At 66.2% G+C, this 114,542-nt stretch carries 104 protein-coding genes and 1 pseudogene (2 of these 105 cut by a window edge); 47 read left to right on the plus strand and 58 right to left on the minus strand.

Annotated elements, in window-relative coordinates; all coding sequences use genetic code 11:
- A protein-coding gene (locus ACZYW1_RS22505; protein WP_463788844.1) for a low temperature requirement protein A crosses the window boundary here: on the minus strand, positions 1–1,173 show its 5' portion. It extends 63 nt beyond the left edge of the window; 1,173 of the gene's 1,236 nt are visible here — the first part of the coding sequence; it begins with the start codon at positions 1,171–1,173; its stop codon lies off the left edge, out of view.
- A gap of 142 nt (positions 1,174–1,315) precedes the next feature.
- Between ACZYW1_RS22505 and ACZYW1_RS22510 the strand changes: the two genes are divergently transcribed.
- A complete protein-coding gene (locus tag ACZYW1_RS22510; protein ID WP_463788661.1) occupies positions 1,316–2,950 on the plus strand; it encodes a serine/threonine-protein kinase in 1,635 nt (544 codons plus the stop codon).
- Positions 2,951–2,955: 5 nt separating this feature from the next.
- Here ACZYW1_RS22510 and ACZYW1_RS22515 read toward each other — a convergent pair whose 3' ends face one another.
- Together ACZYW1_RS22515 and ACZYW1_RS22520 are read right to left on the minus strand one after the other, a co-directional pair.
- Entirely contained in the window at positions 2,956–4,317 is a 1,362-nt protein-coding gene (locus ACZYW1_RS22515; protein WP_463788662.1) for an FAD-binding oxidoreductase, read from the minus strand.
- The gene (locus ACZYW1_RS22520) at positions 4,314–5,384 is read right to left on the minus strand and encodes an alkene reductase (protein WP_463788845.1); all 1,071 of its coding nucleotides are present in this window, start codon (positions 5,382–5,384) and stop codon (positions 4,314–4,316) included. Before ACZYW1_RS22520 ends, ACZYW1_RS22515 begins: the two co-directional genes overlap by 4 nt.
- A 154-nt stretch (positions 5,385–5,538) precedes the next feature.
- Between ACZYW1_RS22520 and ACZYW1_RS22525 the strand changes: the two genes are divergently transcribed.
- Entirely contained in the window at positions 5,539–6,138 is a 600-nt protein-coding gene (locus tag ACZYW1_RS22525; protein ID WP_463788663.1) for a TetR/AcrR family transcriptional regulator, read from the plus strand.
- A 22-nt stretch (positions 6,139–6,160) separates the two neighbouring features.
- On the opposite strand, the gene ACZYW1_RS22530 is transcribed toward ACZYW1_RS22525, so the two are convergent.
- Entirely contained in the window at positions 6,161–7,486 is a 1,326-nt protein-coding gene (locus ACZYW1_RS22530) for a lipocalin-like domain-containing protein (RefSeq protein WP_463788664.1), read from the minus strand.
- Positions 7,487–7,623: 137 nt separating this feature from the next.
- On the opposite strand from ACZYW1_RS22530, the gene ACZYW1_RS22535 reads away from it, so the two are divergent.
- The gene (locus ACZYW1_RS22535) at positions 7,624–9,093 is read left to right on the plus strand and encodes an aldehyde dehydrogenase (RefSeq protein ID WP_463788665.1); all 1,470 of its coding nucleotides are present in this window, start codon (positions 7,624–7,626) and stop codon (positions 9,091–9,093) included.
- A 104-nt stretch (positions 9,094–9,197) separates the two neighbouring features.
- Here ACZYW1_RS22535 and ACZYW1_RS22540 read toward each other — a convergent pair whose 3' ends face one another.
- Genes ACZYW1_RS22540 through ACZYW1_RS22560 form a run of 5 tightly spaced genes read right to left on the minus strand, consistent with a single transcriptional unit; the run spans position 9,198 to position 13,210 of the window.
- On the minus strand, positions 9,198–9,605 hold the full coding sequence (locus tag ACZYW1_RS22540) for a MaoC/PaaZ C-terminal domain-containing protein (RefSeq protein WP_463788666.1): 408 nt from the start codon (positions 9,603–9,605) through the stop codon (positions 9,198–9,200).
- On the minus strand, positions 9,602–10,072 hold the full coding sequence (locus ACZYW1_RS22545; RefSeq protein ID WP_463788846.1) for an FAS1-like dehydratase domain-containing protein: 471 nt from the start codon (positions 10,070–10,072) through the stop codon (positions 9,602–9,604). The genes ACZYW1_RS22540 and ACZYW1_RS22545 overlap by 4 nt, the downstream gene beginning before the upstream one ends.
- A gap of 56 nt (positions 10,073–10,128) precedes the next feature.
- Positions 10,129–10,530 (minus strand): nuclear transport factor 2 family protein, encoded by a 402-nt coding sequence (locus tag ACZYW1_RS22550; RefSeq protein ID WP_463788667.1) that lies wholly within the window; start codon positions 10,528–10,530, stop codon positions 10,129–10,131.
- Between the two features lie 17 nt (positions 10,531–10,547).
- The gene (locus ACZYW1_RS22555; protein WP_463788668.1) at positions 10,548–12,095 is read right to left on the minus strand and encodes an AMP-binding protein; all 1,548 of its coding nucleotides are present in this window, start codon (positions 12,093–12,095) and stop codon (positions 10,548–10,550) included.
- A complete protein-coding gene (locus ACZYW1_RS22560) occupies positions 12,095–13,210 on the minus strand; it encodes an aromatic ring-hydroxylating oxygenase subunit alpha (RefSeq protein ID WP_463788669.1) in 1,116 nt (371 codons plus the stop codon). The genes ACZYW1_RS22555 and ACZYW1_RS22560 overlap by 1 nt, the downstream gene beginning before the upstream one ends.
- Positions 13,211–13,391: 181 nt before the next feature.
- Between ACZYW1_RS22560 and ACZYW1_RS22565 the strand changes: the two genes are divergently transcribed.
- Entirely contained in the window at positions 13,392–14,618 is a 1,227-nt protein-coding gene (locus ACZYW1_RS22565; protein ID WP_463788670.1) for a cytochrome P450, read from the plus strand.
- 4 nt (positions 14,619–14,622) lie between these two features.
- On the opposite strand, the gene ACZYW1_RS22570 is transcribed toward ACZYW1_RS22565, so the two are convergent.
- Both ACZYW1_RS22570 and ACZYW1_RS22575 read right to left on the minus strand, forming a co-directional pair.
- A complete protein-coding gene (locus ACZYW1_RS22570; protein ID WP_463788671.1) occupies positions 14,623–14,814 on the minus strand; it encodes a ferredoxin in 192 nt (63 codons plus the stop codon).
- Between the two features lie 22 nt (positions 14,815–14,836).
- Entirely contained in the window at positions 14,837–17,218 is a 2,382-nt protein-coding gene (locus ACZYW1_RS22575; RefSeq protein WP_463788672.1) for a CaiB/BaiF CoA-transferase family protein, read from the minus strand.
- Between the two features lie 190 nt (positions 17,219–17,408).
- Here ACZYW1_RS22575 and ACZYW1_RS22580 point away from each other — a divergent pair, with 190 nt between their 5' ends.
- Positions 17,409–18,230 carry a FadR/GntR family transcriptional regulator gene (locus ACZYW1_RS22580; RefSeq protein ID WP_463788673.1) on the plus strand — a complete coding sequence of 274 codons (822 nt, stop codon included), beginning with the start codon at positions 17,409–17,411 and terminating at the stop codon, positions 18,228–18,230.
- Between the two features lie 3 nt (positions 18,231–18,233).
- Positions 18,234–18,959, plus strand: coding sequence for an SDR family oxidoreductase (locus ACZYW1_RS22585; protein WP_463788674.1), 726 nt, complete (start codon positions 18,234–18,236; stop codon positions 18,957–18,959).
- Between the two features lie 7 nt (positions 18,960–18,966).
- Here the strand turns inward: ACZYW1_RS22585 and ACZYW1_RS22590 are convergent, their stop codons facing one another.
- Complete coding sequence (locus ACZYW1_RS22590) at positions 18,967–19,818, minus strand: LLM class flavin-dependent oxidoreductase (protein WP_463788675.1); 852 nt, start codon at positions 19,816–19,818, stop codon at positions 18,967–18,969.
- 92 nt (positions 19,819–19,910) lie between these two features.
- On the opposite strand from ACZYW1_RS22590, the gene ACZYW1_RS22595 reads away from it, so the two are divergent.
- Genes ACZYW1_RS22595 through ACZYW1_RS22615 form a run of 5 tightly spaced genes read left to right on the plus strand, consistent with a single transcriptional unit; the run spans position 19,911 to position 25,755 of the window.
- Positions 19,911–20,999 (plus strand): acyl-CoA dehydrogenase family protein, encoded by a 1,089-nt coding sequence (locus ACZYW1_RS22595; RefSeq protein WP_463788676.1) that lies wholly within the window; start codon positions 19,911–19,913, stop codon positions 20,997–20,999.
- Positions 21,000–21,045: 46 nt separating this feature from the next.
- A complete protein-coding gene (locus ACZYW1_RS22600; protein WP_463788677.1) occupies positions 21,046–22,173 on the plus strand; it encodes an acyl-CoA dehydrogenase family protein in 1,128 nt (375 codons plus the stop codon).
- 2 nt (positions 22,174–22,175) lie between these two features.
- The gene (locus ACZYW1_RS22605) at positions 22,176–23,321 is read left to right on the plus strand and encodes an acyl-CoA dehydrogenase family protein (RefSeq protein WP_463788678.1); all 1,146 of its coding nucleotides are present in this window, start codon (positions 22,176–22,178) and stop codon (positions 23,319–23,321) included.
- Positions 23,321–24,256 (plus strand): acyl-CoA dehydrogenase family protein, encoded by a 936-nt coding sequence (locus ACZYW1_RS22610; protein ID WP_463788679.1) that lies wholly within the window; start codon positions 23,321–23,323, stop codon positions 24,254–24,256. The genes ACZYW1_RS22605 and ACZYW1_RS22610 overlap by 1 nt, the downstream gene beginning before the upstream one ends.
- Positions 24,253–25,755, plus strand: a complete 1,503-nt coding sequence (locus ACZYW1_RS22615; protein WP_463788680.1) for a class I adenylate-forming enzyme family protein — start codon at positions 24,253–24,255, stop codon at positions 25,753–25,755. The genes ACZYW1_RS22610 and ACZYW1_RS22615 overlap by 4 nt, the downstream gene beginning before the upstream one ends.
- 24 nt (positions 25,756–25,779) lie before the next feature.
- Here ACZYW1_RS22615 and pstS read toward each other — a convergent pair whose 3' ends face one another.
- Positions 25,780–26,871 carry a phosphate ABC transporter substrate-binding protein PstS gene (pstS, locus tag ACZYW1_RS22620; protein ID WP_463788681.1) on the minus strand — a complete coding sequence of 364 codons (1,092 nt, stop codon included), beginning with the start codon at positions 26,869–26,871 and terminating at the stop codon, positions 25,780–25,782.
- Between the two features lie 229 nt (positions 26,872–27,100).
- Between pstS and ACZYW1_RS22625 the strand changes: the two genes are divergently transcribed.
- From ACZYW1_RS22625 to ACZYW1_RS22645, 5 genes are all read left to right on the plus strand, one after another.
- Positions 27,101–28,591 (plus strand): MFS transporter, encoded by a 1,491-nt coding sequence (locus ACZYW1_RS22625; protein WP_463788682.1) that lies wholly within the window; start codon positions 27,101–27,103, stop codon positions 28,589–28,591.
- Between the two features lie 49 nt (positions 28,592–28,640).
- Positions 28,641–29,108 (plus strand): RICIN domain-containing protein, encoded by a 468-nt coding sequence (locus tag ACZYW1_RS22630; protein ID WP_463788683.1) that lies wholly within the window; start codon positions 28,641–28,643, stop codon positions 29,106–29,108.
- A 60-nt stretch (positions 29,109–29,168) separates the two neighbouring features.
- Positions 29,169–30,215 (plus strand): hotdog fold thioesterase, encoded by a 1,047-nt coding sequence (locus tag ACZYW1_RS22635; protein WP_463788684.1) that lies wholly within the window; start codon positions 29,169–29,171, stop codon positions 30,213–30,215.
- Positions 30,216–30,315: 100 nt separating this feature from the next.
- Positions 30,316–31,509, plus strand: coding sequence for an amidohydrolase family protein (locus ACZYW1_RS22640; RefSeq protein ID WP_463788685.1), 1,194 nt, complete (start codon positions 30,316–30,318; stop codon positions 31,507–31,509).
- Between the two features lie 44 nt (positions 31,510–31,553).
- Positions 31,554–32,402, plus strand: coding sequence for an enoyl-CoA hydratase-related protein (locus ACZYW1_RS22645; protein WP_463788686.1), 849 nt, complete (start codon positions 31,554–31,556; stop codon positions 32,400–32,402).
- On the opposite strand, the gene ACZYW1_RS22650 is transcribed toward ACZYW1_RS22645, so the two are convergent.
- The 9 genes from ACZYW1_RS22650 to ACZYW1_RS22690 are packed head-to-tail and all read right to left on the minus strand — an operon-like array spanning position 32,399 to position 41,412.
- Positions 32,399–34,096 carry an FAD-binding protein gene (locus ACZYW1_RS22650; protein WP_463788687.1) on the minus strand — a complete coding sequence of 566 codons (1,698 nt, stop codon included), beginning with the start codon at positions 34,094–34,096 and terminating at the stop codon, positions 32,399–32,401. The genes ACZYW1_RS22645 and ACZYW1_RS22650 overlap by 4 nt on opposite strands.
- Positions 34,093–35,475: an aromatic ring-hydroxylating oxygenase subunit alpha gene (locus ACZYW1_RS22655; protein WP_463788688.1), complete on the minus strand. Its 1,383-nt coding sequence runs from the start codon at positions 35,473–35,475 to the stop codon at positions 34,093–34,095. Before ACZYW1_RS22655 ends, ACZYW1_RS22650 begins: the two co-directional genes overlap by 4 nt.
- 19 nt (positions 35,476–35,494) lie before the next feature.
- Positions 35,495–37,027 carry an acyl-CoA synthetase gene (locus ACZYW1_RS22660; RefSeq protein WP_463788689.1) on the minus strand — a complete coding sequence of 511 codons (1,533 nt, stop codon included), beginning with the start codon at positions 37,025–37,027 and terminating at the stop codon, positions 35,495–35,497.
- An 8-nt stretch (positions 37,028–37,035) separates the two neighbouring features.
- Positions 37,036–37,908, minus strand: coding sequence for an enoyl-CoA hydratase-related protein (locus ACZYW1_RS22665; RefSeq protein ID WP_463788690.1), 873 nt, complete (start codon positions 37,906–37,908; stop codon positions 37,036–37,038).
- A 52-nt stretch (positions 37,909–37,960) separates the two neighbouring features.
- Complete coding sequence (locus tag ACZYW1_RS22670; protein ID WP_463788691.1) at positions 37,961–38,197, minus strand: lipoyl domain-containing protein; 237 nt, start codon at positions 38,195–38,197, stop codon at positions 37,961–37,963.
- On the minus strand, positions 38,190–39,188 hold the full coding sequence (locus ACZYW1_RS22675) for an alpha-ketoacid dehydrogenase subunit beta (RefSeq protein ID WP_463788692.1): 999 nt from the start codon (positions 39,186–39,188) through the stop codon (positions 38,190–38,192). Before ACZYW1_RS22675 ends, ACZYW1_RS22670 begins: the two co-directional genes overlap by 8 nt.
- A gap of 4 nt (positions 39,189–39,192) precedes the next feature.
- The gene (locus ACZYW1_RS22680) at positions 39,193–40,131 is read right to left on the minus strand and encodes a thiamine pyrophosphate-dependent dehydrogenase E1 component subunit alpha (RefSeq protein WP_463788847.1); all 939 of its coding nucleotides are present in this window, start codon (positions 40,129–40,131) and stop codon (positions 39,193–39,195) included.
- Between the two features lie 50 nt (positions 40,132–40,181).
- Complete coding sequence (locus ACZYW1_RS22685; protein WP_463788693.1) at positions 40,182–40,502, minus strand: hypothetical protein; 321 nt, start codon at positions 40,500–40,502, stop codon at positions 40,182–40,184.
- A gap of 46 nt (positions 40,503–40,548) precedes the next feature.
- Positions 40,549–41,412 (minus strand): mycofactocin-coupled SDR family oxidoreductase, encoded by an 864-nt coding sequence (locus tag ACZYW1_RS22690; RefSeq protein WP_463788694.1) that lies wholly within the window; start codon positions 41,410–41,412, stop codon positions 40,549–40,551.
- Between the two features lie 310 nt (positions 41,413–41,722).
- Between ACZYW1_RS22690 and htpG the strand changes: the two genes are divergently transcribed.
- Positions 41,723–43,648, plus strand: coding sequence for a molecular chaperone HtpG (gene htpG, locus ACZYW1_RS22695; protein ID WP_463788695.1), 1,926 nt, complete (start codon positions 41,723–41,725; stop codon positions 43,646–43,648).
- On the opposite strand, the gene ACZYW1_RS22700 is transcribed toward htpG, so the two are convergent.
- Together ACZYW1_RS22700 and ACZYW1_RS22705 are read right to left on the minus strand one after the other, a co-directional pair.
- The gene (locus tag ACZYW1_RS22700) at positions 43,645–44,820 is read right to left on the minus strand and encodes an acyl-CoA dehydrogenase family protein (RefSeq protein ID WP_463788848.1); all 1,176 of its coding nucleotides are present in this window, start codon (positions 44,818–44,820) and stop codon (positions 43,645–43,647) included. The genes htpG and ACZYW1_RS22700 overlap by 4 nt on opposite strands.
- Before the next feature lie 89 nt (positions 44,821–44,909).
- Positions 44,910–46,052: an acyl-CoA dehydrogenase family protein gene (locus ACZYW1_RS22705; RefSeq protein ID WP_463788696.1), complete on the minus strand. Its 1,143-nt coding sequence runs from the start codon at positions 46,050–46,052 to the stop codon at positions 44,910–44,912.
- Positions 46,053–46,181: 129 nt separating this feature from the next.
- Here ACZYW1_RS22705 and ACZYW1_RS22710 point away from each other — a divergent pair, with 129 nt between their 5' ends.
- A complete protein-coding gene (locus ACZYW1_RS22710; protein ID WP_463788697.1) occupies positions 46,182–47,060 on the plus strand; it encodes a hypothetical protein in 879 nt (292 codons plus the stop codon).
- Positions 47,057–47,665 carry a hypothetical protein gene (locus ACZYW1_RS22715; RefSeq protein ID WP_463788698.1) on the plus strand — a complete coding sequence of 203 codons (609 nt, stop codon included), beginning with the start codon at positions 47,057–47,059 and terminating at the stop codon, positions 47,663–47,665. Before ACZYW1_RS22710 ends, ACZYW1_RS22715 begins: the two co-directional genes overlap by 4 nt.
- Here ACZYW1_RS22715 and ACZYW1_RS22720 read toward each other — a convergent pair whose 3' ends face one another.
- The 4 genes from ACZYW1_RS22720 to ACZYW1_RS22735 all read right to left on the minus strand — a co-directional run bounded on the left by ACZYW1_RS22720 (position 47,666) and on the right by ACZYW1_RS22735 (position 51,282).
- On the minus strand, positions 47,666–48,637 hold the full coding sequence (locus ACZYW1_RS22720) for an alpha/beta hydrolase (protein WP_463788699.1): 972 nt from the start codon (positions 48,635–48,637) through the stop codon (positions 47,666–47,668).
- A gap of 70 nt (positions 48,638–48,707) precedes the next feature.
- Complete coding sequence (locus ACZYW1_RS22725) at positions 48,708–49,877, minus strand: amidohydrolase family protein (protein WP_463788700.1); 1,170 nt, start codon at positions 49,875–49,877, stop codon at positions 48,708–48,710.
- Positions 49,874–50,926 carry an amidohydrolase family protein gene (locus ACZYW1_RS22730; protein WP_463788701.1) on the minus strand — a complete coding sequence of 351 codons (1,053 nt, stop codon included), beginning with the start codon at positions 50,924–50,926 and terminating at the stop codon, positions 49,874–49,876. The genes ACZYW1_RS22725 and ACZYW1_RS22730 overlap by 4 nt, the downstream gene beginning before the upstream one ends.
- Positions 50,923–51,282: a Rieske (2Fe-2S) protein gene (locus ACZYW1_RS22735; RefSeq protein WP_293001820.1), complete on the minus strand. Its 360-nt coding sequence runs from the start codon at positions 51,280–51,282 to the stop codon at positions 50,923–50,925. Before ACZYW1_RS22735 ends, ACZYW1_RS22730 begins: the two co-directional genes overlap by 4 nt.
- Before the next feature lie 98 nt (positions 51,283–51,380).
- On the opposite strand from ACZYW1_RS22735, the gene ACZYW1_RS22740 reads away from it, so the two are divergent.
- The 4 genes and pseudogenes from ACZYW1_RS22740 to ACZYW1_RS22755 all read left to right on the plus strand — a co-directional run bounded on the left by ACZYW1_RS22740 (position 51,381) and on the right by ACZYW1_RS22755 (position 55,934).
- The gene (locus ACZYW1_RS22740) at positions 51,381–52,604 is read left to right on the plus strand and encodes a cytochrome P450 (protein WP_463788703.1); all 1,224 of its coding nucleotides are present in this window, start codon (positions 51,381–51,383) and stop codon (positions 52,602–52,604) included.
- Complete coding sequence (locus ACZYW1_RS22745) at positions 52,601–53,758, plus strand: Zn-dependent alcohol dehydrogenase (RefSeq protein WP_463788704.1); 1,158 nt, start codon at positions 52,601–52,603, stop codon at positions 53,756–53,758. The genes ACZYW1_RS22740 and ACZYW1_RS22745 overlap by 4 nt, the downstream gene beginning before the upstream one ends.
- Positions 53,759–53,780: 22 nt before the next feature.
- A complete protein-coding gene (locus ACZYW1_RS22750) occupies positions 53,781–54,500 on the plus strand; it encodes an alpha/beta fold hydrolase (RefSeq protein ID WP_463788705.1) in 720 nt (239 codons plus the stop codon).
- A gap of 76 nt (positions 54,501–54,576) precedes the next feature.
- Positions 54,577–55,934: pseudogene (locus ACZYW1_RS22755) on the plus strand (HNH endonuclease signature motif containing protein).
- Here the strand turns inward: ACZYW1_RS22755 and ACZYW1_RS22760 are convergent.
- From ACZYW1_RS22760 to ACZYW1_RS22770, 3 genes are all read right to left on the minus strand, one after another.
- Positions 55,935–57,170 carry a cytochrome P450 gene (locus tag ACZYW1_RS22760; protein ID WP_463788706.1) on the minus strand — a complete coding sequence of 412 codons (1,236 nt, stop codon included), beginning with the start codon at positions 57,168–57,170 and terminating at the stop codon, positions 55,935–55,937.
- Between the two features lie 10 nt (positions 57,171–57,180).
- The gene (locus ACZYW1_RS22765) at positions 57,181–58,218 is read right to left on the minus strand and encodes an LLM class F420-dependent oxidoreductase (protein WP_463788707.1); all 1,038 of its coding nucleotides are present in this window, start codon (positions 58,216–58,218) and stop codon (positions 57,181–57,183) included.
- Between the two features lie 84 nt (positions 58,219–58,302).
- Complete coding sequence (locus ACZYW1_RS22770; RefSeq protein WP_463788708.1) at positions 58,303–58,761, minus strand: pyridoxamine 5'-phosphate oxidase family protein; 459 nt, start codon at positions 58,759–58,761, stop codon at positions 58,303–58,305.
- Positions 58,762–58,843: 82 nt separating this feature from the next.
- Between ACZYW1_RS22770 and ACZYW1_RS22775 the strand changes: the two genes are divergently transcribed.
- Positions 58,844–60,340, plus strand: coding sequence for an acyl-CoA carboxylase subunit beta (locus tag ACZYW1_RS22775; RefSeq protein ID WP_463788709.1), 1,497 nt, complete (start codon positions 58,844–58,846; stop codon positions 60,338–60,340).
- Between the two features lie 22 nt (positions 60,341–60,362).
- Here the strand turns inward: ACZYW1_RS22775 and ACZYW1_RS22780 are convergent, their stop codons facing one another.
- Genes ACZYW1_RS22780 through ACZYW1_RS22795 form a run of 4 tightly spaced genes read right to left on the minus strand, consistent with a single transcriptional unit; the run spans position 60,363 to position 65,014 of the window.
- On the minus strand, positions 60,363–61,199 hold the full coding sequence (locus ACZYW1_RS22780; RefSeq protein ID WP_463788710.1) for an SDR family oxidoreductase: 837 nt from the start codon (positions 61,197–61,199) through the stop codon (positions 60,363–60,365).
- A 9-nt stretch (positions 61,200–61,208) separates the two neighbouring features.
- Complete coding sequence (locus ACZYW1_RS22785; RefSeq protein WP_463788711.1) at positions 61,209–62,252, minus strand: TIGR03857 family LLM class F420-dependent oxidoreductase; 1,044 nt, start codon at positions 62,250–62,252, stop codon at positions 61,209–61,211.
- Positions 62,249–63,373, minus strand: a complete 1,125-nt coding sequence (locus ACZYW1_RS22790; RefSeq protein ID WP_463788712.1) for a PHB depolymerase family esterase — start codon at positions 63,371–63,373, stop codon at positions 62,249–62,251. Before ACZYW1_RS22790 ends, ACZYW1_RS22785 begins: the two co-directional genes overlap by 4 nt.
- A gap of 9 nt (positions 63,374–63,382) precedes the next feature.
- Positions 63,383–65,014 carry a flavin-containing monooxygenase gene (locus tag ACZYW1_RS22795; protein ID WP_463788713.1) on the minus strand — a complete coding sequence of 544 codons (1,632 nt, stop codon included), beginning with the start codon at positions 65,012–65,014 and terminating at the stop codon, positions 63,383–63,385.
- 78 nt (positions 65,015–65,092) lie between these two features.
- On the opposite strand from ACZYW1_RS22795, the gene ACZYW1_RS22800 reads away from it, so the two are divergent.
- The 4 genes from ACZYW1_RS22800 to ACZYW1_RS22815 are packed head-to-tail and all read left to right on the plus strand — an operon-like array spanning position 65,093 to position 68,986.
- Positions 65,093–66,085, plus strand: coding sequence for a Rieske 2Fe-2S domain-containing protein (locus tag ACZYW1_RS22800; protein ID WP_463788714.1), 993 nt, complete (start codon positions 65,093–65,095; stop codon positions 66,083–66,085).
- Positions 66,082–66,720, plus strand: coding sequence for a cysteine hydrolase family protein (locus ACZYW1_RS22805; RefSeq protein WP_463788715.1), 639 nt, complete (start codon positions 66,082–66,084; stop codon positions 66,718–66,720). Before ACZYW1_RS22800 ends, ACZYW1_RS22805 begins: the two co-directional genes overlap by 4 nt.
- Positions 66,717–67,325, plus strand: coding sequence for a PaaI family thioesterase (locus tag ACZYW1_RS22810; protein ID WP_463788716.1), 609 nt, complete (start codon positions 66,717–66,719; stop codon positions 67,323–67,325). Before ACZYW1_RS22805 ends, ACZYW1_RS22810 begins: the two co-directional genes overlap by 4 nt.
- 8 nt (positions 67,326–67,333) lie before the next feature.
- A complete protein-coding gene (locus tag ACZYW1_RS22815; RefSeq protein ID WP_463788717.1) occupies positions 67,334–68,986 on the plus strand; it encodes an acyl-CoA synthetase in 1,653 nt (550 codons plus the stop codon).
- On the opposite strand, the gene ACZYW1_RS22820 is transcribed toward ACZYW1_RS22815, so the two are convergent.
- Entirely contained in the window at positions 68,983–70,275 is a 1,293-nt protein-coding gene (locus ACZYW1_RS22820; RefSeq protein ID WP_463788718.1) for a cytochrome P450, read from the minus strand. The two genes, ACZYW1_RS22815 and ACZYW1_RS22820, sit on opposite strands and share 4 nt — an antisense overlap.
- An 87-nt stretch (positions 70,276–70,362) precedes the next feature.
- Between ACZYW1_RS22820 and ACZYW1_RS22825 the strand changes: the two genes are divergently transcribed.
- The 5 genes from ACZYW1_RS22825 to ACZYW1_RS22845 all read left to right on the plus strand — a co-directional run bounded on the left by ACZYW1_RS22825 (position 70,363) and on the right by ACZYW1_RS22845 (position 75,933).
- On the plus strand, positions 70,363–71,424 hold the full coding sequence (locus tag ACZYW1_RS22825; protein WP_463788719.1) for an AraC family transcriptional regulator: 1,062 nt from the start codon (positions 70,363–70,365) through the stop codon (positions 71,422–71,424).
- 87 nt (positions 71,425–71,511) lie between these two features.
- Positions 71,512–73,005 carry a flavin-containing monooxygenase gene (locus ACZYW1_RS22830; protein ID WP_463788720.1) on the plus strand — a complete coding sequence of 498 codons (1,494 nt, stop codon included), beginning with the start codon at positions 71,512–71,514 and terminating at the stop codon, positions 73,003–73,005.
- Complete coding sequence (locus tag ACZYW1_RS22835) at positions 73,002–74,690, plus strand: GMC oxidoreductase (RefSeq protein ID WP_463788721.1); 1,689 nt, start codon at positions 73,002–73,004, stop codon at positions 74,688–74,690. The genes ACZYW1_RS22830 and ACZYW1_RS22835 overlap by 4 nt, the downstream gene beginning before the upstream one ends.
- Positions 74,691–74,736: 46 nt before the next feature.
- Positions 74,737–75,273: a hypothetical protein gene (locus tag ACZYW1_RS22840; RefSeq protein ID WP_463788722.1), complete on the plus strand. Its 537-nt coding sequence runs from the start codon at positions 74,737–74,739 to the stop codon at positions 75,271–75,273.
- Between the two features lie 186 nt (positions 75,274–75,459).
- The gene (locus ACZYW1_RS22845) at positions 75,460–75,933 is read left to right on the plus strand and encodes a diguanylate cyclase (RefSeq protein ID WP_463788723.1); all 474 of its coding nucleotides are present in this window, start codon (positions 75,460–75,462) and stop codon (positions 75,931–75,933) included.
- Positions 75,934–75,958: 25 nt separating this feature from the next.
- On the opposite strand, the gene ACZYW1_RS22850 is transcribed toward ACZYW1_RS22845, so the two are convergent.
- Positions 75,959–77,143 carry a thiolase family protein gene (locus ACZYW1_RS22850; RefSeq protein WP_463788724.1) on the minus strand — a complete coding sequence of 395 codons (1,185 nt, stop codon included), beginning with the start codon at positions 77,141–77,143 and terminating at the stop codon, positions 75,959–75,961.
- A 92-nt stretch (positions 77,144–77,235) separates the two neighbouring features.
- On the opposite strand from ACZYW1_RS22850, the gene ACZYW1_RS22855 reads away from it, so the two are divergent.
- The 3 genes from ACZYW1_RS22855 (at position 77,236) to ACZYW1_RS22865 (ending at position 80,229) form a co-directional block, all read left to right on the plus strand.
- Entirely contained in the window at positions 77,236–77,724 is a 489-nt protein-coding gene (locus tag ACZYW1_RS22855; RefSeq protein WP_463788725.1) for a winged helix-turn-helix transcriptional regulator, read from the plus strand.
- A 115-nt stretch (positions 77,725–77,839) separates the two neighbouring features.
- Positions 77,840–79,051: a cytochrome P450 gene (locus ACZYW1_RS22860; protein ID WP_463788726.1), complete on the plus strand. Its 1,212-nt coding sequence runs from the start codon at positions 77,840–77,842 to the stop codon at positions 79,049–79,051.
- A 20-nt stretch (positions 79,052–79,071) separates the two neighbouring features.
- On the plus strand, positions 79,072–80,229 hold the full coding sequence (locus ACZYW1_RS22865; protein WP_463788727.1) for a thiolase family protein: 1,158 nt from the start codon (positions 79,072–79,074) through the stop codon (positions 80,227–80,229).
- A 7-nt stretch (positions 80,230–80,236) separates the two neighbouring features.
- On the opposite strand, the gene ACZYW1_RS22870 is transcribed toward ACZYW1_RS22865, so the two are convergent.
- From ACZYW1_RS22870 to ACZYW1_RS22895, 6 genes are read right to left on the minus strand one after another with little or no spacing between them, the layout of a single operon-like run.
- Positions 80,237–81,427, minus strand: coding sequence for an acyl-CoA dehydrogenase family protein (locus ACZYW1_RS22870; protein WP_463788728.1), 1,191 nt, complete (start codon positions 81,425–81,427; stop codon positions 80,237–80,239).
- Between the two features lie 15 nt (positions 81,428–81,442).
- On the minus strand, positions 81,443–82,480 hold the full coding sequence (locus ACZYW1_RS22875; protein WP_463788729.1) for an acyl-CoA dehydrogenase family protein: 1,038 nt from the start codon (positions 82,478–82,480) through the stop codon (positions 81,443–81,445).
- A gap of 2 nt (positions 82,481–82,482) precedes the next feature.
- The gene (locus tag ACZYW1_RS22880) at positions 82,483–83,319 is read right to left on the minus strand and encodes an amidohydrolase family protein (protein ID WP_463788730.1); all 837 of its coding nucleotides are present in this window, start codon (positions 83,317–83,319) and stop codon (positions 82,483–82,485) included.
- Positions 83,316–84,941, minus strand: coding sequence for an acyl-CoA synthetase (locus ACZYW1_RS22885; RefSeq protein WP_463788731.1), 1,626 nt, complete (start codon positions 84,939–84,941; stop codon positions 83,316–83,318). The genes ACZYW1_RS22880 and ACZYW1_RS22885 overlap by 4 nt, the downstream gene beginning before the upstream one ends.
- A gap of 16 nt (positions 84,942–84,957) precedes the next feature.
- On the minus strand, positions 84,958–86,160 hold the full coding sequence (locus ACZYW1_RS22890) for an amidohydrolase family protein (RefSeq protein WP_463788732.1): 1,203 nt from the start codon (positions 86,158–86,160) through the stop codon (positions 84,958–84,960).
- The gene (locus tag ACZYW1_RS22895) at positions 86,141–87,031 is read right to left on the minus strand and encodes an enoyl-CoA hydratase (protein ID WP_463788733.1); all 891 of its coding nucleotides are present in this window, start codon (positions 87,029–87,031) and stop codon (positions 86,141–86,143) included. Before ACZYW1_RS22895 ends, ACZYW1_RS22890 begins: the two co-directional genes overlap by 20 nt.
- 310 nt (positions 87,032–87,341) lie before the next feature.
- Here ACZYW1_RS22895 and ACZYW1_RS22900 point away from each other — a divergent pair, with 310 nt between their 5' ends.
- Complete coding sequence (locus ACZYW1_RS22900) at positions 87,342–88,121, plus strand: TetR/AcrR family transcriptional regulator (RefSeq protein ID WP_463788734.1); 780 nt, start codon at positions 87,342–87,344, stop codon at positions 88,119–88,121.
- A 15-nt stretch (positions 88,122–88,136) separates the two neighbouring features.
- Here the strand turns inward: ACZYW1_RS22900 and ACZYW1_RS22905 are convergent, their stop codons facing one another.
- Genes ACZYW1_RS22905 through ACZYW1_RS22915 form a run of 3 tightly spaced genes read right to left on the minus strand, consistent with a single transcriptional unit; the run spans position 88,137 to position 90,511 of the window.
- Complete coding sequence (locus ACZYW1_RS22905) at positions 88,137–89,045, minus strand: enoyl-CoA hydratase/isomerase family protein (RefSeq protein WP_463788735.1); 909 nt, start codon at positions 89,043–89,045, stop codon at positions 88,137–88,139.
- Positions 89,042–89,842, minus strand: a complete 801-nt coding sequence (locus ACZYW1_RS22910) for a FadR/GntR family transcriptional regulator (RefSeq protein WP_463788736.1) — start codon at positions 89,840–89,842, stop codon at positions 89,042–89,044. Before ACZYW1_RS22910 ends, ACZYW1_RS22905 begins: the two co-directional genes overlap by 4 nt.
- Positions 89,843–90,511 carry a hotdog family protein gene (locus tag ACZYW1_RS22915; protein WP_463788737.1) on the minus strand — a complete coding sequence of 223 codons (669 nt, stop codon included), beginning with the start codon at positions 90,509–90,511 and terminating at the stop codon, positions 89,843–89,845.
- Positions 90,512–90,631: 120 nt separating this feature from the next.
- Between ACZYW1_RS22915 and ACZYW1_RS22920 the strand changes: the two genes are divergently transcribed.
- The 6 genes from ACZYW1_RS22920 to ACZYW1_RS22945 are packed head-to-tail and all read left to right on the plus strand — an operon-like array spanning position 90,632 to position 97,697.
- A complete protein-coding gene (locus ACZYW1_RS22920) occupies positions 90,632–91,450 on the plus strand; it encodes an enoyl-CoA hydratase/isomerase family protein (RefSeq protein ID WP_463788738.1) in 819 nt (272 codons plus the stop codon).
- Between the two features lie 28 nt (positions 91,451–91,478).
- Positions 91,479–92,291 carry an enoyl-CoA hydratase/isomerase family protein gene (locus tag ACZYW1_RS22925; RefSeq protein WP_463788739.1) on the plus strand — a complete coding sequence of 271 codons (813 nt, stop codon included), beginning with the start codon at positions 91,479–91,481 and terminating at the stop codon, positions 92,289–92,291.
- Positions 92,288–93,070 (plus strand): enoyl-CoA hydratase/isomerase family protein, encoded by a 783-nt coding sequence (locus tag ACZYW1_RS22930; RefSeq protein ID WP_463788740.1) that lies wholly within the window; start codon positions 92,288–92,290, stop codon positions 93,068–93,070. The genes ACZYW1_RS22925 and ACZYW1_RS22930 overlap by 4 nt, the downstream gene beginning before the upstream one ends.
- Positions 93,067–94,542 (plus strand): class I adenylate-forming enzyme family protein, encoded by a 1,476-nt coding sequence (locus tag ACZYW1_RS22935; RefSeq protein WP_463788742.1) that lies wholly within the window; start codon positions 93,067–93,069, stop codon positions 94,540–94,542. Before ACZYW1_RS22930 ends, ACZYW1_RS22935 begins: the two co-directional genes overlap by 4 nt.
- Positions 94,532–96,091, plus strand: a complete 1,560-nt coding sequence (locus tag ACZYW1_RS22940; RefSeq protein ID WP_463788743.1) for a class I adenylate-forming enzyme family protein — start codon at positions 94,532–94,534, stop codon at positions 96,089–96,091. The genes ACZYW1_RS22935 and ACZYW1_RS22940 overlap by 11 nt, the downstream gene beginning before the upstream one ends.
- Positions 96,084–97,697: a class I adenylate-forming enzyme family protein gene (locus tag ACZYW1_RS22945; protein ID WP_463788744.1), complete on the plus strand. Its 1,614-nt coding sequence runs from the start codon at positions 96,084–96,086 to the stop codon at positions 97,695–97,697. Before ACZYW1_RS22940 ends, ACZYW1_RS22945 begins: the two co-directional genes overlap by 8 nt.
- 10 nt (positions 97,698–97,707) lie before the next feature.
- Here the strand turns inward: ACZYW1_RS22945 and ACZYW1_RS22950 are convergent, their stop codons facing one another.
- From ACZYW1_RS22950 to fabG, 5 genes are read right to left on the minus strand one after another with little or no spacing between them, the layout of a single operon-like run.
- Positions 97,708–98,382: a GntR family transcriptional regulator gene (locus ACZYW1_RS22950; RefSeq protein WP_463788745.1), complete on the minus strand. Its 675-nt coding sequence runs from the start codon at positions 98,380–98,382 to the stop codon at positions 97,708–97,710.
- A 2-nt stretch (positions 98,383–98,384) separates the two neighbouring features.
- Positions 98,385–99,578 carry an acyl-CoA dehydrogenase family protein gene (locus ACZYW1_RS22955; RefSeq protein ID WP_463788746.1) on the minus strand — a complete coding sequence of 398 codons (1,194 nt, stop codon included), beginning with the start codon at positions 99,576–99,578 and terminating at the stop codon, positions 98,385–98,387.
- The gene (locus tag ACZYW1_RS22960; RefSeq protein ID WP_463788747.1) at positions 99,575–100,789 is read right to left on the minus strand and encodes a CoA transferase; all 1,215 of its coding nucleotides are present in this window, start codon (positions 100,787–100,789) and stop codon (positions 99,575–99,577) included. Before ACZYW1_RS22960 ends, ACZYW1_RS22955 begins: the two co-directional genes overlap by 4 nt.
- Positions 100,786–102,009 (minus strand): acetyl-CoA C-acetyltransferase, encoded by a 1,224-nt coding sequence (locus tag ACZYW1_RS22965; RefSeq protein ID WP_463788748.1) that lies wholly within the window; start codon positions 102,007–102,009, stop codon positions 100,786–100,788. Before ACZYW1_RS22965 ends, ACZYW1_RS22960 begins: the two co-directional genes overlap by 4 nt.
- On the minus strand, positions 102,006–102,794 hold the full coding sequence (gene fabG, locus ACZYW1_RS22970) for a 3-oxoacyl-ACP reductase FabG (protein WP_463788749.1): 789 nt from the start codon (positions 102,792–102,794) through the stop codon (positions 102,006–102,008). The genes ACZYW1_RS22965 and fabG overlap by 4 nt, the downstream gene beginning before the upstream one ends.
- A 117-nt stretch (positions 102,795–102,911) precedes the next feature.
- Between fabG and ACZYW1_RS22975 the strand changes: the two genes are divergently transcribed.
- Positions 102,912–104,078 carry an acyl-CoA dehydrogenase family protein gene (locus tag ACZYW1_RS22975; protein ID WP_463788750.1) on the plus strand — a complete coding sequence of 389 codons (1,167 nt, stop codon included), beginning with the start codon at positions 102,912–102,914 and terminating at the stop codon, positions 104,076–104,078.
- Here the strand turns inward: ACZYW1_RS22975 and ACZYW1_RS22980 are convergent.
- Positions 104,053–104,922, minus strand: coding sequence for a DUF4436 domain-containing protein (locus ACZYW1_RS22980; protein WP_463788751.1), 870 nt, complete (start codon positions 104,920–104,922; stop codon positions 104,053–104,055). The genes ACZYW1_RS22975 and ACZYW1_RS22980 overlap by 26 nt on opposite strands.
- A 95-nt stretch (positions 104,923–105,017) precedes the next feature.
- Here ACZYW1_RS22980 and ACZYW1_RS22985 point away from each other — a divergent pair, with 95 nt between their 5' ends.
- The gene (locus tag ACZYW1_RS22985) at positions 105,018–105,839 is read left to right on the plus strand and encodes a mycofactocin-coupled SDR family oxidoreductase (RefSeq protein WP_463788752.1); all 822 of its coding nucleotides are present in this window, start codon (positions 105,018–105,020) and stop codon (positions 105,837–105,839) included.
- Here the strand turns inward: ACZYW1_RS22985 and ACZYW1_RS22990 are convergent.
- The 6 genes from ACZYW1_RS22990 to ACZYW1_RS23015 form a co-directional block, all read right to left on the minus strand.
- Positions 105,836–106,750 carry an alpha/beta hydrolase gene (locus tag ACZYW1_RS22990; protein WP_463788753.1) on the minus strand — a complete coding sequence of 305 codons (915 nt, stop codon included), beginning with the start codon at positions 106,748–106,750 and terminating at the stop codon, positions 105,836–105,838. The two genes, ACZYW1_RS22985 and ACZYW1_RS22990, sit on opposite strands and share 4 nt — an antisense overlap.
- Positions 106,747–108,090, minus strand: a complete 1,344-nt coding sequence (locus tag ACZYW1_RS22995) for a flavin-containing monooxygenase (protein WP_463788754.1) — start codon at positions 108,088–108,090, stop codon at positions 106,747–106,749. The genes ACZYW1_RS22990 and ACZYW1_RS22995 overlap by 4 nt, the downstream gene beginning before the upstream one ends.
- Positions 108,087–109,175, minus strand: coding sequence for a phosphotransferase family protein (locus tag ACZYW1_RS23000; protein ID WP_463788755.1), 1,089 nt, complete (start codon positions 109,173–109,175; stop codon positions 108,087–108,089). Before ACZYW1_RS23000 ends, ACZYW1_RS22995 begins: the two co-directional genes overlap by 4 nt.
- A gap of 54 nt (positions 109,176–109,229) precedes the next feature.
- On the minus strand, positions 109,230–109,874 hold the full coding sequence (locus ACZYW1_RS23005; RefSeq protein WP_463788756.1) for a maleylpyruvate isomerase family mycothiol-dependent enzyme: 645 nt from the start codon (positions 109,872–109,874) through the stop codon (positions 109,230–109,232).
- Positions 109,875–109,876: 2 nt separating this feature from the next.
- Positions 109,877–111,343: an adenylate/guanylate cyclase domain-containing protein gene (locus tag ACZYW1_RS23010; protein ID WP_463788849.1), complete on the minus strand. Its 1,467-nt coding sequence runs from the start codon at positions 111,341–111,343 to the stop codon at positions 109,877–109,879.
- Positions 111,344–111,436: 93 nt separating this feature from the next.
- A complete protein-coding gene (locus tag ACZYW1_RS23015) occupies positions 111,437–112,921 on the minus strand; it encodes an aldehyde dehydrogenase family protein (protein WP_463788757.1) in 1,485 nt (494 codons plus the stop codon).
- A 185-nt stretch (positions 112,922–113,106) separates the two neighbouring features.
- On the opposite strand from ACZYW1_RS23015, the gene ACZYW1_RS23020 reads away from it, so the two are divergent.
- The gene (locus ACZYW1_RS23020; RefSeq protein WP_463788758.1) at positions 113,107–114,276 is read left to right on the plus strand and encodes an acyl-CoA dehydrogenase family protein; all 1,170 of its coding nucleotides are present in this window, start codon (positions 113,107–113,109) and stop codon (positions 114,274–114,276) included.
- Positions 114,273–114,542 carry the beginning of an acyl-CoA dehydrogenase family protein gene (locus ACZYW1_RS23025; RefSeq protein WP_463788759.1) on the plus strand. The gene runs 825 nt beyond the window's last position, so the window shows 270 of its 1,095 coding nt (coding positions 1–270); its start codon is at positions 114,273–114,275; its stop codon lies beyond the right edge, outside the window. Before ACZYW1_RS23020 ends, ACZYW1_RS23025 begins: the two co-directional genes overlap by 4 nt.

The raw sequence follows: 114,542 nt of genomic DNA on the forward strand, positions 1-114,542 counted from the left end.
CCGCTGATGGCCCAGCCATTCGTAGCCGGCGACCACCGCGACCGGAGCGGCGGCGACCACCAGCAGACACACCGGGGTGGACACACCAGCTACCGCGAGGGCGACCGCGGCGCCCAGCACCGACAGTGTGACCAGCACAACAGCGGTGTAGAAGCCGTCCCACGCCCGGGTCAGCATCAGGTATGTGCCGTAGACAGCTCCGACGTACACCGCGACCGGCGCGGCGACTGCGACCACCGAGGCCACCGCATTCAGCGAGGACCGGTGCTCGATGGAGTCCGCGGCGGCATGAAGACCGGCGCCGGTCGCGACGATCGATCCGAACACCGCGATGTGCAGGTAGCCGTAGCCAAAGGAGCGCTCGCGATGGGCATGCAGCAGCTGGGCAGCCGGCACCACGAAGTACACCCACCACATCCCGAACGTCAGACCGGTGCCCGCGACTGCCACCAGAGCGGCGTCGGTGGTCCAGCCGTGTTCGGCGACCATGGCCGACAACGAGGCGACGGTCCCCACTACTCCCTCACCCAGGGCGATGATCGTCAGCAGCCCGTTGCGTTCGGCGATGTGGTGCGCGTGCCAGGGCGTTCCCCCTTTCCGCTTCTCCGCGATCAACGGACCACTCAGTTCGATGGCGACCATCGCGGCGAACAGCACGAACGTCACGCTCACCGAACTGTTGACGATCGCGATCGCCGTCCACCCGATTTGCGCGATCACGATGGAGACGGCGTAGGTCAGACAAGCGCTCTTGCGGGCCGGGTCCTGCCCGGCGGCCCGCAGCCACTGGATCACCATGGCCACCCGCATCACCACGTACCCGCCGACCAAGACCCGATTGTCGACGTGGGCCCCCTCGGCTATCGACGAGAACACCTGCGGAATTCCGAGGGCCAGCACCAGCACGCCCACCATCTGCAGCATCGTGGTGAGCCGGTACACCCAGTCATCGGTGTCGTATGCCGAGGCGAACCAGCTGAAATTGATCCAGGCCCAGCACACCGAGAAGGTGGCGAAGGCGAAGCTGATCAGGCCGGCCTCGACGTGACCCGACGCCAGGGAATGGGCGAACTGCCCCGCCGCGACACCGAAGGCGATGACGAAGGTCAGATCGAACAACAGCTCCAGCGGTGTGGCCACCCGGTGCGGCTCGTGCGGGTCGCGGCCCGACATTCGACGAAGCCGGTGTGTCCGAACCACGTGGTGGTGCTGATTTCCAGGTTCGCTCACGCGATTATTTTCCTCCGGTCTCGATTCGGTGACCGCTTAGCACCGTGACCGTTGACGGCCGCGGGCAGTATGTACGATCCTCCCCATGCCGCTGGTCATCGGAGCGACAGCCGCTGGATTCAATATTGTTCGGCCGCTCGGATATGAGGAGTTCGGCGAGCTTTACGTCGCCGAACATCCGCGGCTACCCCGTCAGCAAGTACTCCACCTGATTCCCTCCGACGTCTCGGTCGATCTGGACTACCGCCTGCGGTTCCATCAGGAGTCCGACCAGGCGGCAAATCTCTGGCACCCGAACATCGCCGGACTCACCGACCGCGGCGAATTCGAGGACCAGTTGTGGCTCTCGTTCGATTACGTCGACGGGTCCGACTCCGCCGAGCTGCTGGCTGACGGCCATCTCGACGGCATGCCGCCGCGGATGGTGATCGAGATCGTGTCCGCGATCGCCGACGCCCTCGACTACGCGCACGACAGCGGCGTGCTGCACCGCTACGTCAATCCCGGCAACATCCTGATCAGCAACTCACCCGCCGACCGACGCCGAATCGCGTTGACCGGCTTCGGTGTAGCGCGGCCGGAGGGCGCCCACAACACACTGACCCGCGCCGGCATGTTCATCGGGACCGCCGGCTACACGGCTCCCGAGCAGCTGAGGGGCGAGGAACTCGACGGCAGGGTCGATCAATACGGCTTGGCCGCCAGTGCTTTCCACCTGCTGACCGGGGCGCCGCCGTTCGCCCATTTCAACCCGACCGTGGTGGTCAACAGGCAGCTCAACGATCGACCGCCCCGACCAAGCGAGATCCGCAACGACCTGACCGACTTCGACGCGATCTTCGCGCGCGCCCTGTCCCAGGATCCGGTCGACCGTTTCCGGCGATGCCGAGACTTTGCCAAGGCGCTCGAGTCGACCGGTGGCACCCGATCGCATATCCGCGCCACCTCGGAGGTGCGCGCGGCCTCGATCTTCCGCGAGTCGAACGGCAACGGCGACACCGCCACGTTGGCGGCGGCACCGAAGGCCGACGAGCCGGCACCCACCGTCGCCGCGTCCGCAGCAGCCGCGCCGACCGTCAGGTCAAACGGCCGGGCGGGTCACCACATCGAGGACGACGCCACGGCTGTCGTCCCTGCGACGCCCGCGAAGCTCGCGAACGCCGACCTCGACGACGATGACGACTACGCCGACGATGAAGCTGCCGAGGCGCGCAAGCGCCGCCTGCGGCAGTCCGCGGCTATCGGCGGGGCGATCGCGGTCGTGGTGATTGCCTGGTTCGCCGGCGTCAAAGCCCTTCGTTCGGCGTCTCAGCACGACGACGCCCCGGCCAACGTCGAGACCACCACCACCGAATCGATCAGCCCTGCTCCGGCGATCATCGCGCCGCCGGTCGTGGTTGCTCCGCCGCGGCCGGTCATCACGCCACCGACCGCGGTCACCACGTCGGCGCCGACGACCACCGTGCCGACCACCACCAAACGCCCGACCTCCACGGCCCCGGCGTCGAGCGCGGCGCCGCAGACGTCCGCGACGAATCCGCCCAAGCCGGCGACCACACCACCGACCGGTCCGAACGCCTTGGACACCCGGCCGGCAGTCGGGATGCCCTGTGGCGCCGAGGGTTCCGTTGCTGTTTCCAACTCCGGCGTTCCGGTGAACTGCGTCAGCACCCCGGGCGGGTTCGCCTGGCAACCGCCTGGAGTGCCGCCCGCCGGCTGAGCTGACTAGCCCGCCGGGTGGCGCTGGAAGCCCAGGACCCGGCCCGGATCGAGAGCAACCGTGATCGCGTTGATCCGCGTCTGCTCAGCTGCGGACCACGCGTCAGCGACATCGGGTTGCCCTTCCCGGAATGACGTTGCCGCACGCCCGATATCGGCGGCTCGGCTCGCGGTCTCGACCGCGTGCAGGACGTGATCGGTTCGGCCTCTCGCGTCGTCATCGGCACCGCCGCCGACAGCGTGCAGCAGGAAAGGCGCGGGGACCCCGGTCAACGCACCGTCGGGGCCGCGGGCCGCAGATTCGGTGTGGCGCAACTCAATCATGTTGAGCCCGCCCGGCTGCCCCACTCCTCCGGCCTCGAAGATCGCCGGCAGAAGCTCAGGTCCCTCGGGTCCGAGCCAGCGACCCATGCCCCGCGCAGGCACAGCGGCCGGTGGATCCAGATGGATCGCCGATAGGGACTGCAGATCCCCGGGACCGGTGGTGTCCAGAACGGGCGTGGCCGCACCCCGCACCGCGTCGCGCATCGCCTCCAGATGTTCCCCGCCGTCGGGTGATGCATAGGAAAGATGGACGACGGTCTTACCCAACAATTCGTCGGGGAACGGACCCTCCGGCGGCAGCTTGAGGAGCGAGAGCGAGCTGCTCACCGAGGAACTCACCGCGCGGACGACTGATGCCCACGCGGCGCCGACGACCGGCATGGCATCGGCAGACCACAGCAGGTAGCCAGTCCACAGGTTCGGCACGCCGAACAGGGCGACCTCGATCGCGGTGGCGACCCCGACCGGTGCGCCGCCACGAAACGCCCACAGGGCTTCGCGGTCAAGCGGATCGGCGGCGTCCTCACAGGCGTGGCGCAACCGCCCGGCACCGTCGACGTAGTCGACGCCCAGCAATGCCGCTGACGCGAGACCGTGTTTTCTGACAAACCAGCCCACTCCGCCGCCGAACGTGTACCCGAGCACACCGACGGTCGGCGAGGTCCCGCTCAAGCCCAACAGACCGTGCGCGAACGACGCCTCCTGAACCGCGGGCCACATCGAGCCCGCTTCGATGCGAGCAGTGCCGGAGGTCGCGTCGACGGCCACGTTCGTCAAACCTGAAGTGTCGAGCAGCAATTGATTCTCGCTGACCGGTCGGCCCGCGCCGTGTCCGGTCGCTTGCACAACGAGCGCGACACCTGAACGCGATGCAGCCGCGACGGTCTGCGCGACGTGCTCGGCAGACTGCGGCCGGACCACCGCGAATGGTCGTTGGAGAAAGCTCGAGTTGTCGGGGCTTGTCGCGGCGGCGTATTCGGGATCACCCGGCCCGTAGACGATGCCGGTCAGCTCGGCCTGCAGAGCCCTCAGAGCATCGGTCACGTTGACTCCGGGGGCTTTTCGGTCAGACTCGGGTAGTCGATGTAGCCGTGCGCACCGCCGGCATAGAAGGTTGCCGGATCGGGGTCGTTCAATGGCGCCGAAGTGCGGAGCCGATCGACGAAATCGGGGTTGGCCAGGGCCCACTTAGCCACTGGCGCGACGTCGGCACGGCCGGCTTCGATATCGGTTCCCAGCTCGTCGAGGGTGCGCCCTTCCCTGATCAGCAGTAGCGGATTGGGCCACAGCGTTCGGATGTCGGCGAGGAGTTCGTCCGCGCCGAACGAGTAGACGTCCAAGAACGCCAAGTCGAGGGTGGCGAGGTCGGCGACGAGAGATCGATACAGGTCGCCACCTTCAGGACCTTCGTCGAGCCCACCCAGCGTCGCACCCGGCGACAGACGTATTCCGACGCGTTCGGCGCCGATCCGATCGGTCACTGCTTTCGCCACCTGCAGCGTGAATCGCGTCCGGTTCTCGATCGAACCGCCGTAGTCGTCGCTGCGCTGGTTGGCATTGGGCGCCAGAAACTGGTGCAGCAGGTAGCCGTTGGCGGCGTGGATCTCAACCGCGTCTGCGCCCGACGCAATCGCCATCTCGGCGGCGTACGCGAAATCCCGGACCGTCTCGGCGATCTCGTCCACGCTGAGAGCACGTGGCGTGGGTATGGCCTGCTTGCCTGAGGGCGTGTGCATATCCACACCGGGCGCGATCGCCGACGGCGCGACCGCGATCCGATGGTGTGGGGTGTTGTCCGGATGCGACATCCGCCCGACGTGCATCAACTGGATGACCAGATGACCGCCCCGGCCGTGCACGGCGTCGGCCACGCGGCGCCAGCCCTCGACATGTGCCGGCGTGTAAATGCCGGGGGTGTTCATGTAGCCCTGACCGTCAGCGGAAGGTTGGGTGCCCTCGGTGATCAGCATCCCCAGCGCGGCACGCTGTGCGTAGTACTCGACTGCGAGCGCAGACGGTGTTCCGTCGTCGAGCGCGCGGCTTCGCGTCATCGGCGACATCGTGATGCGCTGCGGCAAACGCATACCGCCGATGGTGACCGGATCCCACATGTCGACCACAAAGAGCTCCTCGCCCTGACTGGCGCACACGCCGCTGCGCGTGCGATCCTCTTAACGGAAGTTATCTTCCGCTTACATTTCAGCATGGACTGGCAGGCTCGGCCCGTCAAGTCGGACACGGACGCATATGTGTGACACTCGAGAAATGCCGGCGAAGGCACCACCCATTCCGCCTCGGGCGGCGCGACGCGACGCGATCGCCAATCGCGAGAAGATCTTGCGGACCGCCGCCGAACTCATGGCGCGACGGGGCCACAATGTGCCGCTCACCGAGATAGCGGATGCCGCCGGCGTCGGCGTGGGCACGTTTTACCGCGGATTCCCCGACCGGGAGGCGTTACTCGACGAACTGCAGCGCCGCGGATACCAGGTGTGTCTGAATATCCTGGCGCAGATCCGGGCCGACAGCCTTACGGGCGCCGACGCGGTCGAGGCATACCTTCAACGCTGCCACGATGCGTCTGACGAACTGGTGGCGATGCCGCTGCGCGGCGTGTACCCACTCCCCGACGCCGAGGCAGTCGATGCCAAACGCCGCATCGTCGAACAGCTTCAAGACTTTCTCGACGAGGGTCGGGCGGATCACTCCTTACGCCCGGATGTCGCGGCAATAGATGTGGTGGCTTTCAGCACCGTGATGGCAACACCCTTGCCTCACGGTCCTGACTGGCCGACTACGTCGCGACGCCTGATCGGCATGTTCGTTCGGGGCATCAGGACACCCGAACCACGAAAGTCACGGTAGGAGCCCACGGACGGCCGTGGGCTCAGTCACCCTCGGGTGAGAGCACCTCGATCAACGCTTCGGCGACGTCGCGGCCGCCGACCGGGAGCGTTGTGAGGTTGTCCCGCAACAACTTCTGCGCTCCCGCGCGGTTGCCGGCTGCGACCAGGCGGTTGAGTTGCTCGACCAGGTCGCTGTGGTCGTCGAGGGTGGACGCCAACACCTCGACCAGCTCCCAGTCCCGGTACAGCGCCAGCGAGCGTTCGTAGAACGCGAAGCCGCTCACCTGCTCGCCACGCATGGTGCCGTCGTAACGGTACGGCCCTTCCATGTATTCGATCGGCAACCCGTGCGCGGGCGCCGGCACCAGCGGCTCGCCGATGAGGTCCAACTCCAGCGCATCACTGTGCAGCCGATGCAGATTCGGCATGAACCGATCCGGTGCCGGCGGGCGCACCAGCGGCCGGATCGCGTTGGGCCAGCGGACATAGCTCTCGACCGTGACCTCGATGTCCTCCGCGCACTCCGGCGCCTTGGACGGATCGGGGTAGCTCACCGTCGCACCCGAGAACGGTTGCGGCGCATTACCGTCCATCCGATCGAACTGGTGCCAGATACTCATGTCCACACCGTTGTCCAGGTTGATCGTCCGCCATTCGTGCGACCTGGAACGTGGGTCTCCCCCGGCTCCGCCGCCGTTCGCATACTTGGGAAACCACTGCCGGTCAACATGTCCCGCGCTACCGCTGACCTGTTCGCGCTGCTCGCCCCAGCGCAGTGTTCCGTTCATCGCCATGCCGGTCTGGAAATACGAATAGGTATCGGACTGGCCGAAGCAGATGATCTTGCCGTCGTAGGTGCCCGCGCCGACCGGGACCGGAGCCCGTGTGGGCGTCACGTCCAGGTCCAATTCCATCGGCCGGCCGGTCTGATCCAGGCCGCGCAGGCTGATCCGATACGTGTACGGCTGCAATTCGCCGTCGTCGTCCCGGCAGGAGGTCCACGTCACCGGTCCGGCGCTGCTCTGGTATCCGATGTCGAGATACCCCGCGGCCATCGTCATCTTGGGCTGGGCACCCGGTTGCATGTTCTTGGGCGGCATGTCGTAGTCGGTATAGGTGCCGTATTCGCCTGTATCACAGTCGAACAGCGCCATCGTGTAGAAGTCGGCGACGATGGTGCCGCCGGGGCGGTTTTTGTTGAAGATGGTCAGATAGGAGAACGTACGGCCCGTCTCGCTGGTCAACTCACCCGCGATGAACCACGTATCGGACTCTTGATCGTCATGCAGACCCTCGGCCGCCGGGAAATCCAGTGCGCGGTCGTTCTCCACCAAACGGAACGGGAACTTGCGCCAGTCAGTGTCCATCTCACACCTCGGGGTTGACGATCGCGTCGCTACTTGTCACCTTCGACGATTTCACGGCAGGTGTCAGGCGTCCCGTCTTTTTCGCTATGTTAGCATCAATAGCAAATTTGCCATCGCCTTTCCAAAGGTCGTACCCCATGCCGCAAACCCGTGACCACCGTTGCTACGACCAGCTTTTCATCGGTGGGCAGTGGCGCAAGCCGTCCACCGATGAGCGTCTGACGGTCATCTCCCCGCATACCGAGCACTCGATCGGCGACGTCCCGGCCGCGACTCCCGCGGACGTCGACGACGCGGTCGCGGCCGCGCGGCACGCGTTCGACCACGGCCCGTGGCCGCGACTGGACCCGCAGGAACGCATGCGCAAGGTCGAGGAATTGGCGAACATCTATGGCGGCCACCTCGACGAGATGGCCGACTTGATCACCGACGAGATGGGCTCGCCCCGCAGCTTCAGCCGGCTGGGCCAGGCTGCGGCGGCGGTCACGATGATGCACCTCACCCTGGCGGTCGCCCGCGACTTCCCCTGGACCGAGCGGCGCCACGGTGTGCTCGGCGAGGTGCACCTGCGCCGGGCTCCGGTCGGCGTGGTCGCGGCCATCGTGCCGTGGAACGTGCCGCAATTTCTGATCATGCCGAAGCTGATCCCGGCTTTGATCGCCGGCTGCCCGGTGATCGTGAAACCCGCGCCCGAAACACCTTTGGACGCGCTGTGGTTGGCCGAGATGATCGAGCAACTCGATCTGCCCGAGGGGGTGGTGTCCGTTCTTCCCGGCGGCACCGATGTGGGCGAAGCGCTGGTGCGCCATCCCGGCGTGGACAAGGTGTCGTTCACCGGGTCGAGCGGAGTCGGACGCCGCATCGCCACGCTGTGCGGCGAGCAGCTCAAGCGGGTCAGCCTCGAGCTGGGCGGTAAGTCGGCGGCGATCATTCTTGACGACGCCGACATCGGCAAGACGGTGCAGGAGCTGAAGTCGGCCAGCCTGATGAACAACGGGCAGGCCTGCGTCGCGCAGACCCGCATCCTGGTCAGCGAGCGGCGCCATGACGAAGTGATCGACGCACTGGCCGACATGATGTCGGGCCTGAAGGTCGGCGACCCGACCGATGAGGGCACCGACGTCGGGCCGCTGGTCGCCCAGCGTCAGCAGACCCGGGTGCAGGACTACATCCGCTCCGGAGTCAAAGAGGGCGCGCGGATGATCCTGGGCGGCGAAGACGCGCCACATGACCAGGGCTGGTACGTGCGCCCGACGCTGTTCACCGACGTCACCAACGACATGCGCATCGCCCGCGAGGAGATCTTCGGTCCCGTTCTCAGCGTGCTGACCTACCGCGACGAGGCCGACGCCGTCCGCATCGCCAACGACAGCGACTACGGCCTGGCCGGATCGGTGTGGACCGCGGACATCGGGCACGGGCTCGAGGTGGCCGCGAGCGTGCGGGCGGGTACCTACGGCGTCAACATGTACACACTCGACATCGGCAGCCCGTTCGGCGGTTTCAAGCAGTCCGGCATCGGCCGCGAGTTCGGACCCGAGGGGCTGCACGAGTACGTCGAGTTGCAGTCGGTGATCAGCAAGGGAGCGATGCCGCCGCTGTGCTAGCGCGGTCGCCGCGCGGTGTTGGAACTCGATGTGCCCGCCTCGTAGCGACAAGTGCGTCTGACGTCCAGCGTTGTCGCTCAGAGGTGGGCAATCGAAGGTGCCCGCTACCCAGGCAAGTGCAGCGTCAATTCCACCGGCGAGCACAACTCGCCGCGCTGGTTGACGATGACGATCTCCAGGTCGATCAGCCCCGCCGAGGGTTTGGCCACCACCCGGCCCCGGCCCACCATCGTGTCGCCGGCGTAGATCGATCCGGCCAGCCTCATCTTCCGGCGCACCACGCGACTCTGCGGGCCGGCCCAGTCGGTGGCGACCCGGTCGGCAAAACCTGCGATGTGCATGGTGTTGACGAAAATGCCTGGGTGGCCCTGCTTTTCGGCGTAGTAGGGGTCGAAGTGGACCGGGGTGTAATCCCAGGTGGAGCCGGAGTTCATCACCACCCGCTGGTAGCTGATCTCGTCGCGAACCTCGGGCAGGTCGGTCGGCACCGCGACGCTCGCCCAGGCAATCATGCGGCGCTCGGGCTGAAGCGGAACAGCGTGTTCCGATTGGTGGCCACCACTGCACCGTCCTGACGGGTGAAGGTGTCCAGCGTCTCGATGAAATGCCCGACACCGAGCCTGGACTGCTTCTCCGGTGAGACCGACACCACTTCTTCGACAATCGTGAGCCGGTCGCCCTCGAGTACGGGCAGCGGAAATTCCGCCTCGTTGGCGGCGTTGACGATCGTGGTGCCGGGCAACGGAACCCGCAGCGCGATAGCCGCGACCGGCGGCCGCCCGCCCGGTTCCCACGGCAGCGGGACCAGCCAACCCATCAGCAGGGCCGGGGGTGCCAGCAGCCCTCCCCATGTCGTGGTGGCGAAGTCAGCGTCCCAGTACGACGGGTTGCCGTCTTGCACGGTGGCAGCGAACATCTGGATCCGCGCCGCGCTGACCACGGTTCCCGCGACCCTCGGCTCGGACGCCACGCCGACCATACGCAGCGCGTCCTCGTAGCTGCCGAATGCGAGTTTGTAGCTGATCGGGGTCGAGGTCACGCCGAGACCGGCACCGAATCCCACTGCAGTTCGCGAGAAGTGAAGTACCAGCCGCCGCGCTCGTAGATCAGTTTGTCGCGGTAGCTGCCGGTGGCACGCAGCGTCGAGCCGCCCGTGAACAACAGCGCCACACATCGCTGCGTCGCGTTCACCCCGTCGACGGTGATCTCGTGGTCGACCGTGACCAGCCGGCCACTACCGCCGTCGAAAGCTTCACGCAGGTCGGTGAATTCGGCGCCGTCACGAACGAAGCTGGCGCCCGAGTGCCGGAACGTCGCGATCCACCCGTTGCGGTCTCCTTCGGAGAAGCACCGGTTGTGCCGCGCGGTCAGGTTCAAGATCGCGTCGCGTCCCACCGAGCCGTCCAGCACGTACTGCTGCTGATAGGTCATGGCCATCTGTTGTTCTCCCTGTTCTAGCGACTGACGATGTATCCGTGGCTTTCGCGGTCCCACGCCGCGGCCCCGGCCCCTTGGGCGCGAAGGACGTCCTTGCGGATCCGCCCGATGACGGTCTTGGGTAGTTCGCCGACGATCTCGACGTAGCGCGGTACGGAGAAATACGGCATCCGGTCGGCGCAAAAGTCCAGCAGCTCTGAGTAGTCGAGGTCGTGGCCAGGGCGCACGGTGACGAACAGCAGGATGTCGTCTTCGCCGAGTTCACTGGGCACGCCGACGACAGCGGCCTCGAGAACCGCGGGATGCCGCATCACCACGGTCTCCACCTCGAGCGACGAGATGTTCTCCCCGCGTCTGCGCAGCGAATCCTTCACCCGGTCAACGTAAGTCAGGTTGTGGTCGCCGTCCAGCACACCGAGATCTCCGGTGCGGAACCACTCCGGGTGTGGATCCACACCCGAACCGGACGGCCGCACGTAGCCCTCACTCATCACGTGCGAATGGCGGGGGCGGCACGCGATCTCCCCGACCGTGCCTTCGGGAAGTGGGGCGCCGGCCGCGTCGACGATGTTCACGTCGAAGTGGGGATTCGGCCGACCCGACGTTCCGGGCACTCCGTCTTCGGCAACGCCTTTGACCGCGATCGGAAAGGCTTCGGTCAGGCCGTACATGGTCACGATCCGGCAGTCGTAACGCTTTTCGATATCGCGATAGATGCCCGCGGCGATCGGCGCGGCGGAGATGAAGCGCACCGGCAACTGTGCGTCGCGGGTGTCCGGCGGCTGATTCCACAGCATCGACACCATCGCGCCGGCGCCGACAAAGCCGACGGCGTTGCTGTTCCGCACGTCGTCCCAGACCGAAGCGGGATGGAAGCTCGACACCAAAACTGTTGTACCACCGACCAGCATCGGTGCCAGCACAGCCGGTGCGGCACTGAGATGAAACAGCGGCATCGCGGTCCACAGCGCCTCACCGGCGCTGAATTCCCAGGCCGCGGCGGCGGTCGCGGCCGTGGTGAACAGGTAATGCCACGTGGTCGCAACGGCTTTCGACGGCCCGGTCGTGCCGGAGGTGAAGAACAGCGACCCGATGTCGGCAATGTCACCGACGTGGCCGGTAACCGCTTCGGCGCCGTCGTCCAGCGACTCGTCACCGAACACAAAGCAGGGCAGTTCGCCGGCCACCTCGGCGACCCGCGACAGGCGTTCGGCGTCGGTCAGAACGACCTTCGCCCGCGACAGGCTAAGCGCGTGCAGCAGGAAGTCGCCCTTGTTGGCCGTGTTCACGGCGGCGGCCACCGCGCCGATGCGAGCCGCGCCCAGCCAGAAGTAGACCCACTCCGGGCAGGTGCCGGCGAACAGCGCGACACCGTCGCCCGGACCGATTCCCAAGCCCAGCAAGGCATGGGCGGCCGCGCAGGAGCGCCGTCGCATCTGCTCGAAGGTCACGCCGACGCCGTCGACCGACAGCATCACCCGGTCGGGAAACTGCTCGGCGCGCCGATCCAGCACCGCCGCGACGCTGAACCGCTCGACGCCGAAATCAGCCGGGCCGATGGGCATCAGGCCCCTGCAGCCGCCGGGTCCGGATCACCGTCGGCGGTGTAGCCGAAGTCGTCGGCGGCCGCCTCCTCACCCGGGTAGAAGCGGTGCGCCCAGCGCCGTAGCGCCGCGTAGTCGTGCGCCTCTTCCGGTGCAAGGTTCGGCTTTTCCAGGTACTTCATGTTTTCCCAGGTGAAGAAGTCCTGCTTGATGACTTCTTGTTGCAGCGCCAGGAATTTCGCGGCCCGCCCACTCGGCACGTCGCCGGTGTCGCCGGACTCGCGGACCGAGGCCTGGGTGTAGAAGTAGTCGGTGTAGTCCTCGTCGACCGGGGTCTGGCCGGTGACCTCGATGGTGGCCACCAAGTCGCTGGGAAAGCGCACGATGCCCAGACCCAGCGAGTAGTTGTCGTAGACGATCTTCGCGTCGACCGGACCGTTCGGGGTCAGCCAGGTCTGCGACCGTCCGCCGCCGAAGTGCGCGCTGACGGTGGCGTGCAGGTGGTAGCCGTCGACTTCGAAGGACGTGGTATTCGCCGGGTTCGCAGCCTTGTGCACGTACTGCACGTGATACGGGTCCGCGGCGTTTTCGATGATCATCTGCGCGTGCACCTTGACCCGGTTGAGCATCCGGCTGTGCGGGTGCAGCGGGTAGTACTCGTCGGTCTCCAGCTCGGGCAGCACCGGCGGCTGCCAGTAGGGCGCCCTGCCGTGCCGTTCATGCCACACCAGGATGAAGCCGTACCACTCGACGCTGTGGTAGGTCCGGACCCGGACGTTGTTCTTGCAACCGATCTTGCTGTACGGGATCAGCGCGTTGGTGCCGTCGCCGCGCCACTGCCAACCGTGCCAGGGGCAGACGATGTTATCTCCCTCGACCGTGCCGCCGACACCCATGTTGGCGCCGAGGTGCTGGCAGTAGGCGTCCAGCACATTCACTTCGCCTGATTCGGTGCGAAACAGCACCATCTCCTCGCCGAAGTAATGCACCCGCTTGACGTCCCCCGGCGCCAGCTCCGAGGCGAAGCTGACGATGAACCATCCGGTCGGGAATCGGTACGGCGACAGGCTGATGCCGCTGGGCCCGAATTCACGCTCGGACGGATCGATGGAGGAGTCCGAAATCGTGTCCGTCACTGGCTCTCCTTCTGCGTCCACTCACGCGTCGGCCGAATTTGGCACGCAGCCGCGCTGGCCGCACTGTGAAGACTTGGTCTATTTTTACTATTTTAAGCATTGAACGTCAACGCACACGCACGACGGCGGTAGGTTCAGAAACCGAACGCGGCGTAAGCGTCTTGGTGAATCGAGGGTGACGATGACCGCTTCGACAGTCGATCTGTCGGATTTCGGACTGTGGCGCAACGGCTTTCCTGACGAGGTGTTCAGCGAGCTGCGCCGCACCAGGCCGTTGTTCCGCCACGGCCTGACACCGGGCGTCGAGAAGACCGTCAAGCGGGACTTCTGGATGACCACCAAGCACCGGCACGCAGTGCGTCTGCACCGCGACGCCGACTCGTTCACCGCCGGTGACGGACCGCTGATCCAGCCGGCCGATCTGTTCGCGTCGTATCCGACGATCATCACGCTCGACCCTCCGGAGCAGAGCAAGCACCGAAAACTCATCTCGAGCGCGTTCACGCCGCGGGCCATCGCGAAGCTCGAGGACGGTATCCGGGCGCGGGCGTCGCGGATGATCGACGACCTGCTCGCCCGCGGCGGTGGCGACTGGATCGACGACGTCGCCGACGCACTGCCGATGACGGTGATCGGCGACATCATCGGCATCCCGGAACAGGATCGGCCCCGCATCTTCGACGGCTTCGATCACATCCTGAAGGCGCAGACCGGCAAGGGCCGTCCCGTCGACGCCGAGCTGTTCGCCTCGATTTTCGGCTACGCCATGGAGCTGACCGCCGAGAAGCGGCGCAATCCGGCCGACGACATCTGGAGCACCATCGCATCGGGCGTCATCACCGGTGACGACGGTGAGCAATTCCGTCTGGCCGCAAATGAACTCGAGTTCTTCTTCTTCGTGCTGGCATTCGCCGGCAGTGACACGACCAAGAACGCGTTGGCCATCGGCCTGCAGGCTTTCGTCGCGAATCCAAGTCAGATCGAGCGCTACCGCGACGACGAGGCCGTGCGGTCGAGCGCCGTCGAAGAGGTGCTGCGCTGGGCGTCGCCGGTGGCGTACTGGACCCGCACCACGAAGGTCGACGTGGAGATGGACGGCCAGCACATCCCGAAGGGCGAGCGGGTGGTCGCGATGCTGCGATCGGCGAACCGGGACGAGGAGGTCTTCGACGCGCCGTTCACGTTCGACATCGGCCGCCACCCCAATCAGCACGTCGCGTTCGGCGGTGGCGGCGCGCATCACTGCCTGGGCGCGATGCTGGCCCGCGCCGAGATCCGCGCCGTGCTGGACGAGCTCCTGTTGCGCTGCGACGACCTGAGTCTCGGTCCCGCCCAGGTCAGCTATCCGAACCTGACCACCAACATGTCGATCTACGACGAAATGCCGATCACGCTGCGCGCCCGCTAGCGAATCAGTCGACCACCCGCAGCGCCGCCTTCGGGCATTGGTCCACCGCGGCGGCGGCGTCGATCTGCAGATGTTCGGGCACCTCGCCGTCGGCGACATGCACCACGTCGGACGTCCCGATTTCGAAGATGTCCGGCGCCAATGATTCGCAGAACCCGTTGGCCTCGCACAACGACTCGTCGACAACTATTCGCATCGCTTACTCCCTTCGAGCACGGTCACAGTCCCTTGGGCCGGGTGCCGATTACCCCGGCCGCTTCCAGTCGCGTGAGGTCGTCGCCGGTGAGCCCGCACACTTCGCGCAGCACCTCGCCGTTGTGCTCGCCGAGCGTCGGCGGTGGGCGCAGCAGCCAATGGCGCTGCCCGGTCAACGGTGCGAACGGCGGTCGCGGGTAGCGACCCGTACCGGTGCGCGGATGGTCGAGTGTTTCCAGGAATCCGCGGTCGTTGAGCTGATCATTCTCCGTGATCAGCGACGGCGATACCACCGGTGCAGCCGGAATCGCCTCGGTGGCAAGCAGATTCAGGACCCCGTGCAGTCCCTGGCCGGCAAACCAGGCCTGCAACTCACGGTCGATCTCATCGGCGTGCGCATGCCGCCCGTCGACGGTGTCGAATCGGCTGTCCGCGGTCCACGACGGCCGCCCCATCGCGTCCACCAGTGCCCGCCATTGCTCGTCGGTGCCCACCGTGACGGCGATCCAGTCGTCGTCGCCCGCACAGCGGTACAGGTTCTGCACGGCCCGGCCGTGGCCGCGGTTGCCACGGCGACTCAGCGTCACACCGAACACCTCGGCCTCGATCGGCTGAATCGCGGTGACGTTGAGCACCGTCTCGATCATCGGCAGCTCGACGAGCTGGCCCACACCGTTGCGGTCGGCGAAAGACAACGCCGCAGTCACAGCGAAGGCCGCATGCACGCCGGCCAGTGGATCGCACGCACCGCGCGGCGGGACGGGCGGCCCGTCGGCCGCACCGGTGACCCAGGCCAATCCGGCGATCTGCTCCATCGTCGGCGCGAATCCGACGCGGTCTCGCCACGGGCCGTCCAGCCCGAACGCCGGCATCCTCGCGATCACCAACCGTGGATTGACCTCCAGCAAGGCGTCGGCGGTCAGGCCGAAGTGATCCATCACTCGCGGAGAGAAGTTCTCGATCACCACGTCGGCGCCGGCGACCAGCTCGCGAAAGAGGGCGCGCCCGTCGTCAGAGCCCAAATCCAGTGTGACGGAACGCTTGTTGGTGTTCATGGCGTGGAATACCCAGCCGTACTCCCACCAGTCGTCGACGTCTTTGCGCATCCCTCCCGAGTAGCGGATGCCGTCCGGCCGCTGGATCGATTCCACTTTCACGACGTCCGCGCCGAAAGCCGCGAGCAGGTGGGTGGCGGCCGGCCCGGCCCAAAAGGCGGTCAGATCGACGATGCGAATACCGTCGAACGGCAGCCGTGGATCGGCCGGCTGGTCGCGGTAATCCCGAGCCGGCCACGGTGACGTGCCGTCGGCCTCGCCGAGGGCGGGAGCGGCCCGCAGCGACGCGGGCGCGCAGCGCGACATCAACCACGGGGTGCGGGGCTGGTGAAAACCCGCCGGGTTGGGTACGAACACACCGCGTTCGGTCGCGTACGCGGTGTCGCGGATAGTGCCGCCGTTTCCCAGCGCCGCGATCGGCAGCCGGAACAGTTGCCCGAGCTCGACCACCTCGGCGACGGTTCGCTCAGCCAGCCATGGCCGGATCTGCTCGCGGATGTAGTCGCGGAACTGCCATCGTCCGATCTGAAAACTCAGCTGTGGATTCTCGGTCAGCTCAGGGCATTCCACCATCGCCGCGAAGTCCAGCCACTGCTGACCGGTGACCATCGTGATCCCGACGTAGCCGTCTTTGGCCGGCTCGATGGACGGCACCTCGACGGTCCGCGTCACCGGTGGACAATTCAGCAGCTGCGAGTGCAGCCACTCGCCGCTTTGCATCAACGTGATTGCTTCCAGCATCGACAGATCCAGATGTTCGCCGGCACCGCCGTGTTCGACGCGGCGACGAACGGCCAGGGCACCGAAAGCGGCGAACACTCCACCCATGTACTCGCCGAGGTCGCCGCCGACCGAGATCGGCGGACCGGCCGGATCGCCGCGAAAGCCGGTGAGGCCCGACCATGCCTGCAGGGTGAACTCGCTGGCGGCACGGTCGGCGTCGGGCCCGGTCCAGCCGAAGTCGGAGATGGTGACGAGCACCGCGCGGGGGAACGCGGCCAGCAGGGGCTGCGGGTCGATGCCCCACTCCGCCGCCTGCGAGCGGTTCGCGGTCACCAGGATGATGTCGGCGCCGGCGAACTCGGCCTGAAGATCAACACTCGGCCAGGTCAGGCTGCGCTTACCGGCGTTGAGATAGCCGAACAGCGGGGAGTCCGCATCCTCCGGAACGGTCGCGTCGCCGGCACTGAAGCGTCGCAGCCAATCCCCTTGCGGTGGCTCGATCTTGCGGACTTCGGCGCCCGCATCGACCAACAGCTTTCCGCAGTAGCTGCCAGCGATACGATCGCTGAGCTCGACGACCCGGACGTCCTGAAGCGGCGTCGGTCGGCTGCCATACTCGTCGCTCAACCTGTGTCCGTCTGCGTCGTCGGGTTGTCGTTCATGCCATGTAGCGAGTTTGCCCGGCCCGGCCAGTTTGCTGGGAGGCCGTAAAGTTGACCAGCGCGGCTATTATGCCATTACTGTTAAGATTGCAGTATATGGAGTTCACGGGCGCAGCGGCCGTGACTCCTGTCGGCCGTTCTGCTGCTGGAATCAGATGACTGCGCTGGGAATTGGGCCCGAGGCCCGACGTCGATTGTCGGCGCCGCGGATCGCCGAGATCGTCGCCGACGAGTTGCGCCGGCAGATCATCGACGGCGAATTGGCCGACGGCGATTTGCTGCCCCGCCAGGAAGTGCTCGTCGAGCAGTTCAACGTCAGCCTCGTCTCGCTGCGAGAGGCGTTGCGAATCCTTGAAACCGAAGGGCTGGTCTCGGTTCGGCGGGGCAATCGCGGCGGAGCGATCGTGCATGCTCCGGCGAAGACCAGTGCGGCCTACATGCTCGGTCTGCTGCTGCAGAGTGAATCGGTCGTCGTCGCCGACCTCGGGACCGCGCTGCTGGAGCTCGAACCCGCGTGCGCGGCGCTGGCGGCCCAGCGGGCCGACCGCGCCGACACCATCGTGCGCGAGCTCAAAGAGATCAACAACGCGATGGAGATCCACCTCGAAGACGGGCCTGAATTCACCGAGATCGGGCGCAGATTCCACGACGCGGTCGTGCACGGCTGCGGGAACAAGACCATCATCGCCGTCGTCGGCACGTTGGAGACGTTGTGGACCAGCCATGAGCAGCAATGGGCCGATGAGAGCGCGGCCAAGGGCACCTATCCGTCGCTGACCAAACGTCGCGCCGTGCTCAACACCCATATCAAGATGGCCGAGATGATCGAGGCAGGCGATGTCGAGCGCGCGCGCCGGGTGGCCGCCCGGCATCTGTCCGACACTCAGAGCCATGTGCTGGCCGCCGGTCCCGACCAACGGATCTACGCCTTGTCGCCGCAGGCGTTGTCGCGCCCGCGAGACAGTCGCCATCTCTAGCTCGTGAACGCCCGAACCGCACTGGTCACCGGCGGCAGCGGTGGCATCGGCAAGGCCTGCGCCGCCAAGTTGCGCGAATTGGGTTACGACGTCGTGCTTTCGGCGCGCCGCGAAGACCCGTTGCGTGCGGCCGCCGACGAGATCGGGGCGCGTTACCTGGTTGCCGACGCCTCCGACCCCGGACGTTTCGCCGAGGCGATCGCGCCGTTGGAGACCATCGATCTGGTGGTGCACGCTGCCGGAACTCTGGGCGGAACCTACGCCCGCAAGCAGACATTCGAACAGTGGCAGACCATCATCGCCGCCAACCTGGACTCCTGCTTCGTGCTGACGTCGGCGGCGCTGCCCAAGATGCGGGCCGGATCCCGCTTTGTCTTCATCTCCTCCTCCGCGGCCCACGAACCGATGATGGCCCGCACCGCCTACTCGGCATCCAAGGCCGGCATGAACGCCTTTGCCCGCGCGCTGGCTCTCGAAGTCGACCGAGACGGGATCGCCGTCCACATCGTGACGCCGGGTCCGGTGGAAACCGAGATGCTGCAGGATGTTCCGTTCGAGATGCAGGCCATCCAGGTTTCGGATGTGGCCGACGCCGTTGCCTGGCTCGACACCGTGGATCCGTCGGTGGATCTGCCCGAGATCCGGCTGAGCGCGGTGGCGCGCGGGCCATACGCCCGGGTCCCGGTTGTTCCCGACGAGGTTCATCGGCGAGCGGCGCAGCGCGACTGACCCGGCGTCACTGCGGGAACGCTTTGATGACTGTCTCGCCGAATTCGCGCAGCGACTCAGGCGCGGCGAAATCGGCGAACCAGACGTAGAAGCGCTCGACCCCTTGACCGGACAAATGCGAGAAGTGTCCGGACAATTCGTCGGAATCACCACAGATCAGCCCGGAACCGAGGTTGCCGAAGCGCTTGGCGCTCACCTCGCGCACCTTGATCGGATCGCTGTCCTTGCGCACGAAGCCGACCATCTGCTGAATCGACACCCGCGCCGATCCGGCCTTCGGGGCCAGCTCCGGCAGCCGGTCGAGATGGGTGACCGGGATGTTCCACCAATCCGCTTGCCTACGAACAAGTTCCATCATCCGTCGTCCGGTTCCGCCGAGAACCAGTGGGATGTGGTGCGACGGTAGCGGGGACTGGCCACCGGCGCCACCCTCGGCACGCCCCCAATACCGGTCCAGCAGTGCCAGGTGGCGTTCGAGCTGTTCGACCCGGGCAACCGGATCTTGTTGACCGACTTCGAATCTGGCGAACTCGGCGGGCCAGGAGCCAGATCCCAGGCCGAGCTCGAACCTGCCGCCGGAGGCCTCCGACAAGGTGACCGCCTGCTTGGCCAGCACGGCGGGGTGGCGGAACGCATCGCACAACACCAGGTGGCCGATCCGCAGCCGCTCGGTCTTCGCGGCCACCCACGTCGCGACGTTCATTGCCTCCCAGATGCTTTCGTCCGGCAGCCCCGGGGCCTCGAGGTGATCGATGAAGGCGATCCCGGTGAATCCGCTCGCCTCGGCGTGGCGCGCCCGCTCCTCGATGTCGGCCACCGACACCCGCACTTGCGGCAGGAACAAGAACCACTCGGTCACCACTCACCACCATCCGGGGTCGCAGAACGGCTTTGCCGCGGCGATTGACGCTTGTCGCGCTAGATTACTATTTTTATTATGTTAGAGGCCTTATGGACATTGGACTGAATTCCGGACAATTGGCGCTGCGCGACAGCGTGCGTGACGTCCTGCGTACGGAATGCCCGCCGGCCAGTGCCCGGCACGCCATGACGGACCCCGAGCATTGGCGCGCTCTGTGGAAGACGGTTGTCGACCTCGGCTGGACCGAACTCGCCGTCCCCGACGGCGACAACTCCTTCGGACGGATGGATCTGACGGTTGTTCTCGAAGAATGCGGCGCGGCCCTGGCACCCGTTCCGCTGCTGTCCAGCGTCGGCCTGGCCGCAGGTCTACTGCGTGCGGCCGGGTCTGACGTCGCCGACGTGCTGACCGACATCGGCGGCGGGGTGGTGGCGGCGCTCGCGGTTCATCCGCCCGAGTACCGGCTGCCCGGCGTGCCGATGACGCTGGAGGGCGGACGGGTGCAGGGGCGCGCCATCGCGGTGCCCGGCCTCCCCCGCGCCGAACTGGTGGTCACGCTGGCCTCGTCGGCCGACGGGCCCGTCGCCGCCGTCGTCCGGGTCGGCGACGGCGTCACCGTTCACGACACCGAATGCACCGACCCAGCCCAACCGGTAGCCGACGTCGAGGTGGACGCCGCCCCCGTCGCCGTCGCACCCGTCCACCTCGAGTCGGCTCTGGCGACACCGCTGCTCGCCGCCGCCGCCGACCTGGTCGGTGTCGCCGCTGCCGCACTGGTCCGCTCGGTCGAGCACGCGAAGACGCGGCAGCAGTTCGGCAAGCCGATCGGCGCGTTCCAGGGCATCAAGCACGCCCTGGCCGACAACTACGTCGCGCTGGAGCGGGCCCGCGGTCTGACCTATGCCGCCGCCGCGCGGCTCGACGACCCGGCGACACCGCTCAGCGCGGGCTGGAACGCGGCGGCGTTGGCCAAGGCCGCGGCCGGCGAGGCCGCCGTCGCCTGCGCGCGCACCGGCGTGCAGGTCCACGGCGCGTTGGCCCAGACCTGGGAACACGACATGCACCTCTACTTACGCCGCGCCTGGCAGGGCGCCTCGACGATGGGAGACAGCCGCGCGCTGTACCACGCCGTCGGGCGTCGCTTCGCGGGAAACACCTTGGCGGGGAGTCCAGCGTGACGGCCTACGACGATGCCGGGCGAAGCGACATGCGGGAGCGGCGCTCATGAGCCCCGATCTCACCGCCGAATACGCGATGTGGCTCGCTGACTTTCTGCCCGACGACTACTACCAGCGCTACGACGAATACCGTTGGGACGTCGGCCTTCGACGAGACCATCAGCGCGCAGCGTTCGAGGCCGGGTGGCTGCAGCCGACCTGGACCCCCGAACACGGTGGCCGGTCGCTGGGGCTGGCCGAGGCGATGGAAATCCGGCTCGAGGCCGCCATGCGGTCCGCCCCCAAGCTGCCCAACGTCGCCGGGCCCGGTGTCGCCGCGCCCGGTATCCGGCAGTTCGGCACGCCCGAGCAGATCGACCGTCTCCTCGTCCCGCTGCTCCGCGGCGACGAGTGGTGGGCGCTGGGCATGTCCGAACCCGAAGCCGGGTCCGACTTCGCCGGCCTGCGCACCCGCGCCGTCCGCGACGGCTCGGACGGCGATGTGTTCCGAATCAGGGGCAGGAAGATCTGGACGACCCAGGCGCACCTGTCGCGTTGGTGCACCCTGTACGCCCGTACCGATCCGGATGCCCCCAAGCATCGCGGGATCTCCTGCTTCATCCTCGATCTCGAGTCTCCCGGGCTGACCATCGAGCCGATCCGGATGGCATCGATCTCCGACGAGACGTTCTGCGAAGTCATCCTCGACGACGTAGAGGTACCCGCTGACAGTCTGCTCGGCGACATCAACGGCGGATGGCAGGTGGCGATGTCGTCGCTCAACCATGAGCGGCAGATGATCTGGATCATGAACTGGGTGGAGATCCAGCGCGGGCTCAAGGACGTCCGGGATTCTCAGGCCACTCACGACGACTACGCCTCCGGCGAGGTGTATTCCGAACTCGGCTCGATACTCGCCGACGCCGAGGCGTTGCGGGCGACCGGCTATCGCGCGCTGAACAACGAGTTGGCCGGGCTGCCGAGCCCGGAGTCCGACATTCTGAAATTGCTCGGTTCCACGACCCTGCAACGGGTTTGGGACCTCGCTGCCGCGGGTGCCGGGCCGCGTTCGATCGACGACCTCGACCTGCTCTTCGAACGCCAGGACGCCCTCGCAGCGACCATCTACGGCGGAACGTCGGAGGTCCAGCGCAACATCATCGCCGAGCGACTGCTCGGATTGCCGAAGGGATGACGATGGATTACGACCTCGGCACCGATGCCGTCGAACTCAGAGTGCGCCTGCGGGAGTTGATCTCGTCGAACATCCCCGAGGGCTTCCTGGGCTCCTGCACCAACGACCCCAAGGACCTCGCGACCACCGAGTCGTTCTGCAAGATGCTCGCCTCCGACGGCCTGCTGGCGCTGGCCTGGCCGAAAGAGCATGGTGGCGGCGGAGGTTCGGTGTGGCAGCAGACCGTGCTGCGAGAGGAGATGTGGGCGCACCACGAGCCTCGCGGCGCCCAGTACATGGGCATCAACTGGGTCGGCCCGGCGCTGATGCGGTACGGGACCGACGAGCAGAAGGCCCGGCACCTGTCCGCGATCGCCGCGGGCGAAGTGATCTGGTGCCAGGGGTTCTCCGAGCCCGAGGCCGGCACCGACCTGGCGTCGCTGCGGACCCGCGCGATCCCGGACGGCGACGGCTGGCGCGTCACCGGGCAGAAGGTGTGGACGTCCTACGCCCTGATGGCATCGTGGTGTGTGCTGGCGGCCTGCACCGACCCGGATGCCCCGAAAGCCAAGCGCATCAGCCTTTTTCTGGTTCCGATGGACCGGGCCGGGATCACGGTGCGGCCGATCCGGTCGATGCTGGGGCCGCATCACCTCAACGAGGTGTTCCTCGACGGTGTCGAGGTCTTCCCCGACGAGGTGCTCGGTGAATTGGGCGACGGCTGGCGGGTGATGCGCGAAGCGCTGGCGTTCGAACGGGTCGGGATCGCCCGGTATGCGCGGTGCGAGTCGCTGCTGGACCGGATGCAAGCCGAGCTTGGCGACAACTGGGACCGGCTGCCCGAGTCGATTCGCACCCGCTGGGTACGGGCGCTGATCGACTTGCGGATCGCGCGGCTGCTCGCCTACCGCGCGGTGTCGCTGCAGGACGACCCGTCGGCCGGTGCTGCGGCCAGCGCCGCCCGCATCGCGACCACCACCTGCGACCAATTGGTGGCGGAATTGTTGTTCGACGTGCTCGGCCCGTCCGCCCTGGACAGCGGCATGTCGGCCCCCTTGCACGGCGCTGTCGAGGACCACTGGCGCTACGCCCAGGCGGCCACGGTCGCGTCCGGGACGATCGAAGTGCAGCGGATGCTGGTGGCGCGCGAAACGTTGGGAGATCGCTGATGGAAACCGCTCTGCCGCAAGACATTGCCGAGTTCGCCGCCGTCGCGACCAAGCGGTTGACCCGCTTCGGCGGCGTGCCGACCGCGCTGCTGGCCGAAACCGACGACGGGTTGCGGGACGCCGCCCGGACCGCACTGTCCGATCTCGGCGCATTCGATCTCGATGTCCGCGGCTCCGCGGACGACCTGCTGGCGGCGGCGGTGCTCTGCCAGGCGGCCGGCGCCGCGGCACTGCCCTACCCGCTCGTCGAAGAACTGTTGGCCGTCGACGGCGCACGCCTGGCCCTGGTCAATCCCGAGGCGCCGCGCATCGACCACGGCGACCTGACCGGCGACTGGATCGCCACGGACCTCGACGGCACGCGCTACCCGGTCCAGCCGTCGTCACGCACCGCCGCGAAGCTCGGGCCGTTCCTGGTACCGGCAACATTGGGTCAGCCCGACGGGACGGTGCCCGGCGCCGACGTCGCCCGGCACCTGACCCTGGGTTCATGGCGCATCGTGGGCGCCGTGCAACAAGCCCTGGAGATCACCCGACAGCACGTCAAGGCCAGAATGCAGTTCGGCAAACCGCTCGCCGAATTCCAAGCCGTCCGGTTCACCATCGCCGACGCCGGGGTGGCCGCCCGCGGACTGCACGAATTGGCCAAGTATACGATCAGCCGCATGGAATCGGCTCCGGCGCAAGTGTATTCGGCCGATGCGCTGATCCTCAGACTCAAGGCCACCGAGACCGCGCGACAGGTCTTCCGCGTCGCACATCAACTCCTCGGAGCACTGGGCTTCTGCGACGAGTCCGACGTCAGCGTGCTCGATCGGCACACGCAGCCGCTCGTCCGCCTGCCGGTCGGCACCGAGGTGCTCGCGATGCGACTGCTCCCGGAGGTGCGCAGCGGCGGGTTCGAGACCTTGTTCTCCGGCCCGGTATCGGCATGACCACACAGACATCCGCCTCGGGCGCCGCCGCCGGTCCGGCGGACGCTGGAATCCCGTTCGGCGCCAAGCTCCGGCAGCTCGCCGAACAACGCGGTGACGACCGGGCCTTGACCGTGCTGGCACGCGACCGCAGCGCGCAGTCGATGACCTTCGCCGAGCTCGACCTGCGGGCCAATCAGTGGGGCCGGGCGTTGGCAGCCGCCGGAACCCAATTCGGTTCGCTTGTCGCACTGGGCATTCCCAATTCGGTGGAATTCGTCCTCGCGGCGCTGGGCTGCTGGAAGATCGGCGCCGTCCCGGTCCCGATGCGCTGGGACCTGCCCGACTGGGAGCGTTTGCGGGTGCTGGAGGTGATCGCGCCCGCGGTCGCCGTCGACGAGGAGACCCGGGACGCCCTCGTCGCGAGCGCCGCCGGCCAATCCACCGATGTGCTGCCAGACGTGGTGTCTCCCAAGGCGAACGGGATTTGCAGTAGCGGGTCCACCGGGCTGCCGAAGGTGATCCTGACGCTGGCGGACGGGGCGTGGACACCGGAATCGTCGTTCCCGTTCCTGGCCGCGTGGGCTCCGACCCCTACCCCGCAGACCATTCTGGTGCCCGGCCCGATGTATCACACCAACGGCTTCTCGCCGCTGACCTACCTGCTGGGTGGCGACGAGTTGGTGGTGCTCGAAAAGTTCGACGCTGCACTGGTTGTCGAGGCTGTCGAGAAGTACCGCATCACCAACTTCACCGCAACGCCGACCATGCTGTCGCGCATCGCGGCGCTACCCGACATCTTGGACCGGGATCTGTCCAGCATCGCCTGGATTTTGCAGGGCGCCGCGGTCATGCCGCACGCGTTGTTGCGCACCTGGTTCGACCTGCTCAGTCCCGAACAGGTCGTGATGGCCTACGGGATGACAGAGAACCTGGGGCTGACCGCTTTACGCGGTGACGAGTGGCTGACTCATCCCGGCAGCGTCGGCCGCGGCTTCCGCGACACCGAGGTGCGGATCCTCGACCAGCAGCGCCAGCCGGTGCCGCCCGGCGAACTCGGCGAGGTGTATCTGCGCTCCCCGATGAGCGCGGGATACCTCTATCTCGGCGGCGCTCCGCTGCTGGCGTCGACACCCGACGGGTTCCGGACCGCCGGCGACATCGGCCACCTCGACGACGACGGGTACCTCTACATCGCCGATCGCCGCAGCGACATGATCATCACCGGCGGGGCCAATGTCTTTCCGGCCGAAGTGGAATGCGCGCTCGTCGAACACGACGACATCGTCGACGTCGTCGTCATCGGTCTTGCCGACAGCGAATGGGGCCGCCGGGTGCACGCGGTGATTCAGCTGGCCGACGACGCGAACCCGCTGACCGAGCAGGACGTGATCGGTTTCGCCAAGGCCCGGCTGGCCGCCTACAAGGTTCCCAAGACCGTCGAATTCATCGACGAGATTCCCCGCACCGCGGCGACCAAGATCAACCGGTCGGCGATGGTCGAAGCCCGCGGCGGCTGACCACGGCTCAGGAACGGCCCCAGCTCACCTGATGCTTGTCACGGCCGCGGCCACCCGGGTCTGGAAATCGGCCGGCAGCGGGATGTATCCCAGCGGGGTGAGGCCGTGCTGGCCGGTGGTGATCGTCGACTCCATGAACGCCTTAACAGCCGTACCCACCTGCGCGTCAGGGTATTTCGAGCAGACCAGCTCGTAGCTGGCCAGCAGGATCGGGTAGGCGCCGGGCGTCGTTGTGGCATACACCTTCGACAGATCCAGCACGAGGTCGTTGCCACGGCCTTCGATGCTGACATCGGAGATGGTCTTGCCGACCCAGTCGTTGCCGATGTGCACCACACCGCCCGCGGTCTTGATGCCGGCCACGTCGAGGTGTTGCTTCATCGCGTACGACCATTCGTTGTAGCCGATCGCGCCCTCGGTGTTCTTGACCGCCGCCGCGGTGCCTTCGTTGCCTCGCGCCGCGGTGCCGGTGCCGCCGTTGAAGGTCATGCCCGCGCCCTTGGTCCAAGCGCCGCCGGCCGCGGTCTGCAGGTACTGCTGGAAGTTGTCACTGGTTCCCGATGCGTCGCCGCGGTAGATGACATGAATGTCCTCCGCCGGCATGTTCCCGTTCAGCGTGGTGATCGCCGGGTCGTCCCACCGGGTGATGGCGCCGCTGAAGATCTTGGCCAGGGTCGGTGCGTCGAAACTCAGGACGTCGGTGCTCTTCACGTTGAACGTGATCGCGATCGGGCCGAAGACCGCCGGCAGGTTCCAGGCGTCAGCGTCGCCGCAGCGCCTTTTCGCGTCGGCGTACTCACCGCCGCGCAGCGGTGAATCCGAGCCGCCGAAATCGGTCTTGGCGGCGAGGAATTCGGCGACACCGGCACCCGAACCGGTGGCCGCGTAGGTCAGTTGCTTCCCCGAGCACGATTCCTGGTAGCTCGTGATGAAGTGGCTCATCGCGTCGGCCTGCGCGGTCGAGCCGCTGCCGGTGAGATCCTGTTTGCCCCCGCAGTCGACGCTGACACCCTTGGCGTAGCTCGGCGGTGTGTCGAGGTGACTACACGCCGACAGGGCCACGCAGACCGCGACGAGCAGGCCGATAGTGCCCAGAAAGCCGTTGCGCTGCTTCATGTTTGCCTCCTAGAAACCGCGTGGCAGCGCCGCGCGTCGAATCGAGCGCGCCCGCGAACATTAAAAGGCACCGTTGCCGAATTCGAATCAAGCCGCAAACGAACAACAGGTGAAGCTCATACGGTTTGCCGAATTCATCGGGTCGTCAGCGCACGTTCAGCTACCTGACTTAGCGTCTGCGAGGCTGGCACTGGCCGGTGGGTTGCGCGATGACTCTGGGAGAAACGACATGACGGACACGCTCGACACACCGCAGGTCAACGGCAAGACGGTGCAGGAGTACATCGACGAGTTGCCGCAGTGGCCCGACGGCACGACGTTGAAGTCGATGCCGATGACCGCCATGCAGTTCCGCATCTGGGCACTCGCCTGCGCGGGCAAATTCTTCGAGGGCATGGTCGTGTTCATGACCGGCGTTGCCCTGCCGCTGATTTCGATTCAATTCCACCTCAACGCGACCGACAAAGGCCTGGTGACCGCCTCCTCGCTGGCGGGCATCCTGGTCGGCGCCACCGCGCTCGGCGGCCTGGCCGACAGCTACGGACGCAAGAAAATGTTCATCATCGAGATGATCATCTTCGCGGTGTTTCTGATCGGGCTCACGTTCGCGCCCAATTTCGTCACGCTGGTCATCTGTCTTTTCGGCGCCGGCGTCGCGCTGGGATGCGACTATCCGACCGCGCACATGGTCATCTCGGAGAGCATCGCCACCTCGATGCGCGGGCGACTTGTGCTGAGCGCCTTCGCTTTCCAGGCTGTCGGAGCGTTCTTCGGTACGGCACTGGGCTTCGGCATCCTGTACGCCAACCCCGACCTGGGTGCCTGGCGAATCATGTACGCCGCGGCGATCGTGCCGGCCATCCTGGTGGTGATCGGTCGCTTGTACGTCACCGAGAGCCCGCACTGGCTGGTGTCGAAGGGACGTACCGACGAGGGTGAGAAGGCCACCACCCAACTGCTCAAACGCACTCCGCAGTACCCCAAGAGTGTGTCGCTGGCCCACCTGGCGCAGACCCACCAGGCCGCCGACGAGCACGCGACCTATCGGGCGCTGTTCAAGAAGCGCAACCGTCGCGCGACGATCCTGGCTTCGGTGCCGTGGTTCCTGCAGGACTTGGGCGTCTACGGCATCGGCATTTTCACGCCGACGATCCTGGCCGCGGTGATCGGCAAGGAGTCCAAGTCACACGCGCTGGCCGACACCATCCACAACGACATCCTTGGCGCCAAGGGGTCGGCGATGATGGATGTGCTGTTCGTGCTCGGCGTCATCGTGGCGATCTTCCTGGTGGACCGGGTCGGGCGGATCAAATTGCAGATCTGGGGCTTCATCGGTTGCGCAGTGGGGCTGCTGCTCTCGGGACTGTCCATCAAATCCGATGGCAGCAACGTGATGTGGCTGCTGTTCCTCGGTTTCACGCTGTTCTACTTCATGGTCAACTTCGGGCCGAACGCGATGACCTATCTGCTCGCGGGCGAGGTCTTCCCCACCGAGGTCCGGGGCAAAGGCGCCGGATTCGCGGCGTCCTTCGCCAAGATCGGCGCGGTGTTGACGGCGTTCCTCTTCCCGATCCTGCTCAAGTCGATCGGCACCAGCGCACTGCTCTGGGGCCTTGTCGGGTGCTTTCTGGCCGGCGCCGTCGTGACGTACTTCTTCCGGATCGAGACGACGGGTGTGAACCTCGAAGACGTCGGCAAGGAGTCGGCCGTCGCCAAATAATCGCGGTGTCTGCGCGATTCCGGCCAGAACGCCGTCGGCGCCGCAGGCCGTGGTCGACAATCGCCTGATGAACGGAATCCCCCGGGTCCTTGCCGTCGTCGGTGCCGTGTTCGCCGGCGCGATCGCCACAGCCGGCAGCGCGGCGGCCGACGGCGCGGTCGAGATCAAGAGCCGACTCGGCGACGCCTGCCTCGACGCGCCGAGCGACGCCTGGCCCAACCACGTAGTCGTCAACCCGTGCAACGGAGCCGACTTCCAGCGCTGGATTCTGACCGGCGACCAGCGACTCGAGAGCTCGGCCTTCCCCGGGAAATGCCTGAACAAGCCGCAGGACATCGAAGCGGTGCGGCTGGTCGCCTGCTGGAACAGCCAGCATTGGAGCCCGCAACCCGACGGTCACATCACCGCTGCTCTCGGCGGCTGTCTCACGATCCTCGGCGGCCCGGATCCCGGCACCGGCGTCGGCAGCCGGACGTGCGGCGGCGGCCCCGAGCAGGGTTGGGACAGCGTTCCCTAGCGGCCCGCGCGCGGTAACCTCATTCTCACAGCGCAACAGGTGTGCGAGCGAGGAGGCGTCATGGCCGTAGAGAAGGAAGCCGTCGAAGCCGAACCGTCGACCAGAGACGCCCGCTTCATCAAGACCGCCGTCGAGATCCTCCGTGAGACCGGGCGCACGGACTTCACCGTGCAAGAGGTCGTCGCCCGATCGAAGACGTCCCTGCGGGCGTTCTACCAGCACTTCAGCAGCAAGGACGAACTGCTGATCGCACTGCTGGAGCGGACGATGGCTCAGTCGTCGCAGGCCTGGCGCACCGAGACGAACGGACTGGCCAGCACCGCGGCGATCAAGCTGATCATCGACCGGATCAGCGAGGAACCCGAGTCGACCACCCAGGACAGCCTGAACCGGGCGATGAACCTGTACAACCAGCATCTGTCCGAGACCCGCCCGCAGGATTACGCCCGGGTGCTCTCACCGCTGCACGATCTGCTCCGCGACGTCATCCAGCGCGGCATCAGCGAAGGCGTCTTCCGGCCCACCGTCGACGTCGGCCCCGGCGCGGCGATCGTCATGCAGACCATTCTGGGCGCCCTTCGGTTGCATTGGCTCGGAGCCGAATTGAACGGTGCCCCCATCGATGCCGCCCACCTCTACGACTTCTGCGTCCGCGCGCTCGGCGCCGACGAGAGCGTTCCACCCGAGACGCCGACGCTGGCGGAGTTGTTCGAGCAGATCGGCATGCGACCCGGTTCGCGCAACGGCGAATTCGCGATGACGATTCCGGTGAGCCCGCAGGTGGTCAACACCTCCGGAGCCCTGCAGGGGGGCTTGATCGCCACGCTCATCGATGTCGCCGGAGGCCAGTTCGGTCTGGACTATCTGCAGGACGGCACCACGATGACGACCGCCGACATGAACATCCGCTACCTTCGGCCGATCCGGGGCGGGACGGCCTACGCGGTGCCGCGGATGCTGCGCGGCGGCCGGCGGGCCATGGTCATGCAGATCGACGTCCTGTCCGACGGTGACGGCGACGACGCGCTGCTCGCCTCGGCGACCGTCAACTTCGCGGTGATCAACGGCGAGACACCGAAGCTGCCGCCGGACTGGCCGAAGTCCTGATCGTCGCGGCTTCAGCCCCGGCGGCATTAGTGGTAACGTCATTACCACTAAGTGAGAACGCCAGCACTCAACGAACCGCAGCCCTCTTCAGGAGATTGTTATGCCGTCTCGCCAACTGTCCTTCCCGGTCTTCGACGCCGACAACCACATGTACGAGCCGCAGGAAGCGCTGACCAAATACCTTCCGGAGAACCGGAAGCGCGCCATCGACTACGTCGAGGTTCGCGGCCGCACCAAAATCGTGGTGCGCGGCCACATCAGCGAATACATCCCCAACCCGACCTTCTCGGTCGTGGCCAAGCCGGGTGCGCAGGAGGACTACTTCCGCAACGGCGCGCAGGGCAAGACCTACCGCGAGATTCTCGGCGAGCCGATGAAGTCGATCCCCGCGTTCCGTGAGCCGGCCGCACGGCTGGAGGTGATGGACGAACTCGGCATCGACTACGCCCTGATGTTCCCGACCCTGGCCAGCCTGGTCGAAGAGCGGATGAAGGACGACCCGGAGATGACCCATGACGTCATCCATGCGCTGAACGAGTGGATGTACGAGCAGTGGACGTTCAACCACAAGGACCGCATCTTCGCCACCCCGGTCATCACCCTGCCGATCGTCGAGCGCGCGCTCGAAGAGCTCGAATGGTGTCTGGAGCGCGGCGCGCGCACCGTGCTGGTCCGCCCGGCCCCGGTGCCCGGGTTCAGGGGCAGCCGGTCGTTCGGACTCGAGGAGTTCGACCCGTTCTGGCAGGCCTGCGTCAAGGCCGGCATTCCGGTGTCGATGCACGCCTCGGACAGTGGTTACTCCGAGTTCGCCAACGTCTGGGAACCGGGCGACGAGTTCCTGCCGTTCAAGCCGACCCCCTTCCGTAGCTTCGCGATGGGCCACCGGCCGATTCTCGACGCCATGGGCGCGCTGGTGTGCCACGGCGCGCTGTCGCGCAACCCGGATCTGCGGATCCTGTCGATCGAGAACGGCGCCGACTGGGTGCCGGATCTGTTCAAAGGCCTTACCGGCGTGTACAAGAAGATGCCGCAGGCATTCACCGAGGACCCGGTGCAGGCGTTCAAGCGCTGCGTCTACATCACCCCGTTCTGGGAGGACCGGTTCACCGAGATCGTGAACATGGTCGGCACCGACCGGGTGCTGTTCGGCTCCGACTGGCCGCACCCCGAGGGCCTCAAGGACCCGATCAGCTTCGTCGACGAGCTCAAAGACTTCAGCGAAGAGGACGTCGCCAAGATCATGGGTGGCAACCTGATGGAACTGATGAAGGTCGGCAAGCCGGTAAACGCCTGATCCGCCGATCGCCGGAACCGGTTACCGAGACAGATCCAGCCACCATGGAACGGCGCACCCTGGAAGCGGTTATCTACGAACGCGAACCGCCGATCGCACGGATCATCTTGAACCGGGCCGACAAGGCCAACACCAAGGACGCGACGTTGGTCCAGGAAGTCGACGCCTGCCTGCACGAAGCAGACCGTGACCGCGAGATCAAAGTGGTGATCCTCAAGGCCAACGGCAACGGTTTCTGCGGTGGGCACGTGGCCCGCTGGGGTCCCGACGAAAACCCGTATCCCGATTTCGGTGACTCGTTCGAAGATCTTTACAAAGGCACCGCCGACCTGTTCCTCTGGCCGACGTTGTATCTGTGGGAGTTTCCGAAGCCGACGATCTCGCAGATCCACGGCTACTGCATGGGCGGCGGGATCTATCTCGGCCTGCTGACCGATTTCTGCGTGGCATCCGAGGACGCGTACTTCCAGATGCCGCTCGCCCAGAGTCTCGGAGAACCCGGCGGGCACACCATGATCGAGCCGTGGCTGCTGATGAACTGGCACCGCACTATGGACTGGCTGCTGCTGGCGCCCACGCTCTCGGCGGCCGAGGCGCTGGAGTGGGGCCTGCTCAACAAGGTGGTGCCGCGCGACCAGCTCGAAGACACCGTCGAGGAGATGGCGCGCAAGATCGCACAGGTGCCGCTGACCACGTCGATGGCGGTCAAGAACAGCGTCAAACGCGCCTACGAGTTGATGGGCATGCGGGTGCATCTACAGGTCAGCCACATCCTGACCAACATGGTCGGCGCGGCCTCCGACGTCCAGGAACGCCGGTCGCAGCTGATGCAATCCGGTTTGAAGCCAAGGGAATTCATCGGTCGTGACGAGGGCGAGCCCGCGAAAGACTAGCGGCTGCGCTCGCCGGGCAGCGCACGCCCGGCCGCATGGCGGGCGGCCACGTAGCCGAACACCATCGAGCTGGCGATGCTCGCGCCGGCGCCCGGATAGGTCCGGCCCATCACGGTCGCGGTGTTGTTTCCGGTGGCGTACAGGCCTTCGATCACCTGATCCTGCTCGTCGAGCACTTGGGCGTACTCGTTGGTGATCACGCCGCCGCACGTTCCGACGTCGGCCGGTAGCACCCTGGTCGCGTAGAACGGCGCCCGGTCCAGCGGGCCGACGGCGGCGTTGGGCCGATACCCCGGATCACCCAGGCAGTCGTTGTAGGCAGACTGGCCGCGGCCGAAGTCGGGGTCGAGCCCTTTGGCGGCAAAACCGTTGAAGCGCTGCACTGTTCGCGCCAACTCGTCGGCGGGCAGCTCGGTCTGGCGGGCCAGGTCCTCGATGCTGTCGGCACGCTTGACCGCGCCGGACTCGATGAGCTCGGCCGGCAGCTGCGTGTTGCGCTTGAGCGGGTTCGCGCTGGTGACGTAGCGACGCACATACCCGTCGTCGAAGACCATCCAGCAGGGCACCGCCTTGTTGGCGTACATCGCCTTGCCGACCTCGACGTAGGAATTCGACTCATTGCAGAACCGCCGGCCGGAGGAGTCGACGTAGATGGCACCCGGGCGCTGACGCCCCGAACCGAGCGACGCCGCGACAACCCGGTCGGGCAGGAATACCGAAGGCAACCACCAGGCTTCGTCGAGCAGGTCGACCTTGGCGCCGATTTCCATCGCGTTCTGCAGGACTTCGCCGGTGTCACCGGCATTGGCGATCGACCACTTGGCGTCGTTAGGCTGGTCGCCGCTGTACTTCTGGCGCATCTCGGCGTTGTGCCCGAATCCGCCCGCGGCCAACAGGACTCCGCGTCGGGCTTCGACGTTGACCGGTTTTCCGTCGCGGACGATGCGCACACCCACCACCCGACCGTCCTGCACGATGAGGTCGTCGACGGCGGCGTTGGTCCACAGCGGCGGCCGGCCGTCGCTGACATCCATCAGCGCCTTCAGCATCTGACCGATCAGCGACGCGCCGTTGGTCAGGATCTGCCGTCGGCGCGCCCGGCCCGCGGCCGTGCGCAGGAAGACCTTGGTCGCCACCGCGAAAGCCTTGGGCGCACGGTTGAAATACTGCACCGACCGGAGCTCGTTGGTCAGCACGGTGTAGCCGTAGTTCTTGGCGAGCGACGGCTGCACCTTGTCGTGCCAGGCGCCCAGTTCGGCCGCGTCGAACGGGATACCCTCCACGGCACGGCCGGCCGCATTGCCGCCCTTGTGATTCGGGTAGTAGTCACTCCACCCGGCACACCGGACCAGCTTGACGCCGCGGCGGACCAGGAAGTTGATCATCTCGTAGCCCGCGGTAAGAAACATCTCGCGTCGTTCGTGCGACGACGCCGGCCCGATCTCCCCCACCACGTCAGCAAGGTAGGCGAGGCCGTCCTCGTGCGAATCGGCGATGCCGTCGGCCCGCATCAGCGGATTGTTGGGCAGCCACACGATTCCGCCGGACAGCCCCGTCGAACCGCCCACCAAGGCTTGCTTTTCCACGATCAACGGCTCGAGGCCACTGTCGAGCGCGGCCAGGCCGGCGACCATGCCGCCGCCGCCGCTACCGGCGATCACCAGGTCGACCGACCGGTCCCAGTGCGTGGTCATTGCGCCTCCGAGGTGAATCCGAGATCGGCAATCGGAACATCGATGGTGGTGTTCGTCTTCTGGATCGCCGGCACCAGCGCGTCATACGGCAGACCGGCCAGGAAGCCGTCTATGACACGCTCGAAGTTCGAGATCAGTCCCTCGATCTGACCCGAGAGCCGCATGTAGTCAAACCCCTTGGAGTGCAACCCCTTCTGCTGCCTCGGCAGATTGGAGAAATCTTGAGCCGGGATCGGCGGCCAGCGCGGGTCGTCGGGCGCCAGTGGCTCCGGCGGTGTCGGCCGCCCGGTGGACTGGTCGTCGGGCATCCGGGTCAAAGACCAGATCTCGAACAGGGTCTCCTCCGGTCCCAGCGGCCGGATCCGGTACGACGAGGCGCTGCTGTATGTCGGCAGGATGAAATGGTGCGGGAAGGCGAATCCGATCGCGTCGGTGATGCCCTGGCGGATCAGGTCATTCAGGTCGGGCATCGCGCTGCCGCGGGCCCGATGCCAGTTGACCACCGCATCGTTGAGCGCGCTGCGCCAACCGGCCAGCGCCTGGGCCGGGTCGGAGGGCAGCTGAAGAGTCTGCAGGCCCTCGGCGATCCGGATGTCGTTTTCGTGGGTCATGCCTCCCATGCCGTCACCCAGTGTGCGCATGAAATACAGGCTGCTGGCCACCACCGGATGCACTGCCTCCGAGGCACTTCCGGTCGACGCCGACGGCAGCAGCTGCGGGTGGGTCTGCGGAACGTGGTAGCCCTCCATGAAGGCGGCAGTCGCGAGTTTCCAGTTCACCGGCAGCCGGCAGGACTGCCACCACTCGACGCGCAGCGATTCGACCTTCCAGGCGTCGTAGATCGAGGCGAACGGCTCCATCCAGTCGCGCAGCGGCGGGGCATTGTCGTCGAGGTTGATCCAGACGCAACCACCCCACAGCTCGCTCTTGACCTGGACCAGTTCCAGGTCACCGGGCCCGATGTTGTCCTCGGCGAACGCCTCCGGCCGCAGCACGAACGTGTTGCGGCCGTCGATATCCCAGCACCAGCCGTGGAACGGGCAGACGAATGTGCGTCGCCGGGCCCCCGGAAGAGAACCGTTGCCCTCCACCAGCTTCACCCCGCGGTGGCGGCAGGCGTTGTGGTAGGCGCGGACCGTGTCGGCGTCGACCCGCACCACGATGACCGACTGGTCCAGGATCTCGTACTCGACGAAGTCGCCGGCCTTCGGAATCTCCTCGAGCCGACATGCCATCTGCCAGACCCGCGGCCAGAACAGCTCCGCCTCGGCCGCGTAGAAGTCGGGATCGTAGTAACGCTGCTTGGGAATCCGGCTCGGGTCTTCGACGGCCAGGGGCACCGGTAGCGGTGTCCAGTTCACATCTGCTCGCGCGTTCATCAGATTGTCCTTGTCAGATTCATACGATCCGGGATGCCCGGCCCTGCCAGTAACGCTCCCGGATACGCCGTTTGTAGAGCTTGCCGTTCGGGTCGCGGGGCAGGACGTCGAATTCGATTGTGCGCGGGCATTTGTAGCCCGCGAGGTGGGTTCGGCAATACTCGATGAGCTCGGTTTCCAGCTCGGGACCGGCGGCGACGCCGGCCGCCGGCTCGACGACCGCCTTCACCTCTTCGCCGAACTCGTCGTTGGGCACGCCGAAGACCGCGGCGTCGACCAGCTTGGGATGCATGGTCAGCAGGTTCTCCGCCTCTTGCGGATAGATGTTCACCCCACCGGAGACGATCATGAATGTCGAACGGTCGGTCAGGTACAAGTAGCCGTCGTCGTCGACGTAGCCCATGTCCCCCAGCGAACGCCAGCCGCGATCGTTGGACACCGACGCGGTCTTGGCCGGGTCCTTAAAGTATTCGAACCTCGGCCCGCCTTCGAAGAAGAGCTCACCGGTCTGCCCGACCGGGACCTCCTGCCCGTCGTCACCGACGACATGGACGGGTGACATCGGTATTCCCACCGAGCCCGGATGAGCCAGCCACTCCCGCGGCCCGATCGTGGTACCCGCGAATCCTTCGGTGCCGCCGTAGTATTCGTGGATGATCGGGCCGAACCAGTCCATCATCTGCTGCTTGACGTCGACGGGGCACGGCGCCGCCGCATGGATGACGCACCGCAGGCTCGACACGTCGTAGCGTCGCCGCACCGCCTCGGGCAATTTCAGCATCCGCACGAACATCGTCGGCACGAACTGGGCGTGGGTGACTCGATGCGTCTCGATCAGGCGCAGCACGTCCTCGGCGTCGAACTTGCGCATGATGATCGCCGCGGCGCCAACGCGATTGACCGCCATCGTGTAGTTGATGCCAGCGGCGTGATACATCGGCGCCGGCGACAGATAGACGCTCGACGCGGTCATCTCGTACTTGTGGATCAGCGCCAGTTCCAGCACCGACTGCGCCCATGAGCCGTTGCCGTCGGTCGGCAGCGGCCGTCGCACGGCTTTGGGCCGACCCGTGGTGCCCGACGAGTACAGCATCTCCGAGCCGTCCGTCACCGGTGGTGCCTCACCGGCCGCGGCCATCACCTCGTCGTAGGACTGCCAGCCGGGCAACGTCCCACCGACCGCGACGTTCACCTCGACACCGTCGTTGGCGCTTTGCAGATGCGCCGCGAGCTCGGGCATCGAGGCCTCGACGAACACCGCTTTGGCATCGGAGTCGTCTATCACGTATGCGACTTCGTCGGGGGTGAAGTGAGTGTTGACCGCCGTGTAGTAGAGCCCGGAAAGCTGGCAACCCCAGGTGATTTCGAAGAACTCCGGCCGATTCGACAGCACCAGAGCGACGCCGTCTCCGGGTCGCAGCCCCGCACTGTGTAGCGCCGCGGCGACGCGCTGGCCGGCGGCGTGCAGCTGGCCATAGGAGACCACCTCGCCGTCGGACATGACCAGCGCCGGCGACGGGCCGGCGCTGACCGCGTGTTCGGCGATGTTCACAGGTGGGCTCAGGCGGTGGGTGCGCCGTCGGTCGATGCCGCCGCGGCAGCTTGGCGACGGGCGTGCTCGGACGGCAGCACCTTGTCCTTGAACACCGTCTGGATCAGCTGCTGGACGTCCTTGCTGATCGAGGCGAGCGCGACGAGGTCATTCGAGCTCTGCCAGTGCACCCGCATGCCCATCAACTCCCAGGCCCGCTTCAAGTTGGCCTTGGTGAGCATCAGCGTCGTCAAGGGTGCCTGCGCGATGTGGCGGGCGATCGCATCCACCCGGTCGTCCAGTTCCTCGCGCTTGACCACCTCGTTGACCAGGCCGACCTCCAAGGCCTTCTTGGCGTCGATCACCTCGGCGGTGAACAAGTAGTAGGCGGCACGGCGCCAGTTCATGAACACCCATGGCTCGATGGAACATTCACCCGAAGGCATGCCGAACCCCTGCAGCGGCGGGTAGGAGAAGTAGGCGTCCTCGGAGGCGATGACGATGTCGGTGGTCAGACCCATGTGCGTGCCGCCACCCACGCAGTAGCCGTGCACCTGGGCGATGGTGGGCTTGGAGAACTCCCACAGGTTCAGGGTCGGCTTGACGAACAGGTCCGACTGCGCCTTCCACGGGTGGCCGGTCACCATGGCGTTCTCCACGAACGCCGGGTAGTCGACGGCGTTGTTGCCGATCGCGTGCCCGGAGCAGAAACCTTTGCCATTGGCCTTGAGCACCAGCACTTTGATGTCGTAGTCGCGATCGGCGTCGAGTAGCGCGGCGTCGACTTCCTCGGCCAGCTTCTGGTCTTGCGCGTTGGCCTTCTCCGGCCAGTTGAGGGTGATCTTGGCGATCGGGCCATCCTTCTGGTAGATGATCCGTTCCCGAGTCTCGTTCAGGTCCATGTGTTTTGCCCTTCTGTTCTGACGTGATGTAGCCCTGTGCGGTGATGAAGCCTTATGCGGTGATGACGCCGATTTCTGCGCCGATGTCGTAGGTTGTGCCGATCTCGCCGGTCCATTGCACGGTGCCCGAAGCCCCGGCTTCGATTTCCTGTTCCACCTTCTCGGTGGCGATCACAAAGATCGGTGTGCCCTCGTCGACGTGCTGGCCGCCCGGGACAAGCAGATCGGTCAGCTCGGCTTCGGAGACGGCGACCGATACCCGGGGAATGCGAATGATGAAGTCAGCCATGGGCTCCCGCCCGCTCCAGAGTGCGCAGCGCAGCATCGACGATGCGCTGGGGCGACGGATAGACCTGCGACTCGAGGGCGGCCGCAGCGGGATTGGGCACGAACCTGGCGGCCACCCGCTCGACGGGTGCGGCGAGCTCACCGAACAGTTCGGCTTGCAGGATTGCCGCGATCTCCGCTCCCGGGCCGGCGAATTGCACGGCGTCGTGCACGATGACCGCCCGGCGGGTGCGTCGGACGGATTCGACAAGGGTGTCGACGTCGAGCGGGACCAGGGTTCGCAGGTCGACGACCTCGGCGCTGACGTCTTGGCCGCTCAGGGTTTCCGCCGCGGCCAGCGCATCGTGGACGGCGCGGCCGTAACTGATCAGCGTGACGTCGCTGCCGGGCCGCTTGATGTCGGCCTGTCCCAGTGGAATCCGGAAACCGGGATCGAGCGGCACGGGTCCCTTCTTGCCCTGCAATCGAACTGTTTCGATGAACAGGCACGGGTCCTCGTCGAAAATCGCCGACGCCAGCAGGCCCTTGCCGTCACGCGGGGTGGACGGCACGATCACCTTCATGCCCGGGATGTGCATGAACCATGCCTCCAAGCCCTGGGAATGCGTTGCGCCGGTGGCCAATCCCGCATAAACCTGCGTGCGGACGGTGATCGGCGCGGTCGTCCGTCCGGCGGTCATGAATCGCAGCTTGGCCGCGTTGTTGATCAACTGGTCGGCGGCGATCCCGATGAAGTCCATGATCATGATCTCGGCGACCGGCAGCATGCCGTCGATGGCCGCGCCGATGGCGGCGCCGACGATCGCCGCCTCCGAGATCGGGGTGTCCAGCACCCGGTCGTGGCCGTACTTCGTCGACAACCCCGCCGTGGGCCCGGACGCGCCGGGGTCGGCGATGTCCTCACCGAGCAGGAACACCCGCTCATCGGCTTGCAGGGCCTGATCCAACGCGAGGTTGAGCGCCTCGCGCATCGTCATCTCTTTGTCGTCCATGCCTTTACACCGGATACCTGATCGGAGTTGCGTACACGTCGTGATCGAGTTCGTCGATCGTGGGCGACTCGGCGCTCATCACGGTCTGCAGTGCGGCCTCGACCGTCGCCAGCGCCTCGTCGTCGATGCCGTCCAATTCGGCCTCGGTGCAGATGCCGGCCTCGGCGAGGTGCGACCGGAACTTCGGCACCGGGTCGGCGTCCATCGCCGCGGCCAGCTGCTCCTTGGGAATGTAGGGCATCCGGTCGCCGAAGTAGTGACCGCGAAAGCGGAAAGTCACGCACTCGATGAAGGTGGGCCCGCCGCCACCGCGCGCCCGCTGAAGTGCCTCGTCGAGAACGGCTTTCACCGCCAGCGGGTCGTTACCGTCGACGCGCACACCTGGCATGCCGTAGCCGGCTGCCCGGTCGGCGACGTGCTCGATCTTCATGGTGTCGCCGGTGGGTGTCATCTCGGCGTAGAGATTGTTCTGGCACACGAAGACCAGCGGAAGATCCCACAGCGCAGCCATATTGGCCGCCTCGTGGAATGACCCGGTGTTCGTCGCTCCGTCGCCGAAGCTGACCACTGTGACCCGGTCGATCCCCTTGCGCTGGGCCGACATCGCGAGGCCGACCGCCACCGGCGGCCCGGCACCGACGATCCCGGTCGACAGCATCACGCCGTTCTCGGGCTTGGCGATGTGCATGGTGCCGCCCTTGCCGCGGCTGGCGCCCACGACCCGTCCCATCATCTCGCCGTAGATCTCTTCGAGCGGTACGCCTTTGCCGATCAGGTCGTGCAGGCCGCGGTACGTGGTGACCAACTGGTCGTCCGGCCGCAGCGAGGCGCCCATTGCCGCCGCGATGGCCTCCTGCCCGCGCGACGGCCAGTACACGCACATGAACTCACCGGTGCCGATGCCCTTGGAGAGCCGATCGTCGGCAGCCTTCATCAGCACCATCAGCGCATAGAGCCGCCGCTCGCCGTCGGCAGAGACTTCCGTCGCCGCCGTCACTGTGAGTAGGAACCAATCTCCCGGTACACCCTGGGAATTGGCGGCGTATCCAGGTTGAGCAACTCCAGCGACGACATCTTGCCGCTGGCACCGAGCTCACCCAGCTTCTGCACCACGCCGTCGAGGTCGTCGCAGTCGAGTTCGTAGATGGCGATGAACGGGCCGGTGCCGTCGCTCGGGGCGAACCGGCGCGCCGAGACGATTCCGTCGACCGAACAGATCTCGGCCAGATGGGTATTGTTGTACCACTCGTGGTACTCGGCTTCGCGGTCCGCCGTCACCGGCATGGTTTCCAGGTAGATGATGCCTTTAGGCACTAGGCCACTCCTTTTCCGATTCCCGTGCAGTGTGATTCGCCAATCCTCATGAGCCCGACCACGGCTTCACCTTCAGGAATCCGCCACCGTCGACACGAAGCTGCTGGCCGGTGATGTAACGGGCGGCATCGGAGGCCAGGAACAGCACGGCCTCGCTGATGTCTTCGGGTTCGACATAGGGAATCGGCATGGCCTGAACCAGGGGGAAAATCGGTTCGGCATCCTCGCGGGTCGGATTGGGCAAGTCCGGCCGGAAGGCCCGGTACATCGGGGCACTGTGCAGCATGTCGGTGTTGACGTTCGTCGGGTGCACCGCATTCATCCGAATCGAGAATGGCGCCAACGCGCGGGCGAAGTCGTTGACATAGTGCGCGGCAGCGATTTTCGCGAAGGCGTAACCGGCCCCGCCGGGGCCACCGTCGATGCCGGTGGTGTTCATCGAGGACATGAAGGCCGCGTTGGACCCGATCACGATGATCGATGCGCCGGACTCCAGGTACTTGAGGCTGGCATGCACCAGGTTGAGCACACCGCCGAGGTCGACATCGACGGCGTCGGCGAAGGCCTGCGCCGGGAGGCCCGCCGTCAGCGGGCAGATCCCGGCGTTGGCGATGACGATGTCGAGACGACCCAGCTCGGCGACACCCCGGTCGATTGCGGCTGCGAGCGCGGCGCGGTCCCGGACGTCAGCGATCTCGGTGACGATCCGCTGACCTTCTTTTTCGACGAGCCGAGCGGTTTCGTCGAGGTCCTCGGGCCGGGCGAGCGGGTACTCGTTGGTCTCGATGTCCTCGCACAGGTCCAGCGCGATGATGTCGGCGCCTTCGGCGGCGAGCATCCGCGCATGCGAGCGTCCCTGTCCCCGCGCGGCACCGCTGACGACCGCAACCTTGCCTGTCACTCTGCCCATAGCCCGTCCCCTTTCATGCGCTCGACAACGCGACCTGTATTGGCGCTCAAGACATTCGGCACGGAGGTGGGGTCGGCACGGGTCGTCGTGGGCGCGGCAGGGGCGCTGACCCGACCCACGACTGGGACCGGATGAGCGTTCAACTCCATCGCTTCTCTTCCACGACTGCGTCATTGCAGGACAGGCCGACCAAAAATCTATCGTATCTATTCTACTAAAGATAGGAAAGAAGCCGAAAAGGTGCACGGAAACCCGCGGCGGCGCAGTCCTGTAGCCTGCCCTCGAATACCGTCTGGTAGAGGGGAATCTCATGACTTCCGGCGTCGAGCAGTTGGAGTTCCAGGCCGAGGCGCGCCAACTCCTGGATTTGATGGTGCACTCGGTCTACTCCGACAAGGACTCGTTCCTGCGGGAATTGATCTCCAACGCGTCTGACGCGCTGGACAAGCTGCGCATCGAGGCCTTCCGCAACAAGGACCTGGACGTCGACACGTCGGATCTGCACATCGAGATCGACGTCGACACCGACGCCCGCACGCTGACGATTCGCGACAACGGCATCGGCATGACCCGCGCCGAAGTGGTCGACCTGATCGGCACGCTGGCCAAGTCGGGCACGGCCGAACTACGCCAGCAGTTGAAGGACGCGAAGAACGCCGCGGTGTCCGAGGAGCTGATCGGCCAGTTCGGCATCGGCTTCTATTCCACGTTCATGGTGGCCGACAAGGTGGAGCTGCTCACCCACAAGGCCGGCGACAACGAGGCCATCACGTGGGAGTCGAGCGGCGACGGCACCTACACGATCGGGGCGGTCGAGGACGCCCCGCAGGGCACGTCGGTCACCCTCCACCTCAAGCCGGTCGACGCCGAGGACGCGCTGCACGACTACACCTCGGAATGGAAACTCCGGACGCTGGTCAAGAAGTACTCCGACTTCATCGCCTGGCCGATCCGTATGGAGGTCGAGAAGCGATCCGGGGAGGGCACCGACGACGAGACCGTCACCACCGAGGTGGAGACCCTCAACTCGGGCAAGGCGTTATGGGCCCGGCCGAAGGACGAAGTCTCCGACGAGGAGTACAAGGAGTTCTACAAGCACGTCGCGCACGCCTGGGACGAGCCCCTCGAAGTGATCTCGATGAAGGCCGAAGGCACCTTCGAATACCAAGCGCTGCTGTTCATTCCGTCGCGGGCACCGCTGGACCTGTACGAACCGGACGCCGGCACGGGCGTCCAGTTGTACGTCAAACGGGTGTTCATCATGGGCGACTTCGACCAGCTCATCCCCCGATACCTGCGCTTCGTCAAGGGTGTCGTCGACGCTCAGGATCTGTCGCTCAACGTGTCCCGCGAGATCCTGCAACAAGACCGTCAGATCAACGCGATCCGGCGGCGGCTGACCAAGAAGATCCTGTCGACCATCAAGGAATTGCAAACCGAGCGACCGGACGATTACCGCACCTTCTGGAGCGAGTTCGGCAAGGTCCTCAAAGAAGGCTTGATGCGGGACTTCGACAACCAGGAGGCGCTACTCGAGATCTCCTCGTTCGCGTCCACCCACAACGAGGACCAACTCACCACGCTGGCCGAATACGTCGAGCGGATGAAAGAGGGCCAGCGGCAGATCTTCTACGCCACCGGCGAATCGGCACAGCAGATCCTCAACACTCCGCACCTCGAGGCGTTCAAGGCCAAGGGTTACGAGGTGCTACTGCTCTCCGACACCGTCGACGAGATCTGGCTCGGTTCCGTCACCGAGTTCGACGGCAAGCCGCTGCAGTCGATCGCGATGGGCGACGTCGACCTCGACACCGAGGAAGAGAAATCCGAGCACGAAGCCGAACGCAAAGAGCAGGAGGAGAACTTCGCCGACCTGCTCACCTGGCTGTCCGAGACGCTGAGTGATCACATCAAGGAGGTGCGGCTGTCCACGCGCCTGACCGATTCGCCGGCCTGCCTGATCACCGACGCGTTCGGCATCACTCCGTCGCTGGCCCGGATCTACCGCGCCACCGGCCAGGACGTGCCGGTCGGCAAGCGAACCCTGGAGATCAACCCGACCCACCCGCTGATCACCGGTCTGCAGCAGGCCCACAAGGACCGCGGCGACGACCCGACGAACGGCGAGACTGCTGAATTGCTGTACGGTGCGGCACTTCTCGCGGAGGGCAACGCACCCGAGGATCCGGCACGATTTGCCGACCTGCTGGCGAACCGGCTGGCGCGGACGGTCTAGCCGCCGGACTTGCCGTGCTTGACCTGGTTGAACGGCACGCCACGGTCGGCGGCGTATTCGCGCGGGAAGTTCAGCACCCGCTCGCCGATCACGTTGCGGGCCAGCTCGCTGGTGCCGCCGCCGATGCAGACGCTCTGACGGGACAGGTAGCGCAGACCGGTCTCCAGCCCCTCTCCGTCGATGCCGACGACACCGGCGGTTCCGGTGATGGCCAGTCCCGCGTCCATCTCCAAAGTGATTGTCTCGGCGTGGAACAGCCGCAGCAGTGTTCCGGCGGCCGGCGGCAGTGACCCGTCGTTCACACTGCGGAAGACGTGTCCGCCCAGTTGGTCGCTGACCGCGCGGTGCACCAGTGCACGCCCGGCGATTTGGCGCACCCGCTCGTTGTCGGACTGGCCGGTGACCGCGGCCAATCGCACGTAGTTCACCGGTGTCGAGCGGCCGCCCTCGCTGCCGCTGCCGCTGGCGAATTCCGAACCCATCCCGACCGCGCGGCGCTCGTGATAGAGCTGACGGGAGGCCACCGTCCACCCGTCGTCGACCTTGCCGACCACGGCGTCGTCGCCCACATCGACGTTGTCGAGGAACTCCTCGCAGAACTCCGTCGAGCCGTTGAGCTGAGTGATGCGCCGCATCGTGATTCCGGGATGCTTGATCGGCACCAGGAACATGGTCAGGCCGTTGTGCTTGGGCACGTTCCAGTCGGTGCGGGCCAGACAGAGGCCGTAGTCGGCGCCGAATGCACTGGTGCTCCACGTCTTTGCGCCGTTGAGCACCCACCGGTCACCCTGGCGGTCGGCGCGGGTCAGCACACCGGCGAGGTCCGACCCCCCGCTGGGCTCGGACAACAGCTGGACGAGTACCTCGTCGCCCCGTAGCGCCGCTCCGATGCGCTCCCGCTTGATCTCCTCGCTTGCGGTGTCCAGCAGGGTCGCGCAGCAGATGGTGAACGTCGGGGTGTTGAGGATCAGCGGCATCTCGTAGCTGAGGCTCTCGTCGTTGAACGCCTTCTGATACTCGTAGTCCAGGCCCAAGCCGCCGTATTCGCGCGGGAAGCAGATTCCGGCGAATCCGCCGTCGTAGAGCCGCTTTTGGAGCTCGCGGGCGCGCAACCAGCCGCTTTCCTCGTCGCGGTGCGCAGCGGGCGGGTGTGCCGGGTCGATCGGCGGCATGTTCTCGGCCAGCCAGGTCCGCGCCCGGGCCCGGAACTCGTCGATGGGTTCGGCCGCCACGGTCGCGGCGGTGCCGGTGTGCGATGTCGTCACGCGGACCTCGGCGCCTGCTGTCCCGCCTCCTGCAACGCATACACCCGAAGGTTGTGCTCCTCCGGTGTGCCGAACATGGAGCGGTACAACGCCGCTCGCCGAAGGTACAGGTGCAGATCGTGTTCCCAGGTGACGCCGATTCCGCCGTGCATCTGCACGCACGCCTGGATGATCTCGGTGGCCATCTCACCCACGTACGACGTGGCGACGCTGGCCAACAGTGACGCATCGGGAGCCCGCGTCGAGATGGCCGCGACCGCGGTGCCGGTTGTCGCGCGGCACGCCTCCAACCACATCTTCATGTCCGCGAAGCGGTGCTTGAGCGCCTGGTACGACGCGAGCGGGCGGCCGAAGCTGTGCCGGTCCAGGGCCCAGGTCACGGTGAAGTCGAAGACCGTCTGCAGAATGCCGACCACCTCGGCGCACTGCAGCACCTGGGCGATCTGGCTCTGCCGGTCGATCAGATCGGCCGGCCCGTCCACCGCCGCACCGCGCTCGACCTCGACACCGTCGAATTGCACGCGGGCGTACTGCTTGACCATGTCGATCGATTGCTGTGGTTCGACATGCACGCCGGATGCGTCGGTGGGCACCAGGAATTGGCGTGGGCCCTCGTCGGTGCGGGCGACCACGAGCAGCAGATCGCTCTGCGCGCCGGCCTCGACGCGGTCCTTGACGCCGTCGATGCGGTAACCCGACTCGGTCGCGGTCGCTGTCACCGTGGGCTCATCCGGCGCCCATCCCCGGCCAGGCTCGTACACCGCCCAGGAGGCGACGGCTTCGCCGCCGATCAGCGCCTCGATGGTGTCCGCATGGGCTTGCGGCTCGACGGAATCCACCAGCGCCGCAAGCACAGTGCTGACCGGAAACAGCGGGCCCGGCGCCACCGTCTTGCCGAGTTGTTCGGCGACCATCGCCAGGTCGGCGAAGCCGTCGCCCGAGACACTGCCGCCACCGAGCTCCTCGGGAACCAGCAACGCCGTCCACCCCAGTTCGGCGGCACGCCGCCACCAGGCCGACTCGAAGGACACCCCGTCGGAGTGCAATCCCCGCACCCGCGTCAACGGGACCTCTTTTTGCAGAAATGCTTGGGTGGTGTTGGCGAAGAGTATCTTTTCGGGGGAATCGACGGCAGTCATGATGTTGGCGAAGACCTTCCTGGCCGTGCGTCCCAGTCGCTGGTCGCGGTGACCCGATGGTAGCAATGACCAATACCGTAAGAGATACCGGAGTTCAATCGATAATGACGTTGAGAAGTCGTGGACACCATGGCTGACGAGGTCGACGGCCCGCAGGATCCCGCCAAAGCGAAGGCCGACGCGCTGGCGCTGGCCGAGGAAGCCGAGGCCGAAGCCGCTGAGGCCGAGGCGCTCGCCGCGGCCGCGCGTGCCCGCGCCCGCGCCATCAAGCTGCGGCGCGAGGCGCAGGCCAAAGCAGAGGCTGAGACCGCTGCCGAAGCCGCCGCTGCCGACGTCGCTTCTCAGACGGCCACAGCGACCGAGACGGCCACAGCGACTGAAGCCGAGGCGGCCACCGAGACTCAGGCGGAAGCCGACACCGGCGCCGCCGGCGAAACCCCGGATGCCACCGAAGCGGTCGACCAGTCGGCCGACAGCCCGGAAACGTCCGAAGCCGCCACCGAGACCGAGCCGGCACGCCGGCGGCCGAGCGTTCGGCAGGCCCTGGGCATCGCCGCGGCCGTCGCGATCGTCGGACTGCTCGGCGTGAGCGGATGGATGATGTGGCAACACCAGAAGACCCTCGACGAGCGGCGGCAAGCGGAGGCCTACATCGCCACCGCCCGGCAAGGCATCGTCAACCTGACGTCACTGGATTTCAAGAGGTCGAAGGAAGACGTCCAACGAATCCTGGACAGTGCCACCGGTGACTTCCGGGACCAATTCCAGAAGACCGCAGAGGATTTCGCGTCCGTCGTCAAAGACACCAAGGCGGTGGCCGAGGGAACGGTGGCCGCCGCAGCGGTGGAGTCGATGAACAAGGATTCGGCCGTCGTCCTGGTGCTGGCCAACGAGCGGGTCACCAACGCGGCCGGAGCCAAGGACCAGCCGCGGACCTTCCGGTTCAAGGTGTCGGTGGTCCACGAGGGTGATCAGTTGAAGCTTTCGAAAGTGGAGTTCGTGCTGTGAGTGACGAGGAGACCACGCCCGACGTCGAGGCAACCGAAGGCGTCGAAATCGACAAAGCCGCCGACAGCGACGAGACGGCCACAGCGGACGCCGACGTCACGCCCGCGGCGGCTCGGCGCCGCGGGCTGCCCGTCATCCCGCTGGCACTGGTACTGAGTCTGATCGCGGCGGGTGGCCTGGCCGCATGGGTGTATTTCTCGCAGTACCGACCGGACGCGCTGGTCGACCATGCCGTCGAGCAGAGCGCCGTCACGGCCGCCCGGGACGGCACCACGGCGCTACTGACCTACAAGCCGGAGACTCTCGACCAGGACTTCGCGGCAGCCAAGTCCCACCTCGCTGGGGATTTCGCGAATTACTACGAAAAGTTCACCAAGGATGTCATCGCGCCGGCCGCGCAATCCAAAGGCGTGAAGACCACCGCTCAGGTCGTCGGTGCCGGAGCCAAGGAATTGCATCCTGATTCAGCGGTCGTGCTGATCTTCGTCAACCAAGCGACCGTCAGCAAGGAACGCCCCGACCCCGCGATGGCATCCAGCGCCGTCCTGGTCACGCTGAACAAGCTGCACGACGCCTGGATGATCACCAAGTTCGACCCGATCTAACTAGAGCGCAAAGGATCTCCGCAGCGTCCGCGAGTGCAGCGCGGTGCTCTCCTGGGACACCACCCAGTCCGGCACTACCGAGTCGAACCCGTGGAACGTCGCTGCGACCACGTGCAGTTCGGTGTGCACGAAAGCGTGCAGCAGACGGTTGGCGTAATCGATCGCCTCGTCACGGCACGGGTCGATCTCCGCGCAACTGATGAAGGCCGGCGGCAGGCCCTCGAGGTTCGCCCGGTGCGCCGGAACGTGCTCGGCGGTCGCGGCGCCGTGCCCCAGATAGTGGTTCCAGGCCCGGCTCACCGCCGGACCGTTGAGTCCCGGTGTCTGCTGGAATTCCCGTCGCGACGGAGTCGCGTCGCAGTCCAGCATCGGCTGGTGCAACACCTGCGCCAGAATCGCCGGGCCCTCGGAATCGAAGTTGCGCTGCGCGAGTGCGGCAACCAGCGCCGCCCCCGCGTCACGGCCCATCACCACAACCCGGCTGCCGTCGACATCGAGATCCGCGCCCTGCTCCACCACGTAGCGGAACGCGGCGTCGACGTCGTCCAGCGCAGCAGGGCAGGGATGCTCGGGCGCCAGCCGGTAGTCCACCGACACCACCAGGCATCGTCCCTCGCGGGCCAGCTGCACGCAGTGCACGTGGTCGGTGTCGAGGTTTCCGGTGACAAAGCCGCCACCGTGGGCGTAGATCACCAGGGGCGCCGGCGAACTGGCCGGACCGCGGTACAGGCGAATTCCCAGTCGTTCACCGCCCGGTCCGTCGATGGCCCGATCCTCGACCTGCACGTCGGCGGTGTCGGCGGCCGCGGCGCGATCGGCTGCCGCCCGGTCGACCCGCGCGCGCTCGGCCGGCAACGAGTCCGCCTGGAATTCGACGATCTCCGACGTGGCCGCGGCATCGCGCAGCGCCGGGTCGATTCGGCTGATTCCGCGGGGCCGGGTGGCTTCGGCGCGATCGGTCTCGGTCGTCATACCTCGTCCTCCGGCGTAGTTAGGTAACCCTATTTAAGCCGTTGGTGATACGGCCCTCGACTCGCGGTGGTCACTCGCGGCCGGCGTCGGCCGCAGCCCGTTCACCGGGTAGAGCTTTCACAGTCGGCGGCAGGCCGTACAGCGCGGTGGCGTTGCCGCGCATGATCCGCTCACGCTGTGCCGCCGGGAATCGGTTGATGGCGTAGTTCGGCGCGTCGTAACTCCAGTGCGGATAGTCCGTCGAAAACATCAGGTTGTCGCCGAGGTCCATCATCTCGACGTAGTCGCGGAACTGCGTGACGTCGGTGTCCTCCAACGGCTGGGTGGTGAACCGGACGTGTTCGCGGACGTACTCCGACGGCCGCCGCCGAACGTGCGGCAGGTCGGCGCGGCGCGCCTCCCAGATCCGGTCCATCCGCGACATCACCGGCATGGCCCAGGTGAAACCGCCCTCGACGAAGACCACCCGGAGGTCGGGGTGCCGGTCGAAGGCCCCGTCGAAGACCAGGCTCATCAGATGCGAGACGTACAACAACGGCCAGGACGCGAAGAAGTCGTGCCAGTGGGCCGGATTGCCGACCGGGTACAGCGGAATGAGCTCGAACGGCGTCTGTCCCATCAGGTGGGTGGCCACCGGCAACCCGTGGGCCGAGGCGGCCGCGTAGATCGGGTCGAAATGCGGGTTGCCGAACGGGATTCCGCGGGTCTGCGGCGTCATCAGCACCTGCGCCATGTACGGATGTCCCGCCCAACGCTCGATCTCGCGGGCGGCCGAATCCGGCACCTGCGCGCTGACGCTGATCGAGCCACGCCAGCGGCCGTGCGCGTTGTTGCGGCCCAGCCACACGTCGGCGAGCCAGTTGTTGTAGGTCGACTTCAGCACGTGTTCGGCTTGCGGGAGTTGCGCGTCGCACATCGGTTCCAGCGTCGCGATACCCACGCCGGCGCCGACGAGTAGCTGCTGGGCCGCGTAGTCGGGATCGGTGCCGGCGAAGCCACCGCCGGGCGGCGCCGCGTCGACCCGCATGGACATCGTCTTGTAGGAATCCGGAGTGTCGTAGAAATGCGGCAGCGGCGTGACGGCGTTGCCGGTCGGCCAGATCTTGTCGACCCACTCCGGCGGCGCGTAGGACTTCAGGACGTCGGTCGAGACCGGCATCGGATGCACGTCGGTGTCGACGATGGCGACCGCGATCTCGTCGTGCGCCAGGTGCGGTTCGGCCCGCTCGGTGATGGTCATCTGCCACTCCTCTCCGCCGGCGCGGTGAGCCCGTAGAGCTCGGCGGCATTGCGCCACAACACCTTGTCGCGCTGCGCATCGTCCAACCCGTCGGCGGCATCCGCGGGTGACGTCGTCGACCAGTGCGGGTAGGCCGACCCGTACATCACCAGATCGCTCTTGCCGGAGAACTCCATCCAGCGCTGGGCCCGGGCGAGATCGGTGGGCCCGTCCAGGGACGACGTGCAGAAGCGGACGTGAGCCGGCAGGTAATCGCTCGGATAGCGGTCGACCCAGGGGGTCTGGTCGCGCATCGACAGCCAGAACGTGTCCAGTCGCCACATCAGGGGCGTCAGGATGTCGTATCCGCCGTCGGCGAAAACGAACCTCAGATCGGGATGACGACCGAACATACCCTCGACGATCAGCGTCGCCAGGTGGACGAAGTAGTTCAGCGGCATGAAGGCCGCGTAGCCGGGGTAGGTGCCGGCGTGGCCCGCGAACGTGGGCGCGTAGTCGACACCGTTGCCGCCGTTGATGTGGACGGCGACGGGGAGTCCGTGGGCGGCGGCCGCCTCCCAGATCGGTTCGAACATCGGCTTGCCGTAGGGCTCTCGGGATTGCATCGGCACGCCGACCTGTACCAGCTTGGGATGAGCGGCCAGGCGTTCGATCTCGGCGACCGCGCCGCGGGGGTCTTCCGGGTTGACCCTGATGGTGCCGCGGAAGCGATTGCTGGTGTCGGGCTCCAGCCAGCGGTCCAGCAGCCAGTCGTTGACCGCGGCGCAGATCCGGCTGTTCAGGAGATAGTCGGCGATGTTGCCGCGGGTCGACGGGTTCAGCACCGCGTAGTCGACGCCGGCCTCGTCGAAGAGGTGGTGGGCAACGGTGTCGCGGTCGGACCCGGGATAGTGGTCGCCGTAGAGGTCCTGGCGGTAGTTTCCGCCCGGCGCCTGATACCACTGGGACTCGACGTCGGGGATGGACCGCAGCTTGTGGGCGGCGGGCAGATAGCGCCTGACCTCGGCGTTATAGCGGAAATGCGGCTGAACGTTCGCGTCGATGATCATGCGGTCAGGTACACCTTCCCGTCGGCGATGTCGACGTCGTAGGTTCGAACCCGTCGCTTGGGGTCGGCCAGATTCTGTCCGGTGGTGACATCGAATTCCCAGTTGTGCCACGGGCATCGGAGAATCTGACCGTCACGCACCCGGCGCAGCCCGCCCGGCTCGTCGGGCGCCCATTCGTTGGTGCCGCCGATCAGGCCCTCGCACAGCGGCGCGCCCTCGTGCGAGCAGTAGTTGACGATCGCGTGCAGCGAACCGGCGACGTTGTACACCCCGACACCGAATTTTCCGACGTCCACCAGCTTCATCGCGCCCGGCGGCAAGTCGTCGAGCGAACACACAAGCCGACGTTCAGCCACAGTTAATACTGTCCTCGTTACGGTAACCGCCACAAGCCATTGGGCTTCGTTGCTATCTATATTATGATAGCGAAATTCCCGGTCACGAAGGAGCGGCAATGACGCTGCGTACCGAACAATCCGATGTTGGGGACCAGCCCGTCGTCCTCGACACCACCGGCGAGACCAGCCCCTATCCGTTCTTCGAGTACATGCGGCGCACCGACCCGGTGTTCCACGGCACCTTCATGGACATCGAGATGCTGCCGCCAGAACTGAAGGCGGACGACGAGTGGGTGCTGTTCGGCTACGACGGGGTCTTCCAGGCCTTCCGTGACGAGAAGGCCTTCACCTCCGCCGCGTACGACAAGACGATCGGCTTGGTGATGGGGCACACCATCCTGGCGATGGAGGGCAAGGAGCATCACGACCACCGCAGTCTGGTGGCCAAAGCCTTCCGGGCCACCGCGCTGGAACGCTGGGAGCCGTCGGTCATCGCTCCCGTCTGCAACCAGTTGGTCGACGAGATCAAGGCCGACGGCCACGCCGACTTGGTGAAGGCGCTGACCTTCGAGTTCCCCACCCGGATCATCTCCGAGCTGCTCGGGTTGCCGCGTGAGGACCTCGACATGTTCCGGCGGCTGTCGCTCGGTCTCATCTCGATCCAGACGGACATCGAGGCGGGGTTGATCGCGGCCAACGAACTGCACACCTACTTCTCCGATCAGGTCGAGCAGCGTCGCAAGAAGCCGACCAACGACATCATCGGCGACCTCTGCACCGCCGAAATCGACGGCGAGCGGCTTGACGATGAGGCGATCATCGCGTTCCTGCGCCTGTTGCTGCCCGCCGGTCTGGAGACCACATACCGGTCGTCGGGCAACCTGCTCTATCTGCTGCTGACCCATCCCGAGCAGCTGGCAATGGTCCAGCAGGACCGGTCTTTGATCCCGGCCGCCATGGAGGAAGGGCTGCGGGTCGAGACCCCGCTGACGATGGTCATGCGCACCACCACCCGCGACGTCGAGATCAGTGGCACGACGATTCCCGCCGGTGCCCAGATCGACCTGTGCATGGGGTCGGCCAACCGTGACGAGACCCGCTGGCCGAATGCGGACACCTTCGACATCCAGCGGCCGCGCCAGTCGCACATCGCCTTTGCCGGCGGCACGCACATGTGTCTGGGAATGCACTTGGCGCGCTTGGAGACTCGGGTGATGTTGGACAGCCTGCTCGACCGGGTCGAGAATCTTCGGCTGGAACCCGACGACGAGACCCGGATTGTCGGAGTCACGTTCCGCTCGCCCAACAGTCTGCCCGTCACCTTCACCCCGGTGTCGTGAAGAGCCGCGCCGCGATCCTGCATGACGTCGGCGGGCCGTGGTCCGTCGAGGAATTCGAGCTGGATCCGCCGAAGGCGGGCGAAGTGCTGGTCAAAATGGCCGCCGCCGGGCTGTGCCACTCCGACGACCACATCCTCAAGGGCGACATGTCCGCGCCCAACGAGGTGATGAAGGCGATGGGGTTGCCGACCATGTTCCCCATGATCGGTGGGCACGAAGGTTCGGGCATCGTCGAAGAGGTCGGCGACGGCGTCACGGAGTTCGCCCCGGGCGACCATGTGGTGATGTCGTTCGTGGCGGTCTGCGGCCAATGCCGTTGGTGCGCAACCGGAGCCGAATACATTTGCGACGCCGGCATCGGCACCATGGTCCCGGGCATGCCCACCGACGGCACGTTTCGCCATCACACCTTCGACGGGCGGGACCTCGGCCATCTCGCCAAGGTCGGCACTTTCGCCGAGCACACCGTGGCGTCCACGAAGTCGTTGGTGAAGATCGAGCAGCATTTGCCGCTGGCGCCCAGCGCGCTGTTGTCGTGCGCGATCCCGACGGGCTTCGGGTCGGTGTCCAACCGCTCCAACATGCGCGCCGGCGACACCGTCGTGGTGATCGGCGTCGGCGGCATCGGCACCGCCGCGATCCAGAGCGCGAGGATCAACGGTGCAGCGCAGATCGTCGCGGTCGATCCCGTTGAGTTCAAACAGAAATCGGCGTTGCGGTTCGGTGCGACGCACACCGCCGGATCGGCCGACGAGGCAATGGATCTGGTGCGCGGCCTGACACTCGGCGTGATGGCCGATGCTGTGGTGGTCTCGCCGTCGTTGGTGGCCCGCGAAGACGTCCGCGACGGGGTGGCCCTCACCCGCAAGGGCGGCACCTGCGTGCTCACCGGGATGACGTCGCAGCTGACCCACTCGGTCAAGATCAACCTGCAGGACTTCATCCTGATGAACAAGACGTTGGCAGGCACCATCTTCGGCTCGTGCAATCCGAAGGCCGACATCGACCGGTTGGCGCGGCTGTATCAATCCGGTCAACTGATGCTCGACGAGATGATCACCAAGCGGTATCGACTCGACGACATCAACGACGCCTACGCCGATCTGCTCAACGGTGAGATCGTCCGCGGGATCATCGATTTCGGAATCGAATAACCTGCGGTCGCCGGCCCTGGTATTGGTTCACGGTGGCGAACACTCGGCGGATTGCTGGGACCTCACCGTCGACGAACTGCGCCATCTGGCACCGTCGCTGCCGGTGCTGGCCGTCGACATGCCGGGTCATGGCTCGACGCCCGGGGATCTGACGACGGTCAGCATTGCCGATTGCGTCCGGTCGGCCGTGGAGCAGGTCGAGGCGGCTGGCCTGGGCCAGGTGATCGTGGTGGGCCATTCACTGGCCGGCTTGACGGTGCCCGGCATCGTCGCCGCGCTGGGGCCGTCGCGGGTGCGGGAGATGGTCTTGGCGGCGTCGTGTCTGCCGGTGCAGGGTTCGGCGATCGTCGACACCCTGGTCGGCCCGCTGGCCTGGTATGTGCGTCGCGCGGTGCGGTTGCGGACGCCCCCGTCGACAACGCCAAACCTGCTCAGCGCCTTGATCTTCTGTAACGGTATGACGCGAGAGCAGCGCCGCTTCACACTGTCGCGGATCCACCCCGAGGCGGTGACGGTGATCGCCGAAGCGGTCGATCGGAGCGGCCTGCCCGATGACATCCCGCGAACCTGGATCCTCACCCTGCGCGACCATGCGTTGTTTCGGCGAACGCAGATGCGCAGCATCGCCGCGTTGGGTGGCGTCGACACGTTGATCCCGATCGACACCTGCCACGACTTGATGATCAGCGAGCCGCGACGGCTGGCCGAGATCCTTCTCGAACGGTGTCGTGCGTACTCCTGAATTCACTTGCGTCACTGTGGTTTCGCCCTGTGTATAACTTTCTGCAGTTGTCGGACGGGTTGGTTATCATTCGAACATGCGTTCTAATGGCCGTGAGGAGATCGTCGAGGTTCTCGACGCGCTCGACGCCGCCTACAAACGCGCCCTGGACCTGAGCTTCGACACGCTGACCACACCTGAACGGCTCAGGGTGCTGGAGCGCTTCGAAGGGTTCCGCCGGCTTCAGCCTGCCGTCGAGCATGCGCTGATCAACGAGCTGGTCGGGGAAGACCCGGTTGTGTTGGGCGGCAAACCGGCGGCGGTGCTGGCCAACCGGTTACGGATCAGCCGCGCTGAGGCGTCGCGGCGGATCCATGAGGCCGCCGATCTCGGTGAGCGGCGGGCGTTCAACGGTGAACCGTTGGCGCCGGTGCTGGCGGCGACCGCGGACGCCCAACGCAACGGCGACCTGGGCCCAGGCCATGTGGCGGTGATCCGCAGCTTCTTCCACCGGCTGCCCGACGTCGTCGACATCGACACCCGCGCGCGGGCTGAGGCGCAGCTAGCCCGGCTGAGCCTCGAACACCGACCCGACGAGCTCGCCAAACTGGCCGACACGTTGATGGACTGCCTCAACCCCGACGGTGACTTCACCGACGTCGACCGCGCCCGCCGCCGTGGCTTGTCGATCGGGAAACAAGACATCGACGGCATGTCACCGGTCAGCGGGTGGCTCACCCCCGAAACCCGCGCCACCCTCGACGCTGTCTTCGCGAAGCTGGCCGCGCCCGGGATGTGCAACCCCGACGACGAACACCCCTGCATCAGCGGCACCCCATCACAGGACGCCATCCAGGGCGACACCCCACCGCGGGCCAGCGCCACCACGACGCCCTGCTCGCGGCCTGCCGCGCACTGCTGGCATCGGGTGAGTTGGGCCAGCACCACGGCCTACCCACCTCGATCATCGTCACCACCACCCTGCACGAACTCGAGCAAGGCGCCGGTAAAGCGCTCACCGGCGGCGGGACACTGCTGCCGATGTCCGACGTGATCCGGCTCGGCTCCCACGCCCATCACTACCTGGCCATCTTCAACAACGGCAAAGCCCTCGCGCTCTATCACACCCGCCGTCTCGCCTCACCCGCCCAACGAATCATGTTGCACGCCCGCGATCGTGGCTGCACCTCCCCCGGCTGCACCCTGCCGGCCTACCTCTGCGAGGTCCACCACAACGACCCCTACCGCACCAACCCCGTCACCGACATCAACAGCCTGACCCTGACCTGCGGCCCCCACCACAACCTCACCGAAAACGGCTGGACCACCCGCAACACCACCCACGGCCACACCGAATGGATCCCACCACCACACCTCGACCACCGCCAACCCCGAACCAACAGCTTTCACCACCCGGAAAAACTGCTCCAGGACGACGACGATGAAGCGCCCTAGTCAGCGCAACGAGTAGCGGACCGGCAGGTGCTTGAGCCCGCCGACGAAGGTGGTCGCCACGTGCTCCGGATCGCCGGTCAGCTCAATCGATTTCAGTCGCGGCACCAGTTCGGCGAAGAAGCTGCTGACCTCCATCCGGGCCAGCGCCGCGCCCAGACAGAAGTGCACCCCGTAACCGAACGCCAGATGCTTGTTGGGTTCGCGGCCGACGTCGAAGCGGAACGGGTCGGCGAAGACGTCCTCGTCCCGGTTGCCCGAGACGTAGGACAACAGCAGCGACTCCCCCGCCGCGATCGGTACGCCGCGCACGGTGGTGTCCTCGGCGGCGGTCCGCATGAATTCCTTGACCGGTGTGGTCCACCGGATCATCTCTTCGGTCGCCAGCGGCATGAGTTCGAGGTTCTCGCGCAACCGGTCGAGTTGGTCGGGGTTGTCGATCAGCGCATGCAGACCCCCCGAGATGGTTGCACTCGTGGTGTCGTGTCCGGCCGTCGCGACGATGAGGTAGTACGACACCGTCTCGATGTCGGACAGTGGCTCGCCGTCGATGCGCGCATTGGCGATGGCGGATGCCAGGTCCTCGGTCGGATGCTCACGCCGCGACGCTGTGACGCCGTTGAAGTAGCCGAACATGTCCAACAGCGCCGGCAGCTGATCTTCGTTGCTGCTGCCGCGTCTGAATTCGCTGTCGTCGCTTCCGAACAACTCCTGCGTCAGCGTGAGCATGCGCGAGAAATCGGATTCCGGTATCCCCAACAGCGACATGATCACGTACAGCGGGTAATTCACCGCGACCTCTTGGACGAAGTCGCATTCGGGACCGACCTTGAGCATCTTGTCGACGTAATTCTTGGCCAGTTTGTCGACGCGAATCTTCAGGGCGCGCATTGCCTTTGGCCGAAACCAGTCTCCACCGATCGCGCGCACCACCCGGTGTTGTGGGTCGTCGAGGTGGATCAGTGTGCGTACGCCCGCGGCCGCCTGCAACTCGTCGCCCTCGGTAGTGGTCAGCACCGGGCGGGGCCAGTTGGTGAACAACATGTTGTTGCGCTCGATATCCATGATGTCGGCGTGTCTGGTGATCGCCCAGAACGGCTTGTAGTTCGATACCTCGACTCGGGACACCGGCGCGTTGGCTCGCAGATACGACAGTGCCGCATGCAATGTCGTTTCGTTGGTGTAGGCCTGCGGGTCGGCGAACACCTTGCCGGCCTCATCGATCGTCGGCGTGCTCATCGGCAACTCCTCATTGGCGCAACTCGGTCAAAACCGCGCGGATGGTCTCGTCGGACAGGGTGCGGGGAAACGACGGCATCACCCGATCGATGACACCGTCGCAACGGTCCTTCAGCGCCGCGGCGAGCTTGTCCGTCGTGGCGACCACGGCGAACGCGTTCAGGATCTCGTCGTCGACCAGCGTCGCCATCGCGTCCCATTCGCCTTGCAGCGACAGCCGATGTAGGTCGTCCGCCACGCCACCCCAACCGTGCAACTCCAAGACTTTGCGGTAGGCAGGCGTCGATCCGTAGAACGCGATCTGCTTGCGGACACCGGCTGCGCCCGCGGCCATTTCGGCCTCGTCGCCGCCGGTCACCACGAATACCGGGCAGGCCACCTGGAACGCGCTGCGATCGCGGCCCGAACGCTGCAGGCCGCTCAGCACCGCCGGCACGGTGACCTCGTGCAGATACCGGCGGGTGGTGAAGGCGTGGGCCAGCAGGCCGTCGGCGACCTCGCCGCACATGTCGGTCATCGCCTCGCCGACCGCGGCGAGGAAGATCCTCGGTGCCGAAAACGGTTGCGGCTCAGGGGTGAACATCGGGGTCATCAGTTTGTGGGTGTAGAACTCACCCTCGAACCGCAGTCGGGTTCCGTCGTTCCACGCCGACCAAATCGCGTGCAGCGCCAGCACGAATTCGCGCATCCGGGCGACCGGACGACTCCACGGCATACTGAAGCGCTTCTCGATGTGCGGCTTGATCTGGGTGCCCAGGCCCAGGATGAAGCGGCCCTGCGAATAGGTCTGCAGATCCCAGCCCACGTTGGCAACCGTCATCGGATTGCGGGCGAACGCCACCGCGATGCTGGTGCCCAGTTCGAGTCGGGACGTGTGTTCGGCTGCCAGCAACAACGGGAAGAAGGGATCGTGGTTGATCTCGCCGGTCCAGCAGGCGTCGTAACCCTGCTGTTCGAGTTCGCCGGCAAGGGCGGGAACTCGGGCAAGGTCGGTGAAGATGCCGCCGTCGATTTTCAGGCCGGTGGTCTCAGCGCGGGCCGGCGTCATACTCGTGAAGTTACAGTAAGCAATTCGGTAGGGTCAATGTCCGCACCCGTGAACGCGCAAAAGCTCTGCGGCACAACCACTTCGTCATGACCTCGGTAACCCGAGCCGGGCGTTGTCCCATGTCAGGATCCGCCCGTCCGGCACGAAGCGCAGGCAGGCCTGCTGGGCGTAGAACGCCTGCGCTTTCGCCGGCAACGCTCCGGCGGCCGGCCGGAAGGCGGCGTATTTGGCGTTGACCGCGGCTTCGATCCGGGCCCTGACGTCGGCGTCGTCGACGATCTCGATGCGCCCGGTGAAGTGCACTCCCCGCAGCTCGACGTACTTCTCCCCGGACTCCACCAGGAACGACGCCCGCGGGTCCCGCCGGACACGGGCGATCTTCTTGGTGGTGGCCGGAGTCATCAGGATGATCGTGCGGTCATCGACGGCGAACCACACCGGAAGCGCAATCGGCATACCGTCGCGGCGCAGCGTGGTCACAATGCCCGTGTGCGCCGACTCCACGACGTCCCACGCCTCGTCCTCCGTCAGCCGTATGCCCACTGCACCACCTCTCGCCGTCTACCTCCCGCAGACGCTACAGTAAGCACTTCAGTAAATCGCGCCGACGGATGAGGACGTGCCGATGACGAAGCCGCCCGAGTGGGACGAGACGCTGGACGACCTTGCCCGTCGCCGCCGGCACACCTGGGCGATGGGCGGCCCGGAGCGGGTGGCCAAGCACCACGACAAGGGCAAACTCGATGCGCGCGGACGCATCGAGCACCTGCTCGACAAGGGGACGTTCCGCGAAATCGGCACCATGGTCGGCGGCGAGACGGCCGCTGATGGCATCGTCGTCGGATCCGGCTTGATCAACGGCTCGCCGGTGATGATCGGCGCCGAAGACTTCACCACGCTGGCCGGCAGCATCGGGCCGGGCGGCAACTCCAAGCGCTACCGGATCGCCGAACTGGCTCTGCGCGACAAGGTTCCGCTGGTGATGCTGCTCGAGGGCGCGGGCTTTCGGCCGACCGGTGGGCACTACGGCCGTTCACCGACCGACCTGCTCGCCCAAGCACAGTGCTCGGGCCGAGTCCCGACCGTCGCCGCGGTTCTCGGCCCGTCGGCCGGACACGGCGCGCTGGTCGCGCCGGTCTGCGACTTCCGCATCATGAGCTCGCAGGGCGCGATCTTCACCGCCGGGCCGCCCGTCGTCAAAGAGTCAACCGGAGAGGACATTTCGAAGGAGGACCTCGGTGGACCCGGTGTCGCGTTGCCGAGCGGCGTGATCCACAACGTCGGCGAGGACGACGAGACCGTACTCGACGACATCCGTCGGTACCTGTCCTACTTCCCGTCCAGCGCCTGGTCGTATCCGTCGCCGCTACCCGACGACGAAACCACGACGCCGAGGCCGACGCCGGAGTTGGTCGAGATCGTCTCGCGCGACAACCGGCGGATCTACGACATGCGTTCGGTCCTCGATGTGGTGTTCGACCGGTCGGACTGGTTCGAGGTGCAACCGCGATTCGGTAAGGCGATCATCTGTGCGCTGGCACATCTCGGCGGTCACCCGGTCGCGGTGGTGGCCAATCAACCGCAGGTGCTGGCCGGCTCCATCGACGCCGACGCCGCGGACAAGGCGGCGCACTTCATCACGGTGGCCGACTCGTTCCATCTGCCGCTCGTGTTTCTCGCCGACAATCCGGGGATGCTGCCCGGCAGCCGCTCGGAACGCAGCGGCGTGCTGCGGGCCGGCGGGCGGATGTTCGTCGCTCAGACGATCGCCACCACCGTGAAGCTGCACGTCACGCTGCGCAAGGCGTACGGCTTCGGCTCGATGGTCATGTCGCTGTTGAGTTTTGACGGCCAGGGCGCCACGTTCGCCTATCCGGGAGCGACCATGGGTGCGATGAGCGCCGCGGCGCTGAGCAAGGCATCGCATGCCGGCGATGACCTCACGGCCAAGCTGCGTGACGCGGAGCTGCAAGCGTCCTACCGCTCGGCCGAGCACATGGGTTTCGACGAGCTGATCGACCCAGGCGAGACACGTGATGCCCTGCTCGCCGCGCTGCGTCGGGGTTTGTCGAGTCGGCAGGCGGTGGCTGAACCAGTGATGCGCACCGCCATCATGCCGTGACCCATCGTGCCGCGAAAGGGCCTCAGTAGGCGTAGTTTTCGCCGCTGGCCCGTACCGTCACGTCACTGATGTTGATGCCCCACGGTTGGTCGATCACGTGGAGCACCGCATCGGTCAGGTCGTCGGGGGTGATCAACCAGTAGCCGACGGAGTCCACGTCCAGCTGTGAAGGTTCGAGGGCGCCGCTCTGCAACTTGGTGACGTTCTCGGCGAACCGGCCCCCCTTCTGCCCGAGGATGCCCATGATCGCCGCTTCGTTGACGACCCAGCTGCCCAGATGCGTTCCCAGGACACCGGTCGGCTTGACGGTGGTCACCTTGATCACGCCCTGCGCCTCGACACGCAGTGATTCCGAGAGCGCGTCGACTGCGGCCTTCGTCGCGCTGTAGACACCGGAGCCTTCGGTGCCGGCATTGCCGTAGATGGACGAGATGTTGACCACCTGGCCCCGGCCCTGCGCGATCATCGTGTCGTAGACGGCGGAGATGCCGTTCACGACACCCTTGATGTTGATGTCGATTGCCTTGTGCCACTTCTCCCATGCCCGGGCGTGGTCGGCGTAGAACGCCAGGGGCATCACGCCGGCGTTGTTGACGATCACGTCGATGCGACCGTAGGTGTCGACGGCGTGGCGGGCTGCGTCCTGCATCTGGCCCATGTCGGCGACGTCGGCGACGTGGCTGGTGCCGTCGTGGCCGGCGGCCCGAATGCCCTCGAAGACGGCGTTGAGGGCGTCGACGCTGATGTCGACCCCGACCACCTTCGCCCCACCGGCCGCGCACTTCTCCGAGATCAGTGTGCCGAAGCCGCTGGCGGCGCCGGTGACGATGATGACCTTGTCTTGCAGATACGTCGACATGTGTCGTTCTTACCCGGTGGCCCGGTAGGCCGTGACGATCGGCTCCAATTCGTCGGGTGTCGCCCCGTGCAGGATCACGGCGTCGGCACCGTAACCGAACTCTTGCCGGATTCGGTCCACACACTGGTGCGCCGACCCGGTGGCCGACGGCTCCAGCCACTCGTCGGGAATGAGGGTGGCGATGTGTTCGATCTGCTCCGGAGTCGCCTTGTGGTCGATGCCGCCGGCGATCGACGTCACCACCGAATCGGCCCGGAAGCGTTCCAGCACAGCGGGATCCCAGTGATTGGTCCGAACCAGCAGATCGCCGTAGCCTTGGAGGTAGGTGGCCAGCCTGGCGACGGTCTTCTTCAGCCGCAGCGGTTCGGGCAGATGGTCGCCGACCGTCGCGAAACACGACCACACCCGCACGCTGTCCGGATCGCGGCCCGCTTTCTCCGCGGCGGCCTTGACCGTTGCGACGCTGCGCCGCAATGTCTCCGGGGTGAAGTAGGTGTGCAGGATGACATCGTCGAACGCCCGTCCACCCAGAGCCAGCGTGTTGGGACCGAACGCCACCAGGGCCAGCCGGATGTCCTCGTCGAAGTCGGGGTCGAGAAACAGGATGTTGTACTTACCCATCGGGCCGTCGTGGTTGAAGATGACCTCGCCGTGCCAGAGTCGGCGCATGACCTGCGCCCAGTCCTCCATCTGTGCCGTCGTGACGGCCGGAATTCCGAAGGCGCCGTAGATCGCCGCAATGCCACGGCCCACGCCCAGAGTGAAACGGCCGCCGGACAGCCGGTGCATGGTGGTGGCCCATGATCCCGTGATCAGCGGATGACGGGTGTTGTGATTGGTTGCGGCGGTGGCGATCTGCATCCGCTCGGTCACCGCGCACGCCGCACCCACCAGGGACGACGCCTCCTTGACGTTCCAGCGCTCGGAGATGAACGCCGTGCCGAAGCCCAACTCCTCCCCGCGGCGCGCCTCGTCCATCAGGGTCGCCGGGCCTTCGCCGCCGGCTCCGGCCAGCAGGTAGTACCCCAGTTCATCCAGGGGTTGATCGGTCATGACGAAACTCCTTGATCGGCAACGACGTCGCGCAGGAACCGTTCGGTGACCGCAAACACCTTGCGGGAGAACACCTGGCCGACGTGGCTGCCGTCGTACCAGTACAGCTGCCCGTGCCAGCGCTCCTGAAGTGCGTCGGTGGGCTCGCGCATCGCCATCCGGTCATGCCACGCTCCGACGATCAGCCGCCGGTGTGGTGGTGGCGCCGGGTCGACGGCGAGCGGGTCGATCACCGACGTCAGCTGAGCCACCACCGGGGAACCGAGCAATGCGCGAAATTCGTCGCGTGCCGAGCCCCAGCGGCCCAGGTGCTTGGCGATCATGCTGTTGAGTCCGAGAATCGGCGTGTACAGCCCGACGGCGTCGATGTCACGTTCCAGGTGGGATACCAGCGCGGCCACCGGGGTCCCCATCGAAATACCGGCTACCACAACGACACTGGCCTGGGGACGCACCCACCTGACGACGGCCCGGATCTCCGACACCGCCCGCATCATCCCAGCGACGTTGCCGAGGGGGTCCATGTCCGGATAGGCGGGCCATTCTCGTCGCCGGCAGCCATGGCCAGGCTGCACCGGCATCGCCACGTTGAAACCCAACTGATGGTGGATGCGCCCGATTCGGGTGAGCAGTAAGTCCTCCACCCCACCTTGACCCGCGCCGTGCACCCAGATCAGCCACGGCCGTGGTCCATCGGTGTGTCGGCAGAGGTGGACCACGGCCTTGGCCGGGCCACTCAGCCGTTGGCTCGCCAGACTCTGCGGCAACCGCGGGTCGTGTTCGAAGGTGAGCCGCTCGTAGGACAGCCCGGCAATACGCTTGCGTTCGATCGCGTGCACTCGCAGGGGCTGCGGTTCGACGTGCGCACCGTCGATGCCCAGTGCGGAGAGCTCCTCGGCCGCCGCGACGCATTCATCGGGAGACCGCACGCCTCTCGGGGCTCCCCCGATGAGCGAAAAGCCGGACAGCACAAGCTCATCCAGCATGACCTCGCCGAACTGCCGGACTCCGCGCGGTGTCACCGGATGCCAACCGGTCGATTCGTTGAGCCCGGCTACGGTCCGGGGTAGCACCAGGCCGAGCTCACGGGCCGCGTTGAAGCCCAGGGATGCCAACGACATGTCACCCACCTACGCCAACGTGAAGCCGGTGTATCCGGCGGCCGCGATCTCGTCGCAGCGGCGCCGGTATTCGGGAATTCCGCCGGTATAACCCATGTACATCCGTTTCTTGCCGGGCACGTTGCCACCGTTGTACCAGGAGTTGCAGGACGGGTGGACCAGAACCGTGGCGGCGACCAGCGAAGTGGCGTGCTCTATCCAGTCCCGTTGGGCGGTCGGTGTCGCCTCGATGGTGCGAACCCCGTTGGCGCGCAGATAGGCAATGCAGTCGCCGATCCATTCCACGTGTTGTTCCAGTGCGGCGACGAAGTTGGTGGCCGCGCTCGGACTGCCCGGTCCCTGGATGGTGAACAGGTTCGGGAAGCCGGCGATCGCGAGCCCGAGATATGACAGTGGTCCCTCGGTGGCCCAGAATTCGCCGAGGGAGGCACCATCGCGCCCACGGATGTCGATGCGGCTCAGCGCTCCGGTCATGGCGTCGAAACCGGTGGCATAGATGATGACGTCGAGGTCGAACTCATCACGGGCAGTGCGGATACCGTCGACTGTCACCCGTTCGATCGGCGCGGCGCGCAGGTCCACCAAGGTCACATTGTCGCGGTTGAACGTCTCGTAGTAGCCCTGGTCGATGATCGGGCGCTTGCAGGCAAATGGGTAGTCGGGCACCAACGCCGCCGCGGTGTCGGGGTCGTCGACGATACGGGCCACCGCCTCGCCGTAGAGCGCGGCGGCCATCCGGTTGGCTTCGATGTCGAAGAAGACGTCCCCCCAATTGAGCGCGCCCAACACACCGTTCTCGTCGACGGCCCGCAGCTGATCGGCGCGCGACGCCGACTTCAGCGGCGGCCTGCCCAGCATCTCGAGCAGTACCGAGAACGCGCTGAGGCGCGCGGCACCGATCGGGTGAGCGCGTTGAGCCGCCCTGATGGCGCCGTAGTCGGCCTTCATCCCGTCCAGCTCTCCGGCATCGAACTTCCGGACCTTCCAGGGCAGCGTGTAGGCCGGTGAGCGCTGAAACACGAAGAGCTGCCCGGCGTCCCGAGCAACCACCGGGATGAGTTGCACACCGGTCGATCCCGTCCCGACCACCCCGACACGCTTACCGGCGAAGTCGACGCCGTCCGGCGGCCAGCGCGAGGTGAACAGCGACGCGCCGTTGAAGTCACCGATGCCGGCAATATCTGGTTCCAGCGGAACCGACAAAATGCCGGAGGCGGCGATCACGAACGGCGCGACGAAGGACTCCCCCGCCTCCGTGCGCACCACCCAGAGCGCGGACTGCTCGTCGAAGGCCATCGCGACGACCTCGGTACCGAACCGGATGTCACGTCGCAGGTCGAGCCGGTCGGCGACGAAGTTCAGGTAGGCCTCCACCTCGGGCTGGGCCGGCATCGTCTCCGTCCATACCCATTCCTGCTGGATCTCCTCGGAGAAACTGTAGGAGTACTCGATACTCTCGATGTCACAGCGTGCACCCGGATATCGGTTGTACAGCCAAGTGCCACCGACGTTTTCGGCCATCTCGAGCACCTGAGTCCGGATGCCGAGCTCGCGCAGTCGATGCAGGGTGTAGAGGCCGGAGAAACCGGCGCCGATCACGATCGCATCGAATCGTGCACCGGCCTGCGATTCCTCAGTCACCTTGCAACGCCTCCCGGGAATTGGAATCCATACTGTAACGTATTTAGTATCGTCGCCACGAGCGCTTGAGGAGCCGGTGTGGAAGTCCCCTTCACCTGGAAAGTCACCGGCTGGTTCATGGTCGGATGGTCACCGGAATTCCCGGCCGGTGAAGCACGACCGCTGCACTATTTCGGCGAGGATCTCGTCGCCTACCGCGAGGGAAGCGGCCGACTCCACGTCATGGAAGCCCACTGCAAACACCTCGGAGCCCATATCGGCCACGGCGGCACGGTGGTCGGGGATTGCGTCCAGTGCCCGTTTCACGGATGGCGCTGGGGGCCCGACGGCACCAACCGCTACATCCCCTACCAACCGGAGCGTCCCAACAAGGTGTTGCGCTTGCGGGTGTATCCCGTCATCGAGCAGCACGACTGCGTTTTCATCTGGCACCAGCCAGACGGCAAAGGGCCCCAGTGGGAGATGCCGGACATCTTCGGCGGATTTCCGCAATTCGAGACCGATCCGGCGGCCTACTACCGCGCCTATCCGGAGTTCTCGCGACGGGCCGAGCGGGAACCGGTGCATCCGCAGATCGTGGCCGAAAATGCCCCCGACAGTGCACATTTCGAGTACGTTCACCGTGCCACGGTGACACCCAAGGTGCTGGACTGGAAGATCGTCGACCAGGAGTGGCACTTCGTCGCCGGTTGGCCGGACGCGCGCAGTGAGAACCCCGACGACCTCGCCCTGCGATTCCACAGTCACCTGTTCGGCCTGGGTGGCGCGATCAGCGTTTTCGAGGGCGCCCAGAACCATCGGTTGATTTTCACCTGCACCCCGGTCGACGACGGGTCCTCGGACCTGTTCTACTCGATCTGGTGGCCACGCCTACCCGGGGACACCTCCGACGTACCGGCCGACGATCTGCGACGGACCATCGAAAAGCACTTTCTCTCAACAGTATTCGACGACCTGCAGATCTGGCGGTACCAGAAGTACGTCGAGCATCCAGCGCTGTCCAAAGAGGACGCGAAAGGGTATATGGCACTGCGGAAGTGGGCGACCCAGTTCTACGACGTGCCAGCATGACACGCCCCTCGCTCGCCGACCTCGCGGCACCCGCGCACACCGCGATCGTCACCCAGGAGTGCCAGGGCGCCGTCATCGGTCCCGACGCCGGGCTGGCGGAACTCGCGGAAGAAGCACGCCGCGTGGCTCTGCCCAACATCACGAGGTTGCTGCCGGCGGCCCGGGCGGCGGGCCTGCGGGTGGTGCACTGCGTGGTGCAGCGACGGCCCGACGGCCTCGGCTCAAACCACAATGCCAAAATCTTCGCCATCGGGGGCGGCCAGGTGAACATTCTTCCAGGCACGCCCGGCGCTGCCGTCCTACCCGAATTAGGACCTGAGCCAAGCGATCTCATTCTGAGCAGATGGCATGGCGTCGGCCCGATGGGGGGCACCGACCTCGACTCCGTGCTACGCAACCTCGGAGTGTCCACCATCGTGGTGGTCGGTGTTTCGCTCAACATCGCGATCCCCAACATTGTGATGGATGCGGTCAATGCCGCCTATCGCGTGGTCGTGCCGCGTGATGCGGTCGCTGGAATCCCCGTCGAGTACGGCAAGGCCGTCATCGACCACACGCTGTCGCTGTTGGCCACCATCACCAGCACCGACGAGCTGCTCCAGACGTGGGGCAAGCCTGATATGAAGACCTCGTGACCGACACCCGAGGCGGATTTCCCGACGTCCGACCGGTCGAAGACGCGCCTGCGGAGTTGGGCCGATACATCACGGCACTACGCCGGCTGCAGGATCTGACCGTCTCCACCGACCCGGGTGGCTCGCTGTGGGCCGAGGCGGCCGAGCACCTCGAGAGCGCCTGCGCGATCTTAGACGGCCACCAGGTTCCGGAGACGGGCGCGGTGGCGGGCCGGGTGCTGAGCATCCCGGGTCTGGGCCACCCGTTGATGCCGCCGTGGATGGTGGTCCGCTCCAGTACCGAAGGCGTCACGATGGCCGGGCACTTCACCGAAGCTCACATCGGCGGCAATCGGGCGGTGCATGGCGGCATCATTCCGCTGCTGTACGACTGGCTGTTCGGTATGACCGTGACCGCGGCGAACATCTTCCCGACCCGGACCGCATTTCTGCACGTCGACTACCGCAAGATCACTCCGATCGGCGAGCCACTCGAAGCCCGTTGCGCGGTCGGGGAGATCGATGGCAGAAAAGTTTTCATAGAGGCTACTATGACTTCGGCCGACGGCGCCGTGCTCAGCGAAGCCAACGGCCTGATGGTTCGCTTGCTTCCGCACCAGCCGTAAGGGTCTAGATGTCCGACAGCGCAGTCGAATTCACCGTTCCCGCCGTCACCGCGGCGGTCGCCGCGAGAATTCCAGACCGTGAACTGATCATTCAGGGTGACAAGCGGTACACCTATGCCCAGGTCATCGATCGGTCACGGCGGCTGGCGGCCTACCTGCACTCACAAGGGCTGGGGTGTCACACGGAGCGATCCACTCTCGACGGCCATGAGGTCGGCCAGGACCTCGTCGGCCTGTACGCCTACAACGGCAACGAGTTCGTCGAGTCGCTGCTCGGCGCGTTCGCCGCGCGGGTAGCCCCTTTCAACGTGAACTTCCGCTACGTCAAGAGCGAGCTGCAGTACCTGCTCGCCGACTCGGGTGCAACGGCGTTGATCTACCACTCCGCGTTCGCGCCCCGGGTCGCCGAGGTGCTACCGGATCTTCCGCAGCTACGGGTTCTGATCCAGATCGCCGACGACTCGGGTAACGAATTGCTCGACGGCGCGGTCGACTACGAGACGGCGATCAACTCGCAGTCCCCGGAGCCGGATGTCACGCACTCCCCCGACGACCTGTACGTGCTCTACACCGGCGGCACCACCGGGATGCCGAAGGGCGTGCTGTGGCGTCAGCACGACATCTTCATGACGTCGTTCGGCGGGCGGAATCTGATGACCGGTGAGCCCACCGACTCGGTCGACCAGATCGTCGCGCGCTTCGAGGGAAGCACTCCCACCAAGCTGATGATTCTGCCGCCGCTGATCCACGGCGCGGCGCAGTGGAGTGTGATGACCGCGATCACGACCGGCCAGACCGTCGTATTCCCTTCCGTCGTCGACCATTTGGACGCTGACGACGTGGTCCGCACGATCGAGCGGGAGAAGGTGATGACGGTGACCGTGGTGGGCGATGCGATGGCCCGCCCGCTGGTGGCCGCCATCGAGAAGGGCATCGCCGACGTGTCGTCGCTGGTGGTGGTGGCCAACGGCGGCGCGCTGCTGACGCCCTACATCAAACAGCGTCTGATCGAAGTGCTGCCCAACGCGATCGTCGTCGACGGCGTCGGCTCCTCGGAGACCGGCGCGCAGATGCACCACATGTCGACCTCGGGAACGGTGTCGACGGGCACCTTCAACGCCGGACCGGACACCCTCGTCGCCGCGGAAGGGCTTGCGTCACTGCTGCCGCCGGGCCATGACGGCATGGGCTGGCTGGCCCAACGCGGCTATGTGCCGCTCGGCTACAAGGGTGACGCCGCCAAGACGGCGGCGACGTTCCCGGTGATCGACGGCGTGCGCTACGCGGTTCCCGGCGACCGTGCCCGTCACCGAAACGACGGCCTGATCGAACTGCTGGGCCGGGACTCGGTGACGATCAACTCCGGCGGCGAGAAGATCTTCGTCGAAGAGGTCGAGACGGCGATCGCGTCGCATCCCGCGGTGACCGATGTGGTCGTCGCCGGCCGGCCCAGCGAGCGATGGGGCCAGGAGGTGGTCGCGGTGGTGGCCCTGGCCGACGGTGCAGCGGCCGCAGCCGATGAGTTGATCGACCATGCCGCACAGACTTTGGCGCGCTACAAGCTGCCGAAAGCGATCGTGTTCCGGGCCGCGATCGTGCGCAGTCCGGCCGGCAAGGCCGACTATCGGTGGGCCCGCGATCAGGCGGTGAGCGGGGTTTAGCGCAGCGTCACCGGTAGGTGCTTCAGGCCGTGCAGCCCGATGGTGTTGTTGTACGTCGGTCTGCCCGCCAGGCTCAGCTGTGGAAAGCGCTCGAACAGGGTTTGCAGGCCGATCTGTACTTCCATTCGCCCCAGTGCCGCGCCCAGGCAGGTATGCACGCCGGTGCCGAAGGTGAGGTGTTCGCGGGCGTTGGCGCGGGTGGTGTCGAACGCGTTCGGGTCGTCGAAGATCGCCGGGTCCCGGTTGGCCCCGCCGTACATGACGAATATCGCCTCACCCGCTCGGACCGAATACCCCTCGATGTCAACATCTTCGGCGGCGACCCGGGGCACGAATTGGACCGGGGTGTCGTAGCGCAGGACTTCCTCGACAGCTTTGGGCCATCCATCGGGGTCTGCGCGTAGCGAGGCGAGCTGCTCTGGATGACCGACGAGCGCTATCACCGCCTTGCCCAGAATGTGAGTCGTGGTGATGAACCCCGCCCCGAACAGCAGCGCCGCCAGCATCTTGAGCTCGACCTCGGTCAGATCGCTGTTGTGGATCACGTCGGACAGGATGCTGTCCTGGTCGCTGTTCCGCAGCCGCTCGATGTGCGCGCCGATATAGCCTTCGAAGCCCCTTAAGACACTCGTGCCCGACCGATAGTCGCGCCACGACGCGCCGACGCTGCCAAGCAAACTCGTGGCCGTCTCGGCGACTTCCAGTAGATAGGGCGTCTCGTGCCGGGGTATCGCCATCATGTCGGTGATCACCGCCATCGGGATCTGCGCGGCGTACTGCGCGACCAGGTCGCACTCCGTCGCGCCCGCCAGATCGTCGAGCAACCGGTTGGCGAGGTCGTGGATACCCGCGCGAAGTCGATCCAGCGCCCGCGGCGTGAAGGCGCGCGTCACCGGCTGGCGCAGTCGGGCATGCTCGGGTGGCTCGGTGACCAGCATCGAGGGTGGCTCGATCGGATTCAGCACACCGGGGTCGGTCCTGGCCAGGATCCATCGGCCGGCCCGAAACGGTGACCGGTCACTGGGTTTGGCAGTCCTGATCCGGTTGTCGCGCAGCACCGCACGCAGAATCTGCGCATCGGCGCTGACCCAGCCGGCTCCAGGTACCCGGGACATCCGTCCGCGGGCGCGGACCTGCTCGATCAGCGGATAGATGTCGTCGACCGGATGGGAATCGATCGTCAGCAGCTTGGCCATCGGATCGCCTTGGCGTGCCAGCAGATTCAGCATCGTGCGCGGCAACCCATAGCCTGTCGCCCAATGCGTCCAGTCCCGGACGGGCAGGTCCATGCGTACACACTCCGTGTCGATCGATCGCACCCGAGCCTAATGCGCTGCCGCCGCCCCCTTCGAGTTCGGTTGGCCATACTGAACTGCATGAAGGTGTTCGCGGGACAACAGGTGTCGCATTGGGATTTCCCGCGCAGCACGGTCAGCGTGGCATTGATGGCCGAGTTCGGCCGTGACAACGGACTTGTCGTCGCCGATGTGCTTAAAGACTCCGGACTGTCGGAGGCGGACCTTCGTGACCCCGACCGGATGATCGTCGGCCGCCAGGAGCTTGCCGTCGCCGGCAACCTGGTGGACTTGTTGGGGGACGCCGCGAATCTGGGTGTGCGGGTCGGCGGCGGCTACCACGTCGGATCGCTCGGAATCTTCGGCTTCGCCTGCCTGACCAGCTCCACCCTGGGCGACGCGGTCCGGTTCGCCGCCCGCTTCTACGAGCTCAGCTATGGTTTCTGCCTGCCGAGCGTGACGGTCGACGGACCGGTCGCGGCGCTGCGACTCGAGTTGCCGGACCTGTCCGGTCCGGTCGCGGAATTCCTGCTGCGACGCGATCTCGCGGCGATCGCCCGAGTGATGGCGGGCTTGCTGAGTGCCCCCGTCCCGTTCACCTCGATCGAGTTCACCTCGCCCGCGCCCCCGTCTGGCGATGCCGCGGCAACGGACATGTTCGGCGTGGCCCCGCAGTACGAGGCGCCGCTGAACGCGGCCAGGTTTCCGGCCGCCCTGCTGGACAACCGCCTGCCGCAGGCCAGCGAGATCACCGTCGCAACATGCAAGCAGCAATGCCAGGATCTGCTGGAAGGCCGCCGGCAGTTGACCGGTGTCGCCCGCCAGGTTCGCGACCGGCTTGCGTCGATAGACAACGAGCCGCACACCATCGCCGGTGTCGCCCGCCACCTGGCGATGAGCGAGCGAACGCTGCGCAGGCGGCTGGCCGAAGAACACACCAGCTTTCGCGACCTCGTCGAGGAGGTGCATCGGGTGCTGGCCGAGGAGCTCCTGGCGACCGGCGCGCTCTCGGTCGAGGACGTCGCCCTGCGTCTCGGCTATGCCGAAGCGACCAGCTTCATCGCCGCGTTCAAACGCTGGACGGGGACCACCCCGGCGCGCTATCAGCGGTCGGCGGCGCCCCGGGCCCGACTGGCGGTCTGACCGCGACCGGCCAGTTGGCCGGAATCATGGATTTTCCGACCGCAATCGTCTGCGGTTGCGCCGGATGGAGCTCCTAACGTGATCCTTATGACTACGACCTATCGCCGCCCACGGGCGCTGGTAATCGGAGCCGGATTCGGCGGTCTCGCCGCCGCCCACGAATTGTCCAGAGACGGCCTCGCGGACGTCACGGTGCTGGAGAAGGCCGACGAGATCGGCGGCGTGTGGCGAGAGAACACCTATCCCGGCGCAGCCTGCGACGTCCCGTCGAACCTGTACTCCTATTCCTTCGCCCGCAAGACCGACTGGGGTCGCCGCTACGCCGAGCAACCCGACATCCTCGGCTACATCCACGACACCGCCGACCGACTCGGGCTGCGCGAACTGGTTCGCACCGGTGTCGAGGCCGTCTCAGCCGAATACCACGACGCATCGGCCACCTGGCGGGTGCGGACGTCTCAGGGCGAGGTTCTCGAAGCCGACGTCGTGATCCCGGCCGTCGGCCAGCTGTCCCGGCCGGCACTCCCGGCGATACCCGGGCTCGATGCGTTCACCGGGCCCTCCTTCCATTCCGCCGACTGGCAGCACGACGTCGATCTGTCCGGCAAACGTGTCGCGGTGCTCGGTACCGGCGCTTCGGCGATTCAGTTCGTCCCCCGCATCCGTCGAATCGCAAAGCAGGTCACTGTCTTTCAGCGGTCGGCGCCATATGTGGTCCCGAAGCTGGATCGCGCCTACACCACCACGCACCATGCCGCGTTCCGCACGGTGCCGGGGTTCGCCGCCGCCATGCGCGAACTGATCTGGCACATCACCGAGTTCTTCAGCCTCGCGTTGACCAAGGCGGCCCCGCTGGCTCGGTTGGTGGGCTTCCTCGCGTCGGCAAACCTCAAGCGGCACATCAAAGATCCGGTGCTGCGGGCCAAGCTCACGCCCGACTATCCGATCGGCTGCAAGAGGGTGCTGTTCAGCAGCGACTGGTATGCGGCACTGGCCTGCGACAACGTCGACGTCGAGACCGAGACGATCGAAGAGGTGACGCCGACTGGTGTGCGGACCGCCGACGGCCGGGTACACGAGGCAGATGTCATCATCTACGGCACCGGTTTCAAAGCCACCGAATTCCTCGCGCCGATGAGGGTCTGCGGGCGCGGCGGACGCGATCTGCATTCCCAGTGGGCCGACGGTGCCCGCGCGCACCTCGGCATGGCCGTGCCGGGATTTCCGAACCTGTTCCTGATCTACGGCCCGAACACCAATCTCGGCAGCAGCTCGATCATCCTGATGATGGAGCAGCAGGCCCGCTACATCCGGCAGATCGTCGAGGAGATCGCCCGCGGTCGAGCCCACGCTTTCGAGGTCCGGGGCGACGTCGAGCAGGCCTACGACGATGACATCCAGTCGCGACTCGACCGCGGAGTGTGGAGCTCCTGCGATTCCTGGTACCGAGCCGCCTCCGGCCGCGTCACCACCAACTGGCCGGGCCTGGTCCACGAATACCAACGCCGCACGCGGACAACGGAGATCGCGGACTACCTGGAGATCAGCCCTACGCCGCTGGCCGAGGAGGTCGACGCATGACTCGATTCGATTATGACGTGTTGGTGATCGGCTCCGGCTTCGGCGGCAGTGTCACCGCGCTGCGGCTGAGCGAGAAAGGTTATCGGGTAGGCGTGCTCGAGGCAGGCCGCCGATTCCGCGATCACGACTTCGCCAAAAACTCATGGCACGTCAGGGATTACATCTTCAAGCCGGCCGTCGGCTGCTACGGGATCCAGCGGATCGACGTGCTGTCCGACGCGGTGGTGCTCAGCGGCGCGGGGGTGGGCGGCGGTTCGCTCGTCTACGCGAACACCCTCTACCAACCCGGCGACTCGTTCTACGCCGACCGGCGCTGGAGTGGCATCACCGATTGGAAAGACGAACTCCAGCCGTGGTACGAGCAGGCCAAGCGGATGCTCGGCGTCGAGACCTATCCGCGAATCACCCCGTCGGACAAGGTGATGCTGCAGATCGCCACCGACCTCGATGTCGCCGACACCTTTCACGCCACCCCGGTCGGGGTCTGCTTCACCGGCACCGACGGTGAACTCGCCGCGCCCGGAGCCGACGTGGGCGACCCCTACTTCGGCGGCGCCGGTCCCGATCGCCGGGCCTGCCGGCACTGCGGCGAATGCATGACCGGTTGCCGGCACAACGCCAAGAACACCCTGGTCAAGAACTACCTGTACCTGGCGGAGAAGCTCGGCGCGAAAGTCCACCCGCTGACCACGGTTGTCGATGTCCGCCCGCGTCCCGACGGCGGCTACGACGTGGTGACGCGTCGTACCGGCGGTAAGTTGCGGCGCCGCCGCCAGACGTTCACCGCGGAGCAGGTGGTGTTCTCGGCGGCCGCGCTGGGCAGCCAACGGCTGCTGCACCGGCTGCGGGACCGTGGCAGCCTGCCGCACATCTCGCCGCGGCTCGGCGAGCTGTCCCGCACCAACTCCGAGTCGATCCTGGCAGTGCGGGCGCGCCGCAACGACGTCGACTATTCCGAGGGCGTCGCGATCACATCGTCGATCCATCCCGACGAGCACACCCACGTCGAGCCGTGCCGGTACGGTCACGACTCCAACCTGATGGGACTGCTGGGCACCATCCTGGTCGACGGGTCGGATGACGGACGGCGCTGGCGCAGTGGAATCAAGGAGTTCGCGCGCCAACGGCGCGATCTGTGGCGACTGTTCAACCCGAGACATTGGTCGGAGCAGACCATCCCACTGCTCGTGATGCAGACTCACGACAATTCGCTGACGACATTCACCCGGCGAAAGTTTTTCAAGCGACGGCTGGTGTCGCGCCAGGGCATCGGCGAACCGAACCCCACCTGGATACCGGTCGGCCACGAGGTCGCCCGACGTGCCGCCGACCACCTCGACGGGATCGCCGGCGGCGGCTGGGCGGACATGATCGACATCCCGATGACGGGGCATTTCATCGGCGGCTGCGTCATCGGCGAGACCGCGGACACCGGCGTCGTGGACCCGTACCACCGGATGCACGGCCACCCCGGGCTGCATGTGATCGACGGCTCGACGATCACCGCGAATCTGGGGGTCAACCCGTCGCTCACGATTACGGCGCTCGCCGAGCGTGCCGCGTCGCTGTGGCCCAACAAGGGCGAGCCCGACCCGCGCCCAGCTCCAGGTTCGCCGTACGTCCGTGTCGCCCCGGTGCGGCCGATCCGCCCAGCCGTTCCAGCGGGTGCGCCGGCCGCCCTGTAGCTCTCGGGCCGAACCGAATCCGGGCCGTGGGTCTACCCTCGAAGGCATGTTCGCAGCGTTCGGATTCGAAACTCTCGGTGTCGTCGTCGGCGACATGTTCTTCGTCGACCCGACCCCCAACGAAGGCCAGGAGACTCCGGAACGGGGCGTCAGGCTGGAACTGCGTCTCGTCGACAAGGGCGAGCCGCGAGGGTCCATTTACGCCGGCGTCCCGATCTCGATCGAGCGTCCCGTGTGGCGGGTAGACCTGTTCGGATCCACCGAAAGTCCGCCCGGCACCCTGGACCGCGCGCACCACCACCCGCGGTTCACCGAGTGGGAGCCGGGCCGCCGCAACTTCGTTCCCGAGCTGTCGGCCGACCCGGTGTCCTGGCTGGCCGGGGAGCTCGCCGACCCCGATGCGGTGCTGATCCGCGCGGGCATCGATCCGGCTGACGTCAGCGCGGCCGACAAGGCCGGACTCGTGGCCGCGGCCCCGGATATCGTCGCCGCGGTCAAGCGCATGCTCGACGGTGTGAAGAGCGGCGAGCTGGCACCGGCTCCCGCCGAGCCCGTCGCCGCCGCACGCACCGGCTGGCTCTGAGCTCGATTCGCGGGGTGCGGCCGCCCAGGCAATCCCCGATATCCGATCAGATCGGGTAAGTTGTGAAGTTGCTGAAAAGTCAGCTGGCTCGGGAAGAGTTCCGCCGTGCGTCACAGCCGCGGAACCTGTGAGGGGCAACCGCCCCGAACCCGACATTCACGGCGATCGTCTGCCGCCAGGATCGTATTGACCACCTCACCTGATTTGCCCCAGCGCGAACGCGCGCAACCTCCCCGCCGGGCCGCCGCCCTCGACGGCACGCGGACGAACGACCCGGCCGGTCGTCTCCAGGAAATGCCCGCGTCGATGCTGCTGGACCGACTGGCCATCCCTATGCTCGCCGTCCGGCTCGATGGCGTCGTCTTCTACAGCAACCCCGCCCTCGCCGGCATGCTCGGACACCAGCTCGGCACCGTCAGGCTGATCGGGCAGCGACTGTCCGAGTTGCTCGCCGGACCCTCGGCGACTTCGGCGCCGGACTTCGTCACCGCCTTACGCAGCGCCGGAACGATGGTGGTCGACTGGCTGCACGCCGAGGGCTTTCCGGTTCGCTGTCTGATATCGGAGACGGCGTTCGTTCGCGCCACCGACGAGGTACTGCTGATCGGCGTCACGGACATCACCGAACTCGCGTGGAGCGTCAACACCGGACAGTGCTGACGCTCCCGCGGACGTTCTGGGCGAACTAGTCCAGCCGCTCGATGATGGTGGCGTTGGCCATGCCGCCGCCCTCACACATCGTCTGCAGCGCGTACCGGCCACCGCGTTGCTCCAGGGCATTGACCATCGTCGTCATGATGCGAGCGCCGCTGGCGCCCAACGGATGTCCGATGGCGATCGCACCGCCGTTGACGTTGGTCTTGGCCAGATCGGCCCCGGTGTCCTTGGCCCAGGCCAGCACTACCGGAGCGAAGGCCTCGTTGACCTCGAACAGGTCGATGTCGGACAGCTTCAGGCCCGCGCGTTGCAGCACCTTCTCGGTGGCCGGGATGACGCCGGTCAGCATGTAGAGCGGGTCCGAGCCCACCACGGTGGTGGTGTGAATCCGCGCCAGCGGGCGCAGACCGAGCCGCTTGGCAGCCGCCCCACTGGTGATCAGCACCGCGGCGCTGCCGTCGGACAGCGGCGACGAGTTTCCGGGCGTGATCTCCCAATTGATCTGCGGGAAGCGCTCTCCCACCGAAGGGTCGTAGAACGCCGGCTTCAGGCCGGCCAACGTCTCGACAGTGGTCCCGGGCCGGATGATCTCGTCGGTGCTCAGCCCGGCGATCGGGGCCAGCTCGTTGTCGAATAGCCCGTCTTTGGTTGCGCGGGCCGCCTTTTCGTGGCTGCCGGCGGAGAACTCGTCGAGGTCGGCCCGCGAGAATCCCCAGCGCGACGCGATGAGCTCGGCGCTGATCCCCTGTGGCACCAGACCTTCGGGGTAACGCTCCTTCAGGCCGTCGCCGAAGGGGTTGCTGCCGGGAAGCACCGAGCTACCCATCGGTACCCGGCTCATGGATTCCACCCCCCCGGCGACGACGATGTCGTACGCACCGGCGAGGACACCCTGCGCGGCGAAGCTGATCGCCTGCTGGCTGCTGCCGCACTGCCGGTCGATCGTCGTGCCCGGCACCGACTCCGGGAAGCCCGCACCCAGCAGCGAATTGCGCGCGATGTTGACGGCCTGATCGCCCACCTGGGTCACCGCACCGGCAATGACATCGTCGATCTGTTCCGGGTCGATGCCCGTGCGAGCCACCAGCTCACGCAGACTGTGCGCCAAGAGGTCAGCGGGCAGAACGCCGTGCAGTGCACCGTTTGCCTTTCCCTTGCCGACGGGCGTGCGCACCGCTCCCACGATGACGGCGTCGCGATCCTGGTATGTCATGGCTCCTCCTCGAGTCCACTGCTAGGTTCACCCAGCTATACCCAGGTGTAACACCTAGGTATACTGGGAGCAACCCAGAAGTAAGGTGATCTATGACACTCCTGCAGGGCGTGCTCGCCGACCGCGACGCCTGGACGGCGGTCGGCCAGTGCTCGATCGAGAAGACCATGTCCGCACTCGGCACCAAGTCCGCGATGCTGATCATGCGCGAGGCCTACTACGGCACCACCCGGTTCGACGACTTCGCCCAACGCGTCGGAATCACCAAAGCCGCGGCCGCGGCGCGGTTGTCGGAACTGGTCGAACTCGGACTGCTGACCCGGCGGCCCTACCGCGAGCCGGGGCAACGCACCCGCGACGAATACATCCTCACCGAGTCCGGCACCGACTTCATGCCGGTGGTCTGGGCCATGTTCGAGTGGGGTCAACGACATCTGCCGGGTCGCAACCGGTTACGGCTCACCCATCTCGGCTGTGGCGCCGATGCAACCGTCGAGATCCGCTGCACCGAAGGCCATCCGGTGCCGTTGGATGAGCTCGGCGTGGAACTGATCAAACGCAGTCGCGCCCGCGAATCCTGAGTGCACGCCGACCGGCGACTTCCGGCGCGGACCGGCCCCACGTACGCTACTGTAAGAATTACAGTACGATCATGCGGCAGGACGCCGATCCGCCCGACGAAGCCGGAGCGCAGCTGTGGAAGGTCATACTCGAACCGTCGCCCTGGGTGACGACAAACCGGCCGGCTTCATCCGCGACCCCTATCCGTACTTCGCCCAGAAACGCGACGGCGCAGGCGTGTTCCACGGCACCGTTGTCGACTATTCGAAAACCCCCGAATCGCTGCGACCGAAGAACTCGTTTGCCGCCGTGTCCTTCGAGGCGGTCAACGCCGCCTTCCGTGACGCCCACACCTTCAGCTCGAGGTACTACGACAACACCATCGGATTGTTCATCGGCCCGTCCATCCTGGCCATGGCCGGCAAGCCGCACCGCGAACATCGCAATCTGGTGTCCGCGGCGTTCAAGTCCAGAGCGCTCACCCGGTGGGAACCCGAGATCGTGCGGCCGATCTGCGACGCGCTGATCGACGAGTTCATCGACGCCGGACAGGCGGACCTGGTCCGCGATTTCACTTTCGAATTCCCGACCCGGGTGATCGCCACGTTGCTGGGCCTGCCCGCCGAAGACTTGCCGACTTTTCGCGAGCGCGCGGTGCAACTTATCAACTACACGATCAAGTACGAGCGCGCATTCGAGGCCTCCGCCGCACTGAAGGACTACTTCCTGGCTCAGATCGAACAGCGCCGGGCCACACCGACCGAGGACATCATCGGCGCTCTGGTCACAGCGGAGATCGACGGCGAACGGCTCAGCGACGAAGCGATCTACTCTTTTCTCCGGCTGCTGCTACCCGCCGGGCTGGAGACCACCTACCGCTCGTCGGGCAACTTGTTGTTCATGCTACTGACCCATCCCGAACAGTTCGCCGCGGCGCAGGCCGATCGTGGGCTGATCGGCCCGGCAATCGAAGAAGGGTTGCGCTTCGAGACGCCGCTGACCACGGTGCAGAGATTCACCACCGAAGACACTGTGCTGCAAGGAGTTGCGATTCCCGCGGGATCGGCGGTCGATCTGTGCATCGGCTCGGCCAACCGGGACGAACAGCGTTGGCGCCATGCCGAAGATTTCGACATCGCGCGTGAACAGGTGCCGCACATCTCGTTCGCCGCCGGCGAACACACCTGCCTGGGCCTGCACCTGGCCCGGATGGAGACCCGGGTCGCGCTGGAGTGTCTGCTGGACCGGGTGACCGATCTCCGGCTCGTCACCGAGGATGATCCGCACATCTACGGCCAGCCGTTCCGCTCGCCGTCCGCACTTCCGGTGACTTTCACCAAGAACTGAATGCCGATGGGAGCCAACGCATGAGCCGCAGCACCAGTGATGTCGCGATCATCGGCGTCGGCCTTCATCCTTTCGGCCGCTTCGAGGGCAAGTCCGCCATGCAGATGGCCGCCGACGCCATCGGACTCGCGCTGGCCGACGCCGGCATCGAGTGGAACGACGTCCAATTCGCGGTCGGCGGAAGCTGGACGGTGGCCAACCCGGACGCGATTGTCGGCATGGTCGGGTTGACCGGAATTCCGTTCACCGATGTGTTCAATGCCTGCGCCACCGCGGCCAGCGCAACCAAACTGTGCGCCGACGGCATTCGGCTGGGTGACTACGACATCGGCATCGCCGTCGGAATGGACAAGCATCCGCGTGGAGCCTTCACCGAAGATCCTGCCCTGGTGGGCATGCCGCGTTGGTACGCGCAGAACGGCCAGTACCTGACCACTCAATATTTCGGCATGAAGGCGAACAGGTACCTGCACGACCACGGCATCTCGACCGAAACGCTGGCGAAAGTGGCGGCGAAGAACTTTCGCAACGGCGCCCGCAACCCCAACGCTTTTCGGCGCAAGCCGATCTCCGAAGAGGCCATCCTGGCCTCGCCCGTCCTGAACTACCCGTTGACCCAGTACATGTTCTGCGCTCCCGACGAGGGCGCCGCTGCGGTGGTGATGTGCCGGGCGGACATCGCACACCGGTTCACCGCCAAACCCGTCTATGTGCGGGCAGTCGAAGTCCGCACCCGTCGGTACGGCGCCTACGAGGTGAACACCACCTACGCGCCGGTCGAGGAGGACGCCTCGCCCACGGTGTACGCCGCGCGAGCCGCATTCGAGAAGGCGGGTGTCGCCCCGCACGACGTCGATGTGATCCAGTTGCAGGACACCGATGCCGGTGCCGAGATCATCCACATGGCCGAGGCCGGCTTCTGTGCCGACGGCGAGCAGGAGAAGCTGCTGTCCGAGGGGGCCACCGAGATCAGCGGCACGATGCCGGTCAACACCGATGGTGGCCTGATCGCCAACGGCGAGCCGATCGGGGCGTCGGGTCTGCGTCAGATGCACGAACTGGTGCGGCAATTGCGCGGCGAGGCCGGCGACCGCCAAGTCCCGGGAACACCACGAGTCGGGTTCGCCCAGGTGTACGGTGCGCCTGGGACCGCGGCCGCGACCATCTTGACGACCTGAACCGGCCTCACGAAACCTTCTTCGGCGCAGAGTAATTCGGCTTGCCCAGGCCCAGCATGTACTGCGCGATCATGTTGCGGAACACCTCGAGCGTGCCGCCGTAGATCCCCACCAGCGGCGCGAATCGGTACACGTACTCCGATGCTCCGTCGTCGGCGGCACCGTCTGTTCCGTACGGCAGCGTCGATGCCGTACCGAGCAGATCCATCAGTTCCGGGGAGACGTCACGCATGGTCTGGGCGATCGCCACCCGACCGAAGATGCCGGGCGCGCTGAGGGCGGCCTCGATGCGCGCGGCGCTGCGGCCCAACCGGTAGGCCACCGACTCGTCGTCCACCAGCCGTTGCCCATCCGGTTTCGGCTGTGCCGCCTTGGCGGCGGCAGCGTCAACCGCGTGCGTCATGAAGCTGGCCTGGTGCATCATGATCGACACATCCTGCAGCCCGTCCGGGGCGGCGGCCACCGCGCCGTGCTCGGTGTTGAGCGGCTCGCGCAGCACCGTCCAGCCCGCATTGACCTCACCGAGTCGATACTTGTCGTCGACGCGCACGTCGCTGTAGTAGACGATGTTGGTGCGGTCACCGTCGACCGTCCGGATACCCTGGATGTCGATACCCGGCGAATCCAGCGGCACCAGAAACATGGTCAGGCTCTTGTGCTTTGGCGCGTCCGGGTCGGTGTTGGTGATGAGGAAGACGTACTGGCACTTGTGCGCCCCGGTGGTGAACATCTTGGCGCCGTTGACCACCCAACTGTCACCGTCCCGGACGGCACGGGTCTTACACGTCGCGATATCCGATCCACCCTCGGGTTCGGTGTAGCCCAGGCACAGCCGCGCTTCGCCGCTGAAGACTCTCGGCATGACCTCGGCCTGCAACTCGGGGGACCCGAACTTCGCGACCGAATGCGCGACCATGGCGGTGGTCCCCCAGGTCACCCAGGGTACGTGTGCCCGGCGCTTCTCCAATTCCCAGATGCGCCGCCGGACGCGGGAGAAGCCGCCGTCGGCCGCGCCCTTCCACTCCCCCGCCAGGTAGCCCGCGGCGCCCAGCGCCAGATGGACGTCCTCGTCGAAGTTGTCCCCGGTCTCGCGGTCGCGCCGCCGGACGTCGTCGGTCACATGCGTGGTCAAGAAGCCGCGGGCTTCGTCGAGAAAAGCCCGATCCTCGTCGGCGAGGACTACTCGTGAAAAATCCACCGAACTCCCTCTTCCTCAACGGCTTTCGCGGGCGGCGACCAGTTCGCCGATGTACTTGGCGCTGGCGCCGGGGTCGCCGCCGGCCAGTGCCCAACCTCGCGCGCGCACCAGATATGCGGTCGCAGCGGCCTCCGCGGACACCCCGAGACCACCCTGAACGTGGACCGCCATGGTCGCGGCCTTCGACGCCTCCTCGGCCATGAACACAAACGCCGACGCCGCCAGTTCGGGCCGCTCGTCGGGTTCGTTGTCCAGGAACCATGCGGCGCGGCGCGCCAGATTGCGGCCGCCCTGCACGGTGATCGCGATGTTCGCCAGTGGGTGCGAGATGCCCTGCAACGTCGAGATCGGCACGCCCAGGGTGTAGCGCGTCTTGGCGAACTCCGCCGCGATGGTCATCGTCTCCTCCACCAGGCCGGTCAGGGCGGCCGCCATCAGCACTCGCCACTCATCCAGCGCGCGTTGGTATTCCGCTGTAGCCGCCGATCCGCCGGCCAAGACGACACGGGCGTCGGCGGTGGCCGGATCAACCCAGGCCATCGGGAGCCGGCCGATGTTGTCCACCCGGGCCGGGCGGGTGTCGAAACTGAGCCGCACCACGTCGTCACCATCGCGAAGGACGATGTGATCGGCGATCGATCCGGTCGGGATCAGCCGGGTCCCGCGCACATTGTCGTGTTGCGCATCGAAGGCCGCGAGTTGCCGGCCGCTGACGACCTCGGACTCCACCGAGCCCAGCCTGGCGAGCAGTCGTGCGGTGCAGACATGGTCGATCCACGGCACAGGTGCCAGCGAACGGCCGATCTCCTCGGCGACCAACGTCAGGTCCACCAGCGTCGCGCCGTCACCACCGACTGCTTCGGGCAGCGCCATCGTGGTGGCCCCCATCCCGCACAGTCGCTCCCAGAGGCTCTTGTCGAAGCCGGATTCCTCGGCTGCGCGGACTGTCTCGATCGGGCAGTGGGTCTTGAAGAAGTCCCGATATGCCGCTTGCAGCGCTTGATGATCGCCGCTGAGGCTGTAGTCGAGTCGGCGGAGTTCATAACGATCCATGGTCAGTGCTCCTCGCGGCCATCGAAGAAAAATTTCTGGGCGTTGTTGTAGAGATAGTTCTCCAGCACTTCGGCGGGCAGGTCCAACGCGCGCGCTTCCGGGATGACGCGACGCATGGTGAGCACCGGCCAGTCCGAGGCGTAGATCACCTTGTCCGTTCCGCGGGTTCGCATGTAGTGCAACAGGCTTTCCGGCAGCCGCTTCGGCGACCATGCCGACGTCATCAGGCGCAGGTTCGCGTATTTGATCAACAATCGAATGGCAATGTCCCACCACGGATCCGCGCCGTGGATCATGCACAGCTTCAGCTCGGGGAACCGTACGCAAACCCGATCCAGATGAATGGGATTCTGCGCCTCCCCGGGTATGGGCGGCCCGGGGATGCCGGTGTTGACGCACAACGGCAGACCGATCTCGGCGCACTTGGTGTACAGCGGGTAGTAGACGGCGTCGCTCGGTGGATACATGCCGTCACCCCAGAAGCTCGGCCCGACAACGGCGTAGGCGACCGGCAGATCGTTCACCACCGCGCTGAGTTCGCGCAGTGACGGCATGGGACGCAGCAGGTTGACGCCACCCATGGCCAGCGCGAACCGTTCGGGCTTGGCCTCGACGATTTTTCGAGCGGTGACCGACGGCTTCGCGAGGTTGTCCATCAGGATCGCCTTGCCCACACCCTGGGCGTCCATTTCGTCGAGGAGGGCGGACAGGTCCACCGGTGCGAACATCGCGTCCGGGCCCTTGAAATAGTCGTCGCGCACCTTGACCATCCACGTCGGCTGCATCTCGGTTTCACCGAAATGCACGTTGACGAGACAATCGATCACCCGGTCGTTCATGTCGACATCGGCGCCTTCTCTGTCGCTTGCCTTTTCGCCCAGCGGTAGTCGGCCTTGCCGTTACCGAGGCGGTGGACCTCGCCGACGATGATGAACTCCTTGGGCACTTTGAACCCGGCCAACTCGGCCGCGCAGTGCTCCCGCAGCGGTCCGTCGACGTCGCCGGTGCCGTCTTTCAGTTGGACCACGGCCACCAATTCCTCACCCCACCGTTCGCTGGCGCGACCGACTACCAGCGCATCGGCGACGTCGGGGTGCGCGCGCAGGACTTCTTCGACCTCCTCGACGAACACTTTCTCCCCGCCGGTGTTGACCACCAATGCGTCGCGTCCGTAAAGCCGCAGCGTCCCGTCCGCCTCGAGCGCTGCGCGGTCACCCGATATCACCACCCGCTTCCCGTCGACCACCGGAAACGTCCGGCGGGTGGCGTCGGCATCGTCGAAATAACCCAGGGGTATTCGTCCTTGCCGTGCGGCCCAGCCGATCTCGTGCTCGCCCGGAGTCAGGAAACGGCAGTAATCCTCGGAGAGAACAAGCCCGCCTTCGCGCAGCGTGAAGGTGTCGGATCGGGTGTCACCGTGGCTGTGCCCGAACCCCATGTTCCCGGTTTCCGAAGACCCGTACCCGTTGATCAGGGTGAGTTGCGGCAGCATCTCCAGCAGCGCCCGCTGATGCTTGAGATTGGTTGCCGCGCCGCCGGTTCCGATCGCAGCCAGGGACGACACGTCGTACCGGCCGCGGCGCAGTTCGGCGACCAGTGGAGCTGCGTAGGCATCGCCCACCATCGTCATCATGGAGACTTTTTCACGTTCCGCGATCCGCCAGACCAACTGCGGGTCGAATTTCTTGCTGGTGTCATACAGCACGACGGTCAGGCCGGTCATGATCGCCGAGAACGCCGTCCACATCCCGGCGGCATGCATCAGCGGCGACACGGCGAACCACGGCGGCCCGCCATGACGGCTGACCTTGTCTCGGATCTCCTGAGCACTAACGTGATCCGCGCCCACCATCGACGAGACGTAGATGTCGGACTGGCGCCAGAGCACACCCTTGGGATGACCGGTGGTGCCACCGGTACAGATCATCAGCAGGTCGTCGGGCGAGGGGACGATGTCGTGGTCGATGTCTCCCTGGGACAGAGCGTCGTCCAGTGACACCGAGCCGGCCAGGTCCGGTCCCTCGCTGCCGTCGTCCACCGACAGCAGCAGACGGGCGCTGTCGGGCGGCAGCACGTCGGCGAACTTCGCGCCGAGGGATCTGTGATAGACGACTGCGCGGGGTTGCACGTAGTCGAGTAGTTTCTGGACCTCACGCGGCGTGTAGTGGTAGTTGACGTTCACCGGAACCGTGCGGGCCTTCAGGCATCCGACGACCATGTCGGCGTACAGGTCGTTGTGCATGATCAGCGCTACGCGGTCCTGCCCGCATTCCCAGTTCTGCAGCGTGGACCGCTCCGCATGAGCGCCGAAACCGTTGGCCGCCAAGTAGTTGGCCAACCGCCGGGTGCGGTCGGCCGCGTCGGCGAACGTCCTGCGATGCTCACCGCAGACGGTGAAAGCCCGGTCGGGAACGACCTCGGCGATCACGTCGAGGACTTGACCGATGGTCCACTCGCTCATGACTTCGTGCGACCGATCACGCCGCCGAGCCCACCTTGGCGTCCAGCAGATCCAGGGCGTTGTCGCGCATCACCTTTCGGACATCGGCATCGCTGAAGCCGACGAGTTCCTTGGTGAACGACACCGGGTTCTCCAGGCCCTCGCCGTGCGGCCAGTCCGATCCGAACAGGATCTTGTCGACGCCGATCACGCCGGCCAGGTCGGGAAGATCGTCCTCGTAGTAGGGCGCGATCCAGACGTTGTGGCGCAGTTGTTCGACCGGATCTTCCGGGAACAGTTTCGGATGGTTGTTGGCCACCTTCTTCAGCCGCTTGATCAACCGGTAGACGAAATAGGACCCGTTCTCGATGCTGACGGCCTTCAGCGCCGGATGGCGGGTGAATACACCGTGGGCGATCATCGAGGCCATCGTGTCGTGGATCGCCCGGTCGTCGACCAGGATCTGGTCCAGCGGGTTCGACCCGCCGAAAGCCTCGAAAGTCGACTTGCCACCCCACATTCCGGCGATCTGGAGGTAGCCGGAATCGCTGAGGTGGAAGCCCACCGGCACCCCCGCCTCGGCCAGCGCGGCCCATACCGGGTCGTGCGCGGGATCGCCCAACGAGCGCGCCCGGACGATGCCGGGCACCGGCGCCGGACGCACCAGGACCAGCTTGGCGCCGCGGGCCAGCACGAACTCCACTTCCTCCAGTGCTCCGGCGGGATCGGCGAGCGAGATGATCGGCGCGGCGATGATCCGGTGGTCGGGGCGGTCGAAGCCCCAGTCCTCGTCCAGCCACAGGTTGAACGCGTGTACCGACGCCATCGTCGCTTCCACGTCATGCTTGAGCGCCTCTTCGACCCCGCACGCGAATGTCGGCAGCATGAAGGCGGTTTCGATGCCCTGGGTCTCCATCACCGTGATGCGGGCCTCGCGGTCCTGGTACTCCGGATGCTGCTCGAGTCGCTCGACCTTCAGCAGCGACGCGGGGTCCACTCCGTCGGGAATCTCGCCGCGGAAGAGCAGGTCCAGGCAGCCGGGCACGATGATCGGGTCGAAGGTCGGATTCGGGATGAAACGATTCACCCGGTCGCCGATGACGGCCTGAGAGTGCTTGCCGTCCTTGAAGATCTGCACGCCGCGCCTGCGGAATCTCTTGTCCAGATGCCGGGTGAACGCATCCAGCGGTTCGTAGTAGTGGTTGTCGACGTCGATCGCTTTATAACCCAGGGTCCCCATGGTCATCCTTTCCGGTACCGCTCGATTCGTCGGAGGCAACGAGGCCGGGAAAACTCGGTGCTCGCTTTTCCAGGAAGCTGGTGATGCCTTCGATCACATCGGGCCGCGTCAGTGATTGCTGCAAAAGCACTTCGGATCGCGCGCTCGAGTCGGCGACGTCACGCATAGCGTCCCCGTAGGCCTGTCGCTTGATGATGGCCATCGATGCCGGGGAACAGTTTTGGGCGATGTCCTCGGCGTAGGCCATCGCCCGGGCCATCAGCTGATCGGGTGATACGACTTCTTTGACCAATCCGAGCTCGGCTGCCTCTTCGGCAAGGAAGGTGCGGCCGCTCAGCAACAGATCAAGTGCCACGCCCCAACCGGTCAGGCGCGGCAGGATCCACGAGACGCCGTACTCGGCGATCAGTCCGCGGCGGGCGAACGAGGCCGCGAATTTCGCCCCGGCGGCGGCGAATCGGACGTCGCACATCAGCGCCTGGGTGAGGCCGATCCCGACGCACGATCCGTTGATCGCGGCGATGACCGGTGTGTTCAGCGTGGTGAGATGGTGCGGTTGCCGGTCGCCGATCAGGCTGGCCAGCTTGTCTCCGTCGGTCTTCTCGAGCGACTCGGTGACGTTTCCCATCGAACCCAGCTGAGCGCCGGCGCAGAATGCCTTGCCGCGACCGGTCAGCACGATCACCCGCACCGCCGGGTCGCGTTCGGCGCGGTCCAATCCCGCATAGAACGCCGTCGCGATGTCCCCGCCCCAGGTGTTGAGCCGGTCAGGTCGGTTCAGTGTCATCACGGCGACACCGGTCGGGGTGACCTCGTAGACCACGGCCTCGTCCTGACCAGGGTCAGCGACGCGGTCTTCGGTGGTGCTCATCGACCGTCCTCCCATGAGACAAGCCGGCGATTCCGCTGCAGCTTGTACGCATACTGTATACCTATCAGTAGTGCATTCCACAACAGTCGGCCAACGGTGTTCGGCGGTGTTCGGGCCACGCCGGCTCAGTGGGGGCCGAGGGTCTTCGGCGGGTCGACCGGTCGCGCCAAAACCGCTACCACCGAACTCATTTGGCGCGCCTGCGCCGATCGAGGCGGGCGGCGGCCAGTTGACGGCTTGCCGCCAGGCGTATTTAAAACCCTACGATAGGTACTACAGTAATCAGCTTAAGGTGAGGGAGGTGCCCGCAATGGCCAAGCAAGCGACCGCCGAGAAGCGGCAGCGGCGTGAACGCGGGTCGATCAATCCCGACGACATCATCAAAGGTGCGTTCGAACTCGCGGAGCAGGTGTCGATCGACAATCTGAGCATGCCACTGCTCGGCAAGCACCTCGGTGTCGGCGTCACGAGCATCTACTGGTATTTCCGCAAGAAAGACGACTTGCTCAATGCGATGACAGACCGGGCGTTGCGCAAGTACGTGTTCGCGACCCCGTATGTAGAGGCCACGGACTGGCGCGAGACCCTGCGCAACCACGCCCGCGCGATGCGGAAAGCCTTCATGGGCAACCCCATTCTGTGCGACCTGATTCTGATCAGGTCAGCGCTCAGTCCCAGGGCGGCCCGCGTCGGAGTTCAAGAGATCGAAAAGGCGATCGCGGGACTGGTCGAAGCGGGGCTGTCGCCGGAGCAGGCCTTCGACACTTACTCGGCGATGTCGGTACACGTCCGGGGATCGGTCGTGCTGCACCGACTGAACGAAAAGAACGCGGCGAGCGAAAACGGTGGCCGGACAATCGAGGACTCGATGATCATCGATCCGGAGGTGACTCCGCTGCTCGCCCGGATGACCGCCAAGGGCCATCACATCGGCGCGCCCGACGACAACAATTTCGAATACGGCCTCGACTGCATCCTCGACAACGCCAGCAGGCTGATCGAGCAACAACCCAAGCCAGCTGCGCGACAACGCAAGTCGACACCGACCCGGGCCCGCAAGGCGGCCCCGGCCGGGCGCGCCAAGAGCTGACCCAGCCTGTACCACTCAGCCTTGCGGCGGCTCCGGTACCTCGAAATGCTCGTCCCGGAGTCGGAATGCCTCCCTGGTTCCGTGCTGAGCCCTGGTCTTGACGAAGTTGAACTCCCCCGGTGCGAATTGCAGATTCGTGCCGAACGCGTGGAAGAGATAGCTCGCGACTTCCTCACCCTGATAGGCCTGACTCTGCTCGACCAGCCGGAATGCCTCCTTGGCGATGACGACACCGTCGGCCGGCATCTTGGCGGCCTTCTCGGCCCAGTATCGGGCCCGCGCCGCAACGTGCTGGGCTTCGCAGGTCTCGGTGAAGACGCCCAGGTGCTCCACCGTCTCGGCCTCGACGATGTCGCCGGTCAGCAGCAGGCGCCTGGTCAGCACCGGGCCCAGCCGGTGGAAGAACATGTGCAGGCTGCCCAGCGCCGGGCCCAGGAAGCGGGTGGCCGGCATGCCGATCTTGGTATTTCGCGCGATGACGGAAATGTCTGTCATCAACGCGATTTCGAATCCACCGCCGAGGGCGTAGCCGCTGATCTCCCCCACGGTGACCTTCGGGAAACCCATCAGGTTGTGGTAGAAGCCGAACGACTTGCGGTCGACCGTGAGTCGGCGGCGCTGGCTGGGCCGGCTCTTCGCCGGTCGAGACTCGCCGGCTGCTGGTGTCGAATCCCGTTCCCCGTACCAGCCGTAGGCGTTGTTCATGTCCGCGCCGGCACTGAACACTCCGCCGGCTCCCCGCAGCAGCACCACGGTGAGGTCGTCGTCGTCGGCCACCCGGTCCAGGCAGCGCGCGACGGCATCCCGCATCGCCGCGTCATAGGAGTTGCGCCGCTGCGGATTGTTCAACGTTATTGTGGCGATTCGCTTTTCCGGCTCGATCTCGAACAGGACGCGTTCGTCACCGCTGTCTGAGGCAGTCATGCACCCGACCCTTTCTTGTCCATGCCCAGGTCGAGGTTCGACACCAGCTTCGCCTCGATGGTCTGTCCGGTGCCGAATGCGAGCGTATTGCGGCGAGCCGCGGCGAGGTGGTCCTGCGCCAACCGGACTGCCCTGGCGGCATTGCCGTCGCGGATGGCGTCGAGCAACCGCTGATGGTCGCGTAGCGCCGCCCGCCGGGTCTTGTCCACCATCGGCGCCGGCTCACCATGGCCATTCCAGACCGCCGACTCGTGCGCCGACCAGATCAGCTCCAGGGATCCGATCAGCAGGATCATCGGCTCGTTCCCACACCGGGACACCAATGTCTCGTGGAACCGGCGGGCATTCGGCACATACTGCGACAGGTCGTCGAATTGCGCTGTCTGAATGCCTATTTCGCTCTCCAGATAGGGCACGACTTCGGTCATGCGGTCCGCACGCGCAGCACACATCCCGGCACAGATCGGTTCGAGATGCATCAGCGCCTCGCTGACGTCGACCGGAGTCGCGGCCCGGGTCTGCAACACCATGCTGATCATGTGCGCCGTCCGCTCGGCAGTCGGATGGTGCACCAGAGCCCCTCCGACGTTGCCCCGGCGAACCGAGATCAGTCCGTCGGTCTCCAGGAGATGGATCGCCTCCCGCAGGGCCGGCGGGCTGACGCCGAACTCGGCGAAAAGTGCCTCCTGCGATGGCAGTACGTCGCCTTCCTTCAGCCGCCCGGACAGAATGTCGTCCCTCAACTTCGAGGCGACGAGTTCGGCCACCCGCGGTTGGCGAAATCGTTGGACGACCATTCAGACCTGCTCGACTCGCCGCTTGCCGAGTCGATGCCCGGTGAGCTTCTCCGGCGGCAGTGCCAGCGTGGTGACCGCACCGCGGCACAGCACCTCTTCACCGAGTAGCAGGCGGGCCGTCGAGGCGATGCCGCGCTGCTCCTGCGTGCGGGTGATGTCGAATCGAAGCTCGGTCAGCACCGGTGTCGGTCGCCGGAAGGTGACCTCGAGTGACCGGGTTTTTCCGGCGAGTCCGGTGACACAGTTCTGGTGTTGAATGACGCTGTCGAAGAACACCGCGAGAAATCCGCCGTGGACCAGGCCGGGCGGGCCTTCGTAGACCAACGGGAAAGTCACCGTCCCCGAGGCGGTCTCGTCGTCGAGGCGATCGAAGCGGTACTCCGGAAAGCACGGGTTGAACGATCCGATGTCTGTCGCGTGATCCAGGTAGACCCGCGAGACCCCGGCCTCGTCAGCTCCGACCCGCGGTGCATTGTCGGGCGGAATCACCGCGCTCAACTCGGCCTCCCACTCCCCGATCCGGGCGACGATCGCGTCCACGGTGGGGTGCGGATGTTCGATCGACAGCAGCAGGTTGCCCAGTCGGCGGATCGCACCGGCCGCCGCGATGGTCTGAGCCAGCGGCGCCTCGCCGAATCGGACGCCCGCCCCTGACTGGTGTTCGCCCATCCGACCTCTTCCCGACGGTTGTGTTCCGCGCGGCGGCTTTCCTTGCTAAGTTATACAGCGCAGCAATTGTAGCGCCTACTGTAGAGGTATCCGTATCGACAGGGAAGGGCAGATCCTTCGGTGAGCCAGGACGCGGACCCCGCAGCGATCGACGGCTCGCTCAGCTCGAGTCGTGACGGCGCCATACTGCGTCTCACCATCGATCGGCCGTCACGCCGTAATTCGTTGACCCCGAGCATGATCGCGGCATTCGTCGACGCGCTGACCGATGCTGCCACGGACGATTCGCTGCGGGCGGTCCACCTTCGCGGCGCGGGTGACGACTTCTGCTCGGGGGTCGACTGGGTGGCCACCGGCAGCAGCGAGCACCGACCACGGACCGGTGACCTGCTACGGCGCGTACCGCACGGCGCGAACCGGGTGATCGAGCTCGTGCACAGCATCCAGTTGCCGGTGGTCTGCAGTGTCCGGGGTTTCGCCGCCGGCCTGGGCTGCAACCTGGCGCTGGCAGCCGACTTCACCGTGGCCGCCGACGACGCGGTGTTCTGGGAGCCGTTCGCGGCGAGGGGATTCAGCCCGGATTCGGGGTCGAGCTGGCTGCTGCCGCGGCTGGTCGGCATCGCGCGCGCCAAGCGGATGCTGTTGCTCGGAGACAAAATCGGCGCCACCGATGCCGCCGCCTGGGGACTGATCCATCAGGCTGTGGCGCCGGCCGACCTGGACCGGACGACCGATGATCTGCTGGCGCGCCTGGCGGACGGGCCTACGGTGGCTCTTGGCCTGGCCAAGCAGGCCATCCACTACGGCCAGCACGCATCGCTGAGCGATTCGATGACGCAGGAGCTGTTCGACGTCGAACTGTCCTGCCGAACAGCCGATTTCAAAGAGGGACTCGCGGCTTTCCGTGAGCAGCGCGCGCCGCGTTTCCGCGGGCGTTGACGGCGTGCCGGACCGAAGGAGTGCTGAGTTGTCATCCCCGCCCTACGACACGATCACCTACGAGGTGGACGGGCACAAAGCCACGATCACCCTGAACCGTCCCGACGCGCTCAACGCCCTCAGCCCGCACATGGTGACCGAACTGCGGCAGGCGTATGCCGAAGCCGAAAACGACGACGCGGTCTGGATTCTCATCGTCACCGGAACCGGTCGGGCGTTCTGCACCGGCGCGGACGTCAAGGCGATCCCCGGTGACGGAAAGGTCATCAACGAGCGGCCGTACCTGTCCACCTACGAGCAATGGGAGGCGCCGCAGGAAGGCACCCCGCCGTTTCGCACCATGGCCAAACCGGTGCTTGCCGCGATCAACGGATTGTGTTGCGGGGCCGGCCTGGACTGGGTCACCACCGGCGACATCGTGATCGCGTCCGACAAGGCGACGTTCTTCGACCCGCACGTGAGCATCGGACTGGTTGCCGCACGCGAGTTGGTCCGGGTCGCCCGAGTGCTGCCCCGCTCGATAGCGCTGCGGATGGCGTTGATGGGCAAGCACGAACGGATGACGGCTCAGCGCGCGTACGAGTTCGGGATGATCAGCGAGATCGTCGAGCACGAACGCCTGTTGGAGCGCGCCCACGAGATCGCCGACACCGTCAACTTGAATGCGCCACTAGCCGTTCGGGGCACTCGACTGGCGATCGTCAAAGGGCTCGACCTGCCGCTGCACGAAGCCGAGCTGCTGGCCGAAGCGTTCCGCGAACGCAATCTGCACACCCAGGATTCGCTCGAAGGTCCCCGGGCGTTCGTCGAGAAGCGGCCACCGGAGTGGCAGTGCCGGTGACGTTCGAGACGGTGCAACTTGATGTGGGCGACGGCGACCACGTCGCCACCATCACGTTGAACCGGCCTCGGCAACTCAACGCGTTCAACCGAACGATGTGCGACGAGATGATCGAGGTATGGCGCATCGTCAAAGCGGACGACTCCGTCCACGCGGTGGTGCTGCGTGCCGCCGGCGACCGAGCTTTCAGCGCCGGTCTCGACATCACCGCGCCCTACGGCCAGCCCGAGAACATCTGGAATCACGAGGACCCCGGCGAGGCGCTCAGCCCGAAATGGCAGAAGATGTGGAAACCGGTGGTGTGCGCCGTGCAGGGCATGTGTACCGCGGGGGCGTTCTACTTCGTCAACGAATCCGACGTGGTGATCTGCTCCAGCGACGCGACGTTCTTCGACTCCCACGTCTCAGCCGGCCTGGTGTGCGCGCTGGAACCGATCGGCTTGATGCGGCGAATCGGGTTGGGTGAGACGCTGCGAATGGCGTTGATGGGCAACGACGAACGGGTGAGCGCCGACACCGCTCTGCGGATCGGCCTGGTGTCCGAGGTGGTCGCCCCGGAAGACCTGTGGTCGCGGGCGCACCAGATCGCCGCGACCATCGCCGCCAAGCCGCCGTCAGCCACTCAGGGAACCGTCAAGGCGATATGGGAGTCGCTCGACAAGCCGTATCGGGCCGCGATGGAACAGGGGCTCATCTACACCCGGCTCGGGAATCCGATCGGGACTGCCGAGCTGGCGAACGGCGGCGGGCAACGGGTGTCGGATCCGAACGTTCGATGACGTCGCATCGGCTCAGTCGGCGCATCGACGACGTGTTGCGCCTCGAACCCGGCGCACCGGCCCTGGAGTATGAGCGGCAATGGTATTCGTGGCGGCAGGTCGACGCGCTGGCCCAGCGGATTGCTGACGGCATCGGTGACGGGCAACCTCAGGTCGGCATCATGCTCCGCAATCGTCCGGCGCAGGTGGCGAGTCTGCTCGGCGTATTGCGCCGCGGCGCCACGGTCGTGGTGATCAACCCGGCCCGCGGCGGCGAGCGGATCAGAACCGACGTCGATCAGCTCGCGCTGCCGCTGATCATCGGCGAGCCGGACGACCTGGCGACGCTCGGCGAACAAGCAGCCACGACGACGGTGTCGATCTCTGATCTCGACCGCAACCCGAAAGTGGCGGCGGCCGGCCAGAATAGCGCGGCACAACCGCGGCCGGGGATCGCGGTGCGGATGCTGACCAGCGGCACCACCGGACCTCCCAAACGGGTGGACCTCAGCTACGACATGCTGGCCCACAGTGCTCTCGGACCGGACAGCACTCCCGACTCGACACCCACCGAGGTGCGTCGTGGAGTGGCGATCGTCAACTCGCCCCTGGTCCACATCGGGGGCGTATTCCGCATTTTGCAGTGCGTAGCGCAGGCGCGGCCGTTCGTGCTGCTGGAGCGCTTCGAATTGGACCGGTGGGCGGAGGCGGTGCGCGCTCATCGTCCGCGCGCGGTGTCGCTGGTGCCGACCGCTCTACGGATGGTGCTGCACTCGGACCTGTCCCGTGAGGACCTGTCCGGTATTCGCGCGGTGACGTCGGGCACCGCGCCGCTGTCGCCCGACGACTCCGACGCGTTCACCGAGAAGTTCGGAATCCCGGTTCTGACATCCTATGCCGCAACAGAGTTCGGGGGCGGGGTCGCAAGCTGGACGTTGCCCGACTACCGGGACCACTGGCGGGCCAAGCGGGGCAGTGTGGGCCGCGCCAACCCCGGGGCTCAGTTGCGCATCGTCGACGACGACGGTGTTCCGGTCGGACCCGACCACATCGGGCTGCTGGAGGTCAAGCCCGCCCAACTCGGCCCCTCGGCAGACTGGATGCGTACCACCGACGTCGGCCGCATCGATGCCGACGGATTCTTGTGGATCGTCGGCCGCGCCGATCAGGCCATCATCCGCGGGGGTTTCAAAGTGTCGCCCGACGACGTTCGCGCCGCAGTGGAGAGTCATCCAGCCGTGGCCGGCGCCGCCGTCGTGGGGAGGCCCGACCCGCGTCTCGGCGAGATACCGGTGGCGCTGGTCGAGTTACGGGTGCGACACTCGGCGAGTGCCGAACAGATCGTCGAGTATCTCCGAAACCGATTGGCACGCTACGAGATCCCCGCCAAGGTGGTGATCGTCGAGGAGATCCCGAGAACGCCCTCCGGCAAGCCCGACCTGGCCGCGGTTCGCCGGCATTTCGACGAAGCCGTGAGTCGTCATGCGGAATGAGCCGGCAACCGTCAGCCAGATACTGCGGATGCGCGCCGACGACCGAGACGATCAGCTGTTGCTGATCTGCGATTCCGAACGCCTCAGCTACGCCGAGGCGGACCGGTGTTCCGCCCTGCTGGCCCGTGGTCTCGTCGCGCTCGGCGCCGGCAAGGGCACTCACGTCGGGCTGCTCTACCCGAACGGCGTCGCCTTCGTCGTCGCCTTGCTCGCCGCTGCGCGGATCGGCGCCGTCGTCATACCCTTCTCGACCTTCGCCACCGCACCGGAACTGCTCGAGCAACTCGTCGATAGCGATGCCGAGATTCTGCTTGCAGCACCGTCGTTCAGGTCGCACGACTATGTGCAAAGGTTGGCCGAGGTGCTACCCGACTACACCTTCGAGTCCGCAGATCCATCGTTCGCGCTCGTCGCACCGCGCCTGCGGCACGTGTTCTTCGATGCCACGCCGCTGCTGGAGCGAGCCGAGACGGTCGACGAATCACTGCTGAGCGCACTGGAAGACGATGTGGCCGGCCCGGATCCGCTGACGATCGTCTACACGTCGGGTACCACGAGCGCGCCCAAGGGAGTGCTGCACACGCACGCTGCACTGATCGGCCATCAACGGAACCTCAACGAGGTCCGCAATCTCACCGCTTCGGACACCCTGTTCTGCAACTCCCCGTTCTTCTGGATCGGCGGACTGGGGTTCGCGCTACTGGCCAGCATGATCGCCGGAGCGACACTGGTGTGCTCGATCAGCGAAGATCCCGGCGCGACTCTCGATCTGCTCGAGGCCGAAAGACCCACCATTACCAACGGTTTCGTCGCGGGGATAGTCGGTCTGACCCGGCATCCGAGCTTTGCGGGCCGAGACCTGTTGTCGATGCGACGGGGCAATCTGTATCCGATCATGGATCCGGCTGCTCGACCGGTCGACCCCGAATTGCGCCACAACATGCTCGGGCTCACCGAGGCCGGCAGTGTGGTGCTGATCAGCGGTGACGAGACAGACCAGCCTGAGCGTCGGCGTGGTTCATTCGGCCGACCGGCACCGGGGTTGCAGGCCGAGATCGTCGATCCGGACACCGGGGAGCAAGTCGAAGACGGTGCCCGCGGCGAACTCTGCATTCGCGGGCCCGCCCTGATGCAACGCTATTACAAGCGCCGTGAAGAGGACTGCTTTGACCCCGACGGTTGGTTGCACACCGGCGATCTGGCGGCAGCCGACAGCGACGGTTTCGTCTACTACCTCGGCCGACGCGGTTCGATGATCAAGACAGCCGGCGCGAATGTCTCGCCCGCCGAGGTCGAGAAGGCGATCGGGTCGGTCACGGGCGGCCCGTCGTACGTATTCGGACTCCCCGACCCCGACCGCGGGCAAGTCGCGGTGGCCGTCGTCGTCGGGGCTGAACTGGACGAAGCCGAGCTGCGCGGCGAGCTGGCCACCCGACTTTCGGCCTACAAGATTCCGCGCCGTTTCGCGATCGTGCCGCCGTCTGAGGTGCCGCTGCTGGCCAGCGGCAAACCGGATCTGCCGCGCATGAAGAGCCTCTTCGATGCCTGACACGATCGACGAGCTGATTCGGTGCCGCGCGGCCGATCACTCGGCCAAGCCGATGGTGGTCGATCCCGAGCGCCGGCTCAGCTACCGCGAACTCGCAGACAGCACAACGGAACTGGCGGCGGGGCTGATCCACGCCGGCGTCGGGAAGGGCAGCCGGGTCGGGCTCATCATGCCCAACAGCGTCCGTTGGGTACAGATCGCCCTCGCGCTCACCCGAATCGGCGCTGTACTGGTTCCGTTGAGCACATTGCTGACCGGACGGGAACTGGTCGCGCAACTGCGTACCGCCTCCGTCCAGACCTTGGTCAGCGTCGAGGAGTTCCGCGGGCACCGCTATCTCGACGATCTCGCGGCCGTTCTCGGCCTGCCCGACCCCACCGGATGGCTGCTACGACCCGAACTCCCTGCGCTGCGGCGCGTCTGGAGCGCCGACGATTTGCCGACGGCGATCGACGCGGCCCTGGTCGACGCCGTCGCCGCGACGGTCACGCCCAGTGATCCGATGGTCATCATGTTCACCTCGGGCAGCGGTGGACCGCCCAAAGGCGTAGTGCATTCGCACGGGAGTGCACTGGGCGCGGTCCGGTCCGGATTGGCCAGCCGCTGCATCGATGCCGAGACGCGTCTGTATCTGCCGATGCCCTTCTTCTGGGTCGGCGGCTTCGGCGGCGGCGTGCTGTCCGCATTGGCGGCCGGCGCGACGCTGGTCACCGAAGAGCGCCCGCAACCGGAGACCACGCTGAGCCTGCTGGAACGCGAGCGAGTCACGCTGTTCCGCGGGTGGCCGGATCAGGCAGAAGCACTGGCGAAACACCCGCACCGGGGCCGGGTCGACCTGTCCGAACTACGCCCCGCGAGCCTGGCCGCGCTGTTACCGGCCGACCAGCGTGCTCAACCAGGCGCTCGGGCAACATTGTTCGGGATGACCGAGGCCTTCGGACCCTACTGCGGGTATCCGGCCGACACCGACATGCCGCGTTCGGCGTGGGGCAGCTGCGGCAAGCCCTTCCCCGGCATGGAGGTCCGTATCACCGATCCCGAAAACGGGCGGCCCGTAGCGCCGGGCAGCATCGGCACCATTCAGATCCGGGGACCGCACACACTGCGCGGAGTCTGCCGGCGCAGCCGCGAGGAGCTGTTCACCGCCGACGGCTTCTACCCCACCGGTGATCTGGGCCGGCTCGACGACAACGGATTTCTGTTCTACCACGGTCGATCCGATGACATGTTCAAAGTCAGCGGTGCAACCGTCTACCCCACCGAGGTCGAGCAGGCGCTGCGTGACATCGACGGCGTCGACAACGCATTCGTCACCAACGTCGTTGGTGCACAGGGAGATCAGGTCGGGGCCGCGGTGGTGTGCGACACCGAGGCGACCACTGTCGAGCAGCTTCGGCGATCGGCACGAGAGCTGCTGAGTTCGTTCAAGGTCCCGACCGTCTGGCTGCTACTCGACGACGACGCGATTGCACGCGGTCCGACGGGAAAGGTGGACGTCCGGCGGCTGCGAGAAATGCTGTCCGCCACATACTCACACCGAGAGCAGGAACGCGACAACAGCCAGCCAGAGCACCGGAACAGCACGGGGCATCAGGATCGGTTGTAGTCGGCCGGTGTCAGTCGCTGTCGACCACGCCGTGCTCGGCGAGGTGATCAATCAGAGGCGCAGCGCCGGCGGCCAGGTGCTCCGACATCGCCGAGCGGGCCGACTCGCTGTCGCGTCTGGCCAACGCGGCCACCACCCGGCGGTGGTCCTTGATCGACTGATCGGGCCAGCCGTCGATGATGGGAAAGACGGATTCGGGTGCGTAACGGGTGATCTGGGACATCATCTGTGCGAGCTTCGGCGATTCCGACGCGACGTTGATGGCACGGTGGAATTCGTGGTTGAGTCGAACCGTGCGCTCGACATCATTGCCCGCGTAGGCCTCTTCCAGCTGTGCCTGAATTGCCTTGAGCTCGCGTAGTTGCTCGTCGTCGATGTTGACCGCAGCCCGTGCGGCGAGCTCACCACCCACGTAGGCTTGCAGATTCGCGACGTCGGCGAGATCGCGTTTGGTGACCGGGAGCACGACGAAGCCACGGCGGGGTTGCTGCGCCAGCAGTCCCTCAGAACGCAATTCGAAGAGAGCTTCCCGCACCGGGGTCACACTGATTCCCAGTTCGGCGGCAAGCTGCTCGAGCCGGACGTACTCTCCGGCCGAGTAGGTGCCGTCGAAGATCCGTTTACGGACATAGCGCGCAACATCTTCCGACAGCTGAGGTCGCGCGGCGAAATCCGGTGCGCTCACGGTCAAATCCGGTACTCGGCGAGCAGTCGCTTGCTGATGATCGACTTCTGGATCTCGCTGGTGCCCTCGCCGATGAGCAGGAACGGCGCGTCACGCATCAGCCGCTCGATCTCGTATTCCTTGGAGTAGCCGTACCCGCCGTGGATCCGGAAACTCTGCTGCGTCACTTCGGCGCAGTACTCGCTGGCCAGGTACTTCGCCATACCCGCCGCAACATCGTTGCGCTCACCGGAATCCTTCAGCCGGGCTGCGTTGACCATCATCAGGTGGGCGGCCTCGACTTTGGTTGCCATCTCGGCGATTTGAAACGCGATGGCCTGGTGTTCGGCGATCGGCTTGCCGAACGTGTGCCGTTGCTGCGCGTACCGTGCGGCGAGTTCGAACGCGCGGATGGCCACTCCGACCGCCCTGGCCGAGACGTTGACCCGGCCGACTTCGATGCCGTCCATCATCTGAAAGAAACCCTGGCCGGGAGCTCCGCCCAGGATGTCGTCGGCATTCGCCGCGTAACCGTCGAAGATCAACTCGGTGGTGTCAATCCCCTTGTAGCCGAGTTTGTCGATCTTGCCCGGGATCAGCAGTCCGGGCTTGACTTCGCCGAACCCGGTCGGCTTCTCGATGAGAAACGCAGTCAGGTTGCGGTGCGGCGCTTCTGCGCCCTCGTCGGTGCGGACCAGCACCGCCACCAAGCTCGAGCTGGCGCCGTTGGTCAGCCACATCTTCTGGCCGTGGATCGTGTAATCGCCGTCGTCGCCCCGGGTGGCGCGGGTGCGGATCGCGGCGACGTCGGACCCCAGTTCCGGCTCCGACATCGAGAACGATCCGCGGATCTCACCGGTCGCCATGCGCGGCAGGAACCGTTGCTTCTGCTCGTCGGTTCCGTGCTGGCGCAACATGTAGGCGACGATGAAGTGGGTGTTGAGCACCCCGGACACACTCATCCAGCCGCGGCCCAGTTCTTCGATGCACAGGGCGTAGGTCAGCAGCGACTCGCCCAGTCCGCCGTACTCCTGCGGGATCATCAACCCGAACAAACCCATCTCCCGCATCTGGTCGACGATCGCCTGCGGATAGGTGTCGGTGCGCTCCAGTTCCGGCGCGTTCGGGATGACTTCCTTCTCGACGAATTGTCGTACAGTGGCAATGATTTCGTTCTGGACATCGGTCAATCCGAGCGTCTGGGCGAGTTTGGTCATGAGGGACCTTTCAGTTTTCTGTCAGAGATCGTGCTCGAATCGGTCAGGCGGGCCACATCGGCCGCACTCAGCCCCAACGTCTCGGTGAGGACGTCGGCGGTGTCGCTGCCGAGCCGGGGTGCGGGCGTGGCCGCGAAGTGACTGCCGTCGAAAACGGTCGGCATGCCGGGTGCCAGATACTCACCCAGGCCGTCCTGATGCAGCCGAGAGAACAACGGATTGTTGGTCACTCGCTCGTCGGCAGCGGTCTCCGCGAAACTCCGGTAGCGCTCGAACAACACGCTGGTCGCCGACAGGGCCTGGGTGATCTCGGCGGCCGTGTGGTCGGCAAACCACGTCGAGAACAATCCGCTCAGCACCGCGCGGTACCGGTAGCGCACCCCCTCGTCGCCGAAGTCGGCGGATAGCGAATCAGACAGGGCAGCAACGGCTTTACCCGAACCGGTGACCTCGACGAGGTCGCGAAAGTGCCGCTTCGTCAACGTCACCACCATGAACGCGGCGCCGTCAGCGCTGGTGAAATCCTGACCGTACTGCCCATAGATGGCGTTGCCGAGGCGTTCGCGTTCGGCGCCGTTGATCTGAGGTTCGGTGAGCAGTCCCAAGTTGCCGGCGGTGGCCAGGGCGACGTCCTCCAGCGGCAGGCTGATCTGCGCGCCGGCACCGGTCTGGTCGCGACGACGCACCGCCGCGACGACGGCGAGCGCGGCGTAGAGACCGCAGCAGACGTCCCAGGCCGGCAGGACATGGTTGATCGGCCCGGCGTGGTCGACCGGGCCGGTGACCAAGGGAAACCCAGTCGCCGCGTTGACCGTGTAATCGACCCCGGTGGAGCCGTCGTGGCGGCCGAGCACCTGGAGGTGGATCACGTCGGGACGCCTGGCGGCGAACGTGTCGTAGGACAACCAGGACAATCCGGCGGCGTTGGTCACCACGATGCCGTCGCCCTCGACGATCAACCGCTGTACCAGCTCCTGACCCTCTGCGGAGCGCAGATCGATGGTGGCCGAACGCTTTCCCTTGTTCAGGCCGGTCCAGTAAATCGATGTGCCGTCCGGGCTGAGCGGCCACCGGTTGGAATCCGACGCGCCGCCGATGGGGTCGACCCGGATCACCGTCGCGCCGAGTTGACTCAGCGTCATACCGGACAAGGGTGCCGCGACGAAGCTGGACACCTCGACGATGGTGAGATCGGCCAGCGGCGCGGTCACCGCGGCTCGACCCGCTCGAAAATCGCCGCGAGACCCTGCCCGCCGCCGATGCACATGGTCTCCAGGCCGTAGCGCGCCTGGCGCCGCTGGAGTTCGCGGGCCAAAGTGGCCAGCATCCGGCCGCCGGTGGCACCGACCGGGTGGCCCAGCGAGATTCCCGAACCGTGCACGTTGGTCCGCTCGAGGTCTGCCGAGCCAAAGTCCCACGCCCGCATGACGGCAAGCGCTTGGGCGGCGAACGCTTCGTTGAGCTCGATGAGGTCGATGTCGCTGAGTTGCAGGCCGGCTTTGGCGAGCGCACGTTCGGTGGCCGGCACCGGCCCGATCCCCATCACGTTGGGCGGCACCCCGGCGCCGGCCCAGGACACCAGACGCACCAGCGGCGTGAGTCCGAGTTCGGCTGCCCGCTCCGGAGTGGTCACCAGGCACATCGACGCCGCGTCATTCTGCCCGCTGGAATTGCCGGCCGTCACCGTTGCGTCTGGATCAGACTTCAGCAGAACGGGTTTGAGCTTGCCCAGCGATTCGGCCGTGGTGTCGGCGCGCGGGTGCTCGTCAGTGTCGATCACGTCCTCGCCGCGGCGACTGCGGACGGTGACCGGGATGATCTCCTCGGCGAGGATGCCGTCCTTCTGTGCGGCCACCGCGCGCTGGTGCGACGTCACCGCGAGTTCATCCTGTTCCTGACGGGAGATGTCGTATTGGCGGCGCAGGTTCTCGGCGGTTTCCAGCATCCCGCCGGGCACCGGATAGTGGCGTCCACCGGCGGTGGTCCGGCCGCGAGCCAGCCCGTCGTGAACCTGTACACCGCCGCGGGCACCTCCCCAGCGCATGTCGGTGGAGTAGAACGCGACGTTGCTCATACTTTCGGCGCCACCGGCCACCACGAGATCGTTGTCGCCGGACTGGATTTGCAGGCACGCCTGGATGACCGCCTGCAGGCCCGATCCGCAGCGCCGGTCGACCTGCATGCCGGGAACCGTCACCGGCAGGCCCGCATCGAGCGCGACGACCCGTCCGATCGCCGGGGCCTCGCTGCTCGGGTAGCAGTGGCCGAGGATGACATCCTGCACCGCCTCGGGCGCAACGCCGGTTCGTTCGAGCAGTCCGGTGAGGGCGGCGACGCCGAGGTCGACGGCGGTCTGCGAGGAGAACATTCCGCCGTACCGCCCGATCGGCGTGCGCACGGGCTCACAGATCACCGCTTCGCGGACGCTCACAGATGCCTGCCGCCGGTCACCTCGAGCACGGTTCCCGTCATGTACGACGAGAGGTCGCTCGCGAGGAACAGCGCGACCTTGGCGACCTCTTCGGGTTCGCCGGCCCGCCCCATCGGAATCTCGGCCAGCTTCTCATCCCAAATGCGTTGTGGCATGGCCTCGGTCATCGCGGACCTGATCAGCCCGGGCTGGATCGCGTTGACCCGCACACCCAGATGCGCAAGCTCCTTGGAGGCCGCCTTCGTCATGCCGACGATGCCGGCTTTGGCCGCCGAATAATTGGTCTGGCCGATCATGCCGACCTTCCCCGAGATCGACGACATGTTGACGATGGCCCCACTCTTGTTCTCCCGCATGATCGCCGCGGCTTTGCGCAACCCGTTCCAGGTTCCCTTCAAGTGCACGGCGATCACCTGGTCGAACTGGTCTTCGGTCATCTTCCGCATGGTCGCGTCGCGAGTGATGCCGGCGTTGTTGATCATGATGTCGAGCGAGCCGAAGCTGTCCACCGCGGCAGCCAGCAAGGTGTCGACGTCGTCACCGGAGGTGACGTCGCAGCGCACCGCCAGTGCGACGGTGTCGCCACCCAAGTCGGCGGCCGCCTTCTGCGTCGCCTCGAGATTGAGGTCGCCGAGTACCACCCGCGCACCTTCGTCCACGAACCGCTGCGCGATGGCCAGGCCGAGACCCTGGGCTCCCCCCGTGACGACTGCAGTCTTACCGCTCAACAACGACACACGATCACCGTCTTTCTGTCGGGTCCTCGGCGACCGGGCGCCGGGCATCATCAAACATCATATTTCATATATGATCGTGCCCGGATGGCGACCGGCGGGGTCCCGGCACCGCAGCGTTCGGGCCTGTCCGCCCCCATCGAACCGCTGAAGAAGGAGTGTTGATCCATGCCCACCGCGGCCGTCGACGACGACGATTTCCAGCAGATCCTGGCGGCGACCCGCCAATTCGTCCGCACCGCGGTGGTTCCCCGCGAGCAGGAGATTCTGGCCGAGGACCGAGTGCCGGACGACCTTCGCCAGCAGGCCAAGGACATGGGCCTGTTCGGCTACGCGATTCCGCAGGAGTGGGGCGGGCTCGGGCTCGACATCACCCAGGACATCGAATTGGCGATGGAGCTCGGCTACACCTCGCTGGCACTGCGCTCGATGTTCGGCACCAACAACGGCATCGCCGGCCAGGTCCTGGTCGGCTTCGGCACCGACGAGCAGAAGGCCACCTGGCTGGAGGCGCTGGCCTCGGGCAAGGTCGCCTCGTTCGCGCTGACCGAGCCCGGCGCCGGATCGAACCCGGCGGGCCTGCGCACCAAGGCCGTCGATGACAACGGCGACTGGGTGATCACCGGCGAGAAGCAGTACATCACCAACGCCCCCGTCGCCGACCTGTTCGTGGTCTTCGCGCGCACCCGCCCGGCCGACGACGCGGGACCCGGCATCGCGGTCTTTCTGGTGCCCGCGGACGCGGACGGTGTCGAGGTCGGGCCGAAAGACGCCAAGATGGGGCAAGAGGGCGCCTGGACCGCCGACGTCCGCTTCACCGATGTGCGGGTGCCGGCCTCCGCGCTGATCGGTGGCAGCGAGGACATCGGCTACCGGGCGGCGATGACATCGCTTGCGCGCGGCCGGATTCACATCGCGGCGCTGGCGGTGGGTGCCGCCCAGCGCGCTCTCGACGAGTCCGTCGCGTACGCCGCCTCCGCCACCCAGGGCGGCAATCCGATCGGGAGCTTTCAGCTCGTGCAGGCGATGCTGGCCGACCAGCAGACCGGGGTGATGGCCGGCCGCGCCCTGGTTCGCGATGCCGCCCGGATGTGGCTACACGACGAGGATCGGCGGATCGCCCCCTCGGCGGCCAAAGTGTTCTGCACCGAAATGGCCGGCAAGGTCGCCGATCTCGCGGTGCAGATCCACGGTGGCAGCGGCTACATGCGTGACGTGCCGGTGGAGCGCATCTACCGCGACGTGCGGCTGCTGCGACTGTACGAGGGCACCAGCGAGATCCAGCGACTCATCATCGGTGGAAACCTGGTCAAGGCGGCCCAGCGCAAGCAGTGACGGGCGGCTTCGCCGGCTTGGCGTTGACGTGTCGCCACCAGCAGTACACGTAGAGCGCCATGGAAATGACCAGGACGACGATCACCCACAGCACGACGGTGACGTCGACCCAGAAGCCGATCGGTGGCGCGTCGGGAAGTGCGTTTCGCAGTGGCACCACCGAAAAGAGCAGCGCGGCATACCACGTCGTCATCGGCGGGAAGAATTCGCGTTTGAACGCCACCGTTTGGACCGCGACGAACAAGGCCAATCCGGCGAGTGTCACCAGCACCGCGAGGATGATCGCCGCGAACGCCGCGGTGCTCGGCGATCGGTGTAGCACCACCTGATACGGCGTCGGGGTCGCGCGGTCGCCGGCATTCACGACGTCGACCTTCCATCCCGGAATCCGGTCGAAGACCGTCACCGACGCACGTTCGGGCTTCTTACGGCCGTGAAACAACTCCACGGTGACAGACCCGGTCTCATAGCGGTCGAACGGCCAGCTCGACGGATCCCCGGTCACCGTCAGCTGAACCGGAAACACCCCGGGAACAACGTCTTTCAACCACGTCCGTTTGGTCGGCACCACGGCGGATGCGACCGCGACGCTGAGGTCTTCCTTGAGCCCGTGGGTTTCCGGATCCAGCAGGGACGGGCCCGGGATGACCGTGAGGTTGACGGTCAGTACCCCTTTGACCGGCGCCAGCTCCTCGACATCGCAGACGACGGTGGTTCCATCGACCGTCGGCTGACCGTGGGCGACCTCGTGCGGCCGCCCCATGCCGGTGTGGCTGTACAGGACGATCGTGGCGACGTACGCCGCGACGAATAACACGACGGCAGCAATGGCCCCCTTTTTCACGGCGGAATTCTCGCACGCCGCCGCGACCGAAGGCGGTCGTACCGCCGGGGCTAGTATCGACGGAGTTACAGTGACCTTTACGATATGGAGCGCTCATGACCGGTCGGCTCGCGGACAAGGTCGCATTCATCACCGGTGCGGCGCGGGGACAGGGTCGCGCGCACGCCGTGCGACTGGCCCGCGAAGGCGCCGACATCATCGCCGTCGACGTCGCCGGAAAGCTCCCATCCTGCGTGCCCTACGACTCGGCGACGCCCGAAGACCTCGCCGAGACCAGCCGGCTGGTCGAAGCCACCGGTCGTCGAATCATCGCCTCGGCGATCGACGTCCGGGATTTCGACGGCATGTGCGACACCGTCAGCAGCGCGGTCGCCACCCTCGGCCGGCTCGACGTCATCGTCGCCAACGCCGGCATCGCGGCGCCGCAGGTGTGGAACGAGATCACGCCCGAATCGTTCCGTGATGTGCTGGACATCAACGTGACTGGCGTCTGGAACACCGTGATGGCCGGCGCTCAGCACATTGTCGACGGCGGCCGTGGGGGGTCGATCATCCTGATCAGCTCGGCGGCCGGCCTCAAGATGCAGCCGTTCATGGTGCACTACACCGCCAGCAAGCACGCCGTCACCGGCATGGCCCGCGCGTTCGCCGCCGAGCTCGGCCGGCACGCGATCCGGGTGAACAGCGTGCACCCCGGTCCGGTGAACACCCCGATGGGAAGCGGCGAGATGGCTGCCAAGATAGCGAGCGCGAACGAGACCGTTCCGACGATGGCCAACGTGCTGACGCCGTTCCTGCCCGACTGGGTATCGGAGCCCGAAGACATCGCCGACGCGGTCTGCTGGCTGGCCAGCGACGAGTCGCGGCTCGTCACGGCGGCGGCGGTGCCGATCGATCAGGGCTCGACGCAGTACTAGGAGCCGTTGCGCGCCAAGACTCTTGCGATGAACGCCGCCTGATGGTCGACGACTTTGTCGAACCACTCCTGACCGGGCCACACGTCGAAATGGTCGCAGGGGTAGTGGTGGACTTCGGCCCTACCCCGCACGGCGACTTTGACGATCGACTCGGCCGGCACGAACCGGTCGAAGTCGGCGATCTGGACCAGCAGTGGGCAGCGCAGTTTCGCCGCCGCGCCGGACGATCGCACCTTTGCCAGCTGTAGTCCGACACCGGCGTCGATTTCGTTGCGCCAGGTCGGACCCGCCATCGACAAATAGTTCTCGTAGGCGCCCGGGAGCGTCAGCGCACCCGGCTCGCCTGGGCGGCCGACCACCGGCATGTAGGTGGCGCTGCCACCCATCGCGGCGGCGACACGTCCCTTCACACCGGCTGCCGTCCAACGCATTCCGGACACCAGATCGCGCTGCGTGACTGCCAGACGGCCGGTGGCCAGCCCACTGGTCAGCGGCGTCAGCGCGATGACGGCGGCGACGCCGTGGTCGTCGGCGGCCACCCGCAGCACATGACCGCCGGAGAACGAGACGCCCCACAGCACCACCTTGTCGGGATCGACGTCGGCCAGTCCCCGCGCGGCCGATACCGCGGCGCGATAGTCGTCCAATTGCCCTGCGACCGAGACTGTTTGGCGCGGCACGCCGCCAGACGCCCCGAAACCGCGGTAGTCGAATGCCAGCACGTCCACACCGGCGCCGCTGAGTCGTCGCGCGAACGACTCGAGTCCGGAGTCTTTGGTGCCCGCGATACCGTGTGCCATCACCACGATCGGGCGACCACGGGCCCCGCTGAAGCGATCACCCTCACCACGGAAATGCCATGCATCGCAGGTGGTGTCGCCCGATCGAAAGGTCACTTGGTGGTGCGTCATGCCAGTGCCGACTGGACCGCTCGCGACGCGGCCCGCTTGACGCCGGCGGGCAGTTCCCGCGTCCGGATGTCGTGTTCGTAGTAGAAATAGTCGACCTGTTGCGTGTGGCGTGGCCGATCGGTGCAGTGTCCGACGTACATCTGCTGGTCGGCATCGATCACGCGTTCCATCTCCACCGCCGTCGGCAGTGCGTAGCGCCCGACCGCATACGCCGCCAGCAGCCGCGACTGACACTCGACGAACGGGAAAAGTGTCGGCACGGCTTGCGCGAAGCCGATGAAGGCCAGATCCTCGAGACCAGGTTTGAACATGCGCTTGTAGAGCCGAATCTGGTTGTCCGGCGCGCTGATCAGACCGGGGTCGAAGAACGGAAAGGTGATGTTGTAACCGGTGGCGTAGACGATCGCGTCGAATTCGTCGCTGGTGCCGTCCTCGAAGTGGACCACGTTGCCGTCGAGCCGGGACACATTCGGTTTGGGAACCACATCACCCGACCCGAGCCGCAGCGGCAACTCCACCGACTGCGTCGGGTGGGCCTCGAAGATCTTGTGGTTGGGCGCGGGCAAGCCGTACAGCGTGGGGTCGGTGCCCATCAACGGCATCACCGCCTGAATCGCCTTGCGCTGCCAGGACAACGGGAGATGGGGCGACGTCCTGAAAAATTTGTCACCGGGCCGACCGGCGATGTACTTCGGAACGATCCACGCGCTCGATCGGGTCGACAGTGTCACCCGATTCTGCAACGCGCGCGAGGACAGCTCCACGGTGATGTCAGCGGCGCTGTTCCCCAAGCCAACCACAAGGATTCGCTTGCCGGTCAAATCCAGCGGCGTCTGCGGATCGATGTAATGGTGCGAATGGAGCACCTCACCGTCGAAGCTGCCGGGAAAGTCCGGCCATCGGGCGTCCCAGTGATGACCGTTGGCGACCACGAGCAGATCGAACTCCCGGGTGGCGCCGGCCTGGTCCTCGATGAGCCAGCCGCCACCGTCGTTTCGGTGCGCCCGGGTGACGCCGTTGGTGAACTCGATGTTCTCCAACAGGCCGAACGTATCGGCGTAGGCGTCGAGGTAGGCCTTGATGTCCGAGTGATGCGGGAAGGCGGGGAAGTGGTCCGGGACGGGAAAGTCCTTGAACGACAACCGATGCTTGGACGTGTCGATGTGCAGCGAACGGTACGCGCTGCTGTGTCCGTTGGGATTGCCGAACGCCCAGTTGCCGCCGATCCGGTCGGATGTCTCGAACGTGGTGTAGGGCACGTCGTAGTCGTTGAGCATCTTGCCGGCGGTCAATCCGCTGATACCGGCGCCGATCACGGCGGTGCGCGGCCTGCTGGTCATGGCGACGACGCCTGCCCGGCGGCGTATTGCCCGACCAGCTCCAGCGAGCCCAGTTCGCGGATTGCCTGGCAGCCACGCGCCAGCATGGTGAGCATCATGTCGTCTCCGCGATCGGTGGCGGTGGCGAACGCGAAACCCAGCGCTGAGATCAACACCGTCTGCGTCATACCGAGTCGGTAATCCTGCCAACAGGTTTCGCGATCGTAGCCGCTGACGCCGTAGCCTTGCAGCGCTCGGTGGTAGTCGTCGACGAGGTCCTTCTCGATCGCAGCACGCAGCTCGGGCTTGAGGCTGGTCGCGGTGAAGTACGCGAGGTCGCGGGCCGGCAGGCCAACGCCCAGCGTCTGCCAGTCCACCACCGTCACCCCGGTTCCGCCGGGAAAGAACAGCAGGTTGTCGAGGCGGTAGTCACCGTGGAGCAGCGCAAAGCGGTCCCGCTCGGCCAGCAACCAGGGCGCCACCAAATCCATTGCTGCCGAGAAGGTTTCCCGGTCGGCGGCACTCATCCGGTCGCCGAGCTTGTCCAGCGTGATCTCGGCACTCATCCGCGCCACCTCGCCCAACCCGTTGGCCGACGCCTCGTCGGGCCGCGCGAACGCGATGCCGGGGAAATCCAGCCACACCGGATCGCACCAACTCGGCCCGTGCAGCCCGGCCAGTGCCGTCACGGCCAGCCGCGCCTCGCGCTCCGCGCATCCCGCGATCTGGTCGCCCTGGGTCGCGGGCGCCTGGTCGGCCAGCAGCAACGCGTAGTCCAGTGCGTCGTCGCTGATCTCACAGTAGAAGCACTCTGGTGTCGGGACTTCCACCTGATCGACGACTCCGGTGTAGAAGGCGCATTCGCTGCGGTAGCCGATGGTCACCCGGTCGCGCACGGCGTCGTCCTGGGCGGGCAGCTTGATCACGAAGGTGTCGGGCAGACTGCTCTCCCCCGCGTAGGTCACCGCTACCCGGTACGTCGCTCCGGTCTGACCCGTGCCGATGGCCGTGACGTCCACCGCGGACAGCGGGACCGGTGTGTCGTCACCCAGGACGGCGGAAAGCCATTCGGCGGTGACGTCGTCCGGATATCGGGGAATCGGCATGGCGATACTGTAAGCCATTCGGCACGGCCACCGATCCGGGTTCGGCCCGACTCTTCAGCAGTTCAATCGTCGACGGAGAACGGCCGCCCCCGGGCCCTGGAGCGCATCCAGCGACGCGGTCCGGCCGCAGACACCCATCAACAGCGCGGCCAGTGGCCCGGTGACCTCGCTACCGGAACCCCAGGATCGCGCTACATCGCTGGCGGACAGTCGAATTCCGCGAAGCCGGCGCGGCGGCACGAAACCGATCGGCCAGGGGCCGGTGAGAAAGTCCATGGCCGGCACGACGTACTGCGGGTCCGGCTCGAACGGCAGACCGAGCGCGATCCGGACGTCGCCGGTGTGTACCAGGATGTCGGCCAGCGGCCCCCGTGGGCCGAACAGCGGCGACGAGATCGGGCGGTCGGCCTGCTCGTACAGCTCGGCGACGATCTCGGCGATCGGCGCCTGCGCCCGCCGCTTCGCCAGCTGGTCGATTCCGCGGCTCAGACTCGCCCGGCGGAGTGCCATCCGGAGGAAACCCGGCATCCCGTCGAGCACGGTGCTCACGACGTGGGCGGCGACCGTCTTGACGTCCCAGCCGTGGCACAGGCTCGGTGTCGACAGTTGCCCGTCGTCGAGGCCGTCGATCAGAGCGGCGAATTGACGGCGCTGGTCGGCCACCGCAGCGAAGATGACGGGGTTGTCGGTGTCGGCCAACGCTAGTCCTCTCTCGTCGGAGTCCAGATCTCCGTGGGGTCTGAGCGACCGCGCAGCACCGTCTCGCCGTTCGGCGCCCAGTGGGCACGCTCGGTGTCGTCGGCACGGTCGAGGGCGGCGGACGAGGACACGATGCGCTGATCCAGCGTCTTGGCGACATCGGCCAGCCGCGCCGCTTCGTTGACCGCGTCACCGACAACGGTGTATTCGTAACGGTTTTCGGCCCCGATGTTGCCCGCGAACACCGGGCCCGCGGACACGCCGATGCCGAAGTCGACCTGTGGCAGCTGGTGCAGCTGGCTGCGCAGCAGTCGCGCGGTCGTCAGCGCGGCCGACGCGAAATCGCCCTGCGCCAATGGCGCCCCGAAGACGGCCAGAGCGGCGTCACCCTGGAACTTGTTGATCAGTCCCCGATTGTCGTCGACGGCGCTGACCACGATCCTGAAGAAGTCGTTGAGCACCCGCGCCACTTCCTGCGGGTGCCTGCTCGCCGTCAACGTGGTGGAGCCGACCAGGTCGATGAAAAGCACTGCGGCCTCGCGGACATCGCCGGACAGTGAGGTGCCTTCGTCGATCGCGCGCCGCGCCACGTCGGCACCGACGTGACGGCCGAACAAGTCCCGCAGCCGATCGCGTTCGGCGATGCCCGAAACCATGCGGTTGAATCCGTCTTGCAATCGGCCGATTTCGGACTTCTCGTAGACGCCGACGGACGTGTCGATGTTGCCGCGTTCGACGCGTGCCATGGCGTCGACGACCTCGCGCACCGGATCCGAGATGGACCGGGAGGTCATGATCATCACCGGCAGACCGATCAGGAGCGCGACGAGCGTGACGACCAAGATCGGCATTTCGACCGACCCGGTCTTCTGGATGATCCAGCCGTTGGAACGAGTCAACACCAGGCCGGCGATGGCCAGCGAGGGTAGGCCGCTGCCCAGTAGCCACAGGCCGACCAGGCGGGCGAGGACGCTGGGCGCGACCATCATGCCGTCGGTCCCTTTCTTGGCCGCCAACATGATCGGACGCAGGGATCGCTGGGTGAGGAGCAGGCTGAGGCTCGCCGCGGCCGTCCCACCGAAGACGACCGCCAGCAGCGTCGGAACCCACAGTGCCGCAACGCCACTGAAATTGAGGGCAAGGTAGCTGAGCCCGCTGATCCCCCAGACCACGCCCAGGATGATCGACTGCCGGGCCAGCAGGCGCATCGCGTAGCGCCGTTGATCGTCGTCGGGTTGCCGCCCGGCGACGAACCACCGCAACACGGGGACGAGGTTCGCGACTCCGCCACCGGCCACTGCCGCGGTGCCCAGAACCACGATGACCGCCGCGGTGATCAGGCTGGTCGGCTCGAAGTAGACCTGGGTGTCGTCGGCGAAGTGACCGTGCAGCGGGATCACGATCGCAGCGGCGTCGGCGGTGCCGATCAGATGAGCGCAGGCGAGACCGACCGCGTAGCGGATCGCCATCGTGCGGCCGGTCGCGCGCTGCGTTCGTCCGGCGTCGGTCACGGAACTCAACCTAGCCCGCCGACCAGCCGCGCCGGGCGGACTACGGCGACGTCAGCCGACGGGGTAGCCCACCGACTTGACTTCGGTGTACTGGTCGAAGCCGGCGATCCCGTTCTGGCGGCCAACGCCGCTGTCCTTATAGCCGCCGAACGGGACGTCCGCGCCGTAGGGTGCGCCGCCGTTGACACCGATGAAGCCGGCCTTGATCCTCCGCGCCACCGCCAGCGAATGCTCCAGCGTGCCGGACATCACGTTGCCGGCCAGGCCGTAGGGGCTGTCGTTGGCGATCCGGATCGCGTCTTCTTCGTCGTCGAACGGGATGACCGACAGCACCGGCCCGAAGATCTCCTCCTGGGCGATGGTCATCTTGTTGTCGACATCGGTGAACAGCGTCGGCCGGATGAAGTAACCCTTGTCGAAGCCGGTCTCCGCGCCGGGTCCACCGACCAGCGCGGTGGCGCCTTCGTCGACGCCCTTCTGGATGTATTCGTTGACGCGGTCGAACTGCCGCTTGGAAATCACCGGGCCACACAGGGTTCCGGGGTCCTGCGGGTCGCCGCAGGTGACGTTCTCGTAGATGCTCTTGAGGATCGCCACCCCTTCCTCATAGCGAGACCGCGGAAGCAGCATCCGAGTGGGGTTGGCGCAGCCCTGCCCGGCGTGCATACACGGGGCGATGCCGATCGCACACGCGAGTCCGAAGTCGGCATCTTCCAAGACGATGGTGGCCGACTTGCCGCCGAGTTCGAGGAACAGCCGCTTCATGGTGGCCGCACCCTTTTCCATGATCCGCTTGCCGACCACCGTCGACCCGGTGAACGAGATCAGGTCGACCTTGGGCGACAGCGTGAGTTCCTCGCCGACAAAGTGATCCGATGCGGTGACGACGTTGACGACACCGGCGGGGATGTCGGTTTTCTCGGCGATCAGCCGGCCCAGCCGGTTCGCGTTGAAGGGGGTGTTGGGCGCCGGCTTCAACACGACGGTATTGCCGGTGGCGAGCGCCTGGCCGAGCTTGTTGAGGGTGACCTCGAACGGGAAATTCCACGGCACGATGGCCCCGACCACGCCGACCGGCTCGCGCCACTGCCGGATCGCGGTGTTGGCGCCGGTGAGGCTGATCACGCGGTCGCCGAGGTCGGTCTCCCAGGGGTATTCGTCGATCAGCCGGGCCGGGTACTTCAGTCCGTCGGCCAGCGGAGCGTCCAGCTGCGGCCCGAACGTGATCGCACGAGGCGAACCGACTTCGAGGATGAGCTCCTCACGCAGCTCCTCTTTCTCGGACTCGATCGCTTCGTGCAGCTGGAGCAGACAGCGCTGACGCAACTTGTGGTTGGTCGACCAGTCGGTGTCGTCGAAGGCGCGGCGGGCTGCATCGATGGCCCGGTGCATGTCCTCTTTCGACGCGTCAGCCACCTCGCCCAAGGATTCTTCGGTCGCCGGGTTGAGGTTGGTGAATGTGCCGGCCTGGCCGTCGACCAACTTGCCGTCGATCATCATCTTCGGCTCGAAGCGGACCTTTACACTGTCAGTCATGTTTGTTGCTCTTTCGTTGATGGGACTCGAGCTGCCCGCCGGGTCGCAGAATATTATGGAGAGCCTTACTGGAACGTAGCCGGTTGGCAACCCTCAGTCACGCGCCAGGTCGGTTGACCAAATATCTGTTCCACCGTAGAGTTCGCCATCAGCCATAGTCAATCGCGGAAAAGTCGCTAGGAAACGTGGATTTCTCATACCCCCCCGAGGTGGAACAGGTCCGCAAAGAACTGCGTGCCTGGCTGTCCGCCAACCTGACCGAAGACATCATCGCGGCCAACCGTGGCCGCGGCAGTAACGAGACGGCGTTCCGAACTCTGCGCGCCTGGAACGCGACGATGGCCGACGCCGGCTGGGGTGCGGTTTCCTGGCCGCAGGAGTACGGCGGTCGCGGAGCGGGCGTGCTCGAACAGCTCGTCTACGCCGAGGAGACCACCCGTGCACGGGTGCCGGTCCACCTCAACGTGATCGGGATGAACAACATCGCGCCGGCGATCATGCAGCACGGGACCGAAGCGCAGAAGCGCACGCTGCTCCCCCGCATGATGCGCGCCGACGACATCTGGTGTCAGGGCATGTCAGAGCCCGAAGCCGGCTCCGACCTCGCCTCGCTACGCACCCGCGCGGTGCGCAGCGCCGATTCGCAGGGCGACTGCTACATCGTCAACGGTCAGAAGATCTGGACGTCGCTGGGGCACCGGGCGGCGTGGTGTCAGTTGTACGTGCGCACCGATCCCGAGGCGCCGAAGCACAAAGGGATCTCCTGCCTGATTCTCGACATGTCCCTGCCGGGCATCGAGGTTCGCCCGCTGGTGACGCTCAGCGGCGAGGCCGACTTCGCCGAGGTCTTCTTCAACGACGTGCGGGTGCCGGCGGATGCCCTGCTGGGCCCGGAGAACGGCGGCTGGGGAATCGCCACCACCACACTGAGCCACGAACGGGCCGGTGCCGCGCGCCTGTACACCGAGATGCAGACGCGGCTGCAAGAGCTGGTCAGCGAGCTCGCCGAGGTCCGGATCGGCAATCGGCCGGTGCTCGAGGACCCCACCACACTTCGACGTCTCGGCGAAATCGCCTTGCGCATTAAGTATCTCGAGGTGTTGTGCCAGCGATCGATCTCGGCGGTCATCCATGGCGGCGATGCGTTCGGTTCGGCAAGCCTGGCCAAGTCGATCTGGGGTGAGGTCGGTCAGGACATCGCCGCGCTGGCCTTCGACCTGATCGGCATGGACCCGGTGGGACGCCGCTGGGCGGACTACCGCCTGACATCGCGCTCACTGACCATCGCCGGCGGGACGACACAGATCAACAAGAACATTACCGCCCAAAGAGTTTTGGGGCTGCCGCGCCGATGAACCTCGAGCTGACCGAAGAGCAGATCGCGCTGCGCGACACCGTTCGGAGTTTCCTCGCCGAACGGGCATCGCTCGCCGCGCATGTGCGCCCCCTGCTCGACGACGAGACCGGCGTGACCGAATCGGTGTGGCGCGGTCTGGCCGACCTCGGCACCACCGGCCTGCTGGTGCCACTGGAATTCGACGGGGCCGGCATGACGATGGTCGAGGCCGGCGTCGTCGCCGAACAACTCGGCGCCGGACTGCATCCGGGCCCGTGGCTGTCC

The organism is Mycobacterium sp. IDUB_36 (genome assembly GCF_055419225.1).

Bases quoted from the DNA above. Each gene is read 5' to 3' on its own strand.
- ACZYW1_RS22510 (WP_463788661.1), top strand. From the start codon at position 1,316: ATGCCGCTGGTCATCGGAGCGACAGCCGCTGGATTCAATATTGTTCGG.
- ACZYW1_RS22520 (WP_463788845.1), bottom strand. From the start codon at position 5,384: ATGTGGGATCCGGTCACCATCGGCGGTATGCGTTTGCCGCAGCGCATC.
- ACZYW1_RS22525 (WP_463788663.1), top strand. From the start codon at position 5,539: ATGCCGGCGAAGGCACCACCCATTCCGCCTCGGGCGGCGCGACGCGAC.
- ACZYW1_RS22530 (WP_463788664.1), bottom strand. From the start codon at position 7,486: ATGGACACTGACTGGCGCAAGTTCCCGTTCCGTTTGGTGGAGAACGAC.
- ACZYW1_RS22535 (WP_463788665.1), top strand. From the start codon at position 7,624: ATGCCGCAAACCCGTGACCACCGTTGCTACGACCAGCTTTTCATCGGT.
- ACZYW1_RS22540 (WP_463788666.1), bottom strand. From the start codon at position 9,605: ATGATTGCCTGGGCGAGCGTCGCGGTGCCGACCGACCTGCCCGAGGTT.
- ACZYW1_RS22545 (WP_463788846.1), bottom strand. From the start codon at position 10,072: ATGGTCGGCGTGGCGTCCGAGCCGAGGGTCGCGGGAACCGTGGTCAGC.
- ACZYW1_RS22550 (WP_463788667.1), bottom strand. From the start codon at position 10,530: ATGGCCATGACCTATCAGCAGCAGTACGTGCTGGACGGCTCGGTGGGA.
- ACZYW1_RS22555 (WP_463788668.1), bottom strand. From the start codon at position 12,095: ATGCCCATCGGCCCGGCTGATTTCGGCGTCGAGCGGTTCAGCGTCGCG.
- ACZYW1_RS22565 (WP_463788670.1), top strand. From the start codon at position 13,392: ATGACCGCTTCGACAGTCGATCTGTCGGATTTCGGACTGTGGCGCAAC.
- ACZYW1_RS22570 (WP_463788671.1), bottom strand. From the start codon at position 14,814: ATGCGAATAGTTGTCGACGAGTCGTTGTGCGAGGCCAACGGGTTCTGC.
- ACZYW1_RS22580 (WP_463788673.1), top strand. From the start codon at position 17,409: ATGACTGCGCTGGGAATTGGGCCCGAGGCCCGACGTCGATTGTCGGCG.
- ACZYW1_RS22595 (WP_463788676.1), top strand. From the start codon at position 19,911: ATGGACATTGGACTGAATTCCGGACAATTGGCGCTGCGCGACAGCGTG.
- ACZYW1_RS22600 (WP_463788677.1), top strand. From the start codon at position 21,046: ATGAGCCCCGATCTCACCGCCGAATACGCGATGTGGCTCGCTGACTTT.
- ACZYW1_RS22605 (WP_463788678.1), top strand. From the start codon at position 22,176: ATGGATTACGACCTCGGCACCGATGCCGTCGAACTCAGAGTGCGCCTG.
- ACZYW1_RS22610 (WP_463788679.1), top strand. From the start codon at position 23,321: ATGGAAACCGCTCTGCCGCAAGACATTGCCGAGTTCGCCGCCGTCGCG.
- ACZYW1_RS22615 (WP_463788680.1), top strand. From the start codon at position 24,253: ATGACCACACAGACATCCGCCTCGGGCGCCGCCGCCGGTCCGGCGGAC.
- pstS (WP_463788681.1), bottom strand. From the start codon at position 26,871: ATGAAGCAGCGCAACGGCTTTCTGGGCACTATCGGCCTGCTCGTCGCG.
- ACZYW1_RS22625 (WP_463788682.1), top strand. From the start codon at position 27,101: ATGACGGACACGCTCGACACACCGCAGGTCAACGGCAAGACGGTGCAG.
- ACZYW1_RS22635 (WP_463788684.1), top strand. From the start codon at position 29,169: ATGGCCGTAGAGAAGGAAGCCGTCGAAGCCGAACCGTCGACCAGAGAC.
- ACZYW1_RS22640 (WP_463788685.1), top strand. From the start codon at position 30,316: ATGCCGTCTCGCCAACTGTCCTTCCCGGTCTTCGACGCCGACAACCAC.
- ACZYW1_RS22645 (WP_463788686.1), top strand. From the start codon at position 31,554: ATGGAACGGCGCACCCTGGAAGCGGTTATCTACGAACGCGAACCGCCG.
- ACZYW1_RS22650 (WP_463788687.1), bottom strand. From the start codon at position 34,096: ATGACCACGCACTGGGACCGGTCGGTCGACCTGGTGATCGCCGGTAGC.
- ACZYW1_RS22655 (WP_463788688.1), bottom strand. From the start codon at position 35,475: ATGAACGCGCGAGCAGATGTGAACTGGACACCGCTACCGGTGCCCCTG.
- ACZYW1_RS22665 (WP_463788690.1), bottom strand. From the start codon at position 37,908: ATGGACCTGAACGAGACTCGGGAACGGATCATCTACCAGAAGGATGGC.
- ACZYW1_RS22670 (WP_463788691.1), bottom strand. From the start codon at position 38,197: ATGGCTGACTTCATCATTCGCATTCCCCGGGTATCGGTCGCCGTCTCC.
- ACZYW1_RS22675 (WP_463788692.1), bottom strand. From the start codon at position 39,188: ATGGACGACAAAGAGATGACGATGCGCGAGGCGCTCAACCTCGCGTTG.
- ACZYW1_RS22680 (WP_463788847.1), bottom strand. From the start codon at position 40,131: ATGGTGCTGATGAAGGCTGCCGACGATCGGCTCTCCAAGGGCATCGGC.
- ACZYW1_RS22690 (WP_463788694.1), bottom strand. From the start codon at position 41,412: ATGGGCAGAGTGACAGGCAAGGTTGCGGTCGTCAGCGGTGCCGCGCGG.
- htpG (WP_463788695.1), top strand. From the start codon at position 41,723: ATGACTTCCGGCGTCGAGCAGTTGGAGTTCCAGGCCGAGGCGCGCCAA.
- ACZYW1_RS22700 (WP_463788848.1), bottom strand. From the start codon at position 44,820: ATGCCGCCGATCGACCCGGCACACCCGCCCGCTGCGCACCGCGACGAG.
- ACZYW1_RS22705 (WP_463788696.1), bottom strand. From the start codon at position 46,052: ATGACTGCCGTCGATTCCCCCGAAAAGATACTCTTCGCCAACACCACC.
- ACZYW1_RS22710 (WP_463788697.1), top strand. From the start codon at position 46,182: ATGGCTGACGAGGTCGACGGCCCGCAGGATCCCGCCAAAGCGAAGGCC.
- ACZYW1_RS22720 (WP_463788699.1), bottom strand. From the start codon at position 48,637: ATGACGACCGAGACCGATCGCGCCGAAGCCACCCGGCCCCGCGGAATC.
- ACZYW1_RS22725 (WP_463788700.1), bottom strand. From the start codon at position 49,877: ATGACCATCACCGAGCGGGCCGAACCGCACCTGGCGCACGACGAGATC.
- ACZYW1_RS22730 (WP_463788701.1), bottom strand. From the start codon at position 50,926: ATGATCATCGACGCGAACGTTCAGCCGCATTTCCGCTATAACGCCGAG.
- ACZYW1_RS22740 (WP_463788703.1), top strand. From the start codon at position 51,381: ATGACGCTGCGTACCGAACAATCCGATGTTGGGGACCAGCCCGTCGTC.
- ACZYW1_RS22760 (WP_463788706.1), bottom strand. From the start codon at position 57,170: ATGAGCACGCCGACGATCGATGAGGCCGGCAAGGTGTTCGCCGACCCG.
- ACZYW1_RS22765 (WP_463788707.1), bottom strand. From the start codon at position 58,218: ATGACGCCGGCCCGCGCTGAGACCACCGGCCTGAAAATCGACGGCGGC.
- ACZYW1_RS22775 (WP_463788709.1), top strand. From the start codon at position 58,844: ATGACGAAGCCGCCCGAGTGGGACGAGACGCTGGACGACCTTGCCCGT.
- ACZYW1_RS22780 (WP_463788710.1), bottom strand. From the start codon at position 61,199: ATGTCGACGTATCTGCAAGACAAGGTCATCATCGTCACCGGCGCCGCC.
- ACZYW1_RS22785 (WP_463788711.1), bottom strand. From the start codon at position 62,252: ATGACCGATCAACCCCTGGATGAACTGGGGTACTACCTGCTGGCCGGA.
- ACZYW1_RS22790 (WP_463788712.1), bottom strand. From the start codon at position 63,373: ATGTCGTTGGCATCCCTGGGCTTCAACGCGGCCCGTGAGCTCGGCCTG.
- ACZYW1_RS22805 (WP_463788715.1), top strand. From the start codon at position 66,082: ATGACACGCCCCTCGCTCGCCGACCTCGCGGCACCCGCGCACACCGCG.
- ACZYW1_RS22815 (WP_463788717.1), top strand. From the start codon at position 67,334: ATGTCCGACAGCGCAGTCGAATTCACCGTTCCCGCCGTCACCGCGGCG.
- ACZYW1_RS22820 (WP_463788718.1), bottom strand. From the start codon at position 70,275: ATGGACCTGCCCGTCCGGGACTGGACGCATTGGGCGACAGGCTATGGG.
- ACZYW1_RS22825 (WP_463788719.1), top strand. From the start codon at position 70,363: ATGAAGGTGTTCGCGGGACAACAGGTGTCGCATTGGGATTTCCCGCGC.
- ACZYW1_RS22830 (WP_463788720.1), top strand. From the start codon at position 71,512: ATGACTACGACCTATCGCCGCCCACGGGCGCTGGTAATCGGAGCCGGA.
- ACZYW1_RS22835 (WP_463788721.1), top strand. From the start codon at position 73,002: ATGACTCGATTCGATTATGACGTGTTGGTGATCGGCTCCGGCTTCGGC.
- ACZYW1_RS22840 (WP_463788722.1), top strand. From the start codon at position 74,737: ATGTTCGCAGCGTTCGGATTCGAAACTCTCGGTGTCGTCGTCGGCGAC.
- ACZYW1_RS22850 (WP_463788724.1), bottom strand. From the start codon at position 77,143: ATGACATACCAGGATCGCGACGCCGTCATCGTGGGAGCGGTGCGCACG.
- ACZYW1_RS22855 (WP_463788725.1), top strand. From the start codon at position 77,236: ATGACACTCCTGCAGGGCGTGCTCGCCGACCGCGACGCCTGGACGGCG.
- ACZYW1_RS22865 (WP_463788727.1), top strand. From the start codon at position 79,072: ATGAGCCGCAGCACCAGTGATGTCGCGATCATCGGCGTCGGCCTTCAT.
- ACZYW1_RS22875 (WP_463788729.1), bottom strand. From the start codon at position 82,480: ATGGATCGTTATGAACTCCGCCGACTCGACTACAGCCTCAGCGGCGAT.
- ACZYW1_RS22880 (WP_463788730.1), bottom strand. From the start codon at position 83,319: ATGAACGACCGGGTGATCGATTGTCTCGTCAACGTGCATTTCGGTGAA.
- ACZYW1_RS22885 (WP_463788731.1), bottom strand. From the start codon at position 84,941: ATGAGCGAGTGGACCATCGGTCAAGTCCTCGACGTGATCGCCGAGGTC.
- ACZYW1_RS22890 (WP_463788732.1), bottom strand. From the start codon at position 86,160: ATGGGGACCCTGGGTTATAAAGCGATCGACGTCGACAACCACTACTAC.
- ACZYW1_RS22895 (WP_463788733.1), bottom strand. From the start codon at position 87,031: ATGAGCACCACCGAAGACCGCGTCGCTGACCCTGGTCAGGACGAGGCC.
- ACZYW1_RS22900 (WP_463788734.1), top strand. From the start codon at position 87,342: ATGGCCAAGCAAGCGACCGCCGAGAAGCGGCAGCGGCGTGAACGCGGG.
- ACZYW1_RS22905 (WP_463788735.1), bottom strand. From the start codon at position 89,045: ATGACTGCCTCAGACAGCGGTGACGAACGCGTCCTGTTCGAGATCGAG.
- ACZYW1_RS22910 (WP_463788736.1), bottom strand. From the start codon at position 89,842: ATGGTCGTCCAACGATTTCGCCAACCGCGGGTGGCCGAACTCGTCGCC.
- ACZYW1_RS22915 (WP_463788737.1), bottom strand. From the start codon at position 90,511: ATGGGCGAACACCAGTCAGGGGCGGGCGTCCGATTCGGCGAGGCGCCG.
- ACZYW1_RS22935 (WP_463788742.1), top strand. From the start codon at position 93,067: ATGACGTCGCATCGGCTCAGTCGGCGCATCGACGACGTGTTGCGCCTC.
- ACZYW1_RS22940 (WP_463788743.1), top strand. From the start codon at position 94,532: ATGCGGAATGAGCCGGCAACCGTCAGCCAGATACTGCGGATGCGCGCC.
- ACZYW1_RS22945 (WP_463788744.1), top strand. From the start codon at position 96,084: ATGCCTGACACGATCGACGAGCTGATTCGGTGCCGCGCGGCCGATCAC.
- ACZYW1_RS22955 (WP_463788746.1), bottom strand. From the start codon at position 99,578: ATGACCAAACTCGCCCAGACGCTCGGATTGACCGATGTCCAGAACGAA.
- fabG (WP_463788749.1), bottom strand. From the start codon at position 102,794: ATGCCCGGCGCCCGGTCGCCGAGGACCCGACAGAAAGACGGTGATCGT.
- ACZYW1_RS22975 (WP_463788750.1), top strand. From the start codon at position 102,912: ATGCCCACCGCGGCCGTCGACGACGACGATTTCCAGCAGATCCTGGCG.
- ACZYW1_RS22985 (WP_463788752.1), top strand. From the start codon at position 105,018: ATGACCGGTCGGCTCGCGGACAAGGTCGCATTCATCACCGGTGCGGCG.
- ACZYW1_RS22990 (WP_463788753.1), bottom strand. From the start codon at position 106,750: ATGACGCACCACCAAGTGACCTTTCGATCGGGCGACACCACCTGCGAT.
- ACZYW1_RS22995 (WP_463788754.1), bottom strand. From the start codon at position 108,090: ATGACCAGCAGGCCGCGCACCGCCGTGATCGGCGCCGGTATCAGCGGA.
- ACZYW1_RS23000 (WP_463788755.1), bottom strand. From the start codon at position 109,175: ATGCCGATTCCCCGATATCCGGACGACGTCACCGCCGAATGGCTTTCC.
- ACZYW1_RS23010 (WP_463788849.1), bottom strand. From the start codon at position 111,343: ATGGCGATCCGCTACGCGGTCGGTCTCGCCTGCGCTCATCTGATCGGC.
- ACZYW1_RS23015 (WP_463788757.1), bottom strand. From the start codon at position 112,921: ATGACTGACAGTGTAAAGGTCCGCTTCGAGCCGAAGATGATGATCGAC.